The organism is Pontibacter aydingkolensis (assembly GCF_019443125.1).
Lineage (GTDB): Bacteria > Bacteroidota > Bacteroidia > Cytophagales > Hymenobacteraceae > Pontibacter > Pontibacter aydingkolensis.
On record NZ_JAHYXK010000012.1, the window covers coordinates 1 to 115,343 of the forward strand.

At 45.1% G+C, this 115,343-nt stretch carries 72 protein-coding genes and 1 tRNA gene (1 of these 73 running past the window's edge); 42 read left to right on the plus strand and 31 right to left on the minus strand.

The window, feature by feature from the left end; translation table 11 throughout:
* Nucleotides 1-158: 158 nt before the first annotated feature.
* From K0O23_RS14010 to K0O23_RS14025, 4 genes are all read right to left on the minus strand, one after another.
* A complete protein-coding gene (locus tag K0O23_RS14010; RefSeq protein WP_219878067.1) occupies nucleotides 159-728 on the minus strand; it encodes an outer membrane beta-barrel protein in 570 nt (189 codons plus the stop codon).
* On the minus strand, nucleotides 728-2,032 hold the full coding sequence (locus K0O23_RS14015) for an LVIVD repeat-containing protein (RefSeq protein WP_219878068.1): 1,305 nt from the start codon (nucleotides 2,030-2,032) through the stop codon (nucleotides 728-730). The genes K0O23_RS14010 and K0O23_RS14015 overlap by 1 nt, the downstream gene beginning before the upstream one ends.
* Before the next feature lie 544 nt (nucleotides 2,033-2,576).
* Nucleotides 2,577-2,777, minus strand: a complete 201-nt coding sequence (locus tag K0O23_RS14020) for a helix-turn-helix transcriptional regulator (RefSeq protein ID WP_219878069.1) — start codon at nucleotides 2,775-2,777, stop codon at nucleotides 2,577-2,579.
* Nucleotides 2,774-3,241, minus strand: a complete 468-nt coding sequence (locus tag K0O23_RS14025) for a hypothetical protein (protein ID WP_246597119.1) — start codon at nucleotides 3,239-3,241, stop codon at nucleotides 2,774-2,776. Before K0O23_RS14025 ends, K0O23_RS14020 begins: the two co-directional genes overlap by 4 nt.
* 195 nt (nucleotides 3,242-3,436) lie before the next feature.
* On the opposite strand from K0O23_RS14025, the gene K0O23_RS14030 reads away from it, so the two are divergent.
* On the plus strand, nucleotides 3,437-4,180 hold the full coding sequence (locus K0O23_RS14030) for a ThuA domain-containing protein (protein ID WP_219878070.1): 744 nt from the start codon (nucleotides 3,437-3,439) through the stop codon (nucleotides 4,178-4,180).
* Between the two features lie 25 nt (nucleotides 4,181-4,205).
* Here the strand turns inward: K0O23_RS14030 and K0O23_RS14035 are convergent, their stop codons facing one another.
* Nucleotides 4,206-6,611 carry a TonB-dependent receptor gene (locus tag K0O23_RS14035; protein ID WP_219878071.1) on the minus strand — a complete coding sequence of 802 codons (2,406 nt, stop codon included), beginning with the start codon at nucleotides 6,609-6,611 and terminating at the stop codon, nucleotides 4,206-4,208.
* Nucleotides 6,612-6,616: 5 nt separating this feature from the next.
* Nucleotides 6,617-7,171, minus strand: coding sequence for a PepSY-associated TM helix domain-containing protein (locus tag K0O23_RS14040; protein WP_219878072.1), 555 nt, complete (start codon nucleotides 7,169-7,171; stop codon nucleotides 6,617-6,619).
* Between the two features lie 179 nt (nucleotides 7,172-7,350).
* Between K0O23_RS14040 and K0O23_RS14045 the strand changes: the two genes are divergently transcribed.
* Both K0O23_RS14045 and K0O23_RS14050 read left to right on the plus strand, forming a co-directional pair.
* Nucleotides 7,351-7,797 carry a hypothetical protein gene (locus K0O23_RS14045; RefSeq protein WP_219878073.1) on the plus strand — a complete coding sequence of 149 codons (447 nt, stop codon included), beginning with the start codon at nucleotides 7,351-7,353 and terminating at the stop codon, nucleotides 7,795-7,797.
* 51 nt (nucleotides 7,798-7,848) lie between these two features.
* Entirely contained in the window at nucleotides 7,849-8,310 is a 462-nt protein-coding gene (locus K0O23_RS14050; RefSeq protein WP_219878074.1) for a hypothetical protein, read from the plus strand.
* A gap of 68 nt (nucleotides 8,311-8,378) precedes the next feature.
* Here K0O23_RS14050 and K0O23_RS14055 read toward each other — a convergent pair whose 3' ends face one another.
* Both K0O23_RS14055 and K0O23_RS14060 read right to left on the minus strand, forming a co-directional pair.
* Nucleotides 8,379-11,585 carry a WD40/YVTN/BNR-like repeat-containing protein gene (locus tag K0O23_RS14055; protein ID WP_219878075.1) on the minus strand — a complete coding sequence of 1,069 codons (3,207 nt, stop codon included), beginning with the start codon at nucleotides 11,583-11,585 and terminating at the stop codon, nucleotides 8,379-8,381.
* Nucleotides 11,586-11,953: 368 nt separating this feature from the next.
* Entirely contained in the window at nucleotides 11,954-12,760 is an 807-nt protein-coding gene (locus K0O23_RS14060) for an NYN domain-containing protein (protein WP_219878076.1), read from the minus strand.
* Between the two features lie 182 nt (nucleotides 12,761-12,942).
* Between K0O23_RS14060 and K0O23_RS14065 the strand changes: the two genes are divergently transcribed.
* Nucleotides 12,943-13,926, plus strand: coding sequence for a DUF1028 domain-containing protein (locus tag K0O23_RS14065; protein WP_394371710.1), 984 nt, complete (start codon nucleotides 12,943-12,945; stop codon nucleotides 13,924-13,926).
* Nucleotides 13,927-14,865: 939 nt separating this feature from the next.
* Nucleotides 14,866-16,293, plus strand: coding sequence for a M20/M25/M40 family metallo-hydrolase (locus K0O23_RS14070; RefSeq protein WP_219878078.1), 1,428 nt, complete (start codon nucleotides 14,866-14,868; stop codon nucleotides 16,291-16,293).
* Nucleotides 16,294-16,467: 174 nt separating this feature from the next.
* Here the strand turns inward: K0O23_RS14070 and K0O23_RS14075 are convergent, their stop codons facing one another.
* The 8 genes from K0O23_RS14075 to K0O23_RS14110 form a co-directional block, all read right to left on the minus strand.
* Nucleotides 16,468-17,715, minus strand: coding sequence for an S-adenosylmethionine:tRNA ribosyltransferase-isomerase (locus K0O23_RS14075; protein WP_246597120.1), 1,248 nt, complete (start codon nucleotides 17,713-17,715; stop codon nucleotides 16,468-16,470).
* Nucleotides 17,716-17,752: 37 nt separating this feature from the next.
* Nucleotides 17,753-18,757, minus strand: coding sequence for a PorP/SprF family type IX secretion system membrane protein (locus K0O23_RS14080; RefSeq protein WP_219878079.1), 1,005 nt, complete (start codon nucleotides 18,755-18,757; stop codon nucleotides 17,753-17,755).
* A gap of 6 nt (nucleotides 18,758-18,763) precedes the next feature.
* A complete protein-coding gene (locus K0O23_RS14085; protein WP_219878080.1) occupies nucleotides 18,764-21,949 on the minus strand; it encodes an Ig-like domain-containing protein in 3,186 nt (1,061 codons plus the stop codon).
* A 237-nt stretch (nucleotides 21,950-22,186) separates the two neighbouring features.
* Entirely contained in the window at nucleotides 22,187-22,597 is a 411-nt protein-coding gene (locus K0O23_RS14090; protein ID WP_219878081.1) for a DUF2721 domain-containing protein, read from the minus strand.
* Between the two features lie 22 nt (nucleotides 22,598-22,619).
* A complete protein-coding gene (locus K0O23_RS14095; protein ID WP_246597121.1) occupies nucleotides 22,620-23,189 on the minus strand; it encodes a hypothetical protein in 570 nt (189 codons plus the stop codon).
* Between the two features lie 148 nt (nucleotides 23,190-23,337).
* On the minus strand, nucleotides 23,338-24,336 hold the full coding sequence (locus K0O23_RS14100; protein WP_219878082.1) for a PorP/SprF family type IX secretion system membrane protein: 999 nt from the start codon (nucleotides 24,334-24,336) through the stop codon (nucleotides 23,338-23,340).
* Between the two features lie 9 nt (nucleotides 24,337-24,345).
* Nucleotides 24,346-36,756, minus strand: a complete 12,411-nt coding sequence (locus K0O23_RS14105; protein WP_219878083.1) for an Ig-like domain-containing protein — start codon at nucleotides 36,754-36,756, stop codon at nucleotides 24,346-24,348.
* 510 nt (nucleotides 36,757-37,266) lie between these two features.
* On the minus strand, nucleotides 37,267-39,849 hold the full coding sequence (locus K0O23_RS14110) for a M14 metallopeptidase family protein (protein WP_219878084.1): 2,583 nt from the start codon (nucleotides 39,847-39,849) through the stop codon (nucleotides 37,267-37,269).
* Between the two features lie 803 nt (nucleotides 39,850-40,652).
* On the opposite strand from K0O23_RS14110, the gene K0O23_RS14115 reads away from it, so the two are divergent.
* Nucleotides 40,653-48,812, plus strand: coding sequence for a PKD-like domain-containing protein (locus K0O23_RS14115; protein ID WP_219878085.1), 8,160 nt, complete (start codon nucleotides 40,653-40,655; stop codon nucleotides 48,810-48,812).
* Nucleotides 48,813-48,893: 81 nt separating this feature from the next.
* On the opposite strand, the gene K0O23_RS14120 is transcribed toward K0O23_RS14115, so the two are convergent.
* Entirely contained in the window at nucleotides 48,894-50,783 is a 1,890-nt protein-coding gene (locus K0O23_RS14120; protein WP_219878086.1) for a CocE/NonD family hydrolase, read from the minus strand.
* A 161-nt stretch (nucleotides 50,784-50,944) separates the two neighbouring features.
* Between K0O23_RS14120 and K0O23_RS14125 the strand changes: the two genes are divergently transcribed.
* Together K0O23_RS14125 and K0O23_RS14130 are read left to right on the plus strand one after the other, a co-directional pair.
* Nucleotides 50,945-51,115 (plus strand): hypothetical protein, encoded by a 171-nt coding sequence (locus tag K0O23_RS14125; RefSeq protein ID WP_219878087.1) that lies wholly within the window; start codon nucleotides 50,945-50,947, stop codon nucleotides 51,113-51,115.
* A 143-nt stretch (nucleotides 51,116-51,258) separates the two neighbouring features.
* The gene (locus K0O23_RS14130; protein ID WP_219878088.1) at nucleotides 51,259-52,218 is read left to right on the plus strand and encodes a carboxypeptidase-like regulatory domain-containing protein; all 960 of its coding nucleotides are present in this window, start codon (nucleotides 51,259-51,261) and stop codon (nucleotides 52,216-52,218) included.
* An 8-nt stretch (nucleotides 52,219-52,226) separates the two neighbouring features.
* Here the strand turns inward: K0O23_RS14130 and K0O23_RS14135 are convergent, their stop codons facing one another.
* Nucleotides 52,227-52,919, minus strand: coding sequence for a TIGR02117 family protein (locus K0O23_RS14135; RefSeq protein ID WP_219878089.1), 693 nt, complete (start codon nucleotides 52,917-52,919; stop codon nucleotides 52,227-52,229).
* Nucleotides 52,920-53,262: 343 nt separating this feature from the next.
* Between K0O23_RS14135 and K0O23_RS14140 the strand changes: the two genes are divergently transcribed.
* The 5 genes from K0O23_RS14140 (at nucleotide 53,263) to K0O23_RS14160 (ending at nucleotide 58,830) form a co-directional block, all read left to right on the plus strand.
* The gene (locus K0O23_RS14140) at nucleotides 53,263-55,800 is read left to right on the plus strand and encodes a M14 metallopeptidase family protein (RefSeq protein WP_219878090.1); all 2,538 of its coding nucleotides are present in this window, start codon (nucleotides 53,263-53,265) and stop codon (nucleotides 55,798-55,800) included.
* Between the two features lie 464 nt (nucleotides 55,801-56,264).
* Nucleotides 56,265-56,789, plus strand: coding sequence for a DinB family protein (locus tag K0O23_RS14145; RefSeq protein ID WP_219878091.1), 525 nt, complete (start codon nucleotides 56,265-56,267; stop codon nucleotides 56,787-56,789).
* A gap of 148 nt (nucleotides 56,790-56,937) precedes the next feature.
* Complete coding sequence (locus tag K0O23_RS14150; protein ID WP_219878092.1) at nucleotides 56,938-58,377, plus strand: SLC13 family permease; 1,440 nt, start codon at nucleotides 56,938-56,940, stop codon at nucleotides 58,375-58,377.
* Between the two features lie 51 nt (nucleotides 58,378-58,428).
* Complete coding sequence (locus K0O23_RS14155; RefSeq protein ID WP_219878093.1) at nucleotides 58,429-58,623, plus strand: hypothetical protein; 195 nt, start codon at nucleotides 58,429-58,431, stop codon at nucleotides 58,621-58,623.
* Between the two features lie 24 nt (nucleotides 58,624-58,647).
* On the plus strand, nucleotides 58,648-58,830 hold the full coding sequence (locus tag K0O23_RS14160) for a hypothetical protein (protein ID WP_219878094.1): 183 nt from the start codon (nucleotides 58,648-58,650) through the stop codon (nucleotides 58,828-58,830).
* A 126-nt stretch (nucleotides 58,831-58,956) separates the two neighbouring features.
* Here the strand turns inward: K0O23_RS14160 and K0O23_RS14165 are convergent, their stop codons facing one another.
* The 7 genes from K0O23_RS14165 to rpsF all read right to left on the minus strand — a co-directional run bounded on the left by K0O23_RS14165 (nucleotide 58,957) and on the right by rpsF (nucleotide 67,084).
* A complete protein-coding gene (locus K0O23_RS14165) occupies nucleotides 58,957-59,373 on the minus strand; it encodes a cupin domain-containing protein (RefSeq protein ID WP_219878095.1) in 417 nt (138 codons plus the stop codon).
* Nucleotides 59,374-59,716: 343 nt separating this feature from the next.
* Nucleotides 59,717-62,248, minus strand: a complete 2,532-nt coding sequence (gene priA, locus K0O23_RS14170) for a replication restart helicase PriA (RefSeq protein ID WP_219878096.1) — start codon at nucleotides 62,246-62,248, stop codon at nucleotides 59,717-59,719.
* A 407-nt stretch (nucleotides 62,249-62,655) separates the two neighbouring features.
* A complete protein-coding gene (locus K0O23_RS14175; RefSeq protein WP_219878097.1) occupies nucleotides 62,656-64,722 on the minus strand; it encodes a thioredoxin domain-containing protein in 2,067 nt (688 codons plus the stop codon).
* Nucleotides 64,723-64,820: 98 nt separating this feature from the next.
* On the minus strand, nucleotides 64,821-65,804 hold the full coding sequence (locus tag K0O23_RS14180; RefSeq protein WP_219878098.1) for a GSCFA domain-containing protein: 984 nt from the start codon (nucleotides 65,802-65,804) through the stop codon (nucleotides 64,821-64,823).
* A gap of 204 nt (nucleotides 65,805-66,008) precedes the next feature.
* Nucleotides 66,009-66,452 carry a 50S ribosomal protein L9 gene (rplI, locus tag K0O23_RS14185; protein WP_219878099.1) on the minus strand — a complete coding sequence of 148 codons (444 nt, stop codon included), beginning with the start codon at nucleotides 66,450-66,452 and terminating at the stop codon, nucleotides 66,009-66,011.
* A 12-nt stretch (nucleotides 66,453-66,464) separates the two neighbouring features.
* Nucleotides 66,465-66,716, minus strand: a complete 252-nt coding sequence (gene rpsR / locus K0O23_RS14190; protein ID WP_007652662.1) for a 30S ribosomal protein S18 — start codon at nucleotides 66,714-66,716, stop codon at nucleotides 66,465-66,467.
* Nucleotides 66,716-67,084, minus strand: coding sequence for a 30S ribosomal protein S6 (gene rpsF / locus K0O23_RS14195; protein ID WP_219878100.1), 369 nt, complete (start codon nucleotides 67,082-67,084; stop codon nucleotides 66,716-66,718). Before rpsF ends, rpsR begins: the two co-directional genes overlap by 1 nt.
* A 494-nt stretch (nucleotides 67,085-67,578) precedes the next feature.
* Here rpsF and K0O23_RS14200 point away from each other — a divergent pair, with 494 nt between their 5' ends.
* From K0O23_RS14200 to K0O23_RS14290, 19 genes are all read left to right on the plus strand, one after another.
* A complete protein-coding gene (locus K0O23_RS14200; RefSeq protein ID WP_219878101.1) occupies nucleotides 67,579-68,898 on the plus strand; it encodes a c-type cytochrome in 1,320 nt (439 codons plus the stop codon).
* 43 nt (nucleotides 68,899-68,941) lie between these two features.
* Nucleotides 68,942-71,932 (plus strand): TAT-variant-translocated molybdopterin oxidoreductase, encoded by a 2,991-nt coding sequence (locus K0O23_RS14205; protein ID WP_219878102.1) that lies wholly within the window; start codon nucleotides 68,942-68,944, stop codon nucleotides 71,930-71,932.
* Nucleotides 71,933-71,953: 21 nt separating this feature from the next.
* The gene (gene nrfD, locus K0O23_RS14210; protein ID WP_219878103.1) at nucleotides 71,954-73,381 is read left to right on the plus strand and encodes an NrfD/PsrC family molybdoenzyme membrane anchor subunit; all 1,428 of its coding nucleotides are present in this window, start codon (nucleotides 71,954-71,956) and stop codon (nucleotides 73,379-73,381) included.
* Nucleotides 73,374-73,898 (plus strand): DUF3341 domain-containing protein, encoded by a 525-nt coding sequence (locus K0O23_RS14215; protein WP_219878104.1) that lies wholly within the window; start codon nucleotides 73,374-73,376, stop codon nucleotides 73,896-73,898. Before nrfD ends, K0O23_RS14215 begins: the two co-directional genes overlap by 8 nt.
* Nucleotides 73,898-74,587, plus strand: coding sequence for a c-type cytochrome (locus tag K0O23_RS14220; RefSeq protein WP_219878105.1), 690 nt, complete (start codon nucleotides 73,898-73,900; stop codon nucleotides 74,585-74,587). The genes K0O23_RS14215 and K0O23_RS14220 overlap by 1 nt, the downstream gene beginning before the upstream one ends.
* A gap of 25 nt (nucleotides 74,588-74,612) precedes the next feature.
* Nucleotides 74,613-75,902, plus strand: coding sequence for a quinol:cytochrome C oxidoreductase (locus tag K0O23_RS14225; protein WP_219878106.1), 1,290 nt, complete (start codon nucleotides 74,613-74,615; stop codon nucleotides 75,900-75,902).
* Between the two features lie 24 nt (nucleotides 75,903-75,926).
* Nucleotides 75,927-76,997, plus strand: a complete 1,071-nt coding sequence (locus tag K0O23_RS14230) for a cytochrome c oxidase subunit II (RefSeq protein ID WP_219878107.1) — start codon at nucleotides 75,927-75,929, stop codon at nucleotides 76,995-76,997.
* A gap of 19 nt (nucleotides 76,998-77,016) precedes the next feature.
* Nucleotides 77,017-78,843: a cytochrome c oxidase subunit I gene (locus K0O23_RS14235; protein ID WP_219878108.1), complete on the plus strand. Its 1,827-nt coding sequence runs from the start codon at nucleotides 77,017-77,019 to the stop codon at nucleotides 78,841-78,843.
* A gap of 7 nt (nucleotides 78,844-78,850) precedes the next feature.
* The gene (locus tag K0O23_RS14240) at nucleotides 78,851-79,924 is read left to right on the plus strand and encodes a COX15/CtaA family protein (protein ID WP_219878109.1); all 1,074 of its coding nucleotides are present in this window, start codon (nucleotides 78,851-78,853) and stop codon (nucleotides 79,922-79,924) included.
* Nucleotides 79,924-80,820, plus strand: coding sequence for a heme o synthase (gene cyoE, locus K0O23_RS14245; protein ID WP_219878110.1), 897 nt, complete (start codon nucleotides 79,924-79,926; stop codon nucleotides 80,818-80,820). The genes K0O23_RS14240 and cyoE overlap by 1 nt, the downstream gene beginning before the upstream one ends.
* A 3-nt stretch (nucleotides 80,821-80,823) precedes the next feature.
* The gene (locus tag K0O23_RS14250) at nucleotides 80,824-81,414 is read left to right on the plus strand and encodes a cytochrome c oxidase subunit 3 (protein ID WP_219878111.1); all 591 of its coding nucleotides are present in this window, start codon (nucleotides 80,824-80,826) and stop codon (nucleotides 81,412-81,414) included.
* A gap of 25 nt (nucleotides 81,415-81,439) precedes the next feature.
* Nucleotides 81,440-82,186: a cytochrome c oxidase subunit 3 gene (locus K0O23_RS14255; RefSeq protein WP_219878112.1), complete on the plus strand. Its 747-nt coding sequence runs from the start codon at nucleotides 81,440-81,442 to the stop codon at nucleotides 82,184-82,186.
* Between the two features lie 66 nt (nucleotides 82,187-82,252).
* On the plus strand, nucleotides 82,253-82,591 hold the full coding sequence (locus K0O23_RS14260) for a cytochrome C oxidase subunit IV family protein (RefSeq protein WP_219878113.1): 339 nt from the start codon (nucleotides 82,253-82,255) through the stop codon (nucleotides 82,589-82,591).
* An 11-nt stretch (nucleotides 82,592-82,602) separates the two neighbouring features.
* Entirely contained in the window at nucleotides 82,603-83,274 is a 672-nt protein-coding gene (locus K0O23_RS14265; RefSeq protein ID WP_219878114.1) for an SCO family protein, read from the plus strand.
* A complete protein-coding gene (locus K0O23_RS14270; protein ID WP_219878115.1) occupies nucleotides 83,252-83,809 on the plus strand; it encodes a DUF420 domain-containing protein in 558 nt (185 codons plus the stop codon). Before K0O23_RS14265 ends, K0O23_RS14270 begins: the two co-directional genes overlap by 23 nt.
* A 33-nt stretch (nucleotides 83,810-83,842) precedes the next feature.
* Nucleotides 83,843-84,106, plus strand: a complete 264-nt coding sequence (locus K0O23_RS14275; RefSeq protein WP_219878116.1) for a hypothetical protein — start codon at nucleotides 83,843-83,845, stop codon at nucleotides 84,104-84,106.
* A gap of 441 nt (nucleotides 84,107-84,547) precedes the next feature.
* Entirely contained in the window at nucleotides 84,548-88,252 is a 3,705-nt protein-coding gene (locus K0O23_RS20410) for a sensor histidine kinase (RefSeq protein WP_317195696.1), read from the plus strand.
* Nucleotides 88,249-91,740, plus strand: coding sequence for a hypothetical protein (locus tag K0O23_RS14285; RefSeq protein ID WP_219878117.1), 3,492 nt, complete (start codon nucleotides 88,249-88,251; stop codon nucleotides 91,738-91,740). The genes K0O23_RS20410 and K0O23_RS14285 overlap by 4 nt, the downstream gene beginning before the upstream one ends.
* 266 nt (nucleotides 91,741-92,006) lie before the next feature.
* On the plus strand, nucleotides 92,007-92,342 hold the full coding sequence (locus tag K0O23_RS14290) for a GxxExxY protein (protein WP_219878118.1): 336 nt from the start codon (nucleotides 92,007-92,009) through the stop codon (nucleotides 92,340-92,342).
* Nucleotides 92,343-92,423: 81 nt separating this feature from the next.
* Here the strand turns inward: K0O23_RS14290 and K0O23_RS14295 are convergent, their stop codons facing one another.
* Together K0O23_RS14295 and rfaD are read right to left on the minus strand one after the other, a co-directional pair.
* On the minus strand, nucleotides 92,424-92,882 hold the full coding sequence (locus tag K0O23_RS14295; protein ID WP_219878119.1) for a YciI family protein: 459 nt from the start codon (nucleotides 92,880-92,882) through the stop codon (nucleotides 92,424-92,426).
* Nucleotides 92,883-93,023: 141 nt separating this feature from the next.
* The gene (rfaD, locus tag K0O23_RS14300) at nucleotides 93,024-93,989 is read right to left on the minus strand and encodes an ADP-glyceromanno-heptose 6-epimerase (RefSeq protein WP_219878120.1); all 966 of its coding nucleotides are present in this window, start codon (nucleotides 93,987-93,989) and stop codon (nucleotides 93,024-93,026) included.
* Between the two features lie 62 nt (nucleotides 93,990-94,051).
* Here rfaD and K0O23_RS14305 point away from each other — a divergent pair, with 62 nt between their 5' ends.
* The 4 genes from K0O23_RS14305 (at nucleotide 94,052) to lpxB (ending at nucleotide 97,620) form a co-directional block, all read left to right on the plus strand.
* Nucleotides 94,052-94,996: an ABC transporter substrate-binding protein gene (locus K0O23_RS14305; protein ID WP_246597122.1), complete on the plus strand. Its 945-nt coding sequence runs from the start codon at nucleotides 94,052-94,054 to the stop codon at nucleotides 94,994-94,996.
* The gene (locus K0O23_RS14310) at nucleotides 94,993-96,003 is read left to right on the plus strand and encodes a FecCD family ABC transporter permease (RefSeq protein WP_246597123.1); all 1,011 of its coding nucleotides are present in this window, start codon (nucleotides 94,993-94,995) and stop codon (nucleotides 96,001-96,003) included. Before K0O23_RS14305 ends, K0O23_RS14310 begins: the two co-directional genes overlap by 4 nt.
* Nucleotides 96,004-96,429, plus strand: coding sequence for a 6-pyruvoyl trahydropterin synthase family protein (locus tag K0O23_RS14315; protein ID WP_219878121.1), 426 nt, complete (start codon nucleotides 96,004-96,006; stop codon nucleotides 96,427-96,429).
* 69 nt (nucleotides 96,430-96,498) lie between these two features.
* On the plus strand, nucleotides 96,499-97,620 hold the full coding sequence (gene lpxB, locus K0O23_RS14320; RefSeq protein ID WP_219878122.1) for a lipid-A-disaccharide synthase: 1,122 nt from the start codon (nucleotides 96,499-96,501) through the stop codon (nucleotides 97,618-97,620).
* Between the two features lie 353 nt (nucleotides 97,621-97,973).
* On the opposite strand, the gene clpX is transcribed toward lpxB, so the two are convergent.
* The 4 genes from clpX to K0O23_RS14340 all read right to left on the minus strand — a co-directional run bounded on the left by clpX (nucleotide 97,974) and on the right by K0O23_RS14340 (nucleotide 101,811).
* Nucleotides 97,974-99,197, minus strand: a complete 1,224-nt coding sequence (clpX, locus tag K0O23_RS14325; RefSeq protein ID WP_219878123.1) for an ATP-dependent Clp protease ATP-binding subunit ClpX — start codon at nucleotides 99,195-99,197, stop codon at nucleotides 97,974-97,976.
* Between the two features lie 349 nt (nucleotides 99,198-99,546).
* Complete coding sequence (locus K0O23_RS14330; protein ID WP_262902632.1) at nucleotides 99,547-100,245, minus strand: ClpP family protease; 699 nt, start codon at nucleotides 100,243-100,245, stop codon at nucleotides 99,547-99,549.
* 84 nt (nucleotides 100,246-100,329) lie between these two features.
* Complete coding sequence (gene tig, locus K0O23_RS14335) at nucleotides 100,330-101,655, minus strand: trigger factor (RefSeq protein ID WP_219878124.1); 1,326 nt, start codon at nucleotides 101,653-101,655, stop codon at nucleotides 100,330-100,332.
* Between the two features lie 74 nt (nucleotides 101,656-101,729).
* A tRNA-Leu gene (locus K0O23_RS14340) sits at nucleotides 101,730-101,811 on the minus strand.
* Nucleotides 101,812-102,074: 263 nt separating this feature from the next.
* On the opposite strand from K0O23_RS14340, the gene K0O23_RS14345 reads away from it, so the two are divergent.
* The 6 genes from K0O23_RS14345 to K0O23_RS14370 form a co-directional block, all read left to right on the plus strand.
* Nucleotides 102,075-104,276: a RelA/SpoT family protein gene (locus tag K0O23_RS14345; RefSeq protein WP_219878125.1), complete on the plus strand. Its 2,202-nt coding sequence runs from the start codon at nucleotides 102,075-102,077 to the stop codon at nucleotides 104,274-104,276.
* Nucleotides 104,277-104,309: 33 nt separating this feature from the next.
* Nucleotides 104,310-104,810, plus strand: coding sequence for a Fur family transcriptional regulator (locus tag K0O23_RS14350; RefSeq protein ID WP_187067390.1), 501 nt, complete (start codon nucleotides 104,310-104,312; stop codon nucleotides 104,808-104,810).
* A complete protein-coding gene (locus tag K0O23_RS14355) occupies nucleotides 104,782-105,132 on the plus strand; it encodes an STAS domain-containing protein (protein ID WP_219878126.1) in 351 nt (116 codons plus the stop codon). Before K0O23_RS14350 ends, K0O23_RS14355 begins: the two co-directional genes overlap by 29 nt.
* Before the next feature lie 429 nt (nucleotides 105,133-105,561).
* Complete coding sequence (locus K0O23_RS14360; protein WP_219878127.1) at nucleotides 105,562-109,629, plus strand: Ig-like domain-containing protein; 4,068 nt, start codon at nucleotides 105,562-105,564, stop codon at nucleotides 109,627-109,629.
* Between the two features lie 91 nt (nucleotides 109,630-109,720).
* The gene (locus K0O23_RS14365; protein WP_219878128.1) at nucleotides 109,721-113,626 is read left to right on the plus strand and encodes a FlgD immunoglobulin-like domain containing protein; all 3,906 of its coding nucleotides are present in this window, start codon (nucleotides 109,721-109,723) and stop codon (nucleotides 113,624-113,626) included.
* A gap of 92 nt (nucleotides 113,627-113,718) precedes the next feature.
* A protein-coding gene (locus K0O23_RS14370; protein WP_219878129.1) for a PKD domain-containing protein crosses the window boundary here: on the plus strand, nucleotides 113,719-115,343 show its 5' portion. It continues 6,616 nt past the right edge of the window; 1,625 of the gene's 8,241 nt are visible here — the first part of the coding sequence; its start codon is at nucleotides 113,719-113,721; its stop codon lies off the right edge, out of view.

Below are 115,343 nucleotides of genomic sequence, written 5' to 3' on the forward strand. Positions count from 1 at the left end.
ATCAGCCCGTTTCACAGGATCTGGAATCAGATCCTGTATCTTTTCCCACTGCTCATTTGTTAGCTCCATGAGAAACTAACAAACAAGTTTAAGCGCTAATTCCTATTTTTGAGATAGCTTCTAATTAGTTATGGTGTAGCTGTGCCTCAATTGATGTATCAAAACATAAAGCCTATGCGCGTGGTAAGGCGCTTGTAGTTTATCTCCTGATCTACGGTGCCGTTCCAGTTAACCTGCCGGGTCTCTACGCGCTGATTCTTATAGCCCACCGTGAACGTGAAAGCGGTGTTGTTGTCGGTATTTGCCCTGATGCCAAATGCAGGGCTGTACATCCATCCGCCATGTGTTTTTTGCCCGGAGTTTTCGCTGCTTAGTGCTGTGGTGCCATAGCCGGCATCCAGACCATAAATAGGGCTTATTCTGGAATTAAGCAGTTCACCGCGCAGGCCCAGGGCAACAGGCGTAACAAGCACATTCTCATAAAAATCAAAACCTGTGGTAACGCCCAGGGCAAACATTTTATTAAACCTGTATCCGTTAAACACCTGCACAGTAGGTGAGGTCTTATAGGTTTTCACCCCGAACGAGGTGGAGGATCCGTACAAATAACCGATCTCTACCATCCCTAAGTATGGCCTGGCAGTGGGAAAATCGGTTGTGCTGTTTTGCTGTGCCTGTGTGGTAAGAGCCGTTAAAAGTATAAGGGTGATTAGGTATAGTCTCTTCATTAGATGCTTTTGCTGAGTACAGGGATGATGCTTAGTAGTTTCATTTGGTTGATGTTGCTGTAATCGTACTGGTACAGGCCGTCTTTACCGATCATCAGCAACGAAGTGCCTAGCGGAATTACGTCAAAGGCATCGTGCCCTTTAAAATGAGCCTTCAGGTTTTGGTCTACCTTTAAATGATCTGTTATATCGAAGACTTTAAGCCCATAGCTTCCTTCGCACAGAAATAGCGCCGACCTATCAATACCCAGGCCATGCGGGTTTTGCATAGGGTATGTTTTCAGGAGCTTTGGGTTTTTAGGGTCGCTGATGTTGATCACATCCATCTGGTTTGTGAAGCCGGCACAGGCATTCCCGGAGCGCAGCGTAACCCATGCTAGGTCGCCTTCTACCACTACAGGGTCGCAGCTACGCACATGCGCATACGTGGAAAGGTGCACAGGGCTTACGGGGTTGCTGTTGTCGTAAATATGCATGCCGGTGGTAGTACCTATAAACAGTTTGTTGTTATAAGGAAATATGGTCTCTACGCCCCAGCCAAGATTTACTTTCAGGCCTTTGCGTGGATCAGCAGCGGTACTAATGTCAAATACCTGCAGGTCGGAGAGGCTAACAGTGTAGAGATGGTGGCCAGAAATAGTAAATCTGGCCATAGAACCGCCCTTGCCAGCTGCACCGCCTGCACCTGTACTGCCTCCGGTTGGCTGTGCTCCATTGTTAAGTCTGCCGCTGCTGTCCAAAGTCCAAAATCTTGGTCTGCCGCCGTTGTAGTTGGCACAATCAGCGTTAATGGCCTCTGTAACGGTTTTTTCCTGGTAACCAGACAGGAAAATTTTTGCTGTATCACTTACCAGCATACCGTAGGTGGGAAAGATATTCTCAACGCGTTTTAGCAGCTTTACATCAAGCGGATTGCTGATATCTATTGCCAGTAAATCGATATAACTGTCAACATAAAGTATGTTCTCTTTAACAGCCATATCAATGTTGCCCGGTATCTGTATAAAGCTGATTTTCCGCGGTGCAGACGGGTTGGCATTGTCGATAATATGGATGCCTTTGTTTACCTCGTTGATAAAAAGGTAGTTTCCTTTGGCATATATTTTACCGGGCTCGTGCATATCCTGTGGGGCTACAACTTTTACAGCCTGGCGCAGGTCGGTGCGCAGCATATAAACAGGCTCCTGTACTGTATAGGTTATAGTGGTTTCACACTCGTCGGAGCAAGAGCTTAGCAGCAGCGCCGGCAGAAAAATAAAAAGTGCTAAAACCTGTTGTGCAGCGTGTAAAAGTTTACATTTCATACTTTTATCTGTTAGGTTAGTTAGGTCAAAAGTATAAGCATAGCTCATTTATAACATTCGCTATATACTCTGTTATTGTGATGACCCAACATCTATAACAAGGGTTGCAAGGCTGCTGAAAATTATACTTTTAGATGGCTTGTACACCCGCAGCAAAACAGGCATCTTCAGGTTGCTGTACTTTATGCTGCAGCCTGAGGATGTTAGCCGGTTCTGGAGTTTAGCTTAAATCCCAAGTTGCGATCTACTTATGCTGTGCATGTGTATACCCACTCCTGGCCCCTCCAAGGAGGGAAATTGTGTAAAAGAGTAGTGATTCCCATCTATGGAGAAGCCAGGGGCAATGCCGTCAGTTTTAGAAAAACATAACGATTTTGTCATTTCGAACACCGTGAGAAATCTATCCGGAATTAGTGCAGAAAGAATTCTATAAAGATCTCTCACGCTGTTCGAGATGACAGCTTTTGACTAAGTTGATGGCATTAGGGACCAGAGTAGGTTATTTTAACCTGAAATTTATAATCAGAACAGCAGAGCCGTTAGATTAATCCTCCTCGCTCAGCTCAAAGATCTCCTCAACTGGTTTACCAAATAGCTTTGCAATTTTAAGCGCCAGCACGGTAGAGGGTACGTACTTGTTAGCTTCCATGGCATTGATGGTTTGGCGGCTTACCCCGATCTTTTTGGCCAGATCTTCCTGTGTAAGGCTGTGGATGGCGCGTTCTACTTTTATGCTGTTTTTCATGCTACTGCCCTTGCTGATCTGTAAAGTATAAAGTTAAACCGCACCAGGAAAATGATAAGCAGCGTGAACATGTTAAAGACCATGATCTGGTAAAAGCCCGAACCGTAGATAAAGAGGATAGAGAACAGCAAAAAGCCATAGTTAATGTAAGTGGCCCAAAGCAACGATTCCAGCCTTATCTGGGCAATGTACTCGTCTTCGTCTTTCTCTTTTGAAAAGGCAGCCAACAAACCGCCTACTATGGCAGTAATGGCTACAACCTCATCAAAAATGCTGTTTTCTACCAGCGTCATAACTTTACTGGCCTCAAACAGGCCTCCATCATAAATGGCAAAAACGGTAGCGTCCCATTCAAAAAGAGTGTAGTCGAAGAGTATAACAAGCAGGCCAAGTATAACGGCCGGCACAAAAAGCATCCACCCGATCAGCTTGAAACGGTGCGGAAAAAGAAAACGGTTGTTCATAGTTTTATTTTGTAAAAATGGTTTGATGCAAATGTAAAGAATATTTTACATTAGTCAAGTAATTTTTACATTATGTAAAAATATTTTTACTGTAAATCTTAAAATTGCGGGCAATTATAGCTTGGGGAGGATGTTTGGCTCTGGACCAACTTTGTAAAATATGCCAAGTATAATTAGTTATATCGTCTTTAAACTATGAAGAGTATGCTGCTTTGGATGTTTTTAGTTTTTATCCTGACTATGTGCGGTGGGGATAGTCCAACTCCTGCTGAGGAAGCAGATGAGACTGCGCTACGGCTGTTGGTATTCTCTAAAACAAACGGGTACCGGCACGAATCTATACCGGATGGCGTGGTGGCCATACAAAAGCTGGGGCAGGAGCATCAGGTGCTGGTAACAGCTACTGAGGATGCTGCATACTTTATGGCAGACTCACTTAAGGAATTTAAAGCTGTCGTTTTCCTGAGCACTACGCGGGATGTACTAAATCCTGTACAACAAACTGCATTTGAAAAGTATATACAGGCAGGAGGGGGCTTTGTGGGTATACATGCTGCCACCGACACCGAATACGACTGGCCCTGGTATAATAAATTGGTAGGAGCATACTTTGAGAGTCATCCGCAGGTGCAGCAGGCAACTATAGAAGTGCTTGATAAAACGCATCCTGCTACGACACACCTTCCCGAAAAGTGGGAAAGAACTGACGAATGGTACAACTTCAGGGACATAAATCCGAAGATAAAAGTGCTGGCTATGCTGGATGAGAAAAGTTACCAGGGAGGTAAAAACGGAGATCAGCACCCAATTGCCTGGTACCACGAATACGACGGCGGCAGGGCCTTTTATACAGGTTTAGGACACACAACTCAAAGTTACAGCGAACCACTTTTTCTGCAGCATATCTGGGGCGGAATATGGTATGCGATGGGGCAGTAGTTGCGCTTATATTTAAAAGTGGCTTTTAAAACCTTCCCCTCACCGTCAGCACTAAATTACGCCCCGGCGCGCTGATCCCGGAGGCAAATACACGGTAATATCTGTCGGTGATGTTCTCGATAGCAGCCTGGAGTTGCAGATCAGGTGTAAGCTGGTAGGCTGTGCGCAGGTTCAACGTATACCAGCTGGTCATGCCTTGCGGCGTAGCGTACCGCAAATTATCTTCTCCGCTTGGGTTGTAGTCTTTCAGTTTTTTGGCTCCGTTGTAAAGTATAAAAGCCTCTGCCCTGAAACGTTTTACCTGCAAATTTATGCTTGTGCGGCCAAACAGCGGCGGCACATGGTCCAGGGGTATATCGCCTTCACTTTGCTCTATTCTGCCATAAGTATAGTTAAGCGAAGAACTCAGGCTTAGCGTGTTGGTAACATCGGCTTTAAGGCTGGCGCTGTAGCCGTAAAGGTAAGCTTTGCCGGCATTTACGTTGGCTGTTACCTGGCTTAGTTGCCCGTCGTAAAGTATAGAATCCTGCCCGTTAAAAAGTACGGGCTGTGTGGTGATGGCGTCGCGGTACCAAGTGTAGTAACTCACTAGCTCCAGATGCAGGCGTTCTTTTATACTTTTAGAGGCGCTTGCTTCGAGGTTGTAAGTATACTCCGGCTTAAGCTGCGGATTTGGCACAATCACGTTTCCGGGAGTTGAGTCGAACACTTTGCTCAGGTCGTCTACGTTTGGTGCTCTAAAGCCGCTTGAGCCAAGAATAGAAAAACGCCAGCCTTTGCCCGGAAGAGCTACAATACCCGCGTTTCCGGATAGCGCATGGTTTCTTTGCTTCAGTTCGTCTGCTAAAAAAGGGAAGAATGTCTTATCATCAAAAACAGCATCCAGGCCAACATAACTATAGCGGAGTCCCTGGTTCAGGATAAGCCACGGCTTCAGATCTAAAGTATGGGTTAGGTATGCGGCAGCGCTGTGCATACTAGAACCGCCATCGGGGTAGCGTGTGCTTTGTGGTTGTGTTGCTCCTGTAAGTATACTTTCTATGTTTGCCTTAGAGTTTACTTTGTTGTAGGTTGCCTCCAGGCCATACTGCAGGCGGTGCCGGGTTATACTTTTGCTCAGGTCGGTGTTTATACTATATACTTGCACCTGCTCCGTTTGGTGCGAGAGGTCATTTCTGCCAAAGCGCCTATTGTGGCGGCTTTCTTCGAGGTTCTGGTAGGCGGTAACCAGTTTCGCCTCGTCGTAAAACGCGGTGGCACCTGCCAGACCCAATGTATAAGCAGCCAGCAAACGCTTTTGCGGACCATAGTACCACTCGGCAAATTTTAGTTTACTTCCAGAGAACTCCGTTAACCTGTCGTAGCGTGGTACATCGGTGCTGGTGCTCAGCTGCAGGTTTAACGTATGGCTTATACTTTCTGAGGGTTTATAGAGTACCTTTTGCAGCACATCAAACTGGGTATAGCCTGTAGGCTGCTGTATATTCGGGTTGGGATTTACCAGCATGGTGTCGCGGCCTGCAACACGTGCAGCATAAAAATTACGTATGCCGAGGTCGCCGTACTTACTTTTGCGGTTTTTGCCCTGGCGCAGGTTACCAAAATCAGAAACAGTTATACTTGTAAGGCTGCCCCATTTTTTCCGGCCATAGTTTAGTTGGGCATGTATCGTTTTCTCGTCTGGTGCTGTGGCATAGCGGGTAAAAGCACTGCCGGTAAACAGTTTATTTTTATCCACGGAAAGTGCCGGCTGCAGCGTATGAAAGTGCAGTACGCCGCCAAGGGCATCAGAGCCATACACTACAGAGCTGGGCCCAAACACCACTTCAGCGCGATCAAGCATGCTGTTATCCAACGTGATGATGTTCTGCAGATGGCCGCCACGGTAAATGGCATTGTTCATGCGCACGCCATCTACCACCAGCAGCACCTTGTTTGCTTCAAAACCACGAATGATCGGGCTTCCGCCTCCCATCTGGCTTTTCTGCACCAGCACTTTACCGCTTTGCTGTACCACATCGGCTGTAGTGGGCTGGCTCATAAACTCCAGTTCCCTGCGGGTAAGTACCTCTACCTGCTGCGGCACTAGCTGCTGCTGTTGCGTAAACCTGCCGGCCGAAACCACCACCTCGTTCAGGTTATAGCTTTGCTGGGTAAGGGCTACCTGGTACTTAAGCTCCTGTAGTTGCTGCAGACTGATTGTCCGGGTTTGATAGCCGACGTAGGTGAAGTGAAACTGAGAGGTACTTGATAGGCTGCCGTTAAATTCTGCCAATCCTTTATCATCAGTTATAACAGATTTGCCCGAAGCCGTGACCACCACACCAGTTAAGGGCTGTAGCGTAGTTTTATCAACAACTTTTATACTTTGCGCCTCACAAAATTTGCACACAATCAGGAGCAGGAAAAGCAGCCCCAATACTTTATTCATGATAATCAATTCCTTTTAAGTTTCCGGATCCGTTTCGGGTAAAACCACAGCGTAAACCCGGTTACGGCAAGTAGCAGCAGCCCTAAGCCCAGCACATTCATACTTACAAGCTTAAACATGTCGCTGATAATAGAGCCATCGTGAATTTGTTCTATCCAATCAGAGTGGCGCTGAGCTACAGATAACACTTTGCCGGTGCTGCCATCTAGTTGTACTTCCCAGTAGCCTTCGCTAAAAAGCACTTTTGCCATGCCTTTGTCGGGTCTGGCCTCAATGCGGTCAATAGGGTTGTTTGTTATACTTTGGGCAGAGTCGAGGCCGGCGTAGGCAGCAGAGGCAAGGTCAGCCATCGATACCCATTGGCTCAGGTCATCGGTCTGCCCTTTAATGAGGGGAGGTTGCAGCAGGTCTACGTCTTTTTTCCAGCCCAGCAGCATGCCCGTTATACTACTGATCAATACAAAGATACCGATAACTAAGCCCACATAGCGGTGATATACCCGGTACTCGCGAAGGGTGCCGCTAAGCTTATTTACTTTTTGTTTAGTGTGGGGCTGCATATCTCGGTTTTGCCGTTTTCCGACCTACAAGTTCATATAATAGGGTGAGCTTTCCAATTTAAGTCAGACTTGATGATGCAATTAAAGTTTAAATGACAGGAGTAAATTTTTGCCATGCAACCCTTTTGTGAAAAACTGGCTCTTACCCCTGACTACGATCACACGCACAACCTACAACTATGTTAAACCACTTATATCCTTTACTACTTGTGTTTTTGCTATGGCAATGCAGCAACTATGAAACTAACGATCCTATAGAAGAAGTAAAAATAGGGGAGGACTTTATGCTGACAGCCGGTGAGCAGGTAAAAATAGTAGGAGAGGGTGAGCCTTTGGTGCTGCAATTTAGCTCTGTAACCGATTCACGATGTCCGGAAAATGCAATTTGTATGTGGTTGGGCAATGCAACGGTTATGCTAAATGCATCCAATACTGCGGAAAAAAACAAACAAATACAGATGTGCATCGGCGATTGCAGTCCGTTGCCGGTACAAAGCAAGCATAAGCTTGATCTGGAAGTTGGAGGCGCATTTTATACCATTACTCTAAAAGAAGCTACTCCTCTTCCCGGAGGTGACAAGGCTGGCGAAAGTAAGCACATAAGGCTGGTCGTAAACCACCAATAAACTAAACTGCCGTTATACTAAAGACTCAGCTATTTAAGCCTTAAATCTTGTATGAGAGAACTGCATTTTATACTTTGTGTGATGATGTTATTTTCGGGATGCAAACAGATCCCCATGCTGCCCAATGGGAGTTATTTTGGCGATGAGTTGAATTTGACAATAGAATCACCTGTGCAGTTAAGAAATAAAAACAGTGCCGATAAAACTACAGATGTGCTTACCGTTTCAGTTAAAAGTATAAACGACTCCCGTTGCCCTACTGGTGTTAATTGCATGTGGGCTGGTAAGGCAGATGTAGTGGTAAGCCTGGAGAAAAAGGGCGGAGAAACCGTTAACCTGGACTTATGCCTGGGGCAATGTTCAAATACTAATTTTAAAGAAACAGACTCGACTACACTCACTCTGAACGGATCAAAGTATAAAGTTACCCTGCTGCAGGTTAATCCTTACCCATCCTCCGATAATACCGAAGAGCCAAAAGTTGTCGTGCTTAAAGTGGAGGAAGAACTTTAAAGGTAACTAAATAAAAAAAAGCCCCTGCTACAGCTGTAACAGGGGCTTTTAGGTTTTTATACTTCTGGCTACTCCTTTACCGAAGATGTTGGATTCGCTTCAGCCTTTTTCTCATCTTTTTTCTTCACGCTGATAAAATCCACGCCCTGCTGCTGAATCATCTTGTTAAGCGCCGGAACATCCTGCTCCTTCACTTTCTTCAGCTCGTTCAGTTGCTCGTCTATCTGGGCTGTTACCTCTTTCTTAAAGGCATAAGCCTGGTCGGTTGGGCGGAAGTCGCCGGTGCTTACCTGCCCTACTAGGTTTGCCAACTTGTTGTTCAGGCGGATAGGGAAGTTAAGCGGATCCTGACCACTACGATTCTTTGTCTGATAAAGCGTCTCCTCAATCTTAGTGATCTTCCTCTCGATCGCGTTCGCAGACTCTACAATAGTTTTGTAATCACCACTCTGGCTTTTCAGGTTGCCGGTTAAAGTCTTCAGCTGGCCACGCATGGTACGGATGTCTTTGATGGCATCGTGCGTTTCAGTCAGCTTGTCACGAACATCCATCAGGAACGTGAACTGCGCTTTCAAGTCTTCTGGATTTGCTTTTGTGCGAGGATCCGGTAATATGGCAAAATCTGTTTCCTGGCTTTCTTTGTTTACCGTTAGCTTTGCCTTATACTTTCCAGGTATGGCTTTAGGGCCTTGCGTGCCACCACCCCAAATGATCATGCCATCAAAACGAGTGGCCTCCGGATAACGCATATCCCATACAAAGCGGTTCATACCTTTCTTCACTTCCAGCTTCTCGTTACGCTCCTTGGCGTTGCTGGAATAGCTGCGAATCAGCTTACCGTTTTCGTCCATGATCTCCATCTTCACTACAGTAGCAGAATCCGGAGCCGTTGGCAAATAGTAATGCATCATTGCGCCCCCCGGGTGGTTCTGGCCCGCTGTTTTAGAGTTGCCTCTGCTGCCACCGTCCATCTTGTAAGCATCCATTGGCTTGTACAGGTGGAACTTGCTATTGGCTATACTTCCGTTCATAGTATGCAGCGGCGTAATGTCATCAATCAACCAGAAACCACGGCCTTGTGTAGAGGCTATTAGGTTATCGTTCTTGATGGTCATGTCAGTGATTGGCACAATTGGCAGGTTTAACTGGAATGGCTGCCAGCTGGCTCCGTCGTTAAACGAGATGTACATGCCATACTCTGTACCAGCGTATAACAAACCCGGACGCTTCTGATCAGCACGAACTACGCGTGTAAAGTGGTTCTCTGGGATACCATCGGTAATCTTTGTCCAGGTTTTGCCGTAGTCGGTTGTCTTATAAAGGTATGGCCTGAAATCTCCTGACTTATACATGGTAGCTGCCACGTAAGCGCCACCTTTTATACTTGGGTGCGGATCGATGCTGTTGATCATGATCCACTCCGGCATGTTCTTGGGCGTTACTTTTGTCCAGGTTTTGCCATTGTCGCGCGTTACATGGATTAAACCGTCATCAGAACCAGTCCAGATAACACCTGGCTCAATAGCAGACTCATTGATGGCGAAGATGGTGCCGTAGTACTCTACGCTGGTGTTGTCTTTTGTGATCGGGCCACCAGACGGGCCAAGCTTTGTAGAGTCGTTGCGCGTCAGGTCAGGGGAGATGGTTTCCCAGCTCTGGCCTTCGTTGTAAGTAACGTGCACGTGGTTTGATGTAGTGTAGAGCTTCTTCGGATCGTTTGGTGAGAACAGAATCGGAAAATTCCACTGGAATCTATACTTCATGCCCTCTGCACCGTGGCCCATCGGGTTATCCGGCCACACGTTTATCACACGCTCCTGGTTGTTGCTGTGGTTTACTCTTGATAAAAAGCCGCCATAGTTACCGCCATATACAATCTCAGGGTTCGTTGGATCCACTGCCAGATGCGCACTTTCCGAGCCTGCTGTAGTTTCCCAATCATTTTCTGTGATGGCATACCCATCAGAGCGGTGCGAGATACGAACAGTAGAGTTGTCCTGCTGTGCCCCGTAAATGCGGTAAGGGAAGTGGTTATCTGTGGTTACACGGTAAAACTGCGCCGTATTCTGGTTATGGTACGTGCTCCAGTTCATGCCGCCATCTGTCGTTACCTGTGCACCACCATCGTCGGCAATTATCATGCGCGATGGATTTTCAGGAGCGATCCAAAGGTCATGGTGATCGCCATGTGGGGCATTGCTGCTTTCAAAAGTACGGCCACCATCTTTAGAGCGATGGTACGATACATTCAGCACATATACCACATCCTCATCTTTCGGGTCGGCATACACGCGGGTGTAGTACCAGGCACGCTGGCGCAGGTTACGGTCATCGTTCACCTTCTTCCAGGTAAGGCCACTGTCATCGGAACGGAATAAACCGCCTTCATCAGCCTCTACCATGGCGTATACTCTTTCTGAATTTACCGGGGAAACAGCTACACCGATTATACCCAATGTGCCTTTAGGCAAGCCCTGGTTTTTAGAGATCTCTTTCCAGGTGTCGCCGCCGTCGGTGCTTTTCCAGATACCAGAACCAGGCCCGCCAGAAGACAGGCTATAAGGCGTACGGCGCACATTCCAGGTAGTGGCGTAGAGGTTACGGCTGTTGTTCGGGTCGATGATCAGGTCTACAGCGCCGGCATCTTTATTAGCAAACAGCACACGCTTCCAACTTTTGCCACCATCTATACTTTTGTAAACCCCACGCTCTTCATGCGACTTGTAAAGGTCACCCATTACGGCCACGTATACTATGTCCGGGTTTTTAGGATGTATGCGGATACGGCCAATGTGCTTGGAATCTTTTAGCCCAATGTGTTGCCATGTTTTACCGGCATCCACCGACTTCCAGACGCCATGGCCCGACGATACGTTGCCGCGCACTGTTTTTTCACCTTCGCCTACATAGATCACATTTGGGTCGGCTTCGCTAACGGCAACGGCACCGATAGAACCTCCAAACGTACCATCCGAGATATTGTCCCAGGTAGAGCCGCCATCGGTGGTGCGCCACACGCCGCCGCCTGTTGCCCCGAAGTAGTATAAATTAGGCTTACCCGGCACACCTGTTGCGGTAGCAGAACGGCCACCACGGTAAGGGCCGATGCTGCGCCAGGTCATGCCGTCATATAATTTAGGATCAACGGCTGCAGGAGCGTCTTTTTGCTTGCTGCTGCGCGTTTTCTGTTTCTGAGCCATAATCTCCGGCGAAGCCACAGCCATGGCTAACAGTAAACAGGCAACAGAGCCAGTTCTGCGCAAAGTTTTATTCATGAGGATGTTGTAAGGTTAGTTAGTTTAGGTTTTGACCTATGATTTAGGAAAAATCAGGAATAAAAGCAAGCCGGACCAGGATTTGCAGGATTAATAGATTGTGGGGATGACCTTTGGATACTAAAGAAAACATAAAGACCTCGCGGCGTCTTTAAGACCCGCGAGCGTCTGATGCATGCTACGTAGCAACAGCCTTCCCACCCAGACGCTAGCAGGACCTCCGGACGCTGCTAGGTCTATATTATCAGCCAAAGAAAAGAGACGCAAAATGTTGCGTCTCTACATTATCATTGTAATTCTACAATCTCTGAAGGCAATCCTGTCCATCTTAAAATCCTGTAAATCCTGATTCTGAATGAACTTTATACTTAGGTGCGCGGAGATGTCGATTCTTGCTTTTTCTGCCTTGGTTTTGCGCGCCGCTTGTCTTTGCGTTTAATATACACCGCCGATGGGCCTTTGTCGTCCTCTTTTCGGATAACGAAAATCTCTTTATAGGCTTTTATCAGTTGCAGGAGTTGGTTGTACCCAAATGTACGCGGGTCAAAACTGGGGTCCAGTTGGCGCAGGTTGGCACCCATAGAGCCTAAATGCGCCCAACCGTCTTCGTCGGCGGCCATCACAAAAGCCTCTTTTAGCAGTGGTAAAGGGTTAGGTTTTGATTGGCTACCTCCATTTTCAGGTTCTTTACCAGCCTCCTCAATTTTGCGTTCGTCAATATCGTCTGTCAGGTTTTCTGTGAAGATAAATACGTTGCAGGCGTTTACAAATGGCTTGGGTGTTTTGCGCTGCCCTATGCCCATTACAAAAATGCCGGCCTCACGGATTCTTGTTGCCAAACGCGTATAGTCGCTGTCTGATGACACAATACAGAAGCCATCTACCAGGTCGCTGTGCAGCAAGTCCATGGCATCGATGATCAGGGCGCTGTCGGTAGCGTTTTTACCTACAGTATAACGGAACTGCTGTATAGGCTGAATGGCGTGGTTGTTAAGGCAGTCTTTCCAACCGTTCATCTGGGGGGTGGTCCAATCGCCGTAAATTCTTCGGATAGTGGGTGGGCCATACTTTCCGGCCTCTGCTAAGATTTTTACAATAAGGCTCGGCTGGGCATTGTCGCCGTCAATAAGCATGGCCATGCGCGACGGTTTGCGTTCTCGTGTTGTGTATTTCATGTATAAAAGGTTGCTTTTGCTGCTTTTTGCTGCTGCACCTTGCTGTGGGTGCGATACCATTTATACTTCTAATATCAGTAGAGGTTATATTCACTTTGTCTTATACTTTGCTACAAATTGCTTAACTTACCGTAACAGAGGTTTAAAATGACTTTATGATCAGGATAAAAAAGATTTTGCTTATGCTGGGTTCAGCTTTCGCGGTATCTACCGGCACCGCCCACAGCCAGGCGCAGGTTTTTAAGGCCGAAGAGCCGCTGGCGCATACGTATTCAATTGTTGCCCGCGATCCTAATACCGGAGAAATGGCCGTTGGCGTACAGAGCCACTGGTTTTCGGTAGGTACTGCCGTACCTTGGGTAGAGGCTGGTGTAGGGGTAGTAGCCACACAATCTTTTGTAAATAAATCTTACGGGCCACTGGGTTTACAGCTCCTGAAAGAGGGTAAAACAGCTGAAGAGGCGCTGGCTATACTTTTAGCTGAAGACGAAGGGCGCGAAGTACGCCAGGTTTCTATACTTGATGCCAAAGGCAATGTTGCAACACATACAGGTAAGCAATGCATCCGTTATGCCGGACACATAACAGGTAAAAACTTCTCGGTACAGGCCAACATGATGCTGACTGACAAAGTATGGCCGGCCATGGCAAAAGCATTTGAACGCAGCGAAGGACAGCCGCTGGCAGAGCGTGTGCTGTTGGCGATGCAGGCAGCAGAGCAGGAGGGAGGCGACATACGTGGTAAGCAATCTGCTGCATTAGTGGTGGTTAAAGGCCAGCAGTCAAACCAACCCTGGGACGATAAAACGATTGACCTGCGCGTAGATGACCATGAAAAACCACTGGATGAGCTGGCCCGCCTGCTAAAAGTACACCGCGCCTACGAGCACATGAACAACGGCGACCTGGCCATAGAAAAAGGAGATATGCAAAAAGCGATGCAGGAGTATGGCAAAGCTGAAAATATGTTCCCGGAGAACCTGGAGATGAAATACTGGCACGCCATCGGCCTTGCCAGTAGCGGCCAGGTTGATGCAGCAGCCAAATTACTGCGCGAAGTATACCGCAAAGATGACAATTGGCGGGAGTTAACTGCGAGACTACCGGAAGTTGGTTTGCTGAATGTGAGTAAGAAGGATCTGGAGAAGTTGTTGAAAGCGAAGTAGAGTATAGAGGCAGATGTTATAAAGCATCTGCCTCTATACTTTTAGCAGTGGCTATAACTTGGGCTGACGTTTTTCTGCCTTTTAATCTATTTAACTTTATTCCTCAGTCTTGAGTGCCTATACTTTTACTTCATACTTTGGTGCCCTCAAGGCCGGGTGGCCTCGTTTCTCTGCATCGCTGCTGTGTTCCCTCCTGCGCTGGGGGCACTGCCACTAACGTGGCACCGGATCTCACAAGGCAGCTCAACAGAGAAACTGGAATCGACACTTCTTAACTTACGGCTGTTGCAAATGTGAACAAAGTATAAATTTTAATTTGTAGGGACAGGTCACGGGCTGTTCGAGCAATGGCATCAGCAATAAAACTTACACCTCTGCTAAAGCAACGGCAGAAAGTCCCCCTTTGAAGGGGGCGAAGGGGGATGTTTAACAGTTGCTATAAAACAGTGGCTTTGGTCAGGTGCACCAAACGACGGTCCACTGTTGGGGGTAGGGGCCCTCGATAAAGAGCGTTCAGCGAGTTTGGAGCGTCCCCGAATCAAGTTCGGGATGTGCCACTTGACTTTTTTGTCTACTTTTTGTGTCAAGTAGGATATCCCGAACTTGATTCGGGGACAAAAAGTAGGGCCCACCCGGCGAGGCGAAAAGCTGGCAGAAACAGATAAGTTTCTATTCTGAAGAGTTGCCTTTTCATGGCATTTGCTTAACCTCCCTTCTACCAAGATCCTTGACAGGATGACAAAAAGAGAGGAGCAAGACTATCGTGAGTCAGTTGGAACAGTAAGTATAAAACTCCCCAGGAGCAAGGGCGGTTGACCCAGTACTTTAAAAACGCCTCAGGAACCACGCATTTCAAATGTATGTTCAAACCCCGAACAAGTATCTCAAAAATGCTTATCTTGAAACTCCTAAACTAAACTGCTAAACACAAACCTTACAATGCTAACAAAGAAAGTCTTACGAAATGTAGTTGTGGCTGCTGCAGCGATGGTAACCATGCCGGCCATGGCGCAGCAAAACTATAAAACTGACTCTGCCACTATCAAAAACATCTACAACAACGCCCTCACCAGCTACGAAAGCTATGAAAACCTGCGTTACCTCACCAAAAACATCGGGGCCCGCTTAAGCGGTTCCCCGCAGGCAGCTGCTGCCGTAGAATGGAGCCGCCAGGTAATGGAAAAGATGGGGCTCGATAGAGTATACCTGCAGGAGGTAATGGTGCCATACTGGGTGCGCGGTGATAAAGAAGTTGGCCGGATCATCAACTCCAAATTAATAGGCAGCCAGGATGTAAATATCTTAGCCTTGGGAGGCTCTGTGGGTACAGGCGAGAACGGTCTGAGCGCTGAAGTAGTTGAAGTTAAGAGCTTTGAAGAACTGGAGAAGCTGGGCAAAAAGAAAGTAAAAGGCAAAATCGTATTCTTCAATCGTCCGTTCGATAACACGCATGTAATAACAGGTGCTGCTTACGGCGGTGCTGTGGATCAGCGTGGTGGTGGTCCGGTGGCAGCTGCTAAACTTGGTGCTATTGGTGTTGTGGTTCGCTCCATGACGAATGATATACAGGATGTACCGCATACAGGTGGCACGCGCTACGAAGAAGGTGTGGAGAAAATACCGGCAGCAGCCATCAGTACAAGAGGGGCAGAGCAGTTAAGCAAGTTGCTGGCAAATGACCCAAACCTGAAGTTTTACATGCGCATGACTTGTGAGACATTACCAGATGTGCTGTCTTACAACGTAATTGGCGAAATAAAAGGAACAGAGAAGCCTGATGAGATCATCTTGGTAGGAGGCCACCTGGATTCATGGGATGTTGGCGAAGGCGCACACGACGACGGTACTGGCTGTGTGCAGTCTATTGAAGTATTGCGTTTGTTTAAGGATATGGGCATTAAACCAAAGCGTACGATACGTGCCGTGATGTTTATGAATGAGGAGAACGGTTTACGTGGCGGACGTAAGTATGCCGAGGAAGTAAAAGCAAAAGGAGAGAAGCACATTGCTGCGATTGAATCGGATGCAGGGGGCTTTACACCACGTGGCTTCGGTATTGATGGTAATGATGGGCAATATGCGCAGGTGTTAACCTGGAAACCATTACTGGCTCCTTACGGCCTACACGACTTGACACGTGGCGGCGGCGGTGCTGATATTGGGCCATTAAAAGGCCAGGGAACTGTTGCCCTGATCGGTTTCCGCCCGGACTCACAGCGTTACTTCGATTATCATCACACTGAAATCGATACATTTGAACAGGTAAACCGCCGCGAAATGCAATTAGGTGCAGCTTCTATGGCATCACTGGTATACCTGATCTCAGAGTATGGCCTGAGCGGCAACGGAGCGAAGGCAGCTAAGTAGGAAGTATCCATTATGGCGCGAGCGTCCTCGCTCGTGACTTGCTATAGCATGGGCCTCTGGCCCAGTCTAGTTACAGACTCTACACCATTATAGGACACGGGTTATAAACCCACGCCAGCAAACTAATTAAAAGTATAAAGGCCTCCCGATCAGGAGGCCTTTATACTTTATCTTCTAAGGCAGCAGCAGCGAACTGTCGCCGTAACTCAAAAACCTGTAATCATTTTCCATGGCGTGCTGGTATACTTTGTGCCAGTTCTCACCGATTAAAGCAGAAACCAAAAGCAGCAGCGTACTCTCCGGCTGGTGGAAGTTTGTAACCAGGCCGTTGCAGATCCTAAAAGTATAACCTGGGGCTATGATGATCTGTGTACTGGCATGCAGATACTCCGTTTTCTGCTGCTCCATATACTTTAGCAAAGCAGTAAGCGCCTCCTTAGCAGTTGGCAATTCTATACTTTCATAGGCTTGCCACTGTGTTACGTGTAGCTCCTGCGCAGGCAGCTGGGGCTGTTGCCATACTTTGGTGCCTAGCCAATACAAACTTTCTAATGAGCGCATGCTGGTAGTGCCTACAGGTATAACCGGGTTGCCCAAGTGCTGCAGAAGTTGCTCCAGAAAAATCTTTGAAATAAACAGCTGCTCAGCGTGCATCTCATGGGCTTCCATGGTGTCGGCTTTCACTGGTTTAAAGGTGCCAGCTCCAACGTGCAGTGTTAAGTATGCCTTGTCTATACTTTTTTGCTTTAGTTGCTCCATTACCCTGTCAGTAAAGTGCAGGCCGGCAGTTGGGGCCGCTACGGCGCCTTGCTGGTTCGCATAAATGGTCTGGTAACGGGTATGGTCGTCAGGGGTGAGGTCGCGGTTAAGGTATGGAGGCAAAGGTAACTTGCCACAACGCTCCAGCACCTCTGCAAATGTTAAGTCCGCAGGTGTCCAGGTGAAGCGGATGAGGAAATGGCCTTCCTGTTGGGCCTCGCGTTCTGCCTGCACTTCGCCTCCTTCAAAGTATAACTTTACGGGTCCGCTTTTCCAGCGCTTGTTGTTGCCAACCAAACATTTCCAGATGCTGGCTTCTGTTTGCTGCATGGCCAGTTGTATTTCGCGGTGCGGGGCCACAGGCTCCAGGCAAAATATCTCCACTAAGCCACCAGTCTCTTTCTGCATCAGTAGCCTTGCCTGCACTACTTTGGTATCGTTAAACACGAGTAACGTATGGGGGGGCAGCAGTTGGGGTAAATCTGTAAAAGTATAGTCTGAGATCTGGCCCTGGCGGTACTGCAGCAACTTAGACTGGTCGCGCTCAGGCAACGGAAATTTGGCAATGCGTTCGTCTGGCAGCTCGTACACGAAATCCTTTATGGCCAGCTTCTTCGGGTTGGTCATTGTAAACATGTTGGTCGAGGTGCAAAGGTAGTGCATAAACCGTTAAAGCGTATGCTGATGCTATACTAACATTTTACCAGATCCACTTCGGGCAAAACACTTTCTGTTTGTTGTTTAGCTTTAACCCCACTACTACCTCATGGCTGTTAGCACTAACTTGGTTTAATTCTGATGTAGTGATGTCGTAGGAGTAACTTACATCGAGCATGTGGTTCAGGTAAATACCGACTGTTCCTGTAAAGGCATCGCCGTGGCGGTAAGAGCTGCCCAGCCAGAAACGTTGGTCGTACGTAAATTTAGTATTCACATCCACCATCGAAAGGCCACTCTCTGCCGTTTTTACCATCACCGAAGGGGTTATGTTAACTAGGTCTGATGCTTTAATCCGTATGCCGCCTGTTACGTAATAATGTCGTTGGAGTGCGGCATGCGGTTCTGTATTCGGGTTGTCTTTTTCTCTTCTTAACAACTGCATCCCCGAAAAACCAACATAAAAGTTAGCGCTGTAAAGCCAGAAGCCTACTCCCAGTTCTGCTTTGTTCATGTGGGCGGCATCACCTGTCAGAAACGGGTCTTCGGGTGTTAGTACGTTCAGCTCTTTTTTATTTAACCGAAATTGTTTCAAGCCAGCGGTAACGCCTGCCGACATGTTCAGGTTACTGGTAAGGGGCAAGTGGTAGGCATAGCTTAAGCTCATAGAAAAAGTCCTTAGTAGCCCAGCCTTATCCATCTGTGCCACAGCACCTACACCATGGTGAGGTTTTATATGAAAGCGGTTGTTTTTGTTAGCTCCTGAATCTCCATTTGAGCCGCCGTTACCTATACTTAAACGTTTAGCGTTTCGGTCGTTTTTGTTGATGGAGGAGTGCAGGCTGGTATAAAAGCTGGTAGGAGCTCCCTCTAGTCCAACCCATTGTGTGCGGTAACTGGTGCGTACATCTATGTAGTTTTCGATACCGGCCACAGCAGGGTTTAGCAGAAAATTGTTTTGCGTATACTGGGTATGCTGCGGCAACTGCTGAGACTGCACCGTACGGCAAAGTATAAGTATGAAAACTAAAGTATAAATTACCTTCATAGGCCGCTACTTTATCAGGGTTATACTTCCTGAGACTGGCTCCTCGTTCATACCCAGGTCTATGATGTAATAGTATGCGGCCATAGGCAATGGCTTACCATTGTGCATGCCGTTCCAGGGCTCCTGGTATCCTTTGGAGTCGTATATCTGATTGCCCCACCTTGTAAAAACCTGTACACGGCAGTTAGGGTAATGCTCAATATTGCCGATGTGCCAGGTGTCGTTCAGGTTGTCGCCGTTCAGGGTGATGGCGTTGGTTGGTTCTATGCGCGGTAGTACAGTTACTGTTACCTCATCTGTTGACACACAGCCAAACTCCGAGGTTACCTGTACAGTATAGGTGGTTGTTTGCTGCGGCCTGGCAATAGGGTTTGGTATGTTAGGGTCAGACAAGCCAGTAGCCGGTGACCAGCTATACTTTGCGCCGCCTTCTGCTCTTAATTCGATTTGTTTTCCTTGAATGATGGTCTTATCCTCGCCGGCATCAGCGGCGGGAGGTGCTACAACCGCCGTTACTTTTACTCTTTCGGAACAGGCGCAGCCGTTGCCGTTAACCGTCTGCACATAATAGGCGGTAGTAGCTGCCAGTGCAGGTGTAGTATAGGAGTTGCCAGTATGTAGCAGGGTCCCGTCAGTGGGTTGGTCGTACCACTCCAGTTTATAGCTTGATACGGGTGTACTAGCTGTGATCGTTACTGTCTCGTTGGGGCAGACTGTAGTGCCTTTAACAAGCGGCGGGGCAGGTAGCGGATCAACCGTGGCAAGTATAACATTGCTGGTGTTCTCGCAAGGCGTTGAAACAACCACACGCCTGAACCAGGTTTTTTGTGTTAACAGTCCGGAAGTATAAGTTACGCCGGTGTTATTTCCCGGTGCCGGAGCAAAACCATCCATATCGCTTACGGTACTGTATTCCCAGCGATAAATATAAGCCCCGTTGCCTCCGTTGGGCACTGTGCCTGTTAACGGAGTAGCTGCCTTACCATAACACACCAGTTGGTTTCCGGTTATGGTATTCTCAGTTACTAAAGGAACAACTGTGATCTTTACGGCTATACTTGTTACCGCAGGGCAGGGGGCAGACTGCACCGTTCTTCTGAACCAGGTGGTCTTGCTAAGTTTGCTGGGCTGGTAGCTGTGTGTGTTGTTTGTGCCGGGTGCAGGCTTAAAGCCGTTGTCTTCTCCTGTATGGCTAAACTCCCACAAGTAAGTATAAGTGCCGTTGCCACCATTGGGGTTTGTGCCTGTTAAAAGTGCCGGTGCTGTATTAATGCATATAGTCTGGTCCTGCGATACAGTGTTGTTTTGGATGGGTTCATTTACTGTGATCTTGACTGCCTCGCTTATACTTTCGCTGCAAAGGCCGGAGGTAACTTTACGTCGGAACCACGTTGTTTGCGTTAGTGTTGGCGGACTGTAGTGCTGTGTGTTATTTGTACCCGGGGCAGCTGTAAAACTGCCGCCGCCTGAGGTGCTTACTTCCCAGGTATAAACATACGGAGCATTACCTCCCGCTGGTAAACTTCCTGTTAGCCTGGTTGGGGATTCGCCGGTGCAGATGGTTTGTTCTGTCGAAGCAGTATTGTTTGTGATGTTGTATTGCTTTGTCTTTATTTCGACTATCTCTGTTCTGGTAACATTGTTGCCGCAGGTAGGAGACACCACCTTAAACTCTATCTGGTAACTGGGTTGTTTTATTGTTTCGCAGGTTATTTGCCAGGTTAAGGGAGAGGTAACCGTGCCAATGCCAGTTCTTGAATCAAACGTTATACTTTGAGAATTCAGGTCAAAGCCTTTGCCTTGTGCGGAGATGATTACCTCTTCGTTGTCTGTGTCACGTCCGGTTACATCAAAGGTTAGCACATCTCCCGCCTCCACAGTGTAAACTTGCTTGTTGTTCGAGAAGGTAAGTCCGGGAGGTTTATCTGGCATCGGCTCCACAACCATACTTAGGCGCAGGGTATCTGTTTTGGGTAAGCCACACCCGTTGTCTCCGTTGTCACTCACGATCAGGTCGAGCAGGTAGGTCTGGCCTTTGGTGTCGAAGCATCTGTCAAGGCAAAGCGACGCCTCCAGTACTTTTTCGCCGCCTGCAGTGTTTACCATGCCTGTAGTTATACCTTTAAAGCTGAAGTAGTTGTTGTTAAAATTTACCGGTTTTGCAGTTAGCCGTAGCGTTTCGTCTTTGTCAGGGTCTGTAAAGTATACTTTAATGCACCTTGAGCTTGTAGGCGTGATGCGGATCAGTTCACCTTCTTTATAAGTGGTGGCCGCACCATCCGTGATAGCCGACACAATAGGATTCTCGTTCTTTCGGCAAGTTTTCACCAGTAGCTGGAAATCCCTTCGCACTTCTCCGATCTTGACGCCGTTCCTGTATTCCTGACAACGTACGCCGAATACAAACAGTCCTGCATGGTCTGGCTTTACGGTGAGCCTGCCGGTTTTCTCATCAATCTTAACTGCCGGGTCTCCCTGTATCTGCTGGTCTTTAGAATACCCGGGCAGCCAGCTTATCTCAGGATAGGGGCCGCTGCTAGGAGGTGGAATAATGCTGGTGGGTGAGCTATTGCCGTTCAGGGGAGTTACCAGGTCATAAACCAGTTGGTCGCCGTCTGCATCGGTGCTGCCAAAATTGTAGTAAAACAGTTCACCTACGCAGGCATAATCGTTTGGAGGCGGCGAAAGCTTAGGAGAGGAGTTCCTAAATGCGTTTCCGTTTTTTACTACTGCCGGAAACTCCATGTAGAACGTAGTGCCAGCCGAACCGGACTCCTTAATATTGGTAATTGTGTTGTTGCGGCAGCAGCGTTCCCAGACAACGTAATACCCGGCAGCATTGGTATACACAGCAGGGTCCAGAAATACATCTTCGTAGTATAGCATTACCGTTGTTTTGATATCACTGGTGGAGCAGCCAACGTTGGTATAGTTCATCGCAGACTCCGACCTGAAAGGTAGCCTAATGGTAGTGATAAATTTATCGGTCCCTTTTTCAAAAATGTTGACACTTACAGACATATCCCTCGCACCCGGACTGCCGTTTACCTGGTCGAAGTATAAATTGAAGAAGAGTCTGTAGTTGTTTTCAGAAACATGGCGCAGTTCAAACTCACCGCCAACAATATGCGTTGCAAATGCGCTGTAGCAAATAAGCAGCGGGAATAACAGCAGGAATAAGCGTTTTGCCATTCTATTGCATCTAAGTATAAACCAAGCAGTATTTCAGGGCAATGCCCCGGATAGGATGTTAATTTTTGTTATACTGCTTTAATTGTATTTGGATGCAAAAATTTGTGGTTATAATTATATAGTTTGTTTTTGGTGATAATGGTGGCTAGGAGGATGGAAAGAGGTGATGCTTAAAGTATAAGAAATTGGCTGTTTTAATGAAAGGCAGATTTTGTTTATCGAATAGTATAAATGCCCTTACTTAGCCATTCCCTCACTGCTTTCTTCCAGGTCATTCAGTTCAAGGCGTAGGGCATTTACAGAAATTTGTATTTCGCGGAGAGCCAGGGCCAGTGAGGCCATCAATAAAACCATGCTCAGGCCGAAAAGATATTTCCCGGCCGTATTGTAGCCGGCAAAAAGCACAAACATACAGGCCACGCAACCAAAAATGCTACTGATGCCAAAGGCCTGCATGTTCTTTATCAGTACAAGGCGGGTGCGCAGGTTTTCTATCTGGCCATAAACCAAAGTGCTGTGTGTGGTGGCATAGCGCTTTTTAAGACTGCGGATAAGGTTGGCCAGCGCAATAAAACGGTTGGTATAAGCCAGCAGCAACAGCGAAATAGCCGGAAACAGAAGTGCAGGAGTAGTCAGCGTGATTTCCATACTTTACTTTGTAACTAAGTTGTTACAGATTCTTCAGAAAGTCCTCGTCCAGTGGCTCAATGTCATCCTCGTCGTGGTTTTTCGCATCCCAGTCAACTTCGGGTAACAGCTCCAGTCCTTGAAAGATAAGTTCGTCCAGTTCTTCTTTGCTTGCCGCATCCAAAGTTCGCTCAAACATACCCAGTAAGTAGTCACGCTGCTCGTTCACGAATATCTCGTGGTACAGGTTGTCAAACTTTGCAATTTGCTTTTGTATGATCTTATCGATCTCACGTGCGTTTTTGGCTTTGATCGCCTCCTGCAATACATCCAGCACTTCTTTGCTTTTCTCGTTGTCAGCAAGGCGCACAAAAGCTTTTACAAAGGCAATGGCCACACCCAGGCGCAGGCGCTCAAAGCGGAAGTTGAGTTCCTCGCTGGGCTTTCCTCCCTTTTTCTGCGCTTCTTTGTAGGCCCGTTCAAACTGCTGGTATACACTGGTTGCGCCCTCTTCATAAACAGCAGGCTTGTCTGTATCAAAAGCCAACTCTAGCAGCATTTCAAAGCTTTTAGCACTCATAAGGTTATACTTTACGGGATGTTTGTACTGCAAAGGTAATGGTTTATACTTTCTTACACTATGCACACCTACCAGAGTATAAAAGCAAAAGCCGGAGTAAGTGCTCCGGCCTCTGTACTAGCTTTCATAATTGGTAAAAAGGAACTAGGGTAAAGGTAATGTCATAAATATCTTTTAATGTTTACCACATAAACTGCGGACAGATAACTTTTCTTCGGTTGTTCAGCTTAATACCTAAAACCACTTCGTGCGTGCCTACTGTTGCCTGCTTCAGGTTTGAGGTTGCCATCTCGTAAGCGTAGCTCAGGTCCAGCATGTAGTTCAGGTTAACGCCGGCCATGGCTGCCCACGCATCGGTATGGCGATACGTCGCACCTAGCCATATCTGTTGGCCGTACAATGCACGCAGGGTCACGTCGATGGCAGGAGAGGAAGTTGGTGTCGTCTTTACCATGACCGAAGGTATAAGCGCCAGGTCCTGTGATGGCTGAAAGCGCATGCCGGCGGTAGTATAAAGGTGCGGCTGCAGGCTCAGGTTTGGCTCATCGCCTTGAATGTCAGAACCGCTTTTCACTAACTGAGCTCCTGATACACCAATATAAAAGTCCGGGGTATAAAGCCACATGCCCAGCCCCAGGTCCATCTTTGTAGAATTGAGTTTTGAACCGCTGTTTAAATACGGATCGTTCGGGTCGTGTGCGTTAGCCTCTACAACGTTAACGCTGTACTGCGTTAGGCCAGCAGAAATACCACTCGATAAGGTAAAGTAATTCGTAAGAGGCAGGTGGTAAGAGTAACTGCCATTAAGCGTAGATGCTCTTAATAAACCAGCCTTATCTACCTGTACTACGGCACCTACGCCATGGTGGGGCATTGTTTTCTTATAGCTGCTTCTTTTAGAAAAACCGTATGCGTTTGGCTTACGGGCTTTCGGTGAGCCGCTGCTCTGTTTGCCGAGCGGGGCATGCAGGGATGCATAAAACGTTTCCGGTGCTCCCTCAATGCCTACCCACTGGCTACGGAATCCTGTGCGCAAGTCGGCATAGCTTTCTATGCCGCCTACTGCAGGGTTTGTTAAATAGTTGTTAAGCGCATACTGGGTATGCTGTGGTTTTTGCTGCGCCAGCGTTTGTCCAACTGCGGCGATAACAACCAAGGCTACTGCTAAAATTCTTCTCATCTCTGGCGATTATTTTACAATTGTTACACTTCCTGAAATCGGAGCCGACGTAGCGTCTAGCTTAATGATATAGTAATAAGCTCCCACCGGCAGCGCATTACCGTTCTTGGTTCCGTTCCATGCCTCCGGGTATCCCTTCGACTGGAAGACCTGCTCGCCCCAACGGGTATAGATCTCGACAGTGGCGTTAGGGTAATTCTCGATTCCTTTAATTTCAAACCTGTCGTTGTATCCGTCTCCGTTTGGCGTGATCACGTTGGTGATGATAATTCTCGGAAGCACCGTTACCGTTACCTGCTTTGTAACCACACAGCCTTCGCGGGTTGTTACCTTCACTACATAAGTAGTTGTTTTGGCAGGCTTGGCAACAGGAGTAGAAATAGTCGGGTCAGATAAGCCTTCAGCCGGAGACCATTCGTAAGAGGCTCCGCCGGTGGCACTTAACTGTACCGTTTTACCTTCTATTATGGTCAGGTCTTCTGATACAGTTACCTGTGGGCCTACCACCTGTACTTTTGCTTCCTGGCGTGTACTTTCGCAACCGCTTGTACTCACCGACTGCACCCAGTAAGAAGTGTTAGAGTTTAGTACCGGAGTCGTGTAAGAGCTACCGATAAATACCAACGTACCACCCTGCGGCGCATCGTACCACTCAACTGTTAGGCCGGCCATGGCTGTAGCAGTAAGGGTAGTACTCACACCAGGGCAGATAGCGGCAGAGGTCACAGTAGGAGCATTAGGAGAAAACACAACTTCGATCTTCACAGCTGCGCTTATACTTTCAGCGCATGATCCTTCGGTTTTTACTTTTCTTCTGAACCAGGTTGTTTTTGTGAAGTTCTCTGTCGGAGTATATCCCTGGCCAGTAGCCCCTGAAATATCCGTGAAGTTTGCGCCGTCTGTACTGCGCTGCCATTGATAGGTATAGGTTCCGGAACCACCGTCAGGTATCGAACCAAACAAGGCCGAAGCTTTACCTCCTGCACATACTGTTTTAGCTCCGCTTATCGTGTTATTCGTGATAGGCTGGTCTACCAGCACCTGAACAGCGCGGCGCGTGCTGCTTGTACAACCGTTGCCATTTGTCGCCTCCACGTAGTAAGTAGTGCTAACAGAAAGGGCAGGGGTTACAAACATGATTCCTGAAGCCAGTGCGTTTCCGCCAGAAGCAACATTATACCAGCGGTAGGTTATGTTGTCAGCCGTTGAAGATGGATTCAGGATCTTAAGTGTTGCAGAGTTGCCTGTACACACGCGCTGGTTATCGGCAACCGGAGTTACCGGCAACGGTATTACTGTCACCATCACCGCATTACTTACCGTTTGGCTGCAAGCACCAGCGGCGCGTGCTACTCTTCTGAACCATGTATCAGCTGTAAGTGCACCCGGGGCATAATCCTGGGCATAGGCACCTACTATACTTACAAAGTTCACACCGTCGGTGCTGCTTTCCCACTGGTAGGTAATCGTTGCTGTGCTGCCGCCGTTTGGCATTGAACCGCTTAACCTGGCAGGGGTTGCCCCGCTGCAGATGGTCTGGCTGCTGCTGATGGTGTTGTTTGTAAGCGGTGTGGTAATGTTTACGGTTACTACATGCACGTCGCTTGCGCAGGCCGGTGTTGTGGTAGTATTTGCCACTACATGGAATGTTGCCTTAGATGAAAGCGGTACTGTAGTATAAGTAATGCCGGTATGCAGGAAAGTACCGTTCACATCGTACCACTTATACACCATGGCTCCATCCGGAGCAATTATGCTTAATGTAGCGCTGCTGCCTGAGCAAACTGTCGCATCATTTGCAACAGGGGTAGCCGGTTTACCAGTTACACGCACATCTACCTGCTTTCTAGTTACGCTTACACAACCTGCTGTATTCACGGCCTCCACAAAGTATGATTTTCCAGCAAACAGTGCATCCGTAGAAGTATAAGAAATGCCCGATCCGATTAAGTTAGTACCAGCTGCATCGTTATACCAGCGATACTCCAGCGTTGGGTCAGGGTTCTTAACGAACAAGGTTACTCTTTCGCCTGCACATATAGCGGCATTCTCAACAGTTGGAACGCCTGGCAATTGAGACACGCTTACAACAACTCCTTTTCTGGTCGGGCTCACGCAGCCAGCCGCTGTCATCGATTCTACATAGTAGGTCGCACTTGCTGTCAGGCCGCTTACTGAGAAGGTATTGCCTGTTGCCAGTAATTTGCCAGTGCTGTCAAACCATCTGTAAGTAAGTGTTACATCCGGCTGGTTTACACTTAATACCACAGTCTGTCCTGCGCATATCGCTTTGTTCGAAGCTAGCGGTTCGGCAGGTAGTGGTGTTACTGTTACATTTACGGCTTCTCTCGGGCTCACACATCCTGATGCGTTAACGGCCTCTACAAAGTATGTTCTGTCTGATGTAAGTGCTCCGGTTTCGAACGTTGGCTGTGCTGCTAGTGGCGTACCACCTGTGGCTGCACTATACCACCTGTAGGTTAGGGCCGGGTCCGGCTGCTTCACACTTAGTGTAGCTGAGCCGCCTGCACATACAAAGGCATCATCCACCTCCGGCATAGTTGGCAGTGGCGTAACAGCTACATTTACCGCTCTGCGTGGGCTTGTGCATGCAAGCGCTGTGTTGGTAAACGCCTCTACAAAATATACTGTGTTGCTGCCCAAGTTTGGTGTAGTATAAGAAGAACCGTTAGCAACCAACGCGCCGTTTGCATCGAACCAGCGGTAATTCAGCTTCGTGTCCGGGTTGCTCACACTTAGCGTTGTGCTGCCGCCGGTACAAACAGACTTATCTGCTGCCTGTGGCATGGCCGGCAGTGGTGTAGTATAAACTGTAACAGCTTTGCGTGGGCTGATGCATCCGTTAGCGTTTATTGCCTCCACGTAGTATATTTTGTCGGAAGTTAAGCCACCCACTGTAAAGGATGTTCCATTTGCCAGGCTGCTTCCTCCTGTGGCCACATCAAACCAGCGGTAAGTATAGGTTGCTTCAGCGGCATCTACTCGAAGCGTTGCCTGTGCACCTGCACAAATGGTAACACTGCTGGTGACCGGAGCAAGAGGCAATGCTACAGTTGTTACTCTGATTACATTGCTGTACTGCTCGGCGCAAACACCATTTTCTACTTTTGCTTTTCTTCTGAACCAGGTTGTCACGTTCAATGCTTCAGGCTGGTAATCTCTGCCGGTGGCATTGGTTATACTTGTAAAGTTGGTGCCATCCTCGCTGTACTCCCACTGGAACAGAACTGTGCTACTGGTGTTACCCGGCTGACTGCCTGTCAGTCGGTTTGGCGTGGCGCCGCTGCAGATAGTCTGGTTATCAGTAATGGTATTGTTCGTGATCTGCTGCGTTACATCTACCGTTACCATCGCACGCACCTGGTTAACGCATCCTGAAGTAGAGGAGGCCTCCACAGAGTAGATCGCGTCAATTGAAAGTACTGCGGTGGTGAACGTGGTGCCTGTTGCTACTACGGTTTCATTTTCGTCGTACCACTTGTAAACGGCACCAGGCATAGCGTTTTTCACAAACAGCGTAGTGCTGCTACCGGTACATATCGTCGCGTTATCTACAACTGGTGTGGCTGGTATGTTGGTTACAGTCACATTTACTGCTTCGCGCGAGCTGATGCAACTTGGAGATGTCTGTGTTACGGCCTCTACATAGTATAGCGCATTGGCAGTAATTGCACCTGTAGTATAAGTCGTGCCGGTTGCTACCTGTACGCCATCCCTGTTATACCAGCGGTACATCAGGTTTGCATTTGGTGTAGTTACTGCCAGTACAGCGCGTTCTCCGTAACACACTGTGCGATCTGCAACAGCAGGCTGAGCCGGCTGCGGTGTTACAGTAACAGTTACAGCCCTTCTTTCTGAACTCACACAGCCATTGGCAGTAACAGCCTCCAGATAGTAGGTTCTGTTAGAGGTAAGGGGCTGCGTAGTAAAGTTAGAGCTTATATGGATTGGCTGACCACCAGTGGCAACGGTGTACCACTTGTATGTTAACCCCGGAATAACATTGCTTACTGCTAACTCAGCAGAGCTTCCGGCACACACGCTTACGTTATTGGCCATTGGAGTAGCTGGTCTTGCTGCTACATAAACTGTTACAGCAGTTCTGCCACTCACACAACTCGGAACAGTAGTCGTAGAAGCCTCCACGTAGTAAATAGCATTGTTGTTCAGTGCACCAGTCGTGAATGTTGTTCCGGTTGCAAGCAGCATTCCATTGCCATCGTACCAGCTGTAGGTAAGGTTTGCAGCCTGGTTAGAAACTACCAGCGTAGCCTGTTCTCCCGTACAAATGTTCTGGTCTGCTGCCAGCGGTGCATCCGGAAGAGGTAACACATATACCGTTACCGTTCTTCTTGGGCTTACACAGCCGTTAGCATTCACAGCCTCTACATAAAAGGTTGTTGTGCTTTCAAGGACATCAGTTGTATACGAAGCGGCGGCCATTATAGCGTTGCCTCCTACAGGTGTGGTATACCAGCGGTAAGTATAAGCAGTATTCACATCCTTGATCCTTAATGTTGCAGTTGCTCCCTCACATATCGTTGCATTATCGGCAACCGGTGTGGCAGGGATGGCTGTAACAGTGATCTGGACTATGTTGCTTACTTGCTCTGAACAAGCTCCTGCAGCTTTCACTTTTCTTCTGTACCATGTGGTAATGTTAAGTGCTGATGGAGTGTGATTCTGGCCTGTAGCATTTGCGATGGAAGTAAAGTTAATTCCGTCTTCGCTGCGCTCCCATTGGTAAGTATAGCTACCTTCTCCGCCTGTTGGAGTAGAGCCATTTAAAGTTACCGGAGCACTGCCGCTGCAGATAGACTGTTCACCATTGATAATGTTGTTAGCAATGGCAGGTGTAACTGTAACGTATACAGTTCGGCGCGGCGAGCTTGCACAGGCGGTAGTGTTGTTGGTAACTCCTTCTACATATAAAACAGTGCTTTCCTGCAAGGCAGAAGAGGTAAACGTAGTGCCTGTGTAAATAAGTGTACCTGTGGCATTGTACCACCTATAAAGTACGCCAGCCTCTGCTGGTGTTACAGATAAGATCGCACTTTGCCCGGCGCAAACGGTCAGGTTGTTAACTTGAGGTGTAAGCGGGAGTGGAGTAACTGTTATCTCTACTGCCTTACGGGTAGGGCTTACGCAACCTGTTTCCGTTACAGCTTCCACGTAATAAGTTACACTTGCTGTTACGGAGGAAATAGTATAGGTCTCGCCTGTGGCCAGTAATTGTCCGTCTGTGGCTTCGTTGTACCAGTTATAATATAGGTTGTTATTCGGGTTGTTAACAGTAAGCACCACAGTAGAGCCTTCGCAAACCTGTTGGTTATCCGCTGAAGGAGTAGCCGGCTGTAGTGTCACATCTACTCTCACAGCTGTTCTTGGGCTGGCACAGCCAGATTCTGTAACAGCTTCCACATAATATGTTCTTCCTGTTGTAAGAACCGGTGTGGTAAAGTTAGCGCTTGTGGCAACTGGTGTTCCGCCTGATGCGATAGTATACCATTTATAAGTCAGGTTAGCATCTATAACACTTACTTTAAGTGCTGCTGTGTTCCCTGAGCAGATAGAAGAACCAGCTGCAATTGGTGCTGACGGTAGTGGTGCTACCGATACTGTTACTGTGGCTCTGGAATTGCTGATGCATTCCGGCACATCCACATAAGAAGACTCTACATAATAAACAGTTGTGGTAGCCAGTGCAGGTGTTGTAAATGATATTCCTGTTGCAACCAGTGTATTGTCCCTGTCATACCACTTGTAGTTTTGGCCGGCTAGCGGCGATGCTACTGCAAGGGTAGTGGTCTGGCCCTGGCATATTGCTTTATCCGCAACAACCGGTACATCAGGCAGTGGCCTCACTGTTACTGTTACCGTTCTGCGCGGGCTTACACAACCGGAAGCACTCATTGCCTCCACGTAGTAGGTAACGCTTGTATTTAGCTCGTTAGTGATGAATGTTGTCTGTGCGTGTATCGGGTTACCGCCTGTTGCAGTTGTGTACCATCTGTAAGTGAGTGCATTATCAGGGTTGCTTACCTGTAGCGTGGCTACTGTACCTGCACAAATAGTGGCGCCGTTTACTATAGGAGTGGCTGGAAGCGACTCTACAGACATTTTAATAATGTTGCTGACATGCGCTGCGCACGGACCACCAGTTGCACTCACTTTTCTCCTGAACCAGGTATCGGAGGTAATGGCGGTAGCAGGCGCATAGTTCTGAGATATGGCACCTGAGATAGCAGCGAAATTAATACCGTCGGTGCTGCGCTCCCACTGGTAAGTATAGCTTCCGTTGCCTCCGGAAGGCACAGAACCTGTAAGTGGTGAGGGAGTTCCTCCTGTACATACAGTTTGAGCTGAACTTACTGTATTGTTTGCTATAGGCGCAACCACAGTTACGTTCACAGTTTTGCGCGGAGAGCTGGCGCAAGCGGTGCTTGTGTTGGTTACAGCTTCTACTGTGTATGTTGTGCTTGTGATTAAACTTGCTGTGGTGTACGAAGTGCCGGTTGCCAGGTAAGCTCCTGTATTATCATACCACTTATAAACAACTCCTGAGGTCTGGTTTGTAACCCAAAGTGTAACATTGCTTCCTTCGCAAATTGTTACGTTGTTAACTTCAGGGGTGGCAGGCAGAGGAGTTACGTTTACAGTTACAGCACTGCGGGTGGTGCTGGCGCAGCCATTCAGCGACTCAGCACTTAGATAATAAGTAGCGCTGTTTTGCAGGACAGGTGTTGTAAAATTGGTTCCTGTTGCCAGAAGGTTGCCATCGGTTGCCGCATCATACCACTTGTAAATAAGATTGTTGTCTGGGTTTGTTACGGTAAGCGATGCTGCAGTACCTGCACACACAGCTGCGTTTTCTGCTAACGGGGCAGCTGGCAAAGGAGTAACTGTAACTGCTACTGAAGCTCTGGTACTTGTACATCCTGCTGCATTTACGGCCTCTACATAATAAGTTCTGCTGGATGTAAGGGCTGTTGTTGTGAAGTTTATACTTTCAGCCACAGGTGTGCCGCCAGTTTGAGCAGTGTACCACTTATACGTAATGGCAGGATCAATTACACGTACTGACAGCGTAGCTGAAGTACCGGAGCAGACCGTTGCGTTCTCTACCACAGGTATAGCCGGCTGCGACATTACTACAACTGCAACAGCTCTGCGATCGCTTGTGCAGGTGGGGTTGGTGGTTGTTGAAGCCTCTACATAATAAGTGGTACTGGCAATTAAAGCATTCGGAGTTGTATAAGAGGTGCCTGTGCCTACAAGTGTGCCCGTATTATCGTACCACTTGTAAATCAGATTCTGAACTGATGATGACACTGTAAGTGTAGCGGCCTGTCCTTCACAAATATACTTGTCTGACACAAGCGGAGTTTGCGGTACTGGCGTAACATAAACAGTAACTGCCCTGCGCGGGCTTGCACAACCATTGGTATTTACCGCCTCTACATAAAATGTTGTAGTAGTGCTTAGTTCTGGTGTCTCAAATGTATCGTCTATGTTTAGAATGCTGCCACCTGTGGCTGTACCGTACCAACGATAGGATAGGGTTGTATTCGCGTCTTTTATAGTGAGTAATGCTCTTGTGCCTGAACAGATGGTGCTGTTATCTGCAAGCGAAGTAGAAGGAGGAGTTACACTGCTAACCTGAACAGCTGCACTAAAGTTCGGGCCACATGGGCCGGAGGCAGTCACTCTTCTCCTGTACCATGTTGTTGCGTTAACTGTGCCCGGGGTGTAATCCTGGCTTGTGGCACCGGTGATGTTTGTAAAGTTGATGCCGTCTGTGCTTTGCTGCCACTGGTAAGAGTACGTAGTGCCTCCTCCTGTTGGCAGCGTACCTGTTAGTGTAGCCGGTGTACTTCCAGCGCAAATAATCTGGTTCCCGGAAATAGTGTTGTTGGCTATAACAGGCGTAACAGTTACAGTAACCGTCTTGCGCGAAGAACTCGCACATGAGGTGCTGTTAGCAGTCACGGCTTCCAGATAGTAGGTTCTGCTGTCGTTTAAAACACCAGTGTTGTACAAGATGCCGGTAGCAAGATGTGCGCCTTCGCTGCTATACCACTTGTAAAGTAACGAAGGGTTAGGGTTTTCTACTGCCAGCGTAACCTCGCTGCCTGCGCAGATAGAGGCATTGTTTGCATTAGGGGTAGCAGGCAATGGTGTTACACTCACGGTCACAGCTCTGCGCGCCGGACTTACACACCCTGCCGCTGTTACTGCCTCTACATAGAAGGTTGCGTTAGCTTGCAGTACACCAGTCTGAAATGTTTTACCTGTGGCAATAGGAGTAGATGATGTACTGGTAGCATACCACTGATAGGTGAGGGCATCATTTGCATCTGAGACACTCAGTAGTGCCATAGCTCCTGCACATACCTCTGCATTGTTAGCAAACGGTGTCTCCGGCAAAGCCGAAACACTTACAGTAACCTGCCTTCTTCCGCTCTGGCAGCCTGATGCTGTAGAAGCTTCTACGTAGTATGTTCTGGCAGATGTTAACGATTGAGTCTCAAAAGATGCACCTGTTCCGATCGAAGTGCCATCTGAATCTGTATTGTACCACCTGTAAGTTAAAGCCGGGTCTGGGTTCTGAACATTAAGTATGCCTTTTGTACCGGAGCAGATGGTAATGTTAGCTACAACTGGTAGGCCCGGAAGCTGTGTTACGGTTACAGTAACTTCTCTTCTTGGGCTGGAGCAATCAGGCTCTGATATGTAAGTGGCCTCCAGGTAGTAAACTGCGCTGGCCTGTAAGCCAGCAACATTCAATGAAGGTAAGCTGGACAGCAACTGATTATCTGAATTATACCACTTGTAAGTTAAAGAAGGATCAGGAGCAGTAACTGATAGCGTAGCGCTCTGGCCGTAGCAGATAGTCTTATTGGCAGCCATTGGCATTTCCGGCAACTCCCTGACACTTACAGTAACAGGCCTGCGCGGACTTACACAGCCATTCGCATTGGTGGCCTCTACATAAAAGGTTGTATTAGTATTAAGAGCATCAGTGGTATAGGTAACTTCAGTACTTAAAATGTTGCCTCCCGTTGCTGCATTATACCATTTATATGTGATGCCGGAAACAGGCGCGTTTACACTAAGCATAGCACTTGATCCGTTACAGATCGTTTGTGCATCAGCAACGGGAGTTGCAGGTAAAGGCGTTACCGTTATCTGCACAGCATTGCTGGCATTCTGAGGACAAGTATCGCTGCCTTTTACAATTCTTCTGAACCAGGTTGTCGTGCTTAGTGCACCAGTGGAGTACGTAGCATTGGTAGCTCCCGCTATACTTGTAAAGTTTATACCATTCTCGCTTTTTTCCCACTGGAAGGTAAGAGGGGTGCTGCCGCCGGTTGGAGTAGTGCCAGTAAGAGCCGCAGGTGTGGTGCCGCCGCAGACAGACTGCGCTGCGGAGATGGTATTATTAGAGATCGGAGGGATGACTGTTACTGTTACCGCTCTGCGTCCAGGGCTGGTGCAGGCAGTAGTTCCTTTTGTTACTGCATCTACATAGTAAGTTGCGCTGGAAATTAAATTACCTGTGTTAAAGGATGTGCCTGTAGCAATTAAGGTGCTGCCGCTGTACCACCTGTACTCATATTCCGGGTTGGAATTGTTTACATAGAGTGTGGTGGCGCCCCCTGAACAGATTGTGGCACCTGCTACCTCTGGTATAAGAGGCAGCTCTAGCACAGTAACTGCAACAGCTCTGCGGGAGCTACTTGCGCAACCCGTGGCATTTACTGCCTGCAGGTAGTAAGTTGTAGTGGAGTTAAGTGCATTCGGTGTTGTAAAGCTAGTGCCTGTTGCCAGTAAGTTGCCTGCAGTGGCTGCATTGAACCACTGATACTCCAGGCTGGGATCCGGAGATACTACATACAATACTGCTTTATTGCCTGCACATACAGAGGTATTGTCTGCAGTCGGGACACCAGGTAGTGGTTCTACGGTAACTGTTACAGCTCTTCGGGTAGTGCTTACACAGCCAAACTCTGTAACTGCTTCTACATAATAAGTTTTGTTAGATGTAAGTGCCTCAGTTATAAAAGAGCTCAGGTCTGTGGCCACTGGTACTCCGCCTGTAGCTACTGTGTACCAGTTATACTTAAGGTTGGCATCTGCTGAGGGAATTTGTATAGTAGCCTGTGTGCCTGTGCATATAGCTACGCCTGGAATAAGAGGCACTGTAGGCAGCTGATTTACGTCCACTCTGACAACATTGCTGCTAACAGGAGGGCAAGTACCTGCAGTTGTGCTGACTTGTCTGCGATACCAGGTAGTGTTGGTTAAAGCCCCAGGAGCATAATCTCTGCCGGTTGCTCCCGTAATATTTGTGAAAAGTGTTCCGTCGTCGCTTGTCTGCCATTGGTAAGTATAGCCGCCTCCGCCACCAGTTGGGATAGTACCGGTCAATGGGCTAGGTGTATTGCCGCTACAGATCTCCTGGTTGGTTGACGTGATGGTGTTAGTAATTACTGGAACAACTGTTACCTGAACAGCTTCGCGCGGGCTAGTACAGTTAGGTGCCGCATTGGTTACAGCCTCTACATAGAATGTTTTATCAGAAGTCAAGGGGCCTGTAGCGAAGCTCTCGCCAGTTCCTAAATGTGTTCCTCCGGTTGGTGCATCATACCATTTGTAATAAAGTGTGGCATTTGTAGGATTTACAGAAAGCGTAGTGCTGGTGCCGGCACATATGGTAGTGCCGCTTGCGGTCGGAGCAGCAGGTACAGGAGTAACTGTTACGGTAACAGACCTTCTGGCAGAGATACATCCGGCAGCTGTTGTTACCTCCACATAATATGTCCTGTTGGAAGTTAACGGGCCGGTTGGGAAAGTTGTGCCGGTGCGTAACGGTGTGCCGCCTGTTGCTATATCGTACCAGCGGTAAGTATAATCCGCATTAGGGTTACTGATGACGATAGTAGTTCCAGAGCCTGCACATGTAGTCGGATCAACTATGTCGATAGATACAGGAAGAATGGATACTACTATTCTAACGGTGTTACTTGTTACTTCCGGGCAGGTGCTGGCAGCCTTAACTTTTCTGCGATACCAGGTAGTGGTAGTAGGTGAGCCGGGATTGTAATCTTTCGCATTTGCACCTGCAATGTCGGTAAAACTGGATCCATCGGTACTGCGTTGCCACTGGAAGCTGTACCCGCCTCCGCCGCCAGCTGGGTCAGAGCCTAAAAGCGCAGCAGCAGTGCCGCCGCTGCAAATAGACTGATCGCTGGTGATGATATTATTAGTAATGCCAGGAGTTACTGTTACGGAAACTGCTGTACGCTGCGTAACAGAACTGCAGTTTGTGTTATTTGTGGTAGAGGCATCCACATAATATGTTCTGGTTGCTGTAAGAACTGGTGTAGTGAAAGTAGGGCCAACGGCAATAGCGGTTCCTCCGCTAGCTACATCATACCATCTGTATATAGATGATGTGCTGGCATTACTGACAGTAAGTGTGGCATTAGTGCCGGCGCAAACTACAGCATTATTTACAATGGGAGCAGCAGGTAGTGGTGTTACTGTTATTCTTAAAACATTGGACTCTTCCCCGCAAAAACCGTTATAAGAAATTCTTTTGAACCAGGTAGTCTGATACAGCGCCGGTGGCGTGTAATCTTTGTTTTTTGCGGTTGGTATCGGGTAGAAGTCTGAACTTGAGCCGGTAGTGCTTTGAAACCACTGATAGGTCATAAAGCTGGAATTGGGGGCATTGCCAGAAATTTGTCCGGGGCTTGTGCCGCTGCATACTTCCTGTGTTGATGTGCTGATTCCGCCACCACTGCCCGTAGGAGATGAAGCGGTTAGAGAGGCTTTGGTACGTGTAGAGCTTGTGCAACCTTGCTGGGTAACAGCCTCTACATAATAATCACCTGACGTACCAGATGTGTAGGAGGTTCCCCATACTAGTGGTGTACCTCCGGTAGCAACGTTGTACCACTTATAGATCAGGTTCGGGTCTGGTTCCAATACCCAGAGCGTTCCCTGGCTGCCGGTACACATTCCTCCATTTTCCACAACGGGTGGTGCTGGTCTGGCATCAACCTTAATTGTCTGGCTAGCAGTTGCTTGTCCGCAACTGCTTGATGCGGTAACTGTTACTATATAAGTGTCACCACCCGCAAAGCTAAAAGTAGGGTGTGCATCCGTAGCAGATACAACTCCATTAATAGTCCAGCTATATGAAGTTGTGGTGCCTGAGTAGTTGGTCTTATGATCAGTACTGTTAGCGCTGAACGAAATAGTTTGAGGACCACAATAATACTTATCTCCAGGCAAGGTTACACCGGGCGTTTGGCATGCCTGTGCCAACGCTTTTTCTGAATTGATGCCGATAAGAAATAATGTTAAGAGCAACAGTAAAGGTATTCTCATATAGTATTAATTTCAATAAAATCTGACGCTTAAAAAGGAAAAAAAGAGGAATTTAAGTTCAATTTTAGCTAATGAGTTGGTTAAGCTTGTTTTGTATTATTTTAAGTAAATATTTAAGACGTTTAAATTTGTGTTGTTAAAACCATAGTTTTAATAATCTAAGTGTATTAACTGGTGTCTTAAGTTGAAAGCCGATGTAATATTATAAATAAAATAGCCCTCGTAAACTCCATAATGGTGAATATTAATATATTAAATAATATATGCCAGGATGATTTGCAGCTTAAAGTAACATGTGTATAGTGTATATTTATTTGTATTATGCCTATTTGTTTAAAAAACTATAGTAATCGGGTGGTTAAGTTAGAGTATTGGTAAGTGTGTAATTATTTGGTGAGGATTATGTGATGTGTGTTGAAGAGGTGCTTTGAATCTTAATATTTCAGGTGCATAAAAAAAGCCTGGGCGTTTTGCCCAGGCTTAAATTTAAGCAATGTCAATTCTGAGAGGTTAATTATGCGCATCTTCCGTGCGTGCGGAACTGCCGCTAATAATCTGGCCGAAGAATATGCTGTTTAGGAATAACTTGTTGGTGCCATACCAGAATGCGCGAAAGTTAGGATTGTCTGGCATAGCTATAACTTTACCAGATCCTACGCTAGATACATCTACTGCAGCCGAGTTTTTAACCTTCTGCAAATTTGGTTTGGAGATGTAACCTGCCATAAGTGGGTTAGCAGTATACATTACCGGGTTAGCATATGGGCTCTTGGAGCGCTCTAGAAATAAAGTGTTGCTCCTGAAAATAGGCATTTGCGCATCTGTATAGCCGTATGCTAATGGGTGTGTCAGGTCTAATGTGGTTTCGAAAATGGCGCCTCCGATTACCTGCGCACCAGAGGTATTGCTCATGTCGGCATAAGGTTTTTGAGGTGTAGTGTCATTTTCACTTTTTTTGATGGTGATGTTTCCGATCCCATTGTCAGCCAGCCATCTTACAGCATCTCCCATGCCTACAACAGTGCCACCTTGCTGTACCCAGCTGCGCATCTTGTCTTTAGAGATGTTGTTGTAGTTGCCATCTGCCATTACGATCACATTATACTTGTTTAGGCCTACACGATTAAATCTATCAGTGGTTACCAGGGTTGGCTTCATGTTAAAACGTTCATCCAGCAGGTGCCATGCTTCACCTACATCGTTGCTGTTTACGCCATCGCCAATCAGCATTAGAATTTTAGGCTGCTGCAAAGTTGCCATCATCGGACTGCCCAGTTTTATACCTTGTGGTGTAAAGCCGGTGCCCATAGCATGAACCTGAATAGCGTTCTGGCTAGCTACTTCCTGCAGTATCTTGTGCAGCTCATCGGCACTTACCGATTGTCCGGTTACAGGTATAAGTATAGAGCCATAGTCGAACTGCTTTCCGTTGCCTGTTGTAAATTTATCAGTAGCTACTCTTGTGGCAATGCCACGCTCCATAAGCATGTTCAGAGCTCGTGGGGCATAATATCCGTGCCACTCAAATACATAAGCATAATTGCTTTGCCCGCCAATTACTTCACCTTTTGGTAAACTGATCTCATTCACCTTCTGGCCTAGTTGGCTGTTCTTAAAATTCTTGCCTGAAAGTGCGGTATGATCCAGGTCGAAAGCCAGCGGGAAAGTCCAGGCTGAAATGTCGTAGAAAAGGCTGTCCTGAAACTTAGTGCGTCTTTCGAACATACCTTCGATCAGTTTATACTGCGGCTGCTCTGTTGGTATGATGTAGGCGTTCTCCGGAGTATAAGTTATATTTTCTATCTTGAAAGTCTCCTTTGGTCTGTATACTTCTATCTGATGCTGCTTGATTATTTCGGCCAGGTGATAAGCTTTAGCCTTGTCTTTTTCAGAACCAAACACATAAGCTTTCGCTGGTGCTTTTTTTGATTCGTTAAGCGACTCTTTATAGAAGTCGCGCTGGTGCGCCAGCAATTCTTCGCGCATGGCCTGTGCTGCTTCCAGGGTAGAAAGTGTAGTGGTAAACTGGTTGCGGATAGTGAAAGGGAAGGAAAGTATGCCATTCGAGCTTTCCTGTGCATGCCCTCTTGAACTGGCTTGTTCAAACAAGATGCCCACGGCACCGTTTACATCCGGGTAGGTAGAGCCCTTGCCATAATAAAAGTCGTCGTAGCTTTCTTCTGTGTAATAAAAGGAGCCAATCTTGTCTAATGCCTTTGCATGGTAAGTTCCGATCTTTTGTGTCAGCTTAAACCCATTCTCAGGAGATAAAGGGTGGTTGCGGCTGGGAATACCTGGCTGGAAAAAGAAGGTGGCGTTCGTGCCCATCTCGTGGTGGTCTGTCAGTACATTTGGCTTCCACTCATGGAACTTGGCCAGGCGTCCTCTTGACTCAGGGTGCTGCAGCGGTAGCCAGTCGCGGTTCAAGTCGAACCAGTAATGGTTTGTTCTGCCGCGTGGCCAGGCTTCCTCAAACTCAGCACTGTTACTGTCTGTGATCAGGTTTTTGCTGCGATGAGAATTTACCCAACTTGCAAAGCGGTTCAGTCCGTCTGGGTTGATAGACGGGTCTATAAGTATAACGGTTTCTTTGAGTAACTTTTCGATTTCCGGACCTTGTGCGGCTGCCAGGTGGTATACTGCCAGTAAAGAGGCATTGCTTCCGCTTGGTTCGTTGCCGTGCACGCTATAGCCCATCCAAACTACAGCAGGCATGTCTTTTATATTAAGTTTGCCAGATTCTGTAGGGTTTGTCAGCTTTTTATGATTTGCTTTTATGGTCTCTATATTCTTGTGGTTTTCAGGAGAGGTTACAGTAAGCAAGTATAAAGGACGGTTTTCGTGGGTGCGGCCATACTCTACAATAGTCATCCTGTCTGATGCTTCAGCCATCTGGCGCATATACATGGCCAGTTGATCGTGGCTTACATGCCATTCTCCTACATTGTAGCCAAGAAGCTCTTTAGGTGTAGGTACGTTTTTGTTGTACTGTACTTCCTTTGGCAGGTAGTATGAAAGCTCTGTTTGTTGGGCAGTTGCCAGTTGGTTAAGGCCAAGCATGGCAGCAACAGCAAACGCTTTAAGGTTTTTCATGAAGTTATTAGATTGGTTAGATTTAGTTGTTTAGTTGTAACTGCAATTTGATGTTTTACACAGGCTTTTCCAAGAAATAAGTATGGAATTAAGTATTATGGTTTGTCCTTATCAGATGACTAATATTATCTGAGTAAACATTTGTATTTAGCTGGTTATAGTTTATCTGGCAGATGGTATTTGGTTAATTTGGAGAACTCTTTTCGCACTCGATTCAAGATGATATAATATCTAGTATAGTCACATCTCCACTTCTGGTTTATTAAAATGTATGTCTTTATTATTTAGGCTGCTCTCAATAAAATAATTTTTTTTAGTGTGTCCTCAGTGCAATTTTGGAGTGCGTAAAATGCTAAAAATGTGATTTCGGGTACTTTTTTAATGAATAGCCATGTAAGTGCTTGTTTATACTATGCAATAGTATTTGTCTTTTTCTATATTATATGTAACATTTTCAATAAATACATGTAAATAAACTTTGAAAGGTTCAATTAATATTAGTAATATACAATATATTGCATTTATGATATACTTTTACTGAAAATCAATTTTATTGCATTTAGTCAAGTGGCTTAAACTGTGTCTGTCTTAAGACTCTAGCTAAAATAACTCTATTGTAAATTGTTTAAAGATAATTTACGCCTTCTTAAAGTATGGTTTTAGGCTTTTAAATGCTTAAAAATCATATTCTTAGCCATTCTATGCCCTTTGGTAAAGCATAATATTGCTTTTGTTATATGTAGTATAGTATTAATATAAGATACTAACCCATCTATTAGCCCCAAACCTTTAATCCCTAGTTTATGAAAAAGTATTTTACACAATTGATTGCTAAGAGCAGTAGTCTCAAGCGTTATTCAGTTGCCATTTTTACATTACTGCTGGTAACACTTTCTACGGCTTACCTTATGGCAGATGTAGCTGCTATAACAGTTCAAAACTTAAGTGTTTCTGCAGATAAAGCACAGGGCGGTCCTTCTGCTGACTTTACCACACTACAGCCAGTTATTATTCAGGAAAGTGACCAAAAAGATTTTAAACTAGGGAGTGGATCCCTGGTATTGAATGCCCCTGAAGGTTGGGTTTTCAGGCAATCCGGAGTTACTGTATCCATCACACATCAGGGTGGGGGTACCACACCCAATGTTTCCACAACAGGCTCAATAGTATATTCTGCAAATACATTATCAATCCCAATTACAGTTAGTGGAGAGAACCGAATAGATAGATTAGTAATAGATGGTTTGGCATTGCAGGCGGTATCTGGTACTGAATTACTAGCACGGGCAGTTACATTATCTGTTTCAGGTACAACGGTAGCAGGATTGCCATCTCCTACAACCGTAGCTAATATTTCCCAGATATATGGTAGTGCTCGGGATTTAGTGTTTACTCAACAACCTACCTCGACAACTACATATACTACACTCTCCACAGTTGCTGTTGCAGTTAGAGATTGGGCAGGAAATACTGTGAGAAATGCTAATAACAGTATCTTACTTGCAATAGGCACTAATCCTTCTGCTGGAACACTAACAGCAACTAACCCTGTAGCTGCCATAAATGGTATAGCAACGTTCTCTGATTTAAGTATAGATGCTGCGGGTACAGGATATACTTTGATTGCAACTAGTGGATCACTTACAGCTGCAACAAGTACTGCTTTTAACCTAAACAGTAAGGTTCCAACACTTAGTGCTTTGCCAACAACCTGCATCACAGAAGGTGCGGGTGATTTTGTGCTAACAGTAACAGGGACAAACTTCGAAAAGAATTCTAGTGTGCGCGTAAACGGTATTAACAAAAGCACAATTTATGACAGCCAAACACAGCTGAGGGTAACTATTCCTGCATCAGATCTTGTTACGGCAGGCAACTTAAACATAGATGTGCTTAATCCGGCTCCGCCTGCTAACAATATTTCTAATGTGCAGGTGCTTAACATTAAGCCTTTATTCAGCAATGCTACTATTAATGGCGAAAGAATTGTATGTGCAGGCAAAGACGTAGTTTACACTGCGCCATCAGGTTATACAGAATACTCATGGAGTACATCCGCGGGTGCTGGTGTATTAGTACCAACAGCAAATCCTGCAATAGTTCGCTTTGCGCCGTCCGCACCAATGTCTGGTACCGTTACTATAACAGTTAGCGCTAAAAATAGCTGCGGCGTTAGTGGCCAGGTTTCATTTGATGTAGATGTTTTGCCTACTCCTATTGCAGCAATCAGCTACGATGGTACTCCTGAGGTATGTGCTGGCAGCAGTAAAGTGTTAAGTGCAACACCGCAACCAGCAGGTGAAAGCTATACCTATGCCTGGTTAAAAGATGGTTTGGCAGTTGGTAATAGCCAACCTACTCTAGAAGTAACAGAGGCCGGCTTTTATAGTGTTACCATTACAGGAATTAACGGCTGTCCGAGAACATCAGATGCAGTTGAGATAAAGGTTAATTCGTTGCCAGTAGCAACGATACAGGCTGGAGGCCCAATAACATTTTGCCAGGGAGGCTCCGTGACGCTTACGGCACAAGGCGGTGTGTCATGGTTATGGAATACAGGTGCAACCACTCAATCTATTGATGTGAGTACTGCTGGTAACTATACTGTACAAGTAACTGATGCCAATGGCTGTACTAGCTTAACTTCTAAACCTACTACTGTTACAGTTAATCCACTTCCAGTAGCTAGAATACAGGCCGGCAGCCCGACCACCTTCTGCCAGGGCGGCTCTGTTAGACTAACAGCACAAGGAGGAACGTCATATCTCTGGAGCAACGGTGCTACCACAGAGTCTATAGACGTAAGTGCTTCGGGTACTTTTACTGTAAAGGTAACAGATGCAAACTCGTGCACCAGCGCAGACTCTGAGCCTTTAACGGTAACCGTAAATCCATTGCCGGCAGTAACAGCTGATAATAAGTCTGTCTGCTTCGGCAATAACACCGTTGCCCTTACAGGCTCTCCGGCCGGAGGCACCTGGAGCGGCACTGGGGTGAGCGGCTCCACATTCAGCGCCAACGGCCTGGCTGCGGGCGATTACACTGTAACCTACACCTATACCAATGCCAACAACTGTACTCAGAGCGCAACAGCCACAGTAACTGTAAATCCGTTGCCTATTGCAACCATAAATCCTAGTGGCCCAATTACCTTCTGCCAGGGCGGCTCTGTTAGACTAACAGCACAAGGAGGAACGTCATATCTCTGGAGCAACGGTGCTACCACAGAGTCTATAGACGTAAGTGCTTCGGGTACTTTTACTGTAAAGGTAACAGATGCAAACTCGTGCACCAGCGCAGACTCTGAGCCTTTAACGGTAACCGTAAATCCATTGCCGGCAGTAACAGCTGATAATAAGTCTGTCTGCTTCGGCAATAACACCGTTGCCCTTACAGGCTCTCCGGCCGGAGGCACCTGGAGCGGCACTGGGGTGAGCGGCTCCACATTCAGCGCCAACGGCCTGGCTGCGGGCGACTACACTGTAACCTACACCTATACCAATGCCAACAACTGTACTCAGAGCGCAACAGCCACAGTAACTGTAAATCCGTTGCCTACAATATCCATCACCCCAACAGGGCCGCTTAAGTTCTGTGATGATAAGTCTGTTACCCTTGTTGCAAATGTTTCTTCTAATGTAGCTGTATCATCATACAATTGGTTCAAAGTAGGAACCACTGGAAGTATTTTTGATGGAAAAGACTATACAGCAGATGAATCTGGTGACTATTATTTGGTAGTTACTAACCAAAATGGTTGTGAGCAAACCTCACAAACATTGTCTGTAGTGGTGGTGGAGAAACCATTTAGTGCAACTGTTACTTTAAATGGCTCAACTACTTTTTGCTCTGGAGGAAGTGTTACGTTAAGTGCTAACAAGGCACCTGCCGGCCAAACCTACTCATATGAGTGGTTTAAAGACAATACATCTGTTGTAGGCACTGAAGCAGACTTAACTGTATCTGCTGCCGGAGATTATAAGGTTGTAATAACAAATGAGTTGGAAGATTGCTCATTAACTTCTGATAATATTGGCGTTACAGTTCTTTCTCAACCTACAGCTTTAGTTACAAGCGGAAGCGAGACAAAGTGTATCGGAACTGGAAATACAACTACCTTCTCAATTGCGGGTGATTTCTCAGGGGGTAATGCACAGTGGATTTCCTCAAATGGTAATTTTGTAATTAGTAATGCTAGTTATAACACAGCTACAGGTAAAGCAACTGCAACTGTTACTGCTACAGGTACTGGAACTGCTGGTGTTACGTTGAGAACTACAAATACTACAGCAGCATGTAATACAGCTAGCAGTAGTATAACATTGACTGTAAACCCACTTCCGTCAGCAGTTATTACCACTACAACACCTACTACTTTTTGTACGGGAGGCTCTGTGGTACTTAGTGCTCCGGTAGGCAACAACTCTTACCAGTGGTTTAATGGTGCTTCTGCGATACCAAACGCAACTGATCAGCAATACACTGCGACAACCGCAGGTAATTATACTGTGCGCGTTACAGACAACACAACAACTTGTGTGGCAACTACAGCAACTGCTACCACTGTAACGGTTAATCCGCAACCAGTTGTATCATCTGCATCTGCCAACCCTGCCGCGAAATGTGTTGGGGAAGGTAATATAACATCATTTAGCTTAACTGGTGCAGTAGCCAACGGCAACCCTTCCTGGAGTGTAGTAGGTGCAACAGGAGGTGCCTCTGTAAGCAATATAAGTAGTCCGAATACTCTTAGCACAGATGTTACAGTTGCTGGTGTAGGTACTGTTACGATGCGTTTAACTTCTAGCAGCAACGTAGCTAGCTGTAACGATGCGACTCGTGATGTTACTTTAACTGTGCATCCATACCCAATTGCTAACGCTGGTCCTGATTTGGAATTATGTTCTACCGGAAGCACAACAATTTTTAGACCTGACGCAAGTAACAATACTGGAACTGTTGACTGGACTTTAAAAAGTGGTAATGCCACAATAGGTTTTCCGGGTAATACTGTACCGACAGTATATGTTAACAGTCCTGGAGTAGTGGTATTGACTATGACTGTTACAAGTAATGGGTGCGTTTCTACTGATGAAGTTACTTTAACTGCGAAGCCAAATCCTACGGTTAATGCAGTATCGGATTTGACTTATTGTAACGGAGCCTCAAGTGCAGCAATTAACTTTGGCAGTTCTATATCTGGTTCTACTTATTCCTGGACATCTTCAAGAGATATAGGGTTTGGTGTTAGTGGCGATGGTAATATCCCAGCGTTTACAGCAGAGAACACGGGTACAGCGCCAGTAACCGCCACAATAAACGTGAGAGCTACAGCCGCTGATTGCCAGGGCCCACAGCAGAGTTTTACTATTAAAGTTAACCCAACACCAACCGTGAGCAGCTCGGCCACAGCTAATACATGCAGCGAGGCTACATTTACCTATACACCAACGAGCGCAACAGCTGGTACAACTTATACCTGGACAAGAGCTGCCGCCGGCGGTAACGCAGCTGCAAGCGGAGATGGAGTTATAAGCGAAACACTTACCAATACAACGACTGCGCCAATCACTGTTACCTATGTGATTACGCCTTCTGCCAACGACTGTGCGGGAACGCCTCAGAACATCGTGGTTACAATTAATCCTCGACCTGTACTTTCCAGTCCTTTGACTGCCACGGTTTGTAGCGGAACTGCTTTCACCTACACCCCTGCAAGTGCTACGCCTGGAACTCTTACATTTAGATGGACAAGGGCAGCTGTACCAGGTATAAGCAACGCAGCTGTTACAAGTGCGCAGACAGGAGGCATTAATGAGACGCTTGTGAACGCAACGACTGCACCTATAGATGTGACTTATGTTTACACTACCTCAGCCAATGGTTGCACAGGAGATCCACAGAATCTTGTGGTTACTGTAAACCCTAGGCCTGTACTTAGCAGCACGTTAACACCTGCAGCAATTTGTAGTGGAACTACATTTAACTATAAGCCAACTAGTGAGACCGATAATGCTGGCTTTTCCTGGACCCGTTTAGCAGCCACTGGCATCAATAATGGAGCAAGTACAAATGGCACAGGAGAAGTAAATGAAGCACTGACAAACTCTACTGCTAACCCAATAAATGTAACTTACCGTTTTACAACTTCAGCTAACAACTGTAGTGGTACCAGTACTCAGGATGTGGTAGTAAGGGTTAACCCAACTCCAACACTAAGCAGCACGCTAACACCAGCTGCAGTTTGTAGTGAATCAGCCTTTAATTATACTCCGAATAGTTTAACTTTGGGAGCATCTTATACCTGGACACGTGCTTTTGTTTCAGGAATAAGCAATCCAGCCGTAACAACGCCACAAAGCGGTGGCATAAGCGAGACACTTGTAAACTCTACTACAACTGATAAAACTGTAGTATATGTATATACAATCACGGCAAACGGCTGCTCTAATACGCAGAATGTATCGGTGGTTGTTAAACCTAAGCCAACGCCTAGCTTTACCGGTGTAACCGAGGGTCAGGTATTCTATTCCGGTGATGGTAACGTAACTCTTACTGGTAATTATACTTCTGGTGGAACCTTCTCAGGTCCGGGAGTATCTGGCACTACGTTTATACCATGTAATGCTCTTTCTTCAGGGGTAAATACTGCTACTGTACCAATCACTTACACAGTTACCATAAACGGATGCTCAACAAGTGTAACCAAAACCGTTACTGTTAAAAGATCTACTTACACCGTTGTGGTTACAGCAGTTCCTTTCCCTTTCTGCAGGGGTGATAATGTTACGTATACTGCTAAAGTTTACAGAGATGTTCAAAGTATTGTATATCCATACTTAGTAGATAGCCAAGGCAGGCCAATCTATGATACCAACCCCGTAACATATGTTCCATCAGGTAGTGGAAACTTTCCTGTACCTAACGATAAGCCTGTATCTGAAGGAGGTTATCCATTCCCACCTAATACTCCTGAGATAATCAAAAAAATGGCCTACAGATACTTTGAGCCAAAAGTAACCGGTGGTACTCTAGTTGATCCGGCATTATTTGACTACCAGTGGCATAAAAACGAGGTAAATGAAAGAAAGAATGACCAGTATATATCAACTGACGCAGGTTTGTCATCCATGGACTACTATGGGGTTTATGTAACATCAAAAAATAGCAATAGTTGCATACCGACACTCTCCAGTCAAATTTCTGACAGAAAGTACAGTGCTGAAATGGAGACATTCTCTAGTACATTAACTGCAAATCCAATATGTAAGGAAGGTACGATCACTTTTACTGCAACTCTTAACTCAAACTTCCCTTATTGGAACATTGCTGGTTTGAGCATGGATTTAGTCAGAACACGAGGTGGCTTGGTAATAGGAACAGCGACATACAATGGAAGCAATTCCTACAGCTTTAATGTTAATGTTCCTGGTGTAGATTTGGTAAATGGAGATGAGGTTTACGTGAGGTTCAGTTCAATTATTGATGATTATAGAGTAAACTCTAAATGTGCTGGCAGACCAAGTTCTAACGTGGTAAAAGTGCAAATAGACCAACCTGCTACCATCACAGCTAATTTGAACGCAGCAGGCCAAACAGTTTGTGCTGGTGGAACCGCTAGCTACACAGTAACTGCAACAGGTACTAATCTACAGTTTACCTGGTTCAAAGAGGGAAGTACAACGCCAATTGTAAATGGTGGACAGTTTGCTATCACTGGCGGAACAAGTGGCGGTGCAACTACAAGTACATTAACAATATCAAATGTAGATGCATCAAATGGTGGGAAGTACTTTGTAAGGGTAAGCAACAACACCACTACCACTGCATGTACTGCTGTTATAAACTCTGCTATTGTACCACTTACTGTCAATCCGCTTCCACTGGTTAGAACCGTGGTTGGAGGTGAATATTGCCCGCTTAATGCATCCGGTGCTGAAGTTACGCTCCAAAACTCTGAGTCGGGTGTAAATTATACCTTACTGCGAGGTACAACTACTCTAACAACAGTAGCTGGTAACGGAGGTACTATCAGTTTCGGAACTCATCCGGCAGGTACATATAACATTTCTGCCTTAAGCGGAAGCGGCTGTAGTACAGCAAGTGTGGGAACAGCAACTATAACTGAAACAACAGTACCTGTTGTAACCGCTGAACTCCAGATCACCTGGATAAACGATAAAACCCAGTGGGAGGTAGTAGCACTGTCTGACCATGCAGATAAAGCAGGCCTTACTTACGAGTGGTACATTGGGCAGGATCAGACTACTCCTGCCAGAATAACCTCTACAAATACAATTATTATTGATAATCCGGCTGCAGATTTGTTTGTGAAGTGTGTGATAAAAACTCCAAGTGGCAGATGCGTACCTGACGTGGCAGCAGACAACACAAACATCACCCCACTCCCAGTAGAGATCATCTACTTAACTGCTCAGAAGCAGGACTACAACGTATTGCTGGAATGGGCAACGGCGATGGAACGCGACAACGCAGGTTTTGAAGTACAGGTGTCGCAGGACGGCCATACGTATAGGAAGCTGGACTTTGTGAATTCGAAGAACGGTAACTCAAGCCAGAAGCAGGTTTACAAGTACATCGACAAGGAGAATGGCAAGTATGGCACCCGTTACTACAGACTGAAGCAGACGGACCATAGTGGACAGGTAGAGTACTTCGGACCGAAAGCGGTAGAGTTTGGCAGCATGAGTAACAAAGTAATGGTTTATCCTAACCCGTTCAGAGATAAAGTGGAGGTGAGCATTGAGGCCGAGCAGGATGGAACAATGGAGATTATCCTGTCTAACTCGATAGGCAAGCAATTGATCCAGAAGACGGTGCAGGTGGAGAAAGGCCTCAACGTGGAGCAATTGCTACTTGACTCAAGCTTGCCGCAGGGGGTATACTTTGTGACGACCAGAATAGGAAGTGTTACGAATCACTTTAAATTATTGAAAAATTAAAATAAGCTAATTAGGGTTTAAAGCTGAAAGAGCCAGGTATTTTACCTGGCTCTTTTGCTTTTATACTTTTGCAAGTATGGCTTATAATACTTTTACCTTTAAGCTGGTGGGTTGCTGCGGGGTGTGATACACTTTATGAGTGGCTTTGATAAAATCCTCCTCGTTTGCTTTAAATATGTTGTCCACGTATTTCTGCGGGTTTCTATCTACCAGCGGGAACCAGGTGCTCTGGATCTGTACCATAATGCGGTGCCCTTTCTTAAAAGTATAAAGCACATCCTGCAATTCCACGTTAACCGGCGTAACCTGGTTTGGCGTAAAGGGCTCCGGCTTTTCGAAACTGTTACGGAAACGGCCACGGAAAACCTCGCTGCGCACCATAGCCTGGTAGCCCCCCATTGGTTTTTTAGGCTGGTGAGCGGTAGCACGTGCAGTGTCCGGGTAAACATCGATAAGTTTTACAACCCAGTCAGCATCGGTACCGGTGGTGGCAACTTTTAGCTGAGCTAGTATCTTGCCTGCCAAGGTAATGTCCTCTGTTAGTACGTCTGTCTGGAAGGTGAGCACATCAGGTCGGCGACTGGCAAAACGCTGATCATCGGTCATGTATTCGCGTGTCATGCCGGTGGCTACTGCTTCTGTAAACGGAACTGGCTTGTTGGGGTCGCTGATAAATTCTGTAGAAGCTGTCTGGTCTGCTGTTGGTGCTGTAAAGCTCATTTTGCCGTTGGCGTGTAAGTATAAAGTTTTTTCCTGCGCCTCTTTTGGTGGCCATACTTCAAACTCGCGCCACGTGTTGGTGCCGCCCTCAAACATAATGGCCTCAGGTAGCTTTACTTCTGTCTTGGCATCGCTTTTCAGGTAATGGCTAAAGAACTTTGCCTCTACCTGCTGCTGGTACCATGGCGTGGTTGGCTTACCGAATGATACATTGCCCAGATTAGAGCCATCAGTACGTGCCCAGCCACCATGAATCCAGGGGCCCATAACCAGCATGTTTGTCATTTTAGGGTTGTTCTTCTCCAGCGTCTGGTAAATTTTTAACGGACCATAAAGGTCTTCTGCATCGTACCAGCCGCCAACAGTCATTACAGCTGCGTGTTTGATGTTTTTAAGATGCGGAAGTATGTTGCGGTCCTGCCAGAATTTATCATAGTTCGGGTGTTCTACTAGGTCGTTCCAGAAAGCCACATTGTTTTTGTAGTACTTATCGTTAGCGTTCTTTAAGGGACCCATGCGCATAAAGAACTCGTAGCCATCGGGTGTGACGTGGTCGAAGCGCGGGTTGCGTTTGGTGGTTGGCTCTGGGCGAGGCAAGCCAAAGCTGGCTAAAAAGTTAAAAGCATGTGGCAGAAAAGTAGCTCCGTTGTGGTGGAAATCGTCCCAGAACCAGTCTGCGATAGGCGCCTGCGGCGATACCGCTTTTAGCGCAGGGTGGTTACTCATAAGGCCAGCCGCTGCATAAAAGCCCGGGTAAGAAATACCCCATTGGCCTACGCGGCCATTATCATTATCCAGCTTTTTGGTAAGCCATTCTACTGTATCATAGGTATCAGTGCTTTCGTCGATATCCTTCTTGCCTTTCTTGATCGCAACATGCGGGGTCATGTTCACAAATTCCCCTTCCGACATGTAGGTGCCGCGCACATCCTGGTAAACAAAAATATAGCCGTCGCGCATTAAAGTGCTGCTTGGGCCGATGCTGGTTTTATACCCTTCTCCATAAGGTCCTACGGAATAAGGAGTCCGGTTCATCAGGATAGGGTATTTTTTACTTTTATCCTTAGGTGAGTATACCACCGTAAATAGCTTTTTGCCATCGCGCATGGGTATCTGGTGCTCAGCCTTTTCGTAGTTCTGCCGGATGTAGAGCGAGTCCTGGTTTAACGTTTGGGCTATACTTACCGGGGCGCTCAGGCAAATGCCCAGCAACAGCACGAACAAGCGTAGCAGCTTTGGAGAAGTTTGCATGTGGTTAGTTGTTTGTGTTAAAGATTTGGTGTTAAGCGTTTAATATATGTAGATTTAGCAATATAGTAGTTTGCAGGCTGTGTTTATTTCTTTAAAAGTATAGCTTGTAAGTATAAAACTTTAAATCAGACTATTTAAACAACCATAAACCACAGTGCCTTATGCTTAAGCTTATACTTCTTCAGGCAGCCGCCACTAACGAAACTGCTTACAATGCCGGCTATCATGTCGGTTATTTTATCAGGAAGAACATCTACTACATCTTAGGAGCCATTGTGCTGGTTATCGTGTTGGCTGTGGTTAATTCCCGAAGAAATAAAAGAGTGCAGTAAACCCTATCTATATTCATTGTAAAAGTATACAGGCAACTACCGCAGGAACTAAATGTGTTGAACTAAGAAGGTAAATAAGATTTATATTAGATCTTCATAATATTACGTTAAGACAGTTGGTTATTAGACTATTCAGCAGGTTTATGCAGCTCAACTTCTTCTATAAATTTATTTTGTCGGTTTGGCTGTTAGCCAGCATAGACTATGATGTAATTTTAATCGATAGCGGTTCTTTTAATCCGATAAATAAATCAACCAAGAGGCAGCTAATAACTTCGGCAACAGTAATAAAAGGTGTTGTGCTGGATGAGGAAACAAAACTACCTGTTGGTTTTGCTAATATTACACTTATAAAAAACCAAAAGGGCACGCAAACCGGTAGTAAAGGTGAGTTTGAGCTGCAGATTACTTCAGATCATCAACATGAGAAAATTAGCATTACGAGTTTAGGGTATATCTTTAAAGTCGTAGAGGTTGAAGACCTCCTCAAAGAATGGGTAGGAACGAAGCAGATTAAAATCTATTTAAAGCCAAAGTATGAAGATCTTCGGGAAGTGGAAATTAAAGCTAAATCTAAAAAGTGGAGAGCAAGAAAAGTTGGCTTCAATTTAGATAAGGGAACCAGTTTCCATCATAAGTTTAACCCGCTAGACACGCTGGTAGAAAAATCAGGTCGTGAAATCGGCAATAAGTTTAGCTTAAAGAAATATCCGGCTTATTTAAATAGCATTAGCTTTGGCTTAGCCGGATCTGGCAATGTGAAATCTATTATCGGACTGCGCATCTATTCACTTAAAAACAATCTACCTGACAAAGATATATTGCCTGAACGTATCATTTTACGCGTTCCGCCGCACCATACAGGCTGGGTAACAGTTGACCTGGATAAGTATAATATTATGCTTAAAGATGATTTTGCTGTAACTGTGGAGTGGTTAAGCCAGACGAATATATTGAATAAGAGTTCTCTCATGGCTTTTGCAACACACCCCAAAGGCCAGGTTACTTATGCCAGAGTTTTATACAAAAACCCCTGGTCGATAGTACGCCCAACATTGACAAATGTGAATAGTATAGGCCTATATGTAATTGTTTTATACTGAGATGATGTCTAACGTAGGTGCCGCATAATGGCGTAGGGGAAAGGAGCCCAGATAGCGGTTTTAACACCCATTTTTCTCAAGCCCTGGTTTACCCAATTGTTACAGTTCTTGAACAGGTAGAACTTTCCGTTAGCCTCATAAAAGGTGTCGTTGTGGGAATAGCCGGAATCGCTAATGTGCCTGTAGCTGCCGTTTTGCTTCTGGAAAGACTCGTCGATATAGTTGATCAGGCTTTGGTACTGTTCCGGGCTCACAAGTATAGGCCGCTGGTGTTTATTTGGTTTTAGCTTGTTCCGGATATACTCTACATGCATGGCGGTTCGTGTTGGCCAAAGCGCCGACGATAGTACTACTCCAGGCTTGAGATCGCTCCACTCCGGGGTTTCCATGTAAAAACGCCTGTCGCCCCAGCCAAAGCCCAGGTAGGCATAACTGCTGTCTACACGCTCGAAATCAGATAGCGGAATTTTGGTGCGCCAGTCGATATATGGTGTAACTACAGGAACAATGATGTCGGTATGTACTCCGTTAGAGGTAACGAATATTTCAATTGAATCTGATTCGGTGGCCTGGGCAAAGCTCCTGTTAAGGGGAAAGCTGCTAAGTATAAATCCTGTCGCAAAAAACAGCACTGCAAAGTCTGCCAGCATAGAGGCTGTTTTACGTAGTAGCCACCACAATTTTTTGAGAACCTGCTGCATGTTTGTTCATACGTGCAAATCCGGATAAGTATAAAAAACAAAACCCGGAACAAAGCTCCGGGTCTGAATGTAAGTTTAGTTAATTTAGTTTCTGAATTTAACTGCCATCTAAAGCCTGCGTTAATAAATGTACGAACACAGGTTTGATGATTACGGCTGCAAAAGTAAGCGTTTTTTTCTTTTTATCTGCATGTATATCAAAAATAACTGCAGAAACGAATACCTGAAGGGCTTTAAACTATACATGGTGCTGCTGTCATATAGATGTCTATACTTGCCAAATTCAACTTTTATCTCCAGATTGTATCTTTAAAATTCAATTATAAGCAACATGATACAAAACATGAAGCGAGCATTCGCTTTAGCCTTTATACTGCTACAGGTACAGCTTGCTTTCGCACAGCAGGCAATACAGACTCCGGAGCAGTTCCTGGGCTATAAATTGGGCAAGCAATTTACCACCCATGCCCGCATAGTAGACTATGTAAACTACCTGGCAGCACAGGCGCCAAACCGCATGAAAGTGCAGGAGTATGGCCGCACCTACGAAGGCCGGCCTTTACTGCTGGCTTACATTGCTTCTGAAGAGAACCTGCCAAGGCTGGAGCAAATACGTGAAAACAACCTGCGCCAGGCCGGCATACAGAACGGTGCGGTACAAGGCAATCAGCCAGCTATTGTGTGGCTTAGCTACAACATCCATGGCAACGAGTCAGTGAGCTCGGAGTCGGTGATGCAGGTACTTTATGATCTGGTAAACCCGAACAATGCTCAGGCAAAACAGTGGTTGCAAAACAGTGTGGTTATACTTGATCCTTGTGTGAATCCTGATGGCCGTGAGCGTTATGTGCAGTGGTATAAGCAGGCGTCTAACCAGGGAGGTAATGCATCGCCTTATGCCTGGGAGCACTGGGAACCATGGCCAGGCGGTAGACCAAACCATTACTATTTCGACCTGAACCGCGACTGGGCCTGGCAAACACAGATCGAGTCGAAGCAGCGGATGAAGCACTACAATAACTGGTTGCCACAGGTGCATGCCGATTTCCACGAAATGGGGCCGGAGTCGCCTTACTACTTCTCGCCGGCAGCCAAGCCGTTCCACGAAAGTATAACGCCGTGGCAGCGCCAGTTTCAGAATACCATCGGCGACTATAACCGCCAATACTTCGACAAAAACAACTGGCTATACTTTACCCGCGAAAACTTCGACCTGTTTTACCCGAGTTATGGCGATACCTGGCCTACCTTTAACGGTGCCATCGGCATGACCTACGAGCAGGGCGGATCTGGACGTGCAGGCCTGGCCTATAAGAAGCAGGATGGCGATACGCTTACATTAGTAGACAGAATTGCGCACCACGTAGCGGCAAGCGAGGCCACTATCAAAGCCACTTCCGAAAAAGCAGACCAGCTTAAACAGGAGTTTGCCAGATACTACGACAATAACCTGAAGAAGCCAGGCGGAGACTATAAAGCGTTTGTGATAAAGAATGGCTCCGGAAATATCAAAGCACTAACAGAGTACCTGGATAACCAGGGCATACAGTATGGTTACGCTGGTAAAACAGCATCAATAAAGGGCTTTAACTATAGCACCGGCAAAGACGAAAGTATAAAATTAGGGCAGAGCGATCTGGTTATCAGCATGTATCAACCTAAGTCTACACTAGTTAAAGTGCTGTTTGAGCCACATGCCAACCTCGAGGATTCTGTTACTTACGACATTACTTCCTGGGCATTGCCTTATGCCTATGGTGTGCAGGCTTATGCAGTAAAGGGTAAAGTTGATATGACAACTAATAAACCAGCTGCAGCAACTGATCAAAGTATAAGTATAGCCAAACCTTACGCATACCTGGCGCGCTGGAACAGCCTGGATGACCTGAGGTTCCTGACAGAACTGATGAAGCAGAACGTGAAAGTGCGTATGGCTGAGAAGGCTTTTGAGACAGAGGGGCAAAAGTATGAAGCTGGCACTTTAATTATTACCCGTACGGGCAATGAACGCTTGGGCGATAAACTGGATGCTACTGTGCGTGACTTGGCTACGAAGTATGGCGCTACGCTTGCAGCCACTGCTACTGGCTTTGTAAGCAGCGGCGCTGACTTCGGCTCTGGCAGTGTGCGTTACCTTAAAATGCCTAAAGTCGCAGTAATGTCTGGTGAAGGCGTGTCGCCTTACGGGTTTGGGGAAGTATGGCATTACTTTGAGCAGCAGATAGGCTACCCTGTTACGGTGCTTAACACCTCATACTTTGGCAATGTGCCGCTACACGAGTTTGATGTGCTTATACTTCCGACTGGCAACTATACTAAGGTGCTGGACGAGAAAACACTAGAGCAGGTAAAGACCTGGGTGCGTGGCGGCGGTAAATTAATTGCTATGGAAAGTGCTGCAGGTTATCTAGCCGGCAAGAAAGACTTTAACCTGAAAAAGAAAGACGCCGACGAAGAAGAGAGCAAAGACAAAAAGGATAAGAAGAAGGAAGACCCTTATGTTAATTTAAAAGCTTACGGCGATCGTGAGCGTGAGGCCATACAGGAAGAAGTACAGGGAAGCGTTTTCAGAGTAAACCTGGATAAGACTCACCCGCTTGCCTTTGGTTACGGCGATACCTACTTTGCGCTGGTTCGAACCTCTGACCTTTATCAGTTTATGGATAGTGGCTGGAACGTTGGTGTACTTAAAAAGAACAACTATACTACAGGCTTTGTAGGGGCAAGTATAAAAGAGAAGCTAAAGGACGCTCTCGTACTTGGCACACAGGATATGGGCCGCGGGCAGGTAGTATATATGGGTGATAACCCACTTTTCAGAGGATTCTGGCAAAGCGGAAAGCTTATGTTTGGCAATGCCGTTTTCGTGGTAGGGCAGTAATAGCAAAGTATAAACCATAAAGTATAAAAGGGCCGTAGCTACTCCAGCTGTGGCCCTTTTGGCTTTAAGTAAAAGGAGGATGTAGCTTCAAACTTTTAGCTAGGAGTAAGTATGCAATAATAGCCTGAAGTATAAGTAGAGAACCTTAACGCATAGTATTCCAAAGCCATCAACTCTCGGAATTAATACCAATATAAACGTCGCGTTCTTAGCGCCGCCTTTGCGCTCTTAGCGTTTAAGCTTTACCGCAAAGGACACAAAGGTCCATGCAAGGAACACAAGGACCAATAGCCTGATGTGGAGTATACAGGTATAGATGTGATTTATAATACCGTATTTAGAACGTCTTTTTGTCTTTTGTTATAAATTATTTTGTCTATTGTCACTCTTTTCTTTGCCTTTCAATTATTGGGTATTAGCTATTAAAATGTATTACCTTCGCGGTATATTAACCCAAGCATAAAATGGCTACGATCATAACTTACCCAGCAACCGACGAGTACAGCGGCTATGTTGGCAACTATATAAAAGAGGCAAAAGCCGACGACCTAATAGAAGGCCTCACAGCCAGCTACTCTTATATTGCAGGCCTGATGCAGGGCCTTACAGAGGAACAGTTGCTGCACCGCTACGCAGAAGGAAAATGGAGTATTAAAGAGTTGCTGGTACACATGCTCGATACCGAACGTATTTTCTCGTACCGCGCCCTGCGTTTTGCCCGCCAGGACAGAACCGAACTGCCCGGCTTTGATGAGAATGCTTACGTAGCTCCATCCAAAGCAGACAGCCGCGACATTAACTCCATACTGGCAGAATATACAGCTGTGAGAACAGCTACCATCGAGTTATTTAAAAGCTTTGATGAGGAAGCCCTTAACCAGAAAGGCAAAGCCAGCGGCCTGGAGTTAAGTGTGCGTGCCCTTGGCTATACTATACTTGGCCACGAGATCCACCACCTCAGAATTCTGCGTGAGCGCTACCTGGCTTAAAAAGTATAAGGCAAGTTTAAAAGGCTGCTGTAACCGGATTGGTTTGCTGCAGCCTTTTCTGTTTACAGGGCTATATGTATACGTTGCTATGCATAAAGTCTTATCTTTAAACTGGTAAGCATCATCCAAAGTATAAATCTGTTACTGCATGCACCTGTCCCGAAGAAACACCGGCCTTCTGCTGGCGCCTATACTGGCTACACTTGTCTGGTTTTTAGCATCAGCCTTGCCTTACGAGGCCCGGATAGTAGCTACCATCATGGTGTTCTGCCTCACCTTCTGGATGACGGAGGTAATCCCGCTCTCCATGACGGCTTTTCTGGGTGTGTTGCTGGCTGTAATAGTGGGAGTGGCCAAAATAGAAACTGCTTTCCAGAACCTGGGGCATCCGATCATACTTCTCTTTATTGGCAGCTTTCTACTGGCCCGCTCCATGACGCGCCACGGCCTCGACAAACGCATAGCCCTGTTTATACTTTCGCAGCCATTTTTCCAGCAGAGCCTGTTCCGGTTGTTTCTGGGTTTCTCGCTTGTGTCGTTTGTGCTGTCTATGTGGGTGAGCAATTCGGTTACGGTTGCCATGCTGTTGCCGCTTATACTTGGTGTTACACAGCTGGTCTGCCACCAGGGCGATGGTAAAAATGCATCTGTATACTTTCTGCTTGGGATTGCTTACAGTGCCTCTATTGGTGGTATCAGTACGATTATCGGTTCGCCACCCAACCTTATTGGCGTAAATTACTTGGCACAGGAGGGTATACGCATCGATTTTTTGCAGTGGATGCTGATGGCTTTGCCTCTTTCCTTAACCATGTATGGCCTGATGCTGCTGTATATGTACTACTTCCTGAGCAAAAGCACCTATGACCGGCAGTTGGTAAAGAATTATGTGCAGGAGGAGGTAAGCAAAAAAGAAAAGCTGAAGAAAGGGGAGTTGATAACCATGGGCGTTTTCACCCTTGCCGTTATACTCTGGCTTTCTCCGGGCTTCCTGAACCTGCTTGGTTTTGAAGAAGCCTATACGTTTATGAGTACTTACTTTGCCGAAAGCACAGTGGCAGTGCTAGCAGCATTGCTACTGTTCCTTATTCCGCCAGGGCAGGAGAACGAGGGGCAAGGCACTATAACCGCAGAAGACCTTGTTAAAATTGACTGGGATACCATTCTACTTTTTGGAGGTGGCATGGCATTAGGGCAATTAGTCGTGTCGTCTGGGCTGGCAGATATTATTGGCAGGGGCATTACTACGTTTATAGACCCGGAACAGGAGCTCATGCTCATCTTTATACTTGTGTTGCTGGTGCTCTTTTTAACTGAGGTAAGCTCCAACACGGCTATTGCCATCACCTTTGTGCCCATAATCATAGGTGTGTTGCACGAAATAGAGGTACCGCTGCTTTACCCGGTTTTAGGTGTGGTGATAGCCTGTAGTTTTGCCTTTATGCTGCCTGTAGCCACTCCGCCAAATGCTATTGTGTATGGCAGCAAACAGGTACCCATTGCAACTATGGTTCGTGCAGGCTTAATACTTAACCTGGTGGGTGCTACACTTATCACGCTTTGGGTACTGCTGTATATGGCGCTGTAGCCTAAGGTGTATCAGTAATATTCCTTATATTAGGAAGTTTAAATTGCACTTATGAGAAATAACACGTCTGTCAGGAAAATGCTGGCAATCGCCTGCTTTGGGTTTGCAGGGTTAAAACTATACGAATTGCTGCAGGGGCCGGGGAACTATGCGTGGCAGGACCTGTTCTCAGTTGGTATTTTTGTGGCGTTGGGCATGCTTTATATATACCTGATCATAAAAAACAATAGTAAATCATCGTCTTAAGCTTATAACAAATACTACATACTTATGCAAAACCGCCGGCCTTACCGCATTATAATGACCATTATTTGCTTTGTATTTGCAGCGCTTAACGCTTACAAAATAGTACAAGGAAACTATAGTTCGCTGGATGTGTTCCTGCTTGTGGTTTTCCTGGCATTCGGTACAATTTATTTGTTTATCCTGCTGCGTAAAAAAAACGATGCCTGAATGAAGGAAGTATAGAAAAGGAAAAACCTGAAAGCCTATATTATCTTGGGAGATTAATAAGACTTTCAGGTTTTCAACTTTTAGCCAAAGGTATCTTTTTATACGGCAAGGATTTGGTATTGGTTGTTATTTTTGCGAAAAAAAAGAATAAATATTTTGCCCCTGCTGCATCTGAGCTTCTTTATCCTCATACACGATAGCTTTAAAGGCTTCTGAACCTTTGTTTTCAGTTTTATACTTTGTCGCATCAGCCCAAAGCAGGTCTCCGGCTCTAACTTTAATTTCTTCAATTTTACCTTCAGAGGTAGTTACCTGCAAAGTGCCTGCTGTGGCAGCGTATGCTTTCTGGCCAGGATGCCCATGCACGTCTGCAAAATGGCCTGGTTTCAGTTCAATTTCCCAGAGCCGCATGCTGTGGTTATCTAACAATTGAGAGAAGCTTTGACTTTTGGCCGCGCAGCCCTCGCCTGGCTCGCCTGCCCAGGCTACTGCTGCCAATAAAGAGAACGCAAAGGTTGCGGTGGTTTTCAATAATTTTTTCATAGTTGCTTTAAATTAGGAATTGGGTAATAGTAATTAATTAGTAATTGTGTGTAACCAGTGTTAACTCAGGTGTCAGTTGCCAGGCTGGTAACGGGGACGTATAAATAAGACGCCTTTTAATGCTGCGGTATTGTATCATACAAGGTATATCAGATGATATTTAACTTTTCTTTAACAAAGGCTTAACATGCTATATAACAGTAACTTTGTTTTGATTTAAAGATGTGCTGAAAAGGAGAGAGGTTGCTTGAGCTTATGTTAAAGTATTGTTAAAATGACGAACACACGGATATGCCTGTCCAATAACTGATTTACGAGGATGAAAGCAGGGTAGTGGCAAAGACTAAACAGGATCTACATCTGCCACGATGCGCACATCCTTAAAGTCGGGGAGGAGTTTGAGGTTAAAGATAGCCTGTGCGATCTGGCTTTTGGCAGCGCGCAGATTGGTTGTTTCGCGGGGCAGTTTAATGTGCACCTCTTGCAGAAACAGGTTACGTATTTTAAAAATGTACGGCACTTCTGGCCCCAGCACCTGCTGCTTGCCCATTCTGTCGGTCAGGTCTTTTGCCAGAACAATAGCCGCATTCTCTGCAACGCGTTCATCCATGTGCTTTACAGTTACCTTTATCATGCGCACAAACGGCGGATAGACAAAGCGCATACGTTCCTCTATTTCATGTTCATAAAGGCTCAGATAATCGTTGCTGCGTACCTTTCTAAAGATGGGCTGCAGAGGGTCTCTGGTTTGTATAATTACGGCACCAGGCTTCTCTTTACGGCCTGCGCGTCCGCTTACCTGCACAAACAGCTGGTAAGCGCGTTCATGCGCCCTGAAATCCGGGAAGTTGATGATCGTATCGGCATTTAGTATACCCACCAGGCTTACATGCTCAAAGTCGAGACCTTTGGTTACCATCTGTGTACCCACCAGTACATTGGTTTTGCCTGTCTCAAAGTCGGCGATTATTTGTTGGTAGCTGTTCTTCTTTTTGGTAGTATCTAGGTCCATGCGCTGCACATCGGCGTTAGGCAGAAGCAGCTTCAGCTCATCCTCTACCTTCTCGGTACCAAAGCCCATACTTTTAAGCGTGGTAGCACCGCAGGCAGGGCAATCGTGGGGCATGCGTTCGTGGTAGCCACAGTAATGGCAACGCAACTCGTTGTTATACTTGTGGTACGATAAGCTTACAGCGCAATGCCTGCACTTAGGTATCCAGCTACACTCTTCGCAGCTGATAAATGGTGCATAGCCACGCCTGTTCTGGAAAAGTATAACCTGCTCTTTTCGGTTCAGCCTTTCCTCAATAGCTGTTAGTAGTTTACCCGAAAAGTGACTGTGCATGTTTTTGCGGTGTTGTTCTTCGCGGGTGTTAACCAGTTCAATGTCAGGTAGCTGCGCCTCACCAAAACGTTTGGTCATTTCAACCAATCCCCAGCGGCCGGTTTTGCAGTTGTAATAAGTTTCTACTGATGGTGTGGCCGAGCCCAGCAAGGTTTTAGCGCCTTGCAAGTGTGCCATCATCAGGGCTGTTTCGCGGGCGTTGTAGCGTGGGGCTGGGTCGTACTGCTTATAGCTGGCTTCGTGTTCCTCATCTATTATCACCAGCGACAGGTCGTGGAAAGGCAGGAACACCGAAGAACGTACACCCACCACCACCTGGAAACGGCCCGAGAGTATACCTTGCCATACTTCGGCCCGCTCATTGTCTGAGAACTTGGAATGATATACACCCAGCTTATCGCCAAACACTTTCATCAGGCGCTGTACTATCTGGGCGGTAAGCGCAATTTCTGGTAGCAAGTATAAAACCTGCCCTCCGCTATCGAGTGCATGCTTTATCAGGTCGATGTATACTTCGGTTTTGCCGCTACCGGTAACGCCATGCAGTAATACCGTATCTTTCTCTTTAAACAGCCCCAGAATCTCATCCTTCGCCTTTGCCTGGTGCTCTGATAAGGCCATGGGCAGCAGTTTTGCCTGATGCTCCACGGGAAACCTGGATACTACCTGGTCAAACTGCTCCAGCACGCCTTTTTTAATAAGCGTGTTGATAGACGAAGCTGATAGGTGAGGTGAGTTTGCCAGTTCGCTTTTCGTAATGCCTTTGTAGTTCAGGTGGATATCCTGGTGTACCGGCACCTTTTGCAGGTAGTTCAGCAGCACATCTAATTGCTTGGGCTGAGGCGCCAGTTGGTTAAAGAGTTCCTCCAGCATGCCCTCGTCCTGCACAAAATGCTCTGAAATGCGCAGCTTCTTCACCACCTTCGGCGAAAACTTATCGCTTACCTGCTCATAAATAATGATCGCCTCTTTCTGTATAAGCGACTTTATAAACTTGTGGTAACTTTTGAGCTGAAGCAGGGTACCTACATCTGAAAACGTAAGCGCCTGGTTATGCTGCAGGGCGTAAATGATCTTCTCTTCCTGTGGGGCAAGTATAAGCTCGTCCTCTTCGGGGTTATAGTGCGGGTGCAGTTGTATTCTGGATTCGCTGCTGAGCTTAAGTGCTGAAGGCAGTGCCGCGTTGATCACCTCGCCCAGGGTGCACATGTAATAGTCGGCAATCCATTTAAACAGCTTTAGCTGTGGCGTGGTGATGATTGGTTTATCATCCAGCACGTCTAAAATATACTTTGCCTGGTACTCAGCAGGAGCATTCTGATGGATCTCAGCTACAATACAACTCAGTACCTTTTTAGAACCGAACTGCACAATTACCCGCGCACCTACCAGCACCTCATCATTCATCTCGAACGGAATGCGATAGGTATAAAGCTTCGGCAAAGGCAGTGGCAGGATCACATCAGCAAAAAAAGTGACGCGCTCCACAGCCTGCTCTGGCGGGTAATTAAAATTGAGTAGCTCTGACAAAGGGTGAAAGTATAAATGCCTTATCTGCAAAGGTCGGAAAAAAGGAGGTAAATGTTAATTGTTGAATGGTTTAATTGTTGGATAGTTGATGGTTAATTGGTCGTTGATCGTTATCCGGAATGTAGAGACGCAACATTTTGCGTCTTGCTTGCCATAGTAATAAGCCTGATCTGGCACTCTTTCCTGGCGCAAGTGACACTTCGTTTAACACTTGCGCTATGGAAATAATAAAAACAAGATCGAACAACGATTAACCAGCAAAGAATAACGAAACTTACCGTCCTGTAGCAGCCAAGACGCAAAATGTTGCGTCTCTACATTCCGGATAACCAACAATAATTAACTTATAACCAATTAACTGTCAGTGATATAATAATTAAGCCATTTAAACAATCAGCAATTCGGTCTTATAGCGCAGGGAACTTCTCACTTTCCTGCTTTCCTTTTAGTTGATCAAGGGCATCTGCTGCATGGTGCACAGGCAACTGGCAGGTTTTATTGTAACATACATAAACAGTGGTTTTGCCGCCAATAGCTACTCTTTGGTTTAAAAGTGGCAATTCACTTTTATCGGTGGTGCCAGCCAGAATTATATTAGGTAAGTAAAAAGAACTGATCTCTGCACGCATTTCCGGAGCTTCTGGGCCTACAATGGCTACTTCTGCGGTTTGAGCTAGTTTGTAGTAATAAAGTATGGCCCAGTTGCTTAGATGTGATGGCTCTTTTAAGACCAGGTCTTTCATTTTAGCCAGCATACTTTCAGATAGTTCGGTGTAGTTATGCTCATCAAAGTATAAACCAAGCAGGTGCAGGTTAATGGCCATCACCGAGTTGGAAGACGGTATCACATTATCGAATAACTCTTTCTTGCGTGCAATTAGCTTTTCAGCCTCCTGGTCTGTGAAGTAGAACATGCATTCCGCTTCATCAAAGAAGTTGTCTAAAGTATAAGCCGTAAGTTCCTTTGCCTGCTGTAGCCAGTCTTCGTTAAAAGTAACTTCATACATCCTTATAAAGGCGTTGATAAGTATGGCGTAATCTTCTAAGAATCCCTCTATAGTCGCTTTACCGTTTTTATAGTTGTGGAAGAGTCTGTTGCCGGTTTTAAAGTTGCGAAGTATAAACTCAGCGTTACGGATAGCCAGTTTCAGAAAGTGCTTGTTGCCAAAAGTATAATAGGCATCTGCAAGGCCCTTCAGCATAAGTGCATTCCAGGAGCACAGTATTTTATCATCTAAGGCAGGCCTTATGCGCTCTGCCCGCACCTGCATGATCTTCTCTTTCCAATTTTGCACCATATCCTGCAGCACTTCCAGCTCAAGTTCATTCTCTTCGGCAAAAGCCTCGTCGCTTATTCTACGGTGCAATATGTTGCGGCCATGCTCAAAATTACCAGCTGCTGTGGCATGGTAATATTTAGAAAAGAGCGGCTCTTCAGAGCCAAATAGCTGGTGCAGTTCATTCTTCGTGAAAGTATAAAATTTGCCTTCTTCACCTTCGCTGTCAGCATCCAGGGAGGAGTAGAAACCACCTTCAGGACTCATCAATTCACGCTCTGCAAAAGCAATGGTCTCATATACTACATCATGGTATAGGGTTTCGCGGGTAGCCTGGTATGCCTCGGCGTAAAGTGAAATTAACTGGCCATTGTCGTATAGCATCTTCTCGAAATGGGGTACGAGCCATTCCTCGTCTACAGAGTAGCGTGCAAAGCCGCCGCCAGCCTGGCCGTAAATGCCACCATAGGCCATTTCGCGCAAGGTCAGGTGGAGGTGTTTTAGTGCTTTTTCGTCGTTGGTATGGTGGTAATAGCGCAACAGCCACAAGTAATTAGTAGGCATCGGGAATTTAGGGGCAGGAGAGAGGCCGCCGTGTTTCCTGTCAAATCTGGAGCTAAGGGCCTGGTATATTTTTGTCAGGTCTTCTTCATGCACCTGTAGCTTGCTTTCCTTTAAACCATATGCCTCCAGTTCGTTTCGGTTCAGGTGTTGGCCAAACTGTTCGGCAGAGCTATCCAGCTCCTGACGGTTTTGTGCAAATGCGGCGGTGATGTTGTGCAGCAGCGTTAGCCATTGCTGTGGCTGAAAGTATGTGCCGCCGTAAAATGGCTTTGCTTCCGGGTTAAGAAAAACGTTTAAAGGCCATCCACCTTGTAAGCCCATTGCCTGCAACGCATCCATGTACACGGCATCTACATCAGGTCTTTCTTCACGATCTACTTTAATGCACACAAAATGCTGGTTCATCACTTCAGCTATCTTCGCATTCTCAAAAGACTGATGCTCCATTACATGGCACCAATGGCAGGCAGCGTAGCCAATGCTTACAATAATGGGTTTGTCTTCCTGCTTTGCTTTTGTAAGCGCTTCCTCTCCCCATGGATGCCAGTCCACTGGGTTATATGCATGTTGCAGTAGGTAAGGGCTACTCTCTTTTATAAGCCTGTTCGCTTTCTTATCCTTAATTTTTGCCATACGATTGCCTTTAATACTTGCCGTGAGATACTAATAATTACGGGCAAGCTGTGCAAAAGTGTTGGGCTGGCTAAAAGGGATGTTGTTAAAGTATAACCTTATCGTGTGATTAGTTGCTGTCGGAGGGTCTGTTGTTCCTGGGTTACATCAATGTTATACTTTTCCGAAAACTGTTTAAGCAATACATCAGTGTTTTTGAGGAAAGCCTGGTGGCTATCGGATTCCGGATGGAAAGGCCTGTGGGCCAGTGCGCGTGATATTTTCTCCCATTCACCGGTAAACTCCTGGAAATGCTCGTCGTAATAGGCTTTCACAAATTTATCCCAGATGTAGTTTTCAGCCAATGTGGTAGGGTGCAGCATGTCGTCTTTGTAATAACGGTAATCCCGCAGGTCGTCCATCATTATCTCAAACGCCGGAAAGTATAGCACATCCTGCTGCCTCTCCTGTAGGTTATGGCAGAGCAGGCGCAACGCAGACTTGCTAACGCTGTTTATGGGAAGCGTTTCCTTAACATGGCGTACAGGGCTAACAGTAAAAAGTACTTTAAGGGCAGGGTTTATACTTTTGAGGTAGTCTAAAGTCTTTTCAAAGTATAACTGCGTGTCCTGCAGGTTTAGAAGCGTGCGGTTAAAATTTTTGGCGGGGAGCTTATGGCAATTGGCAACAATGTTACTTGTTTGGGTTAACTGGTAGGCTACAGCAGTTCCTAATGTAAGAATCAATAGAGAGGAATTCTGTAGATACTGGCTGGTAAGTTGTAAACGTTCCTCTATTTGTTGTAGCAATTTTTCTTTGTCAGGAGAGGAAATGGAAGAGTGCAGATCGTAGGCATACCAAATACCATTATGTTGCACCAGGTGCTCTTCAAAATTATACTTTACGCCTAATGCCGCCTCTAATAACCGGCAAACCGATACCGGGTTAAAGATTGTACCAAACGGATTGGTCAATACATCTACCTTATGCTGCTGCAGTTTAGAGCCAATTACTTCAGCAAAGCAGGAGCCGATAGTCATTACCTTGTCCTGTAACGTCAGGTTGAGCCCCGATTTTGCAATAGTTACTTCTGTACGGAACATAGTGCAGGTATTTGTTAAAGCTTATTAGAGTATAAAACCCGGATTAGTGCAGTAAGCAATCTGAATTTGCACAGTTTATACTTGGCAACATACAACTACTTCTGGTTAATTATACTTTTATTCGCTTTAGTTTGATCCCAAAAGTATAAAAAAAAGCGTTCTGCCTTGTGAGCAGAACGCTTTAATAGTAGTCTTTTTGTACTGTTATTCAGCAACCACGTTGAATTTAATCTGGTGCTTCACTTCTTTATGCAGGTTAAGTGTTGCAGTATATTCACCTGCAGACTTCACATCCTGATCAAAAGAGATACGCTTACGGTCTACATCAAATCCTCTAGCCTTAAGGGCCTCAGAGATCTGAAGTGTAGTAACTGAACCGAAGATCTTGCCAGTCTCGCCAACTTTAGCCGGGATCTCAAGTGTCAGATCACCGATGTTGTTTGCCAACTCCTGTGCATCGCCCTGAATCTTCTCAGCTTTGTGAGCAGCCTGACGGATGTTCTCAGCAACAACTTTTTTGTTTGAAGTGCTTGCAATAACTGCCAGTCCCTGTGGGATAAGGTAGTTACGGCCGTATCCTGGCTTTACTGTTACTGTATCGTTTTTGTAGCCTAGGCCCTTAACGTCATCTTTAAGTATTACTTCCATCGTTTGCCCTCCTTATTTTAAAGAATCTGTTACATAAGGTAAAATAGCAAGGTGTCTTGCTCTGGCAACCGCCTGAGATACTTTGCGCTGGAATTTCAGGCTAGTACCAGTAAGTCTTCTAGGAAGGATCTTACCCTGCTCGTTCACGAACTTAAGCAGGAAGTTTCCGTCTTTGTAGTCGATATACTTAATTCCGCTTTTCTTGAAACGGCAGTATTTCTGACGGTTTTCTTGTTTGTGTACTCTTTCGTTAACTAAGCTCATTACCCTTTAACCTCCTCTTTTTTAGCTTGTGATTTGAACTCTCCGTTTCTTCTGCGCTCGTTGTAAGCAACTGCGTGCTTGTCAAGTACAGTAGTAAGGAAACGAACAACTTTTTCGTCACGGCGATAAGCAAGCTCAAGCGCGTCAACGATGTTCGTTGTAGCCTTAAACTCGATCAGGTGGTAGAAACCTGTAGACTTCTTCTGGATTGGATAAGCCAGTTTGCGAAGACCCCAGTTCTCTTCGTGAATAATGTCGGCGCCATTTTCCTTAAGCACCTGTCTGAACTTCTCGACCGTTTCTTGCATCTGAACATCGCTCAACAGCGGAGTCAGGATGAAGACCGTTTCGTAATTTCTCAATTCCATTCGGTTCGATATAAAATTTTTAATTTAAGCGTGCAAATATAGAAGGAAATATTTTGAATAGCAAATGTGACGGGATTAAATAAGTAGAGTGCTACAGAGTGCGTGTGAAACGGCAGCTGAATCAGTTGGGTAACCGCATCTCTATATTATATATAGTGTAGCGAGGGTTTTCAGATCAACAATTTGAAAACATTCTATTGATAAATATGTTTTTTTTAGGACGCTCCAGGCTTAACACAAAGTGTACTTCTATAAAAAAAATTGCATCAGAATTAATAGTAAAAAACAGCGAAATTTTAAATCTATTATTTAAAATTGTTCTAAATAAAAAGCCTCTGAAAGTAAAAGAAATGGGGTTTTGGCTCTTTGTAGGGAATGCAATGCGTAGTAGTCCAAAAATACACTTATTATATTTGATTAATGGATTTCGCATAGTAAGTTTGTGCCCGTAAAGTAAATTCACCATTATACTAAACACACAAGTGATCTTGGCTATGATTAGCTGTATACTTAAAACTAAATCCAAAATCTTCTTTGCCTTCTTACTTGCGTTGGTAGTTTCTTTTGGCGCCTTTGCCCAAGAGCAAGCTAGCGATCAGGCTGAAGTAGCAACAAAAGGAGTAGAGCCCGGTGCTACGCAAGGCGCAACCACTGATGCAACCCCTGCAGGTGATCCTGCTGTGATTGATGCAGGCGAAGCCCTTTTCAAAAACAACTGTGTAGTTTGTCACTCTGCCGGGACTGATGTTATAGTTGGTCCTGGACTGCAAGGCATCACGCAGAAGAGAAACGAAGGCTGGTTGATCAAGTGGATCAAAAATTCACAGGCTCTGATTGCTGCTGGTGATAAGGATGCCGTAGCCATTTACAACGAGTTCAATAAGCAGGCTATGCCTTCTTTTGCGTTCTCTGACGATGAGGTAAAGTCAATTCTGGCTTATATCAAGTCTGGTAAAGGTGTTGTTTCTGCTCCTGTTGCAGGTCCTGAAGGCGTAACTCCGGGAGAAAATGTAGGCACAGAGGCTATTGGCGCGGTTGGTAATTACCTGGATATAGTACTTGTTGTGCTTATCGTAGTGTTGATCGTTCTGGTGGTGACACTCTTACTGATTACCTCTCTTCTTAAGAACTACCTTAATAAGAACCGTAAGCTGGATGAGTACGATAACGAGGTGGTAAACCAGCGTTTCGATTTCTCCAAGATATACAAATCAAAAGCTGTACGCACGCTTGTAGTGCTCATCTTTGTGGTAGTACTGTTGGACCTTACAATTGATAAAGTAATGGGAATCGGTATTCAGCAGGGATATGCACCAAAGCAGCCAATTGCTTTCTCGCACAAACTGCACGCTGGTGAGCATCAGATTAACTGTAACTACTGCCACACAACAGTTTACGAAAGCAAGAGTGCCAGCATTCCTTCAGCGAACATCTGTATGAACTGCCACAGTCAGATCAAAACAGAGTCTCCTGAAATTCAGAAAATATACAAAGCTATTGAGCGTAACAGACCAATCGAGTGGGTGCGTATTCATAACCTGCCTGATCTGGCATACTTTAATCACTCCCAGCACACCCAGGTTGGTGGCGTAGAGTGCCAGACCTGCCATGGTCCAATTGAGGAAATGGATGTTGTTTACCAGTATTCTCCACTAACAATGGGCTGGTGTATCGACTGCCACCGCGAAACTCCGCTTAACACAGAAGGCAACGAGTACTACGACAAGCTTGTAGAGCTGCATGAGTCATCTTCTAAAGGAGCCTTTACGGTGTCATCGAATGGTGGTACAGAGTGTTCTAAGTGCCACTATTAATCAATATCATTTCATTTAGTATTCGAGTTTTCTAGATATTAATATGCAAGACAGAATAAAATACTGGAAAGGAATTGAGGAGTTAAATAACACTCCTGAGTTCGCGAAGCACGCTCATAACGAGTTTCCAGAATTCCTGCCACTAGACGAAGCGAAAGGTGAAAGCTCGTCTTCTAACGGTAAAACCCAGCGCAGGGACTTTTTAAAGCTTCTTGGCTTTAGTATGGCTGCAGTTTCTCTGGCTTCATGCGAAGCTCCAGTAAGAAAGGCAATTCCTTACTTAAACAAACCAGTAGACGTAGAGCCTGGTGTAGCTAACTGGTACGCTTCTACTTACTACCTGAACGGTGATTATAACAGCATCCTTGTTAAAACACGTGAAGGTCGTCCGATCAAAATTGAGCCAAATCCTTCTTCATCTGTAACACCATACGGTACCAGCTCAAGAGCACAGGCATCTGTACTTGGTGTTTATGATAACAACCGTCTTCGTTTCCCTTTGATTAAAGGTAAAGAAGCGAAGTGGGAAGAAGTAGATAAGCAAATTGCTTCCCGATTGGCTTCTGTAAGCGGTAAGGTTGCATTAGTGTCCTCAACAATTATCAGCCCTTCAACCAAGCAGCTGATTGATGAGTTCGGGTCACGCTTCAGCAACTTTGAGCATGTAATGTACGATGCAAACTCTGCTTCAGCGCTGCTTGCAGCAAACGGTGGCGTATTCCCTGGTTATGATTTCAGCAAGGCTAATATCATTGTAAGCATTGGCGCTGATTTCTTAGGTACATGGGGTGCACCGATTCCTTTTGCAAAGCAGTATATCCAAAACAGAAAAATAGACGCCGACAATCCTACGATGTCACGTCACTACCAGTTTGAAACAATTCTTTCGATGACTGGCGGTAACGCTGATATTCGTGTACCTATTAAGCCATCTGAAGAGGCGGCTGTAGTTACGGCTATATATAACGCAATTACAGGAGGTGGTTCAGCATCGGCTAATGTTGGTGATGCAAAAGCACTTGCTGCTGCAATTAAGGACCTTCAGGCTAACACAGGCAAAGCCCTTGTGGTATCTGGCTCAAATGATCCTGGAGTACAGGCGATGGTAACTGCCATTAACCGCGCATTAGGAGCAGAAGGTACAACTATTGATTCAGCTTCTCCATACTTTACAAAGCAGGGTAACGATGCTCAGATGATCCGTCTGATCAACGATATGAATGCTGGTTCGGTTGGCGCTGTATTCTTCTACAATGCAAACCCTGCATTCGATCATCCACTTGCTGATAAAGTAATTAGCGGACTTCAGAAAGTTGGCCTTAAAGTATCTTTTGCCGACAGGGCAGACGAAACAGCATCTCTGGTAGACTTTGTTACTCCGGATAACCACTACCTGGAGTCTTGGAACGACTTTGAGCCGAAGAAAGGATTCCTGAGCATCGCGCAACCGGTGATCAGCCCAATCTTTACTACACGCCAGATGCAGGATAGCTTACTGACGTGGAGCGGTAACAACACCAACTTCTACGAGTATATCCGCAATAACTGGAGAAAATCGGCTACCGGCGACTTTAATAAATTCTGGGAGAAAGCCGTACACGACGGTGTGCTGGAAAACGGTACAAGCATGCTGAAAGTGGCTGCTCCTACCGTAGCTGTATCTACGTCAACTAGAACTGTTAAGCCAACTGGAATTGAGGCTGTACTTTACGAAAAAGTAGGTATAGGCTCAGGCGCTGAGGCGAACAACCCTTGGTTGCAGGAATTGCCAGATCCTATTTCTAAAGCTACATGGGGTAACTACGTAGCAATGCCAATTGCTTTGGCAAAAGAGATGGGTGTTGTGCAAGGTGATGTAATGGCTGTTACTTTAGCCAACGGTAAAACGATTGAGCTTCCAGCCCTTATTCAACCAGGTCAGGCAAACGGTACTGTAGGTATAGCTATGGGTTATGGCCGTGAGCTTGATTCTGCTCCTGTTGCAAAAGGCTTAGGTGCTAATGCAATAGCAGTGGCTACAGTAGTTGATAATGGCTTGGCTTATAGCAGTTCAGTTCAGCTTAAGAAAACAGGTTCTACATCTCCGATTGCTCAGACACAGACACACCACACGATCATGGATCGTTTGGTTGTTCAGGATAACACGCTTGCAAATTATAAAGCTAACCCTAAAGAGGTAACAGAATACATTCGCATTGCAACCCACGAAGGGCCTGCAAAGCCAGCTGCTATCTCCCTTTGGGATGATTACGAGTACAAAAACCACCACTGGGGTATGGTTATCGACCTTAACTCATGTATTGGTTGCGGATCTTGTACGATCAGTTGTAATGTAGAGAACAACATACCTGTGGTTGGTAAGGCAGAAGTTCTTAATCGCCGTGAAATGCACTGGATGCGTATCGACAGATACTACAGCGCTGTAGAGCACGAAGAGAAAGACTATGCTACAATGGAAAATCCGGCTGAGAACCCTTCAGTTATTTTCCAGCCAATGCTTTGCCAGCACTGTAACCACGCACCATGTGAAACGGTTTGCCCGGTAGCTGCAACGATGCATAGCTCTGAAGGTATAAACCAGATGGTTTACAACCGTTGTGTTGGTACACGTTACTGCGCTAACAACTGCCCTTATAAAGTACGTCGCTTCAACTGGTTTGCTTATGCAAACAACGATAAGTTCAACTTCAACGAGCCAATGAACAACGATCTTGGCAAAATGGTGTTGAACCCGGATGTAACCGTTCGTGGCAGAGGTGTAATGGAGAAATGCTCGTTCTGTGTTCAGCGTGTGCAGCTAGGTAAGCTAGAGGCAAAACGTGAAAACAGAAGACCTAAAGACGGTGAAATCGTGACAGCATGTGCGCAGTCTTGCCCAACTGAAGCGATCGTGTTCGGTGATATGAAGGATCCTGAGAGCCGCATATCCAGAATATTACAGCGTCAGAAAGGTGAGCGTGCGTTCCACGTACTGGAGGAGCTTAACGTTCAGCCAAACGTAACATACCTGACTAAAATTAGAAACTTAGCTTAAAAATAAAATTTCGAGAGCGTTATGCAGCATGTATCTCCGATAAGAGAGCCTCTAGTAACGGGGGGTAAAACATACCACGACATCACCGAAGATGTCTGCAGACAAGTGGAGGCAAAACCCAACGCACGTTGGGCAGCCGCTCTTGCTGTATCGTTAGTCGGCTTAGCTATATTTATGTACTCGGTTTACCGTACCTTATGGTTTGGTATTGGCGAGTGGGGATTGAATAAGACAGTAGGCTGGGCATGGGATATCACCAACTTCGTATGGTGGGTAGGTATTGGTCACGCCGGTACACTGATCTCAGCTATCCTTCTGTTGTTCCGCCAGAAATGGAGAACTTCTATCAACCGTGCAGCCGAGGCGATGACAATTTTCGCCGTAATCTGCGCAGCAATGTTCCCGGTACTTCACATGGGACGACCTTGGTTGGCTTACTGGGTTCTTCCATTGCCAAACACCTTTGGTTCGCTTTGGGTTAACTTTAACTCACCGCTTCTTTGGGACGTATTCGCAATTTCAACGTATTTCTCTGTTTCCCTGGTATTCTGGTACATTGGTCTTATTCCTGACTTTGCTACCATCCGCGACAGAGCTACAGGTCCTATAGCGAGAAGAGCATATTCAGTACTTTCTTTCGGATGGACTGGTTCAGCTAAAGCATGGTCACGTTACGAAACCGTATCATTGATTCTTGCTGGTCTTGCAACGCCGCTTGTACTATCTGTACACACCATCGTATCAATGGACTTTGCAACGTCTGTAATTCCAGGCTGGCATACGACAATCTTCCCCCCATACTTTGTGGCAGGTGCGATTTTCTCTGGTTTTGCCATGGTGTTAACCCTAATGATTATTACCAGAAAAACTTTCAAGCTCGAGCACTACATAACACTGGAGCACGTGGAGTCTATGAACAAGGTAATTATCCTGACAGGTTCAATCGTGGGTATAGCTTATACTACGGAGTTCTTCATTGCCTGGTACTCAGGTGTGGAGTATGAGCAGTATGCATTTATCAACCGTGCCTTCGGGCCATACTGGTGGGCTTACTGGTCAATGATGACTTGTAACGTAATTACTCCTCAGTTATTCTGGTTCAGAAAGATCAGAAGAAGCCTAACCGCTACATTCATCATCTCTATCTTTGTGAATATCGGTATGTGGTTCGAGCGTTTCGTAATTATCGTAACCTCGCTACACAGAGACTACCTTCCATCTTCATGGGCAATGTTCTCTCCGACAATGATAGATGTTGGGGTATATGTAGGAACAATTGGTCTGTTCTTCACGCTTTTCTTCTTATTTGCTAAGTTCTTCCCAGTTGTTAACATGGCTGAAGTAAAAGCAATCTTGAAGTCATCATCTGGTGTGACGCATAACCCACACAAGACCATGCATGGCACTGATAAGGATTTGAACACTAATACACATCACAGCAATGAATAAGAAATTTGTTCTAGGTATTTATGATGATGAAGATGTGCTGTTAACAGCCATCGAAAACATCCGCGCTGCCGGTACTAAGATTTACGATGTATTTTCACCATATCCTGTACACGGAATTGATGATGTGTTAGGTATAAAGCGCTCAAGATTACCAATCGTAGCTTTCTTCTGCGGTTTGTTCGGAACATCGTTCGCACTTTGGATGCAAATCTGGATGCTGGGTTTTGACTGGCCAATGATTATTGGTGGTAAACCCCACATTTCGCTTCCTGCTTTTATCCCGGTAACATTTGAATTAACCGTACTTTGTGCGGCATTCGGCATGGTGATCACTTTCTTTATCGTGAGTAAGTTAAAACCATCGCTGCGAGTGAATGTATTCGATAAGCGCTCTACAGACGATAAGTTTGTTATGGCTATTGAAGTGAAAGAAGGAGTGACTGATTTATCTGCTTTAAATAACCTGCTTCGCACAAACGGTGCAATAGAAGTTAATGAGAAGGAGGTAGTAAAATAATGAAAAGACTATCTAAAATGGGCCTTAGAGCCTCAGCTATACTTTTTTCATCTGCATTGGTAGTTGCATGCAGCAACGACCAGAATCCAGGTCTGGAGTATGCGCCGGATATGTATCATTCTGTTCCGCTTGATCCATATTCTCAGATAAAAGAGAACAAGTTTAACCCAGGTGGCATGAACATGCGTCAGCCTGCAGAAGGTACTGTAGCACGTGGTAAAATGGGCTATAACGATTATCTAACTAAGGATGATGCTGAAACTGCTGGAGTTGAATTAACTAATCCGCTACAGCGTAATACAATCAACCTGGAAGAAGGTAAAGTATTGTATACAAGATTCTGCTCACCATGCCACGGAGAACAAGGTGATGGTCAGGGATTGGTGGGCCAGAAGTTTAAAGGTGTACCATCTTATACTGCTGGTCGTGTTGCTACACTGCCTGGCGGCCATATCTATCACGTAATTGCAAACGGTAGAGGTCGTATGATGCCGCATGGATCACAAGTATCTCCAACTGAGCGTTGGAAAATTGTAATGTATGTGCAGCAGCTTCAAAAAGGTGAAACAGCAACAGCTGTAGATGCTGATTCTCAAGTTAAAGATGAAGCAAGTGGTGAGTCTATAACAGACAATCCTGTAACTGGCACACCTTCAGGAACTCCAACTAAAGAAACACCTAAAAACTAAGTCTAAGGCATAACTATAAAGGATAATGACAGAAGAAAGACTCATCATTTCCAGAAAAACGAACAACAAGTTTTTCTTAATGATAGCTATAGGTGTTGTGTTACTTATAGCAGGCATAATCTTTATGGCCGCAGGCGGAGTAGCTGATCATGGCGAAGGTCACGGTGAGGCTGCTGCAGCAGGCCATGAAGCAGCATCATGGACAAAAAGATTATTTGTAAACCTATGGCTTAATAACGTTTACTTCACAGGTATCGCTATTGTAGGTTTATTTTTTGTAGCAGTACAATATGTGGCATATGCAGGTTGGTCTGTTTTGATTAAGCGTATACCGGAGGCTCTTAGCTACTACCTGCCGATTGGTGCAGGTGTAATGCTTTTTGTTTTCTTTTTAGGCGGTCATGATATTTTCCACTGGACACATGATTACCTTTACAATCAGTACCTGGAAGATGGAGTTACTCCAAACCCACAATATGACCCAATTATAGCTGGTAAGGCAGGGTATTTAAATACTCCGTTCTTCCTTATAAGAATGGTGATATTCTTTGCTCTTTGGATCTTGTTCTTTAACTGGTTAAGAAGAAATTCAATTAACGAAGATATTAACGGCGGTACTTCTTACTATCACAAAAGCATTCGTATTTCTGCAATGTTCTTGGTAGTGTTTGGTATATCTTCTTCTATTGCGGCATGGGACTGGGTATTATCGATTGATACGCACTGGTTCTCAACAATGTTTGCATGGTACGTATTTGCAAGCTGGTTTGTATCAGGCTTGGCAGCAACCACGCTAACAGTGATCATCTTGAAGCAGAACGGTTACCTTAAAATGGTAAATGCAAACCATCTGCACGATCTAGGTAAATTTGTTTTTGCTTTCTCTATTTTCTGGACCTATGTGTGGTTCTCTCAATTTATGCTGATCTGGTATGCAAACATACCTGAAGAATCAATCTATTTTATTGAGCGACTAAGTGGAAACAATGGAAAGTATACCTGGATATTTTTCTTTAACCTGTTGATAAACTTTGCCTTTCCTTTCCTTGTTCTAATGACAAGAGATGCAAAGCGCCAAATGATTATGTTAAAGATTGTAACTATCGCGATTCTGATTGGCCACTGGTTCGACTTCTACCTTATGATGATGCCAGGTACAATGCGTGGCGATGCAGGTTTAGGGTTCATAGAAATTGGTACGGCACTTATATTCCTGGGTGTATTCCTGATTACCTTTACTAAAGGGTTAACCAAGGCATCTTTGGTACCGGTAAATCACCCGTTCCTGGAGGAGAGTGTTCACCATCATGTTTAGAGACTTTACTAAAAGCGTTATATAATGATTACGTTCGCCATAGGTTTATCCATAGTTTTATTATTTGTTATCCTGTTCTTACTGTTCAGGATAGGTACGCTGGCTTCTATTTTCAGAGGCTCTTCTCAACGTGCCGTAGGTACAACGAGAACCAGTAACCGTGTAAACAGTGTACTTTTCCTATTATTCTTAATAGTGGGAGGAGCTGCCTTTGCATGGTCGTTTGCAGACTCATGGGACACGATGAACTTACCATTAGCTTCGGTGCATGGTGAGTGGACAGACGATTTGTTCTGGACAACCATGATCGTTATTGGTGTTGTATTCGTGATTACCCAAATCCTTTTATTTTATTACTCTTACAAGTATCAGCATCAGGATGAAAAGCGTGCTTACTACTATCCGCACAACAACAAATTGGAGATTGTATGGACAATGATTCCAGCGGTAGTAATGGCTCTTCTGGTGTTTGGTGGCTGGAAAACCTGGACAAAAATTACAAGTGCAGCTCCAGAGGACGCAGTTGTGATCGAGGTGATGGGTAAGCAATTTAACTGGATGGTACGCTACCCGGGTGCTGACGGCCAATTAGGTGTAGCGAAGCACACATTAATAGATGCTACTAACGAATTCGGTATTGATTTTAGTGATCCTGCAGCAATGGATGACTTCATGCCGATGGAGATCCACGTTCCGAAGGGACAGCCGGTTCTGTTTAAGATCAGATCAAGAGATGTAATTCACAGTGTGTTCCTGCCGCACTTCAGAGTTAAGATGGATGCTGTACCAGGCATGCCAACGAAATTCTGGTTTGTACCATCAAAGACTACTGATGAGATGCGTAGCGAAACCGGAAACCCTGATTTCAAATATGAGCTTGCTTGTACAGAAATCTGCGGTCGCGGTCACTTTGCAATGCGCTTTATCCTTGTAGTTGATGAGCCGGAAGATTACCAGGCTTGGTTAGCTAAGCAGCCAATATTTGCAGAGCAAAATCCAGAGGTAGTAGCTAAATTCTCTTCTTCTTTCAGCCAGCAGGCTGTTGCAGAAAATAAGACAGGAGAGACAGCTGCAGAGGTTAAATCAGAATTGTAGCATTTAAATACTTTTGAAAATGTCTAGTACAGATATCTCTATTCATCCAGATGTACATCATGCACACGATGAGCATGATCACCATCACGATCAGAACTTCCTTGAGAAGTACATCTTTAGCCAAGACCATAAAGTAATTGCTAAGCAGTTCTTGTTTGCAGGTATTTTCTGGGCCTTTATTGGAGGTTTTCTTTCGGTCATATTCCGTTTACAGTTAGGTTGGCCTGAGGCTACCTTCACATTCCTGGAGCCAATCCTGGGTGGATGGATTCAGAACGGAAAGTTAGACCCTGAATTCTATCTTGCTTTGGTAACAATGCACGGTACGATCATGGTATTCTTCGTTCTTACTGCAGGTTTGAGTGGTACATTTGCCAACTTCCTTATTCCATTGCAGATTGGTGCCAGAGATATGGCTTCCGGTTTCATGAACATGCTTTCTTTTTGGATATTTTTCCTGTCAAGTGTGATCATGTTCTGGTCTCTGTTCCTTGAAACAGGTCCTGCAGGCGGTGGCTGGACTGTTTACCCTCCGCTTAGTGCATTGCCACAGGCGATCAAAGGTTCTGCTTCAGGTATGACCATGTGGTTGATTTCGATGGCATTGTTTATCGTGTCTCAGCTACTGGCTGGTGTAAACTATATTACCACGATTATCAACCTGAGAACAAAAGGTATGTCGATGACAAAGCTTCCGCTTACAGTATGGGCTTTGTTCTTCACAGCTATACTTGGTTTGCTATCATTCCCAGTTCTTTTCTCAGCTGCGTTACTATTGATCTTCGACAGAAGCTTCGGTACTAGTTTCTATCTGTCTGATATCTATATTGCCGGAGAAGCTTTAACAAATACAGGTGGTAGCCCAATTTTATTCCAGCACTTATTCTGGTTCCTTGGTCACCCGGAAGTATACATTGTAATTCTTCCTGCATTTGGTCTGGTATCAGAAGTAATCGCTACGAACTCTCGTAAGCCAATCTTCGGTTACAGAGCCATGATCGGTTCTATGATCGGTATTGCCATACTTTCATTCGTTGTGTGGGCGCACCACATGTTCGTAACAGGTATGAACCCTTTCCTTGGTTCAGTGTTCATGTTCCTTACACTGATTATTGCGGTTCCTTCTGCAGTAAAAGTGTTTAACTGGATCGCTACATTATGGAGAGGTAATATCCGTTTCTCTACTGGTATGCTTTTCGCTATAGGGTTTGTGTCATTGTTTATCTCAGGAGGTTTAACAGGTATCATACTTGGTAACTCAGCGCTTGATATACAATTGCACGATACATACTTCGTAGTTGCTCACTTCCACCTTGTGATGGGTGCGGCTGCTTTCTTTGGTATGTTCTGCGGAGTTTACCACTGGTTCCCTAAAATGTTTGGTCGCATGTTGGATGAGAAGCTTGGTGCAGTACACTTCTGGATGACTTTCATCGCGGTATACCTTGTGTTCATGCCAATGCACTATATTGGTATTGCTGGATTCCCAAGAAGGTACTATAACTGGACAGGTTTTGAGACATTCAATATCTTCACAGATATGAACACATTTATCAGCTTAGCTGCCATCATTGGTTTCGGTGCTCAGTTCTTGTTCCTGTTCAACTTTATTTACAGCATCTTTAAAGGCCGAAGAGCAACACAGAACCCATGGCATTCTAACACGCTGGAGTGGACTACACCTGTATTGCCAGGTCATGGCAACTGGCCAGGAGAGATACCAACTGTTTATAGATGGCCTTACGACTATAGTAAGCCTGGTGCTCCTGAAGACTTTATTCCACAAAATGTGCCTTTCTCTGCAACGCAGTCATCAAACCTGCCAAACGAGAAAGACTTAGAATAAGCTGTTAATGGCTAATAAATCTTTTCATAAAAGGTTTAAAAATATAGGAGTACTTACAGTTATTGCTGTATACTTTCTAATATTAGTTGGAGGAATCGTTCGTAGTACGGGTTCAGGGATGGGTTGTCCGGACTGGCCTAAGTGCTTTGGAAGTTGGGTTCCTCCAACTGATGTTAGCCAATTACCAGAAGATTACCTAGAGGTTTACAAACAGAAACGAATAGAAAAGAACCAGAAGCTTGCTGGATTTCTCGATAACATGGGTTTCGAGAATTTATCAGCTTCCATTTTCTCTCATCCAAGTCAATACATCGAAACTGAGTTTAATGTAACTAAGACCTGGATTGAGTATCTGAATCGCTTAATCGGTGTATTGATAGGTTTTTTTATTTTCATGACCGTAATCTATTCCATACCTTATCTTAAAACAGACCGAACTATTTTTTACCTTGCATTAGGTAGCTTTGTGTTGGTTGGTTTTCAGGGGTGGTTAGGCTCTATTGTAGTATCTACTAACTTATTGCCGGTTACAGTTACCATCCACATGGCGCTGGCACTTATACTTGTAGCGCTATTGCAGTACGCCGTTACAAGACCAGAGAAACAAAGTTTTGCTGGCACTGCCATGCTCAGCGGTAAGATTAAGCTTCTGTTGTGGCTTGTTACAGGTGTAACATTTGCCCAGATATTACTTGGGACGCAGGTAAGGGAAGAGGTTGATATGGTTTCATTTGCAATGAATGGTCAAAACCGGGATACCTGGATTGATGCGTTGGGTAGTAGTTTTTATGTACACCGAACGTTCTCGATATTGATACTGGGTTTGCATGTGTTACTAGCTTATAATCTGTACAGGTTAAATAACAGAACGCTTGCTAAACTGACATCAATAATGTTGTTCCTCGTAGGAGCGGAGGTTGTTATTGGTATAGTGATGGCTTATTTTGCCATTCCGCCGGTTCTACAGCCTTTACACCTGACATTTGCGGCACTTCTTTTTGGAGTGCAGTTTCAATTACTTTTAGTTTATTATTATGCCTCTAAAAGGGCAGTATTAAAAACAATAGCTGTATCTAAGTAATGAGTATCCATACTACAGATTCGCTGTCGTTACCCCTATTTATGGCACACAAAGCATCTGCATATTTCAAGCTTCTAAAATTTAGACTCAGCTTTACAGTAGCTTTCTCTAGTGCAATTGGTTATATACTTGGTTATCCCGGAGCTTCCTATATAAGTATTGCGATGGTAATGCTAGGTGGCTTACTGGTTACAGGTTCTGCAAATATCATAAATCAGGTACTTGAAAAAGACCTTGATAGATTGATGAAGCGTACTGCTAAACGGCCATTGCCAACTGGTGAACTTAGTGTAGCAGAAGCTATTGTATTCTGTGTATTATTGGGCATTGCAGGTATTAGTTTACTGGGGTTGTACTTTAATGCACTGGCGGCAGCTTTGTCTTTATTGTCTCTGGTACTGTATGGTTTTATATACACACCACTGAAGAGAATAAATCCTATCTGTGTTTTTGTAGGAGCTATACCTGGCGCTATGCCTCCGCTTATCGGATGGGTGGCTGCGTCCGGATCAATTGATATTGAAGCTATTATTTTATTTGGTATACAGTTTTTCTGGCAGTTTCCACATTTCTGGGCTATAGCCTGGGTATTAGATGATGATTACAAAAAAGCAGGTTTCAAAATGCTGCCTACCGCTGGTGGCAAAGATCTGAAAACTGCAGTACAAATCATGATCTATACGCTCATGCTGATTCCGTTGAGTTTGTTGCCACTGCAATTTGGGATGACCGGATCAACCTCGGCTATGATAGCTGTAGTTTGCGGTGTGTTGTTTTTAGCCCAGACATTTTACCTCATGCGTACCTGCACCAAAAAAGCAGCCATGAATATTATGTTTGGTTCATTTTTATATCTGCCTATTGTGCAGATAGCTTTTGTTTTAGATAAAGTATAATCTATGATCATGGTTGATAATAGAATTGATAACAGTCCAACCTCATCTGGCGTGCATCCATTAAAGTTTTCGCTGTGGTTGATTATTATAAGTATTATTATGATGTTTGCAGCCTTTACAAGCGCTTATATTGTAAGAAGGGAAGAAGGTAACTGGCTAGAGTTTGAATTGCCGACAATATTACTTGTTAATACGCTAATTATAATTTTAAGCAGCGTTGCCATGCAATGGTCTTATATTTCTGCTAAGAAGGATAATTTAAGTTCTGTTAAAACTGGCTTGATACTAACCTTTGCTTTGGGCATAGCCTTTTTAGTTGGGCAGTGGAGCGGCTGGGCAGAGTTAGTACAGAATAATATTTATTTCGGAGGCTCTACAAGTAACCCATCAGGTTCATTTTTGTATGTATTAACAGGTGTACACGGTTTTCACCTTATTACAGGGCTTGTTTTCGTTCTGTTAACTCTAATTGGAAGCCTAAAGTATAAAGTTCATTCTAAAAATTTGCTGCGTATACAGTTGTGTACCGTATATTGGCACTTTTTAGGCGGACTTTGGCTATATTTGTACATATTCTTAAGAATTAATCACTAAACACATTTTTTTCATTACATAAACTATGTCTACTTCAACTACGCTGGAAGAACCTAAAACAGGTACATGGGACGGTGGGAATGAGCCGTTAAAGGCGAGCTACGGAAAACTAATGATGTGGTTTTTCCTGCTTTCTGATGCTTTTACTTTTGGAGCCCTTCTAATCGTTTATGGTTTGTCGCGCCATGCGCACCTGCCGTATACAGGAAAACCAGAGGACTTTTCGTTCTCTACAGAATATTGGCCAATTCCTGAGAAAGTTTATAATGCTTTCCCTGGCTTGCATGGTATGGACCTTCCACTTGCATTTGTGGCATTAATGACCATGATCCTTATCCTTAGTTCTGTAACAATGGTATTGGCTGTTGAAGCAGGACACCGTATGGATAAGAACGATGTACAGAAGTGGTTACTTTGGACTATACTGTTTGGTACGACTTTCCTTGGTTGCCAGGCTTGGGAGTGGGCTCACTTTATAACCGGTACCGATGAGGGTATGATTTTAGCTGACGGTTCTCGTGTATTTGGCGCAAACCTCACGGTTAATCAATACGGACCGCCCTTGTTCGCAGATCTATTCTTTTTCATAACAGGGTTCCATGGTACACACGTATTATCAGGTGTAGTACTTTTAGTTATGATCTTCATCAATACCGTAAATGGTGTATATCATAAGCGCGGACATTACGAAATGGTAGAGAAAGTTGGTTTGTACTGGCACTTTGTAGACCTTGTATGGGTATTCGTATTTACCTTCTTCTACCTGATTTAATAAGAATTAAAGTATAATTAACTGTAAAAGATGCCTGCTTAAACAGGCTAATAAACAGAAAGAAATATGGCAACGCATCACGATCACGATCTTCCGGCTGGAGAAATTCCAAAGCCACAGACTAAAGCAATCTGGAAGACATTTTTTATACTTGTTGGCTTAACTGCAGTTGAATTCGCGTTTGCTTTTGCGATGGAGGCTGGCACAGCACGTAATGCTATCTTTATTATTCTTACCATTTTCAAGGCTTTCTACATAGTTGCTGAGTTTATGCACTTAAAGCATGAAACAAAAGGACTTATTTGGGCTGTTTTGTTACCTATGGCACTGGTTGCATGGTTAATGGTAGCATTGATTTCAGAAGGTAGTTATTACTTCGAATCGATCACAAATTACTTTAAATAGGTTTTATTATAATGAGTAATATAAAGGCACTGGTATTAGGTCTCCTACTACTAGTGCCTATTTTCGTTTTTATATTTATCACTACATTCGGGGAGCACCACTTTTCTTTAAAGACGTATTTTCCTGAATTAGATGATAGCGGAGAAGTCGTATATGATGCCAAAGGCGATACAGTTTTCCGTAAAATCCCTGACTTCTCATTAACCTCCCAGACAGGTGAAACTTTTACCAAGTCTCAGGACTTTAAAGGTGATATCTATGTAGTTGATTTCTTTTTTGCTACATGCCCCGGTATTTGCAAAAAGATGTCGTCACAGCTAGCGCGTGTGCAGGAGGCCTACCGTGAAAATCCTAACATTAAATTAGTATCTATTACCGTAAATCCTGAACAGGACTCAGCTGCTGTGCTGCAGGATTATGCAGATCAGTATAATGCTGAAACCAAGAAATGGTATTTCCTGACCGGGCCCCGTGAAAAAATATATACTTTGGCCTCCGAATCTTTCTTTTTGCCAGTACAGCAGGTTCCTGGTCAGCAGGACTTTATTCATAGTGAGAAATTCATGCTAGTGGACAAAGAGCAGCGCGTGCGCGGAATTTACGATGGCACTGATTATGAAGATGTAGATAGGCTTATACTTGAAATAAATGTGTTGCTAGATGAATACAGTAAAATCAAATAACGAACTAATCTCTGACCGCGACAGAAAATATCTGACGCTGATCGCAGTACTATCAGTTGCTATTCCTTTGGTAGTAGCAATACTTTTTTTTATGCCCAAGTCTGGGGATGCAAGCGTAGATGTTTCTTACTTGCCTGCTTTTCATGCAATACTTAATTCCTGTACTGCCATTTCGCTTGTAGTGGGGTACTATTACATAAAGCAAAACAACACGAATGCACATCGTGCTGCAATGTTGGTTGCCTTCGGCTTATCGTCAGTTTTCCTGATATCTTATGTAACATACCATTTCCTGGGAGAGCGTACAATCTACGGAGGTGATGGAATGCTAAAGTATATCTATTATTTTATACTTCTTACGCATATTGTGCTTGCTATCATAATTGTTCCGCTCGTTTTACTTTCGGTATATTTTGGTATTACAAACCAGTTGGCAAGGCACCGCCGCATTTCCAGGTGGACATTCCCAATATGGCTGTATGTAGCCATAACAGGAGTACTGGTATACTTGCTTATATCTCCTTACTATACTTGAAACCTGTAAGCTACCATAACTGTTATTAAAGTGATGAAGCGAAAACTAAATAAAATATTAGCCATTACAGCTCTGGTCCTCTCTTTTGCGCTGTTTTCCTCAGATGCTTATAGCCAATGTGCCATGTGTCGCGCTACAGTAGAGTCTAATGTTGGTACTGGCAGTAAAGAGCCTGAGTCTGAAGTTGGCTCCGGACTCAACACAGGTATCTTGTATTTGATGGTTGTTCCTTATTTGTTGATTGGCACAGTTGGCTTTTTATGGTATAAGAGCAACAAGAAAAAGAAGAATACCTGAGCCGAGCAAGCTAGGCGCAGTTATTGCTAGTAAATGCCCACGGTGCAGGCAAGATGAAGTATTTACTCATTCTGCCTTTAACCTACGCTAGTTTGACCATATGCATAAAACTTGCCCTGTTTGCGATTGTATTCTGAAACAGAAGTAGGGCTGTTTTGGGGTTCCATGTATATTAGCTATGGCTTTTCGGTAGGCATTACAGTTGTATTGGGAGTTTTGCTTTATTCCTGGCAAACGACCCTCCTGCATGGGTATATTTAGGTGTTGTTGCTGCTATTGTGTTTTTAACAATTCCTTTGCTTTGCAGATATGCCCATGTACTTATGTTACACTTTTTTGCTGGTGTTAAGTACGATTCTACCTTTAGTAGAGGCTAAATTCAATAGGAATTTATAGGGGTTATCTTGCGTTTTACTTAAATTCGTAGATAAACACATTACTGTGAACCAGAAGGCAACTCCCTTAATTCTACTTTTCTTTGCGCTACTCTGCTTTTTTGCTGCGGCAGCATTACATTTTAATTTTCCTGATTGGGCTGATAAAGCCGATTACAGTTCTCAGCTATCTTCTGTAACCACACGTACGCATGAGCTTATAAGAGATGCTCAGAATGAGGGCACTCAAATCAGCCGGCATTTAAGAAAAGATTCCCTCTCTTTTTCCGATTTCCTCCAGGAAGTAGATTATCCTACATTTATTTTCAAAGGCAGCAAATTGATTTTCTGGTCAGAGCACGCTATTGTTCCAGATCTGGATATTACCAATACCGTTTCAAGGGTTAGTACTGCCAGGAGCAAGTATGGCACCTTTGTCATTGTGCCGCATCAGGCAGGTGATTATTCGATTTACACAGTTGTACCGCTGCAGTTAAACAGTAAATTTAATATCCTTAATTCTAAGAGTAAAGGAAGAGGAGAAATACTGAAGGGTATTGACGCAAAGCCAGAATTGGAGAGATACCAAAACTTGCCGGTTGTATTAACAGAAGATGGCAGGTTTTTGTTTGCATTGAATTTTAAAGAAGAGCAGAAACAATCAGAGCGTGAGTGGCTGGAGTTGGTTCTAATTTTGTCAGGCACTGTTCTCTTTGTAATGTTTGGTTTTGCGCTAGCCCGCAGGCTGGCTATGCGAGGCATGCATAATGAAGGTGTGATTCTTTTTTTAACATTGTTAGTGCTGTTCAGGTTAACACTTTTACTGCTCAATCTTCCTTTCTCTATTGCTGAAGTAGAGGTTTTTGACCCTAAACTATATGCTGCTTCGTTCTGGTCGCCATCTGTAGGAGACTTGGCCCTGAATATGTTGCTGCTTGTAACTGTTGCCGGGGCAGGTATATATCTATTTAGGTACAACCGGGTAATTGCGCAACTCAAAGAGCTTAAAAAGCAACAGGCTAAATGGTACATCATCAGTTGTATTATTATTTTTTATATACTGCTCATTGTCCTTTATCAGTTCTACCACGGCTTGTACCACAACTCACCTCTGGTGCTGGATATTACACAATCACTGGAATTTACAAAGTATAAAGTCGTCATCTATGGTATTATGCTGGGGCATACCGTTGCTGTAGCTTTGTTTACCTATATACTAAGTACAGTAGTATCGGTGCTTTTACAGCGTACATATAACCTGTGGCCCTATAAAGTGTTGCTGCTGCTTACAGTTTTGCTATTAGCTATTATTGCTGTTTTTGAGTTATCCTTTTATGCAACCATACTAACAGGAACTATTTTCTGGCTTATTGTAATAGTTGCTGCCCAAAGGTCAAATGCCATAAGTTTGCCTTACAGAACATACCTCTTTTTTTTCCTGATGGTGATGGTAAGTGCTGTTGTTGGTGCGTTTTCTCTATACAACCACTACCAGGAAGAAGTAAAACTATACAAGCAGAAATTTGCTTCCAGCTTATTGCAGGATAACGATGTTTTAGGTGAATACCTTCTCGACGAAATTTCCGGAAAGATTGCCAGAGACAAACTGATACAAACTAAAATGATGGGGCCATACATCGATGCAGGCTTTATCAAACGCAAAATATCAAAACAATATTTAAAGGAGTATTTTGATAAGTATGAAACGAATGTGCTTTTGTTTGATAGCGAGGGCCGTACCCTGGAAAGTGCCGATACAACAACAGCCACTTTGCAAGAACTGCTGTTAAAGTATGATACTCCAGACACACAGACAGAAAGACCAAATTTATTTCTGGTAAAGGACCCCAGCAGGTATAATGCCCGCACTTATTTTAAAGTAATAGATGTGCCAGTTAGTAAGTATCTTAAAGGCACCATTGTACTGCAGCTTAGCCTAAAGCGCATGCTACCGCATAGCCTTGTACCTGAATTACTCAGCGACAAGCAACATAGCCAGCCTTTCCGGGTAAACATGCTGAGCTATGCCATTTATGAAGATCGTAAACTTAGTTATAGCGAAGGAGAGTACGATTACGCCACTAACCTGGACCCGGTGCACATCGGCCATTCTGAGTTTTATGTAGATGGGCATAACCAGGGTGACTACCACCATTTTGGTGTGCCTGCAGGTAAAGACAAGGTGCTTGTTGTTACCAACGAAAAGTATAACGTAAAGGAAATTCTTTCTAATTTTTCTTTCCTGCTTCTCATATACATTGCTGGGTTTATACTTTTAGGGCTACTTATCTTGTTGTCCCGACGCAAGTATATCCGTGAGTTCAGGCCTAACTTTAGTACCAAGATACAGGTGTTCCTCAACTTTGGTATACTTTTACCGCTATTGCTTGTAAGTATAGCCATCGCCAGCCTTGTAACGGCATCTTATAAAAAAGATCTCATGACCACTTATGAGCAAAGGGGAAGAGCAATCCAGGAAAACCTGAACTCATTTATTGGCTCAGGTACGCTGGAAAACAGGAGAGTGCTTCAGAAAAGGATTTCCGAAATTGCCTCCATATCAGAAACAGATATAAACCTGTACGATCGCCGTGGCAAACTGCTTGTAACAAGTCAGCCATTGATCTTTGAAACGGGTTTACTCTCCGACCTGATCAACCCAGAGGCTTTTGCTGCTATTTCAGAGAGGCAAGCATTGCGTGTACTGGCCGATGAGCAGGCTGGCAATTTAAACTTTAATGCTGTATACCTGCCCATCCGAAATGATGATGGCGCTGATGAATTGATTGGGTTTATCGGTATCCCATTCTTTGATTCTGAAAAAGAACTAGATCTGAAGCTTATTGAGCTGATCACGACTACGATGAACATCTTTACAGTTATGTTCATCATGTTTATGGTACTTACCTTTTTTGCCTCAAGGGCTTTAACTGTACCGCTGCGCATGCTGGCCGACAAGCTAAAGCGTACCTCCCTTACAGGGAAAAACGAGATGCTGGCCTATGAAGGCACCGATGAGATTGGAATGCTTGTAAACGAGTATAACCGGATGCTGTTAACGCTGGAGCAGAACAAGGAAGAACTGGCCATGCAGGAGAAAGAGGCAGCCTGGCGGGAGATGGCACGTCAGGTGGCGCACGAAATCAAGAACCCGCTTACGCCAATGAAGCTTTCTTTGCAGTACTTGCAGAAAGCTATAGCAGAGAAAAAACCGAACACAGAGCAGTTAATAGAAAAGATATCGCACACGCTTATCACCCAAATCAACATACTGAGCGATATTGCTACCTCGTTCTCCAGTTTTACCTCGATGCCAGAACCGAAGCAGGAGCGCATAGACGTGGCAGCTGCCTTACGCAAGTCTGCTGACCTGCACAACGATCCGGCCACTGCTATTGTAGAAACAAATTTTGATGGGCAGGAGGTAGTTGTAGTGGCAGACGAAAACCTAATGGTGCGTACGTTTAATAATCTGTTATTAAATGCAATACAAGCCGTGCCTGCTACCCGGAAACCTCATATCAGGATAAGTTTAAACCACCAGCCCGGCGATAAGGTGCTGATAGCCATTAAAGATAATGGTAGCGGAATTCCGGAGGATATAAAAAAGAAAGTGTTTATTCCCAATTTCAGCACCAAGTATACAGGCTCAGGTATAGGGTTGGCTGTGGCTAAAAGAGGAATTGAGAACGCAGGCGGCCAGATTTGGTTTGAGACGGAAGAGGGGAAAGGCACAACGTTTTATATTTCTTTACCACTGGCTAAAGTATGAGTGTAAGAGGGTTGTGCCTGCTGTTGCTGCTGTTCTGGCTTAGCTTTCCGCTGGTAGCCCAAACCACTTTTAGTAACCAGCGCTGCAAACTGCTGCCTGTTACCGGAGAGGCATTTATACTTGACTCACTCACCGTCGAGCCCGGCACCATTTCAGTTGTGCACCCCCACAAAGAACAATTTGCCTTTGACTATAACTACAGTACACAAGAGTTTAGGTTTACCCGGTTTCCTGCGGCGGATTCTATTCTGATAGACCGTGCTGGCACTCTGATTCCTGCGCCAGATTCTGTGCTGGTTTGTTTCAGGGTAATGCCGCTTAACCTTACTAAACCAGCTTTTAAGCGCGATATTACAAAGCTGGAGCTAAACCCATTCCAGCGAAATGTTTACCAAGAAGATATCAGCACCAAAGAAGAAATCTTCAGGACACCGGGGCTAAATAAAACAGGAAGTATAAGCAGGGGTATTTCGTTTGGCAACACCCAAAGTGTTTTTGTAAACTCTGCGCTGAACTTGCAACTGGACGGTAAACTTACTGAGGATATAAGTATAACAGCCGCTATCACTGACCAAAACATCCCTTTTCAGCCGGAAGGCAATACCCAGCAGCTGCAGGAATTCGATAAAGTATACATTACGCTTAATCACAAACAATGGCAGTTAACAGCCGGGGATGTGGTGCTGCGTAACAAACCTTCATACTTTCTGCAGTACTACAAAAATGTGCAGGGCGCAGCTTTCGAAACCGTATTCGGTAAATCGCCGGAGAGGCAGGGCGTAACAGCAGTGGCAGCTTCGGTATCAAAAGGCAAGTTTGCCTCGCAGCAGGTAGAACCTTTGGAGGGAGTTCTAGGGCCTTACCGGTTACGCGGCCCTAACAACGAACGCTTTATTATTGTGTTAGCTAACTCGGAGCGGGTTTTTATTGACGGCAGGCTACTTACTAGAGGCTACGACTACGATTATGTGATTGACTATAACCAGGCCGAGATTACCTTTACCACACGCCATGTCATTACCCGAAACACACGCATCAGGGTAGACTTTGAGTACTCGGACCAGAACTACAGCCGGGGCATCTATACGTTGAACCACTACCAGAACATGGGCAAACTGAAAGTATACGGCAACTACTACAATGAGTCCGATAACCCGAATAACCTTATTAACCTGGACCTGCAGGACGAGCAGAAGCGCCTGCTGGCAAGTATAGGCGATAACCTGGATCAGGCTGTAACCCCAGGCGCCGATAGTGTTGCTTTTGACCCGAGCCAGATCCTGTATGCCCGTCGCGATACGGTTTACAATAACGGGCAAAGTATGGCCAGCGTTTATGTGTACAGCAATAATCCCGAGAATGCCTTTTACAATGTACGCTTTACAGAGGTAGGAGCTAACCAAGGGGATTATGTGGCATCTACGGATGCTGTAAATGGCAGGGTATACCGTTGGGTTGCACCTGTTAACGGTGTGCCACAGGGTAACTTTGCACCGGTTCGGATATTGCCTACACCCCGAAAAAAACAGTTAATGACCTTTGGCGGTAACTACGAACTCCAGAAAGGTGTAAATGTATTTGCCGAAGGGGCAGCCTCAGAGAACGACCTTAACCGCTTTTCGGATGTTGATTCCGGCGACGATAAGGGAAAGGCCGTACGCTTGGGCTATACTGTTCAGGATAAGGAAATAGAGTTACTTGGGAAGTATAAACTAAATAGTACCTTAAACTACGAATACACCGATCAGAACTTTAGCCCTATAGATCGTTACCGGCCTATAGAGTTTGACCGTGACTGGAGTTTGCCGCTTAACAATGAAAACGCAGAAGATCACATTTTTAATTTCTCGTTAGGAGCTGCAAAGGATGCTGCCAACTTTTTTAATTACCGCATCAGCCGTCGCTACCGCGATGAGCAGCTGGATGGCGTGCAGCATTACCTCGACGCCTGGAAAAAGCTGGGACGCGTGGAGTTGCGAAACAACTTTTTTATGCTCAACAGCGAACAGCAGGAGCGTGAGTCGGAATGGTACCGGGGTGATGTGGGCGTAAAGTATAATCTGAGTAAAATTGCTCCGGGCTATATCTATCGTTTCGATAAAAATAAACTAACCGCGCTGGGCACCGACTCTGTGACAGGCTCTGCCATGTACTTTGATGAGCATGTAGTTTACATTGAGAGTGCCGATACAGCACGTACCCGCTTTCGTGTAGACTACAGTTACCGTAAAGACCTGCGCCCAACCGGAACCGGTGAACTCGGCCTCCCGGAAGTCGGGCAGACTTACAATGCCATACTGCAAACTTTACTTGGCCCTGAAAGCGATCTGGCAGTACAGGCCACTTACCGCAAATTAGACCTGGAGAATGCCAAGAATGAAGAAAATGTACAAGCACGTACAGACTGGAATGCCGGTTTTCTGAATGGAAGTTTCAGGTCGGAGATGAGTTATTCGATAGGCACCGGACGAGAACTGAAGCGTGTTTTCATTTTCAGGGAAACTCTGCCGGGGCAGGGTACGCATTACCTTCGTGAAGGCGGCAACCTAAACGACCTTAATGATTACCTGGAAGCACAGACTGTAGACCAGCAGCGCTACATAAAAATTTTCTTGCCTACAGATGAGTATGTAAACGCATATACCAACCGCTTTACGTACCGCCTCAACACCAATAGCCCGCGCAGCTGGCGCAGCCAGAAAGGTATAAAGGGGCTGGCCTCCAAATTCTCGATGCTCAGTTTTGTAAGTATAGATAAGAAAACAACCGACAGCGACCTGGGTAACCGCTTCAACCCATTTAGCCAGAATTTTGAAGATGAGTTCCTGATCTCGATGGCAAAGTCGCTGCGGAACACATTATACTATAACCGCAGCAATCCACAGTATGGCGTGGAATATACGGCGCAGCAAAATCAGCAGAAGTCTTTATTGGCCAACGGTACCGAAACACGCAATGTAGGCAGCCACCAGTTAGTTGGCAGGTTAAACCTGAACGAGGTGCTAAGCACACAGTTAAGAGCAGTGCAGGCTATCCGCGAGAACCAGTCCAACTTTCTTGAATCGAAGAACTTCCGGATTGTGTCGCAGGAGTTAACGCCGGAGCTTTCTTACCAGCCCAACACCCGTTTGAGGTTTACGGGCACGTATCAGTTTGCTAACCGTGAAAATGAGTTTGCTCCTGAAGATGATAAACAAGAGGCCATATTTAACGAACTAGGGCTTGAGGCAAAACTGAGCCAGGTAAGTAAGCGGACCGTAACTGGTAACTTCCGGTTTGTGAACATAAAGTATACTGGCAACATCAATTCGTATGTAGGTTACGAGATATTAAATGCGCTACGCCCCGGCAACAACCTCACCTGGTCGCTAAACCTGCAGCAACGCCTGAGCAACGGCCTTAACATCGCGCTTAATTACGATGGCCGCAAAGCCAACGGAATAGGGGCAGTGCATACAGGGAGAACGCAGGTGTCGGTGCTCTTCTAGACCGGTGATTAAGGGGATTTTAGTGATTGGGATAGATTTTCTTTGCCTAAAGGATGATTGATTGATTGATTGATTGATTGATTGATTGATTGATTGATTGATTGCGGCAGATTTGAATTTTAATTGATGGTTTGTAGTTGAGTTGTTTTATGATTTCAATTGATCATTGTAAACATGTACAAAGCTACTCAGTTAGATGGTTTGCAGAATGTGCTTAGCAGAAGCCATAAGTATGCGGATATTACCTCAAAGTCATTGGCTCCTCAATGGAGGTTCATTGCATTTTAAAAAATGGGTTTCAGGAGGTAATTTATCAGCGTGCCTTGGAAAAGGAAATGCAGTTACAAGGCCTGAAAATTAAGAGAGAATTCGAAATGCCAATTTTCTACAAAGGAGAAAAAGTTGGAGGCAGAAGGGTTGATTTTCTTGTAGACGGAATTATACCAGTTGAAATAAAGGCCGTTGCTAAACTAGAAGATGTGCATTTGGCGCAGGCAGTAAATTACCTCGAAGCCTACAATCTGGAAATAGGTATGCTGTTAAATTTCGGATCAAAAAGCCTTGAGTTCAGAAGACTTATCAACCCAAAGTATAAATCATAAAAGACTTCTCTACTGAAAATAATCTTTTTAAGCTTATTAGAGAAAATCAATCCCAATCATTAAAATCCCATTAATCTGTGGTCAGGGTTTCATTTTCGCTATTTTCTCACTAGCCGGCAAGTACATCGGCAGCGCAGCAGAACCATACCACGGATAAAGTTCTATATCAAAAATCTTGGCCTTAACAGCAGGGTCCGTTTCGACTAGCTTCTGTGCTTCTTCTACAGTCTTCACATCAAGTATAAAAATACCGCGGTAAGTCTTATCGTTCTTGCCCAACGGACCTGCTACAACTAACTTTCCCTCTTTTGCCAGCCTGCCAATATTCTCCATGTGTCCCCGGAAATATTTATTCAACTCTTCTTTGTCAGTGGTGGTGTTAGAGCCGGTTTTAAGTATAGCCAGCACATACTGCTTCATACCATTATCATCAGCACCCAGCGAGTCGGCTAACGCCTTGTTGTAAGCTGGATTTTGAGCCTGCACATTGGCGGCAAAACCAACACAGAAAAATATAGCAAGGGCAAAAATATATTTCATAAGTATAAGCAAACTTTAATAAGAATTCTGAATCTATAAATTACATCTTTTAAATAATAGGCAAGTATAGCCTAAACCATACTTGCCCTAATCGTTATTTAGAAAATCACTCTAATCATTAAAATCCCCTTAATCACCGGTCTAGTAATACTTTCCCGGTATCAAGTAATTCTGCACGTAATCCTTTACACCCTCTTCCAAAGTATAAAACGGCTTGTCGTACCCGATAGAGCGAAGCTTACTCATGTTGGCCTCCGTAAAGTACTGGTAGTTGTCGCGCAGGTTCTCAGGGGTATCCATGAAATCAATTTCAGGGGTTATACCCATGGCATCAAAAGTGTTAAGCGCTAATGCCATAAAAGTGCGTGCCTTGCCGGAGCCCAGATTGTAAATTCCTGAGTTTTTACGGTGGTGCATCAAAAACATGCACACTTCCACCACATCCTTCACATACACAAAATCACGCATCTGCTCGCCATCAGCAAAATCTGGGTGGTGTGAGCGGAACAGCTTCATGCTACCTTTTTCCTTTATCTGGTTATAAGCATGGAAAATAACTGAGGCCATTTTGCCTTTGTGGTACTCGTTAGGGCCATACACGTTAAAGAACTTTAGGCCAGCCCAGAAGAACGGCTTGGCTGTTTGCTCAAGTGCCCAGATGTCGAAATCGTTCTTGGAGTCACCGTAAGGGTTAAGCGGTTTTAGAAGCGGAATGGTAGCCTCATCGTCGTCGTAACCTAAGGTGCCGGAGCCGTAGGTAGCAGCCGAAGATGCATATACCAACGGAATCTGGTATTCGCAGCAGGCATTCCATACTTTCTTGGAGTAGTTCAGGTTAAGCAAGTCGAACACATCTTTGTTAAACTCGGTAGTGTCGGTGCGGGCCCCCAGGTGGAAGATAAACTCTACTTCTTCGTAGTTCTCGTCCAGCCACTCAAAAAAAGCGTCGCGGTCTACATACTCTTTTATTTTTTTGCCTTTTAGATTGCTCTCTTTTTTGGCTACCGAAAAGTTATCTACTACTACTATGTCGTTAAAGTTGGCTTGGTTTAGTCTGCTTACTAGGCAGCTCGCGATAAAGCCTGCCGCACCGGTTACTACTATCATAGGTTTAAATTAAATCCTGTATCGAAATTTGCGCTAAATTTACGAAAATAAACTACGCAACCTTGGCAATACGCACCTATACTTTGGCAATGAACACGAAGCCTATGCTTTTGAAGTATACCATACTTTGTGTTGCTGCTTTCATACTTTTGCTGATTTGTGGCTGCGGTAGTAATACGCATAAAGATGAAGCAGCTGCGAGAATCATACTTGAAGATGACCTGGGGCGAAAGCTGGAACTAAAAAGCCAGCCAAAGCGTGTCTTTGCCTTTGCCTCTTCTATGACGGAAATGCTGTATGCAGTGCTCGATACCAGTACTATTATTGCCAGAACCCCGAACGACGATTATCCCGCAGCTGTTTATTCTAAGCCAATAGTTAGCAATTACCCGGTAGATTATGAGCAAGTACTGCAGCTAAAGCCGGACCTGATTTTTACTGTTGAGGGCATTACACCGCTGGATGTGGCGGAGAGGCTAGGGGAGCTGGGTGTGCCGGTTTATTATCAGAAGTATAGAACCGTAGAAGACGTTTTTACCGGCATGGAGAAAATTGGCCAAATTATGGGTCGGGAAAAGGAGGCTCACTACCTAGCTGATTCTCTTCGTAAAGAGGTATCAAGTATGGCTCAAAAGTATAAAAATGTAAAGCAGCCGCAGCAGGTGTTGGCTATCACCTGGAAAGATCCGATTTATGTATACGGGCAAAACACCATCTTTACAGATAAACTCAGAATTTTAGGCGCAGAGAATGCCGTGAAGGAAGTCTTTGAGCAACCTTATCCGGCGCTTACCCGCGAGTACATTTTAAAGCTTGACCCGGATGTATTGCTGGGAGGTTCTAAAGAAAAACTGGAAAACGAATTTTTCGGCCTTTACCCGGAGCTGCGAAAAATAAAAGCATATCAGAATAACCGCATCTACGACCCAACCGACAATTTACAGTCCAGGCCAGGACCACGGATAGTAGAGTCGCTGAGGGAGTTGGAGGGCTTTTTATACCCATGATAGGCCGTAGTTTATACTTTATACTTGCACTGCTGCTTATTGTGGTAGTGTTGGGGCTGGGGTTGCAGGTAGGTTCTTTCGAGGCCAATGCTGCTACCATTTGGGATGCCATTTTCCACTACGATGCCAACAATACAACCCACTTTGCCATACTTCATCTGCGCTTGCCGCGTTTGCTGCTGGCTTTGGTAGTTGGTGCATCGCTGGCTTTTTGCGGTTACCTGATGCAGGCGATGGTAAACAACGGCCTTGCCGATCCATACTTGCTGGGTACGGCTTCAGGAGCATCATTAGGTGCTGTTATCGTCTTCTTTGGCTTTGTGCCTGTAAGTATGGCCGGTTTATACTTGCCATCTGTTTTTGCTTTTGCAGGTGCATTTCTGGTTACGCTGGTGGTGGTTATACTTGGCTATCGTAAGCGGCAGCTTATCCCGAGCCAAATGCTGCTGGCCGGCATTGCCATGAGTTCGCTTTGTACGGCTATGGTTGGTATGCTCACTTTTCTGTCAGATTCTGAGGGTAAACTGAAGTCAGTTATTTTCTGGTCGATGGGGAGTTTTGAGCGGGCAACCTGGCAACTGGTGGCGTATCCGGCTGTTACTATTTTACTGGCGCTTTTGTTTTTTGCCTTTTATCAGAAACAACTAAACATACTTTTGTTAGGCTCGGAGCGGGCGCAGGCAATGGGAGTAAAAGTGGCCCAAACCAGGTGGGTAATTATGGGCGTGGTATCGGTGGTTACGGGTTTTGCTGTGGCTACTTCAGGTCCGGTTGGTTTTGTTGGTTTGATCATACCGCATGTAACGCGTGCTGTGATGGGAACAACAGGCCGTGGTAACCTGCTTTTCTGTGCTTTTGCAGGCGGTTTTTTTATGCTTTTGTGTGATTTGCTGTCGCGTGTAATTTATCCGCCGGCTGGTCTGCCAATTGGAATCATTACTTCGTTCTTTGGTGTTCCTTTCTTCGTATATTTGCTGTTCAAAAAGAATTACAATTTTAGAGGTTAAATGATTTACGTAAGCAGGTTAGAGCACTTTAATGCAGCCCACAAGCTGTATAACCCGAATTGGTCGATGGCGAAGAATAAAGAAGTGTTCGGCCCTTGTGCCAACGTTAACTGGCATGGCCACAATTTTGAGCTTATCACTACTGTAAAAGGCAAGCCAGACCCTGACACGGGTTTTGTTATTGACCTGAAGCAACTGAGCACGCTTATCCGCAAGCACATCATCGAAAAGGTAGACCACAAGAACCTGAACATGGATGTGCCTTTTATGGAAGGCAAACTGGCCAGCACCGAAAACCTGACCATTGAGTTCTGGAAAATTCTGGAGCCTCGCATTACAGAAATTACCGGCGGCAGAGCAAAATTACACAGCCTGAAACTGTACGAAACACCACGTAACTACGTAGAGTATTTTGGTGAGGAATAATCCTTCCACTACAATCCCAATTTTTATTTTTACCGCCTTTACAGGTAGCCCAGAAAGTACACGGATTGCATGAAATATTACATTATAGCTGGCGAGCGTTCCGGTGACTTACATGCCTCAAATTTAATAAAGCAACTGCGCCTGCAGGACCCTGATGCGGAAATCCGCGGTTGGGGCGGCGACATGATGCAGGCAGCCGGTATGAACCTGGTGCGCCACTACCAGGAAATGGCCTTTATGGGTTTTGCCGAGGTATTCAAAAGCTTGCGCAAAATTTTGGGTTTCCTGAAAGAGTGTAAGGCCGATATTCAGACCTGGCAGCCTGATGTAGTGATACTGGTAGACTATGCAGGTTTTAATATGCGTGTTGCTAAGTTTGCCAAGAAGCAGGGCATGAAAGTGTTCTACTACATATCTCCCAAGATATGGGCCTGGAACCAAGGGCGCGTGCACAAGATAAAAAAAGTAGTGGACCGTATGTTCGTGATCATGCCTTTTGAGGAAGAGTTCTACGGCCGCTTCGATTATAAGGTAGATTATGTGGGCAATCCTGTGAATGACTCTGTTACAGACCATGTAGCTGTTTCCGATTTCCGGGCCAAGAACAAAATCTACCACAACAAGCCTATCATTGCCATACTTCCGGGAAGCCGCAAACAGGAGATAGAGAGCATGCTGGATGTAATGCTCAGCGTACTGCCGTCCTTTCGCGATTACCAGTTTGTGGTGGCTGGGGTATCTAACTTCTCCAAAGAGTATTACGAGCAATATAACAAAGACCCAAACATCAAGATTATCTACGACCAGACTTACGATCTGCTGGCGCACTCCAAAGCGGCATTGGTAACGTCAGGTACTGCAACTCTGGAAACAGCCTTGTTTAATGTGCCGCAAGTAGTTTGCTATAAAACCAGCGCCATTTCATACTTTATCGCTAAGCTGGTTATTAAAGTCCCATACATTTCGCTGGTAAACCTCATCGCTAATAAGCCTGTAGTTACCGAGTTAATCCAGGATGACTTTACGCCTAAGAAGATCGTGGCAGAGCTGAAACAGGTATTGTTCGATAAATACTTCTTGAAAAAGCAACTGGATGGGTACGAACTGGTGAGAAAGCAAATTGGCAACTACCGTACTGCTGAGCGTGCTGCCGAGCTGATGGTGGATTATTTGAAGGAAGAGAAAGTATAAAATCATAAACTTCGAAGTATAAAAAGCAGGAGCCCCAGCTACTTTAGCTGGGGCTCCTGCTTTTTATACTTTATATAACAAACTTTAATATTAGTTGTATCCGTATAGCAGTATAAACGCTGTAACAACTACAGGGAGAACTTAATGCTAATTTCTGAACGACTATGAAATCTATACTAATTGCCTTAGGACTTACCGGCCTGATGATATCCATTTTACTTATCAACGCTTCTCGTACTATTCCCTTTGTTGACGAAGACTTGGATATGGAGCTGTAGTAATTAATCCATAAAAGTATAAAAGCAGAAGCCCCGGCTATATGAACCGGGGCTTATACTTTGTACTACTTATACCTAAGCTACCTTAAGTTGCTTCAGCGTAGATTTCTCAAATTTCTCGCGGGCATAATCACCGGTAATTACCAGTTCTTTCGTCCCTTCTTCAGATGGTAACTCAAACATGGCATCAGTCATGATGCCTTCGCAGATAGAGCGCAAACCGCGTGCTCCTAGTTTATACTCTGCAGCTTTCTCCACAATGTAATCCAATGCACTATCATCAAAGCTTAGATTGATGTTCTCCATCTCGAACAGGCGCTTGTACTGTTTTACGATAGAGTTCTTAGGCTGTAATAAAATTAGTCGAAGTGTTTCCTTATCTAATGGGTTAAGGTGCGTTGTAACTGGCAGTCGGCCAATAAGCTCTGGTATCAAACCAAAGTTCTTCAGGTCCTGTGCTGTAATATACTTCAGGAAGTTCTCGTTTTCTTCTGTTTCGTCCATTTTCGACTTAGAGAAGCCGATAGGGCGGGTGTTCAAACGGTTTTTGATCAATCTGTCGATACCTACAAAGGCGCCACCGCAAATAAACAGGATGTTCTCTGTATTTACCGTGATCATTTTCTGCTCAGGGTGCTTGCGGCCACCTTGCGGCGGAACGTTTACTACAGTACCTTCTAATAACTTAAGTAAAGCCTGCTGAACACCCTCGCCACTCACGTCGCGGGTAATAGATGGGTTATCGCTTTTGCGGGCAATCTTGTCTATCTCGTCAATGTATACGATACCACGCTCCGCTGCTTCTACGTTATAGTCTGCTGCCTGCAGTAAGCGTGTAAGTATACTTTCAACGTCTTCGCCTACATAACCGGCTTCTGTAAGTACAGTAGCATCAGCAATACAGAAAGGCACCTGAAGTATACCGGCCATCATGCGGGCAAGGTATGTTTTACCAGTACCAGTTTCACCCACCATAATAATGTTAGACTTCTCGATCACTACATCGTCATTCTCCGTTGGCTGCATCAAGCGCTTATAGTGGTTATAAACAGCCACCGACATCACCTTCTTGGCGTCATCCTGGCCAACCACAAACTGATCAAGGTAGGTTTTCATCTCCTTCGGCTTCATCAGGTTGAACTTCGGAGTACGGCTGTTGGCGCGTATCTTATTTTCTTCATTCAGAATCTGCTGCGCTTGTCCGATACAACGATCACAGATGTGTGCGTTTATACCGGAAATCATCACAGATACATCCTTTTTGTTTTTGCCGCAAAATGAGCAGGTAATTTCAGCCATACGAAACGATTGATCCAAAAATGTCTAACTCCGGGTACCGGAGCAAAACAAAGGTACAAAATTGCAAATTTATACTTGCATAAATATTTGAATACAAATATTACTATTGTCCCAAAAATAAGGTTTAAATTCTAAAATCTATATTTTTTAATTAATATGCAACTATTTGATAAACAAATATTTACAATTGTTGTGTATCCACATATGTCTGTTGATAATTTTTTTAAAATTTTAGCGTTACAAAGCTTTTCAGCTCATTTAGTCTACTTAAAAATGTCCGAAAGGGTTAAACAAGAAACCCGCCACAGGTTACTGAGGCGGGTTTAATTAATTTTGAAACGGTTTATAATTAAGCTTTTTTGCGGGTTAATACCTCGTCAATCAGGCCATACTCTTTTGCTTCATCGGCTTTCATCCAGTAGTCACGATCAGAGTTGTCGTATACTTCCTGGTATGTTTTGCCTGAGTGTTGGGCAAGTATCTCATAAAGCTCCTTCTTCAGCTTCAGGATCTCACGGGCTGTGATTTCGATATCAGATGCCTGGCCTTGCGCACCGCCCATTGGTTGGTGAATCATAACGCGAGCATGCGGTAGGGCAGAGCGCTTGTTAGGTGCACCACCTGCCAGAAGGACAGCACCCATCGAGGCAGCAAGACCAGTACAGATAGTAGCTACATCAGGGCTTACATACTGCATGGTATCATAAATGCCAAGGCCGGCATAAACAGAGCCACCCGGGCTGTTAATGTATAGAAGGATGTCTTTCTTTGCATCTGCCGACTCCAGGAACAGCAACTGCGCTGTAATAATGTTGGCAATAAAGTCATCTACCTGTGTACCCAGAAAAATAATCCTGTCCATGATTAGGCGCGAAAACACGTCAATCTCACGGAAGTTAGTTGGTCTTTCCTCGATTACAGAACGGGTCATACTTTCTATAGTATGCATAGCCCTGCCTTCTACGTGGCTAATATATTGATCTACGCCCAGGCCGCTCATGCCCTGGCCTTTTACAGCAAATTTGCGGAACTCGTCTTTGTTAAACATCATCTTGTTTAGGTTTACGGTTTTCTCAAAAATAAAAAAAGGTCCTTAAAAAAGGACCTTTTTTCAATATTGTTTTTATTCGTCTTATTCAAACGACATGTTTCTGAAGTCCTCAGCAGTAACTGTCTTTTCAGCAACAGTTAATTGTTCTTTAAGTTTAGCTAGCACCTTCTCGGCTAGTAATTGCTCGTACTCGTTAATGTAGTTACGGCCATTATCCTGCTGCAGGTATTGGTTTGCATAATTGTTCATGCTCTCCATTAACTCCTCAGGTATTTCCGGCATGTTAAACTGAGCAAGCATCTTCTCTTTTGTAGCGTTAACTACCTCTTCGTTGCTTACTTTAAGCTCATTCTCCTCAACTACCTTGTTCTTGATCATAGACCACTTCAGCTCACGAACATACTTGTCGAAGTTCTCCTCGATCTGCTCGGCAGTTAATTTGCCTTCGTTCGTAACCTGTATCCAACGCTTAAAGAACTCAGTAGGCAATTCTACATTAACGTTATCTACTAATGTATCGATGATATTGCGGTACAAAAGGTTGTCAGCCTCACGCTCGTAGTTCTCCTTAATCGTCTCACGGATCTTGGCGTCAAACTCTTCTTCTGTTTTTACTTCGTCTTTACCGAAAAGCTTATCAAAAAGTTCTTGGTTAAGTTCAGCAGCCTCTGTACGGTTGATCTTGTCAACTGTGAATTCAAACTCACCATTCAGGTCAGCTACAACTTCTTTGCTCAGTCCAGTTACGTGTGCAAGTGCAGCGTTGTCATCACCGAAAGCCTTACGGATATCGAACTTAATTACATCGCCTTCCTTTACGCCAACAAACTGATCTTTACCTTCAACTACGCGTGTGGTAGGGATAAGCGTTTTAGACTGGAACTCGCCGTCTACCTGCTTCAGCTCACCAGAGATAAAATCACCTTCTTCAGATGTCTCAGGGTTTACTGTTTTGCCGAACTGGCGCTTCAGGTTTTCGTAGGCCTCGTCAATCGTTTTCTTGTCAACCTCTATTGCGTAACCCTCTACGCTTTTATCCAGCGGAAGGTTAAAATCAGGAAGAAGACCAACACTGTAGTTAAACTCAAATTGCTTCTGGTTGTCCCAGTCAATGTCAGAATGGTTTGGCTCAGGAAGTGGCTCACCTAAAAGCTTTACATCGTTGTCCTTGATGTACTTTGAGATCTCTGCCTGCAAAAGCTTGTTGATTTCCTCTACCAGGATGCTCTTGCCATACATTTTCTTTACAAGGCCGGCAGGTACCTTACCAGGTCTGAAGCCCTTAATCTGAGCTTTTTTGCTGAATTCTTTAACCTGCTGATCTACTTTGGGAGCGTAATCGGCCTCTTCCAGAACTACCTTCAGTTGTGCGTTAGTGCTGTCGGTTTGGTTTAATGTAATATTCAAGGCTTTAAAAATTTAATTTTGGAATATCTAGTAAAAACAAACCCCCAACATGGCTGTTGAGGGTTTGTGTTGTGTGCGGATGGAGGGACTCGAACCCCCATGCCTCGCAGCGCTAGATCCTAAGTCTAGTGCGTCTACCAATTTCGCCACATCCGCTTGAAGTGTGCTTGTTTGTTATTGTGATGCAAAGGTAAGCAACGTTTTTTTATTTGCAATACCTCTCAAAAAAAAAATTCAAATATTTTTCAACTCAGATATACTGGCACATTCGTACTACCTTTAACACAGGCGGTTATTGATTGCAGCCCAGAATCAGTTATATTTGAAATATATTTGAAACTTATAAAGCCACTACCCACTTATACTTAATAGCAGGCTTCCTTTCTTTAAAAGGCTGGTAGCTTACTTTAAAACAGCATATGGTAACAACAATTGATCCGGAAGCAGAACGCAAAGAGATCTTAAGATATTACAGAAGATTATTAAGGTACGCGAAGCCTTTTTTAAAGGACAACGACGCTAAAATAATTAAGAAAGCATTTAATACCTCTGTGGAGGCGCACAAGGATATGCGCCGTAAATCCGGAGAGCCTTATATATATCACCCCCTTGCCGTAGCCCAGATAGCTGTAGAAGAAATAGGGCTGGGCACTACTTCTATTGTTGCCGCACTTTTGCATGATGTGGTAGAAGATACCGATGTGGAAATTGCGGATGTGGAGCGTGAGTTTGGTCCGAGTGTGGCGCGTATTATCGAGGGGCTTACGAAAATTTCCGGCGTTTTTGATTACGGCTCTTCGCAGCAGGCCGAGAACTTCCGTAAAATGCTGCTTACCCTCAGCGACGATGTTCGGGTTATACTAATTAAGCTGGCTGACCGCCTGCACAACATGCGTACGTTGGATAGCATGCCTCGCCATAAGCAGCTGAAGATTGCATCCGAAACCATGTACCTGTACGCGCCGCTGGCTCACCGCCTGGGCTTATATGCCATCAAATCGGAGTTGGAAGACCTGTACCTAAAGTATACCGATACCGAAACGTACAAGGATATCTCGAATAAGATCCGGCAGACACGCAGCGCGCGAAGCAAGTTTATAAAAGACTTTATTTCTCCGATTGAGGAAGAACTGCGCAAGTATGGCTTTAAATTCAATATCAAAGGAAGGCCCAAGTCTATATACTCTATCCTTAAAAAGATAAAGAAACAGAACATCACTTTTGATGAGATATACGACCTGTTTGCCATACGCATCACACTGGATGTACCCCTAGAGAACGAGAAGGCAGCTTGCTGGCAGGTGTATTCTATCATAACAGATTTTTACCAGCCAAACCCCGACAGGCTGCGCGACTGGGTAAACACGCCTAAAGCCAATGGCTACGAATCGCTGCATACTACGGTAATGAGTAAGTCAGGGCAGTGGGTAGAGGTGCAGATACGCACCAAACGTATGGATGAGATTGCCGAGCGCGGTTATGCAGCCCACTGGAAGTATAAAACCGATAGCGCGCACGGTGGCGAATCCGGACTGGAAATGTGGATCAACAAAGTGCGCGATATGCTGGAGAACAACACGGCTAATGCGCTCGAGTTCATGGATGAGTTCAGGAAGAACCTCTTCGTAGAGGAGGTATTCGTGTTTACGCCGAAAGGAGAACTGATCATACTTCCGGATAAAGCCACAGCCCTGGACTTTGCCTTTGAGATACATAGCCAGATAGGCTTGCAGTGTTTAGGAGCAAAGGTAAACCAGAAACTGGTTCCGCTGAGCTATAAACTGAAGAACGGCGATCAGGTAGAAATACTAACATCGCAGAAGCAAAAGCCCAACGAAGAGTGGCTGCAGTATGTGGTTACCTCCAGGGCTCGCTCTAGAATTAAAGAAGCCTTGCGCGAAGAGCGTAAGAACCGTGCCGAGCAAGGTAAGATCATGCTGGACCGACGCCTGGAGCAGCTCCATGTACAGGATACGCAGGTGAACATGAACAAGCTGATGGCATTCTTTAATGTGCCTTCTTTGCAGGACCTGCACTATAGAATTGCCACCGGGCATATTGATATCAAGAATATAAAAGAAGTTATCTTCACGGCCACTTCTGAAAAGGGAGCCTCCATGCTCGACCTTAAGTCTTTTGATAAAGAGGTACAGAAGATAAGAGGCGTTAACTCAGACATGCTGGTGATAGGGGAGGATACCTCTAACATGGCATATAGGGTAGCTACCTGTTGTAATCCTATTCCGGGAGACGATGTGTTTGGTTTCCAGACAGAGGATGATGGCATTGAGATACACCGCACCAACTGCCAGCGCGGCATCGAACTGATGTCTAACTACGGTAACCGTATTATTAAGGCAAAGTGGACAGATCAGAAAGAACTTGCATTCCTGGCAGGTATCCGCATCAAAGGCACTGACCGCGTTGGTCTGGTAAACGACTTAACCAGAATTATCTCAGCCAGTTTAAAAGTAAACATGCGCTCCATCACCATAGATTCTCACGATGGTATATTTGAAGGTAACATCATGGTGTTTGTAAACGACACCAGCCACCTGGAGAAACTGATTCAGCGCATGAGTAAAGTAAACGGTGTGCTTACTGTAGAGCGATTCGACTAAAAGTAGTACACTATATTATATAGTATAGAAAACATGGCATTAGATCATATTAAATTTGAAGAGGTAAAGAAGATCTTTACCGCATACTTAGAAAGCAAGGGCCTGCGCAAAACGCCGGAGCGTTATGCTATACTTGAAGAGATCTACTCACGCGACGGGCACTTCGATGTGGAGTCACTCTATATAAGTATGAAAAACAAGAACTACCAGGTTAGCCGCGCTACAGTATATAATACATTAGACCTGCTGGTTGAGAACGACCTGGTAAGCAAACACCAGTTTGGCCGTAACCTGGCACAGTACGAAAAATCATACGGCTATCGTCAGCACGACCATGTTATCTGTACAGAGTGCCATAAGGTGGTAGAGTTTTGCGATCCGCGCGTGCACCAGATCCAGACAATGGTGGGTGAACTGCTAAATTTTCATATCTTGCACCATTCCCTAAACCTATACGGTATTTGCGGCGATTGCCGTGCCAAAAAAGCTACAGAGGAGAAGCAACATGAAGTATCAGGCAGAGCTGAAGGATGATATCCTGTATTTAAGACTGGAAGGTGACCTGATTGCAGGCACCGATACACAGCAGATGATTGATGCTGTAGACAGCGAGCAGGATGGTAAAGTTTTACTGTGTGCTGTAGATTTGTCTAATGTTCGTTTTATGGATAGTAGTGGTATGGGTGTGCTGGTATCACTTCTTACCAAGTTTAGAAATCGGGGTGGAGAGCTTGTACTTATTAAGCCATCCAATCATATCCGGAAGCTGCTTATCGTTACAAAGCTAAATGCGATTTTTACTATCGCAGAAAACGATAACTTTGCAGCTCAATTCTTAAAGGAATCAATTTACTAAAACCATAATGGCAGGTGCGTGGTAGCCTATAAAGGCTTAACAGTACCTGCCATTTCTCTTGTAATCTCTCCCGGTACTGTAGCTGCCATACGCTTTCCTTCTAAATTTATAAAGTACTGCTTCCTTGCCATGTTGCTCTGGCGCATATGCTCATGTCCCTGCTTTTAAGCACTTGTACAGTTTGCCAGTGTTTTATCAAGCCGCAACACTCTCCTGCTATAGCTATAAACTACATCAAAAAACTACTGTAAAGTTTGAAGTAATAGAAATTTGATGCAATTTTATATCGCAAAATATAGATATATTAATTAAAGCTTAATAAGAGCTGTATTTGGCATGTTTTGCTTCCTGTAAGAATAGACCTGTAAGAATAGAATAGAGTTTTCCTGAACTACAGGAAAACTTTATGCATTTGAAAACAAACTTTATATGATAAAACGTTTACTTCAGTATTCATTTATTGCTGTTGCGACACTAGTTATGCTGTTGCAGTTCTATGGTAACAGCACCGCCACTTCTTTCGGCGAAAACATCCAATCTACCTTCAAAGCATTATTAGCAGATCCTGTTGCTCTTTCTGCCGATTCTGTTTCTGCTATGCCAGATACAGAGGTAGTGGTGCCTGTGCGTGTAAAAAGCTTTAGAAACATCATTACAGGCCAGGGCACCATCTCATTTGACCCTGCAGTTGCAAGTTTTGTAGGAGTAGAACAGTATGGCTTACCTGGCATGGGAAGTTCAAACTTTGGAACAGCTCAGGCTAGCAACGGTAAGGTTATCTTCTCCTGGGATGATGCCACACTGGCAGGAAAGACTTTGGCGGATAATGCCGTTATTTTTGCTATCCGTTTTAAGGTGGTTGGGACATACGGCAAAAGCAGTAACATCAGCTTTATTAACAGTCCTGCAGCTATAGAGTTCGTTGATAAGGATTTTATTACGATACCTACTACTCTCAAAGCTGGTAAGGTGCAAGTGCCGGCATACTCTATCACAACAAGTGCTTTAGCTAGCAACAGCTTGTGCACAGAAAGCAACGTGAGGGTTGCCTTTACAACAGAAGGTACTTATACTTCTGACAACTTATTTACAGCGCAGCTTTCAGATGCTAACGGATCTTTTGCTGCCTCGACGGTTATTGGTACAGGAACTGCTAGTCCAATTGCTGCAACGATACCTTCAACTGTCGCTGAAGGTACAGGTTACCGTATCAGGGTGATAGCTTCTTCACCTGCTATTACCGGAACGAATAACGGCAGCAACATTTCTATCAGCACAACACCTGCTGCACCAACTACAACTGGAGCAGAACGTTGTGGATCGGGTACAGTAACTTTAACAGCTAGCGGAGCTCCAACAGGCGGTTCTTACCGCTGGTATACTACTTCCACAGGCGGAACAGCCATAGCTGGTGAAACAGGTGCTACCTATACTACTCCAAGTATAAACGCTACTACAACCTATTATGTAGCAGCGGTTAGTAGCTCAGGTTGTGAAAGTATTAGGGTAGCCGTTGAAGCGAAAGTAATACCGGCCTTGGCTAATAATACCATATCTTCAGATCAGATTATATGTAGCGGGGCGACTCCTGCTCAGCTTACTGGTACGCTTCCAACAGGCGGGACTGGCACATACACTTATGCCTGGGAACAGAGTACAGATGGATCAACTTTCACAGCTATAGCTGGTGCAGCTGATCAGAACTATACACCTGGTGCCCTTACAGCAGATACTTGGTTCAGAAGAAAAGTAGCTTCAGGTAGTGTGTGCTCCGAAAGTATAAGCAGCACGATAAAAGTCTCTATTTCTCCGATGCCAGCCGCTCCTACGGCCAGTGACGCGGTAATATGTGAAGGCGCAACTGCCACACTAAGTATAACCTCTCCGAACGCTGCCTATACGTACCGCTGGTATACAGCTGAAACAGGTGGTACATTATTAGCTTCAGGCGCTTTTTACACTACACCTGTACTAAGTGCAACCACAACTTATTATGTAGAAACGCTGAGTGCTGCGGGCTGTATGAGTTCCAGAACAGCAGTTACTGTAACTGTAAATGCTGTGCCTGCTGCGCCAACTGTTACAGGTGCTGAGCGCTGTGGTACTGGTGCTGTTACTTTATCTGCTTCAGGTGCACCGATAGGGGCAAGCTATCACTGGTATACGGCTGCTGTTGGCGGTACAGCCATTAGTGGAGAAACAGCTGAAACTTACACTACTACAAGCCTTTCATCTACGGCTACTTACTATGTATCAGTAGTGAGCAGCTCAAACTGCGAGAGCCCTAGAACGGCTGTAACGGCTACAATAAATTCTGTGCCAACTGCCCCAACTGCTTCTGATGTTGAACGATGCGGAGCAGGTACAGTAACCTTAACAGCCAGCGGGGCGCCATCAGGAGCTAGCTACCGCTGGTATACAACAGCTACTGGCGGTACTGCCATTAGCGGTGCTACGGGTGCTTCTTATACTACTCCAAGCTTGAGTGCAACCACTACTTATTATGTGTCTGTAGTTAACGGCTCAAACTGCGAAAGTACCCGAACAGCAGTTACGGCTACGGTTAAGGAAGTGCCAGCCACACCTACCGCTACAGCTGCACCTGTTCAGGTTGGAGGCACGCTCAACTTAAGTGCCAGCACAGTAGCAGGAGCCACCTATACCTGGACCGGGCCAAATAGCTTTACTTCTACCATGCAATATCCTGCCATTGCAAAGGCAACACTAGCAAACTCTGGTACTTACAGCGTGGTAGCAACCATTAATGGCTGTAGCAGCGAAGCAGGTACTGTAGACGTAACGGTAATAGATGTGCAACCAGTAACTTTTGATGCAGACTCTCTAAGCGGTTATCAGAATACGGAAGTTGTGATTCCTGTAAGGGTAAAAGGTTTTGCCAACATTGTAAGCATGCAATACAGCGTAAACTGGGACGCTACTGTAGCAACTTTCATGGCTGTAGAAGACTTTGGCTTAACTAACCTTACTGCTACAAGTTTTGGCACCAGCCAGGCATCTACTGGTAAACTGATGCTATCCTGGAGCGATGCTTCTCTAAACGCCTACTCTCTGCCTGATACAACTGTACTGTTTAACCTTCGCCTGAAATTAACTGGTGCCATGGGTGCAAGCACACCGGTTACTATAACAGGCACGCCTACTCCTATAGAGGTGTCAGAAAAGAATGGCTTTGTTGTACCTGTTAAAACTCTAGCCGGAGCCGCTACCGTGCGTAAGCTGCTTAAGATCAGCGGAAAAATTAAGTCTGAGCAAAGTGAGGGGATACGTACTGTAAATGTTATAGCATCCGGTGGCACTACTCCAGTACCATTTGAGACGAAGCCGGACGGACTGTATGAGTTTGAGGTGATGCAGAATGGTACTTACACTATCAGTCCTTTCAAAAACAATGATGTGGAGGCGTACAATGGTATCACTACCCTGGACATTGCCTTGATCAGAAGACACATCTTAGCTGTTACGGCTTTAGGATCGCCTTATAAAATGCTGGCAGCAGATGCGGATAACTCCGGTACTATCACTACAACCGACATTGCCACCATACGAAAAGTTGTATTAACTATCGACACTCACTTCCCAGGGAAGCGTCAATGGAGGTTTGTGCCGCAGAATTTTACATTCAGCGATCCAGCTAATCCTTTCCCGTTCAAAGACTCTGTACAGGTACATACCAATATTGTAAAGGCACTAACAGGGCAGGATTTTATAGGTGTGAAAATAGGTGATGTAAACAATACCTGGGATGCCAGCACGGCAAGACTAGCTACTGCCGGTAACCTGCAGGTACAGCTAAATGATCAACAGGTAATCCCTGGCTCTGAAGTACTGGTGCCTGTAAAGGTGTATGATTTCAAGAACGTGAGTAGTTACCAGTTCACGCTTAATTGGGATCCAAAAGTGCTGGAATATCAAAGTATAGAAAACGGGGCTACGCAAGCTGCATTCGGTTCACATAGAGTAAGCGAAGGAAAACTGACCACAGCCTGGGACGACCCCGCAGGTAAGAGCCAGACCTTAACGGAAGGAAGCGCGATCTTCTACATGAAGTTTAAAGCCATAGGGGAGGTGAACACACAAACTGATGTGGCTATTACTTCTGACCTTACCCGCAGCGTTGCCTATAACCAAAACCTGCAGCAACTGAATGTAAAGCCAATAAAGGCAAGTATAGCGCTTCGAAGTACAGCTGTTCCTGTTATAACAGGGTATACTTTACACCAGAACGCTCCGAACCCATTCTCACAAAGCGGTACCACTATCCGCTTCAGCATACCGGAGCAGGAGGAGGTAACTATCAGCGTCTACAACTCTTTGGGCCAGCTGGTAAGAACTTACCGCAATACCTATGCCGCTGGTGAGCATGAGATTTTCTGGGACGGCAAAAACAGCAAGGGCCACGCACTAAGCAAAGGCACCTACTTCTACCGTATGGAGGCCGGAAAATTCACAGAGGTTAAGCGAGCCATCCTTTTCTAAGAACACCTTAAAAAGTAGCTGCAGGAATTACTGTGGCTACTCTTCCTTATTTGGTGCAATTAATAATCTGTTCTTTCTCTGAAGCAAAAGCATGAAACAAATTTACTTGCTGCTGTCTTATGTAAATAAGGTAAACTCATTGAAGTTTACTGTGCTGACAGTTTTGATATTAATCTCAAAAAATCCTTTACTGGCCCAAGCACCCATAACTAAAGAATGGGATAAAACTTTTGGGGGTGGTGAATGGGACCACTTTACAACCCTTGCATTAGCTACTGATGGCGGCTATCTAGTAGGCGGTTTTACTGATGCAAATGCTGGTGGCGACAAAAGCCAAAATTCAAAAGGTAGTTGGGATTATTGGGTGGTCAAACTCAATGCCGATGGAACAAAGGCTTGGGACAAAACCTTTGGGGGAGACAGTTCAGACTTACTTTATTCGGCAGTATCAACCTCAGATGGAGGCTTCTTACTCACAGGATATTCTAACTCTACAAAAAAGCCTAATAGCGATAAAACTGAAAACCCTAAAGGTTCCGATTACTATAATGACTATTGGGTAATTAAGCTTAATGCCGACGGTACAAAAGCTTGGGATAGAACTTATGGGGGCGATAAAGATGATCATTTGTCATCCGTCATATCTACACCTGATGGCGGCTTTTTATTAGGCGGCTCCTCTTATTCAGGAAGTAGTGGAGAGAAATCAGAGGAAGCTAGAGGTCTTAGGGATTATTGGATAGTAAAGCTATATGCCGACGGTACAAAGGCTTGGGACAAAACCTATGGAGGAAGTGGAGATGATTTTTCTCCTGTTCTTACAGTATCACAAGATGGCAATTATTTAATAGCTGGCAATTCTAACTCTAGTTCTGATGGTGACAAAACTGAAACTAATAAAGGTAGCTATGACTATTGGATAATAAAAGTTGATACAAATGGTAATAAAATATGGGATAAAACCTATGGTGGGAATGGTTATGACTACTATCCTACTTTGGCCATATCACCGGATGGGGCAATATTATTAGGTGGATTTACTGACTCTGGTATAGGCGGTGATAAAACTGATGCTTTAAAAGGCGGAGAAGACTATTGGGTGCTTAAGCTCAGTCCTGATGGTACGAAGATGTGGGATAAGAGTTATGGAGGTCCAAATCAAGACTGGCTTAAGTCTATAGTGGTGACAGCTGATGGTGGATACTTATTAGGTGGGTGGTCAAGCTCTGCGTCAATGGGTGATAACAGTGGGTCTGGCTATGGTTATTCAGATTATTGGATAGTGAAAATTACTGCTGATGGCACAAAGGTTTGGGATAAGACCTATGGAGGGACTGGTTCTGATATGTTAAAATCTATGATTGCTACAGCAGAGGGCGGATATCTTTTAGGTGGAGAGTCTGACTCGGAGGCTAGTGGAAATAAGGTGGATGGAGTTAAGAGTGGCTGGGACTATTGGGTAGTGAAAATTAATGACAATGGTACTAAGATTTGGGACAAAAGCCTTGGAGGAAGTGCCTATGATAGTTTTCGTACTCTTACTTTGGCTATCGATAATGGATATCTTTTAGCAGGGAGTTCCTCTGCAGGTTCAGGCTCTGGTGCTGGTAGCAATAAATCAGAAGTCTCAAAGGGAGCAACCGATTATTGGGTAGTAAAGCTTGATGTAGATGGCAAAAAGGAGTGGGATAGGACCTTTGGTGGACGAGATGGAGAAGATTTACAAGCTGTAATAAAAACAAAAGATGGAGGTTATTTGCTAGGAGGAAGCTCTGGTTCATATGCAAGCCATGATGTAACTGAAAATTCTAGAGGCATTACAGACTATTGGGTTGTAAAGCTTGACTCTAATGGTAATAAAATTTGGGATAAACGATTCGGAGGAGACGGTTATGATGATTTATATTCATTGGCCGAAACCCCTGACGGAGGGTATTTGCTCGCTGGAAACTCAAACTCAAGTGTCAGCGGTGACAAAACGGAAAATAATAGAAGTAGCTATGACTATTGGATCGTAAAAATTGACGCAAATGGTAACAAAATGTGGGATAGAACTTATGGGGGGAGTGGCTATGAACGCCTTTTTAGTATTCTTACAACACATGATGATAAGATTATATTAGGAGGAGAATCTAACTCAGAGGCAGATGGGGATAAGACTGAAAACTCAAAAGGCACGTTTGATTATTGGGTAGTAAAGTTAAATGATGATGGGTCTAAAATATGGGATAAAACTATTGGGGGAAGTAAAATAGATGTACTTTATTCCATTTCATCTACCCTTGATAATAAATATTTGTTAGGTGGATGGTCAGATTCTGGGGCGGATGGTGACAAGACTGAAAGCTCGGTAGGTGGGGATGATTTTTGGGTTGTCAAAATTGATAGTGACGGAAATATCGTTTGGGATAAGACCATTGGAAGTAGCGGTTATGACTATTTATATTCCATCTCAAAAACTGCAGACGGAGGCTTTCTGCTGGGGGGAACCTCTAGCTCAGAAGTCAGCGGAGATAAGTCAGAGCCATCTAAAGGTGGAATAGATTACTGGGTCGTCAAGATTGATAGTGACGGAAATATCGTTTGGGATAAAACCATTGGAGGGAAAGGGAACGATGATTTACCTTCTATTGCAACGACTGCAGACGGAGGCTTTCTACTAGGGGGAACCTCTAGCTCAGAAGTCAGCGGAGATAAGTCAGAGCCATCTAAAGGTGGAACAGATTACTGGGTATTGAAATATGTGTCTGCCATGGCTCCCACAGTTACTCTATCTGGTACAATCAACTCCCCAAGAGGTACTCCAATAAACAACTCTAGGGTGAAGTTGAAGGGTAGTAATGACAAACAAACCCTTACAACTTCTTCTATTGGTAGTTTCTCTTTTACTCCTACCGAAACAGGTGCCTATAGCCTAGCTCCGGCGAGCAGAGGAGAGATAGACGCGACAAACGGCATCACCACCTTGGATATAGTACAGATTCAGCGCCATATTCTAGGAGTGAAACCGCTTGCAACACCTTACAAAATTATAGCGGCTGATGTAAATAACTCCGGCTCAGTTACCACTTTGGATATTGCGCTTATTCGCTCGCTTATCCTGCACAACAGTACCAGCTTCCCAGGCAATAGAAACTGGGCTTTCGTAAAGAGCGATTTCTTATTCACTGATCCAACCAACCCTTTCCCTTTCGACAGCACCCGCACTTATAGCAAGGTTTCGGAGCTGAGTGATCAGGACTTCATCGGTATTAAGCTCGGAGATGTGAACGACTCCTGGGATGCATCGGTAGCCAGAATAGCTTCTGCCGGAAATCTGTACTTTAACCTGCAGGATCAGCAAGTTAAACCCGGCACAGAAGTAGTTGTACCGGTAACAGTAAGCGACTTCAAGAACGTGAGTGGGTATCAGTTCACCCTGAGTTGGGACCCGGAGGTGCTAGAGTTTTCCAGAGTAGAACATTCCGAGTTGGAAGCTAACTACGGCATGCAGAGTATTAAACAGGGGAAATTAACAACTGTATGGGCGGAGCCGAATGGCGGGAGCCTGAGCTTACCTAACGGTGCAGAAGCATTCAAGGTAAGGTTCAGGATAGTAGGAGGGAGCAAAGCGGAAAGTAAGGTGGAAATAGGCTCGGCGCTTACTAGGAGCGTGGCCTACACCGATGAACTAGAACAGCTCAATGTCCGGTCTGAGCATGCTGTGGTTAAAGTAAAAGCACCTGCTTATTCTCTGTTCCAGAACTATCCAAACCCATTCTCGCAGAACGGAACAAGCATCCGTTTCAGCATTCCAGAGCAGGATGAGGTGAGCATCAGCATCTACAACTCTCTGGGCCAAGTGGTAAAAACCTTCAAGTGTACCTATGAGGCCGGGGAGCACGAACTTCTTTGGGACGGAAAAAACCAGCAGGGACAAAGGCTCAACAGGGGCGCTTACTTCTATCGCATGGAGGCCGGCAGGTTTACAGAGGCCAAACAAGCCATTATTCAATAAGAGCATTTATAAGGGTAGCCGCGGGAAATACTGTGGCTACTCTTCTTTATCTGTTATTCTACCAATACCCATAATCACCCTAAAGCAAAAGCATGAAACAGATTTACTTGCTGCTATTTCTCTTTGTTTTCTTAGGCTGCGGCTCTGCATTTAGCCAAACCTATATCCTGAACGAAGACTTCTCCTCAGCCTCAGAGGCTACTCCTCCAACTGGCTGGGCAAACACAACCGTTACCGGAGTGGCTACAGATAAGTGGCGCTTCGATAACATTGGTAACCGCAACCTGCCTTACCCATTCACGGGCAAGTTTGCCATTTTCGACAGCGACAACTACTCTAAAGCAGACGGTGCCGAGAATGTGATCCTAGAGTCGAAGTTCTTTGATGCTTCTATCAGTAACAATACTTTGATCACCTTTGACCACTTCTTCTCTGGAGGTAAAAATGGTAAAGGGACTTTAGAAGTATACAACGGCAGCAGCTGGAGCATTATTGCTACTTTCACCGATAGTACGGCACTTCCGGAAAGCAAGCTTTATAATCTTTCTTCTAAAGTAGGCGGTGTTACTAACGCGAAGGTCCGTTTCCGCTGGCAGGGTGATGCTTCTTATTTCTGGGCTATAGATAACATCCGGATTTACTCGCCACTCTCACGCGATGGAGGTATGGTGAAGCTTAACTCACCGGAGATGCCTTTCAACTCCGGAAGTCAGGCAATCAAAGTAACCTTAGCAAACTTCGGTATTGATGCATTAAAGAAGACAACGATAAAATGGACAGTTAACGGAGTAGTGCAGCCTTCTAAAAACTGGACAGGTTCTTTGGCTATTGGAGCGACAGAAGAGAATATTAGTCTAGGCAATTTTACTTTCCAGCAGGGCAAGCAGTATCAGTTTAAGATTTGGCAGGAGAACCCGAATGGGCAGCCAGATTTGAATGCGCTGAATGATACCTCGTATGCGACTTTGTATAGCAGCCTTTCCGGCGTCTACACAATCGGCGGCACGTCTCCAGATTTCAAGACCTTCACGGAGGCTGTGACGGTGCTCAACAACGCCGGGATTGTGGGCCCTGTGACTTTCAGGGTCAGGAACGGCACCTACAGTGAGCAGATCGTGATCGGCAAGGTGACGGGAGCCTCGGCGGCGAATCGTATCGTTTTCGAGTCTGAGAGCGGGGACAGCACCAAGGCAGTTCTAAATTATACTATGAACAGCGTGTTAGATTACACCTTGCTTATTAACGGGGGGCAGCATCTCTCCTTCAGAAAGCTTGGCTTTAGAAGAATGGAGGGCAGATACTTGGTTAAGATCGAGAAAGGGAGTCAGTATGTGGGCTTTGAGAACTGCCATTTTGAAACTACTTATTCTCAAAGCGGAATAAATATTGCCGCCTCAGGCAATATAAGAATCTCCCAAAGCAACCTAAGCCAAGCCAAGATAAGCATTGGCAACTCTGGCGAATACCAGGATTATACGCGTGTTAAAGACATCACGATTACGGGTAACACGATAGACAGCTACAGTTTTTACTCAAACGCCATAGAGGCCAATGGCTACTACGGGGGCATCGACAACTTGATTATCGACTCCAACCAGACTACGGGGCAGATTACTTTAGCCAGTGGGCTTAGCAACAGCAGCGTAACAGGCAATAAGATAGGAGCCAGGCTAACCTTTGACAACAATACTTATTATACCGGCACGGGCTATGTCTC

Bases quoted from the DNA above. Each gene is read 5' to 3' on its own strand.
- K0O23_RS14040 (WP_219878072.1), bottom strand. From the start codon at position 7,171: ATGCAGCCCCACACTAAACAAAAAGTAAATAAGCTTAGCGGCACCCTT.
- K0O23_RS14035 (WP_219878071.1), bottom strand. From the start codon at position 6,611: ATGAATAAAGTATTGGGGCTGCTTTTCCTGCTCCTGATTGTGTGCAAA.
- K0O23_RS14255 (WP_219878112.1), top strand. From the start codon at position 81,440: ATGTCTACTTCAACTACGCTGGAAGAACCTAAAACAGGTACATGGGAC.
- K0O23_RS14125 (WP_219878087.1), top strand. From the start codon at position 50,945: ATGCTTAAGCTTATACTTCTTCAGGCAGCCGCCACTAACGAAACTGCT.
- rfaD (WP_219878120.1), bottom strand. From the start codon at position 93,989: ATGATAGTAGTAACCGGTGCGGCAGGCTTTATCGCGAGCTGCCTAGTA.
- nrfD (WP_219878103.1), top strand. From the start codon at position 71,954: ATGCAGCATGTATCTCCGATAAGAGAGCCTCTAGTAACGGGGGGTAAA.
- K0O23_RS14290 (WP_219878118.1), top strand. From the start codon at position 92,007: ATGGAGGTTCATTGCATTTTAAAAAATGGGTTTCAGGAGGTAATTTAT.
- K0O23_RS14160 (WP_219878094.1), top strand. From the start codon at position 58,648: ATGCAAAACCGCCGGCCTTACCGCATTATAATGACCATTATTTGCTTT.
- K0O23_RS14045 (WP_219878073.1), top strand. From the start codon at position 7,351: ATGTTAAACCACTTATATCCTTTACTACTTGTGTTTTTGCTATGGCAA.
- K0O23_RS14225 (WP_219878106.1), top strand. From the start codon at position 74,613: ATGACAGAAGAAAGACTCATCATTTCCAGAAAAACGAACAACAAGTTT.
- K0O23_RS14180 (WP_219878098.1), bottom strand. From the start codon at position 65,804: ATGTTCCGTACAGAAGTAACTATTGCAAAATCGGGGCTCAACCTGACG.
- K0O23_RS14200 (WP_219878101.1), top strand. From the start codon at position 67,579: ATGATTAGCTGTATACTTAAAACTAAATCCAAAATCTTCTTTGCCTTC.
- K0O23_RS14085 (WP_219878080.1), bottom strand. From the start codon at position 21,949: ATGGCAAAACGCTTATTCCTGCTGTTATTCCCGCTGCTTATTTGCTAC.
- K0O23_RS14310 (WP_246597123.1), top strand. From the start codon at position 94,993: ATGATAGGCCGTAGTTTATACTTTATACTTGCACTGCTGCTTATTGTG.
- K0O23_RS14080 (WP_219878079.1), bottom strand. From the start codon at position 18,757: ATGAAGGTAATTTATACTTTAGTTTTCATACTTATACTTTGCCGTACG.
- K0O23_RS14135 (WP_219878089.1), bottom strand. From the start codon at position 52,919: ATGCAGCAGGTTCTCAAAAAATTGTGGTGGCTACTACGTAAAACAGCC.
- K0O23_RS14150 (WP_219878092.1), top strand. From the start codon at position 56,938: ATGCACCTGTCCCGAAGAAACACCGGCCTTCTGCTGGCGCCTATACTG.
- K0O23_RS14315 (WP_219878121.1), top strand. From the start codon at position 96,004: ATGATTTACGTAAGCAGGTTAGAGCACTTTAATGCAGCCCACAAGCTG.
- K0O23_RS14030 (WP_219878070.1), top strand. From the start codon at position 3,437: ATGAAGAGTATGCTGCTTTGGATGTTTTTAGTTTTTATCCTGACTATG.
- K0O23_RS14025 (WP_246597119.1), bottom strand. From the start codon at position 3,241: ATGAACAACCGTTTTCTTTTTCCGCACCGTTTCAAGCTGATCGGGTGG.
- K0O23_RS14105 (WP_219878083.1), bottom strand. From the start codon at position 36,756: ATGAGAATACCTTTACTGTTGCTCTTAACATTATTTCTTATCGGCATC.
- K0O23_RS14360 (WP_219878127.1), top strand. From the start codon at position 105,562: ATGATAAAACGTTTACTTCAGTATTCATTTATTGCTGTTGCGACACTA.
- K0O23_RS14065 (WP_394371710.1), top strand. From the start codon at position 12,943: ATGCTGGGTTCAGCTTTCGCGGTATCTACCGGCACCGCCCACAGCCAG.
- K0O23_RS14330 (WP_262902632.1), bottom strand. From the start codon at position 100,245: ATGTTTAACAAAGACGAGTTCCGCAAATTTGCTGTAAAAGGCCAGGGC.
- K0O23_RS14265 (WP_219878114.1), top strand. From the start codon at position 82,603: ATGAGTAATATAAAGGCACTGGTATTAGGTCTCCTACTACTAGTGCCT.
- K0O23_RS14175 (WP_219878097.1), bottom strand. From the start codon at position 64,722: ATGGCAAAAATTAAGGATAAGAAAGCGAACAGGCTTATAAAAGAGAGT.
- K0O23_RS14070 (WP_219878078.1), top strand. From the start codon at position 14,866: ATGCTAACAAAGAAAGTCTTACGAAATGTAGTTGTGGCTGCTGCAGCG.
- K0O23_RS14295 (WP_219878119.1), bottom strand. From the start codon at position 92,882: ATGAAATATATTTTTGCCCTTGCTATATTTTTCTGTGTTGGTTTTGCC.
- K0O23_RS14110 (WP_219878084.1), bottom strand. From the start codon at position 39,849: ATGAAAAACCTTAAAGCGTTTGCTGTTGCTGCCATGCTTGGCCTTAAC.
- K0O23_RS14350 (WP_187067390.1), top strand. From the start codon at position 104,310: ATGGCATTAGATCATATTAAATTTGAAGAGGTAAAGAAGATCTTTACC.
- K0O23_RS14120 (WP_219878086.1), bottom strand. From the start codon at position 50,783: ATGCAAACTTCTCCAAAGCTGCTACGCTTGTTCGTGCTGTTGCTGGGC.
- K0O23_RS14345 (WP_219878125.1), top strand. From the start codon at position 102,075: ATGGTAACAACAATTGATCCGGAAGCAGAACGCAAAGAGATCTTAAGA.
- K0O23_RS14220 (WP_219878105.1), top strand. From the start codon at position 73,898: ATGAAAAGACTATCTAAAATGGGCCTTAGAGCCTCAGCTATACTTTTT.
- K0O23_RS14145 (WP_219878091.1), top strand. From the start codon at position 56,265: ATGGCTACGATCATAACTTACCCAGCAACCGACGAGTACAGCGGCTAT.
- K0O23_RS14260 (WP_219878113.1), top strand. From the start codon at position 82,253: ATGGCAACGCATCACGATCACGATCTTCCGGCTGGAGAAATTCCAAAG.
- K0O23_RS14235 (WP_219878108.1), top strand. From the start codon at position 77,017: ATGTCTAGTACAGATATCTCTATTCATCCAGATGTACATCATGCACAC.
- cyoE (WP_219878110.1), top strand. From the start codon at position 79,924: ATGAGTATCCATACTACAGATTCGCTGTCGTTACCCCTATTTATGGCA.
- K0O23_RS14050 (WP_219878074.1), top strand. From the start codon at position 7,849: ATGAGAGAACTGCATTTTATACTTTGTGTGATGATGTTATTTTCGGGA.
- K0O23_RS14055 (WP_219878075.1), bottom strand. From the start codon at position 11,585: ATGAATAAAACTTTGCGCAGAACTGGCTCTGTTGCCTGTTTACTGTTA.
- K0O23_RS14075 (WP_246597120.1), bottom strand. From the start codon at position 17,715: ATGCACTACCTTTGCACCTCGACCAACATGTTTACAATGACCAACCCG.
- K0O23_RS14140 (WP_219878090.1), top strand. From the start codon at position 53,263: ATGAAGCGAGCATTCGCTTTAGCCTTTATACTGCTACAGGTACAGCTT.
- rplI (WP_219878099.1), bottom strand. From the start codon at position 66,452: ATGGAAGTAATACTTAAAGATGACGTTAAGGGCCTAGGCTACAAAAAC.
- K0O23_RS14215 (WP_219878104.1), top strand. From the start codon at position 73,374: ATGAATAAGAAATTTGTTCTAGGTATTTATGATGATGAAGATGTGCTG.
- K0O23_RS14275 (WP_219878116.1), top strand. From the start codon at position 83,843: ATGAAGCGAAAACTAAATAAAATATTAGCCATTACAGCTCTGGTCCTC.
- K0O23_RS14090 (WP_219878081.1), bottom strand. From the start codon at position 22,597: ATGGAAATCACGCTGACTACTCCTGCACTTCTGTTTCCGGCTATTTCG.
- K0O23_RS14060 (WP_219878076.1), bottom strand. From the start codon at position 12,760: ATGAAATACACAACACGAGAACGCAAACCGTCGCGCATGGCCATGCTT.
- K0O23_RS14020 (WP_219878069.1), bottom strand. From the start codon at position 2,777: ATGAAAAACAGCATAAAAGTAGAACGCGCCATCCACAGCCTTACACAG.
- K0O23_RS14100 (WP_219878082.1), bottom strand. From the start codon at position 24,336: ATGAGAAGAATTTTAGCAGTAGCCTTGGTTGTTATCGCCGCAGTTGGA.
- K0O23_RS14365 (WP_219878128.1), top strand. From the start codon at position 109,721: ATGAAACAAATTTACTTGCTGCTGTCTTATGTAAATAAGGTAAACTCA.
- K0O23_RS14250 (WP_219878111.1), top strand. From the start codon at position 80,824: ATGATCATGGTTGATAATAGAATTGATAACAGTCCAACCTCATCTGGC.
- rpsF (WP_219878100.1), bottom strand. From the start codon at position 67,084: ATGGAATTGAGAAATTACGAAACGGTCTTCATCCTGACTCCGCTGTTG.
- K0O23_RS14130 (WP_219878088.1), top strand. From the start codon at position 51,259: ATGCAGCTCAACTTCTTCTATAAATTTATTTTGTCGGTTTGGCTGTTA.
- K0O23_RS14205 (WP_219878102.1), top strand. From the start codon at position 68,942: ATGCAAGACAGAATAAAATACTGGAAAGGAATTGAGGAGTTAAATAAC.
- K0O23_RS14240 (WP_219878109.1), top strand. From the start codon at position 78,851: ATGGCTAATAAATCTTTTCATAAAAGGTTTAAAAATATAGGAGTACTT.
- K0O23_RS14015 (WP_219878068.1), bottom strand. From the start codon at position 2,032: ATGAAATGTAAACTTTTACACGCTGCACAACAGGTTTTAGCACTTTTT.
- K0O23_RS14115 (WP_219878085.1), top strand. From the start codon at position 40,653: ATGAAAAAGTATTTTACACAATTGATTGCTAAGAGCAGTAGTCTCAAG.
- K0O23_RS14355 (WP_219878126.1), top strand. From the start codon at position 104,782: ATGAAGTATCAGGCAGAGCTGAAGGATGATATCCTGTATTTAAGACTG.
- K0O23_RS14285 (WP_219878117.1), top strand. From the start codon at position 88,249: ATGAGTGTAAGAGGGTTGTGCCTGCTGTTGCTGCTGTTCTGGCTTAGC.
- lpxB (WP_219878122.1), top strand. From the start codon at position 96,499: ATGAAATATTACATTATAGCTGGCGAGCGTTCCGGTGACTTACATGCC.
- rpsR (WP_007652662.1), bottom strand. From the start codon at position 66,716: ATGAGCTTAGTTAACGAAAGAGTACACAAACAAGAAAACCGTCAGAAA.
- K0O23_RS14270 (WP_219878115.1), top strand. From the start codon at position 83,252: ATGAATACAGTAAAATCAAATAACGAACTAATCTCTGACCGCGACAGA.
- K0O23_RS14165 (WP_219878095.1), bottom strand. From the start codon at position 59,373: ATGAAAAAATTATTGAAAACCACCGCAACCTTTGCGTTCTCTTTATTG.
- clpX (WP_219878123.1), bottom strand. From the start codon at position 99,197: ATGGCTGAAATTACCTGCTCATTTTGCGGCAAAAACAAAAAGGATGTA.
- K0O23_RS14010 (WP_219878067.1), bottom strand. From the start codon at position 728: ATGAAGAGACTATACCTAATCACCCTTATACTTTTAACGGCTCTTACC.
- K0O23_RS14230 (WP_219878107.1), top strand. From the start codon at position 75,927: ATGATTACGTTCGCCATAGGTTTATCCATAGTTTTATTATTTGTTATC.
- K0O23_RS14155 (WP_219878093.1), top strand. From the start codon at position 58,429: ATGAGAAATAACACGTCTGTCAGGAAAATGCTGGCAATCGCCTGCTTT.